At 51.2% G+C, this 83228-nt stretch carries 56 protein-coding genes and 2 pseudogenes; 18 read left to right on the top strand and 40 right to left on the bottom strand.

Annotated elements, in window-relative coordinates:
• The 4 genes from AC1DWB_RS09945 to AC1DWB_RS09930 all read left to right on the top strand — a co-directional run.
• Positions 1-884 (top strand): type 2 periplasmic-binding domain-containing protein (locus AC1DWB_RS09945; protein ID WP_477540893.1); only part of this gene is annotated, 884 nt, incomplete at its 5' end.
• Positions 885-1068: 184 nt separating this feature from the next.
• Positions 1069-1911: an ABC transporter permease gene (locus AC1DWB_RS09940; protein WP_477540897.1), complete on the top strand. Its 843-nt coding sequence runs from the start codon at positions 1069-1071 to the stop codon at positions 1909-1911.
• Positions 1912-1969: 58 nt separating this feature from the next.
• The gene (locus AC1DWB_RS09935) at positions 1970-2842 is read left to right on the top strand and encodes a carbohydrate ABC transporter permease (protein WP_477540892.1); all 873 of its coding nucleotides are present in this window, start codon (positions 1970-1972) and stop codon (positions 2840-2842) included.
• A 71-nt stretch (positions 2843-2913) separates the two neighbouring features.
• Positions 2914-5466, top strand: coding sequence for a hypothetical protein (locus AC1DWB_RS09930; RefSeq protein WP_477540891.1), 2553 nt, complete (start codon positions 2914-2916; stop codon positions 5464-5466).
• A 206-nt stretch (positions 5467-5672) separates the two neighbouring features.
• Here AC1DWB_RS09930 and AC1DWB_RS09925 read toward each other — a convergent pair whose 3' ends face one another.
• The 10 genes from AC1DWB_RS09925 to AC1DWB_RS09880 all read right to left on the bottom strand — a co-directional run bounded on the left by AC1DWB_RS09925 (position 5673) and on the right by AC1DWB_RS09880 (position 17798).
• Complete coding sequence (locus tag AC1DWB_RS09925) at positions 5673-7115, bottom strand: ArnT family glycosyltransferase (RefSeq protein ID WP_477540890.1); 1443 nt, start codon at positions 7113-7115, stop codon at positions 5673-5675.
• Between the two features lie 8 nt (positions 7116-7123).
• Positions 7124-7486 carry an EamA family transporter gene (locus tag AC1DWB_RS09920; protein ID WP_477540889.1) on the bottom strand — a complete coding sequence of 121 codons (363 nt, stop codon included), beginning with the start codon at positions 7484-7486 and terminating at the stop codon, positions 7124-7126.
• Positions 7483-8262, bottom strand: a complete 780-nt coding sequence (locus AC1DWB_RS09915) for a glycosyltransferase family 2 protein (protein ID WP_477540888.1) — start codon at positions 8260-8262, stop codon at positions 7483-7485. Before AC1DWB_RS09915 ends, AC1DWB_RS09920 begins: the two co-directional genes overlap by 4 nt.
• 192 nt (positions 8263-8454) lie before the next feature.
• Positions 8455-11157 carry a UxaA family hydrolase gene (locus AC1DWB_RS09910; protein WP_477540887.1) on the bottom strand — a complete coding sequence of 901 codons (2703 nt, stop codon included), beginning with the start codon at positions 11155-11157 and terminating at the stop codon, positions 8455-8457.
• Positions 11158-11544: 387 nt separating this feature from the next.
• On the bottom strand, positions 11545-11733 hold the full coding sequence (locus AC1DWB_RS09905; protein WP_477540886.1) for a hypothetical protein: 189 nt from the start codon (positions 11731-11733) through the stop codon (positions 11545-11547).
• Between the two features lie 86 nt (positions 11734-11819).
• Positions 11820-13031: a ZIP family metal transporter gene (locus AC1DWB_RS09900; RefSeq protein ID WP_477540885.1), complete on the bottom strand. Its 1212-nt coding sequence runs from the start codon at positions 13029-13031 to the stop codon at positions 11820-11822.
• 20 nt (positions 13032-13051) lie between these two features.
• A complete protein-coding gene (locus AC1DWB_RS09895) occupies positions 13052-14089 on the bottom strand; it encodes a multicopper oxidase domain-containing protein (RefSeq protein ID WP_477540896.1) in 1038 nt (345 codons plus the stop codon).
• A 232-nt stretch (positions 14090-14321) separates the two neighbouring features.
• Positions 14322-15953, bottom strand: coding sequence for a type 2 periplasmic-binding domain-containing protein (locus AC1DWB_RS09890; protein ID WP_477540884.1), 1632 nt, complete (start codon positions 15951-15953; stop codon positions 14322-14324).
• 51 nt (positions 15954-16004) lie between these two features.
• Entirely contained in the window at positions 16005-16880 is an 876-nt protein-coding gene (locus AC1DWB_RS09885) for a carbohydrate ABC transporter permease (protein ID WP_477540883.1), read from the bottom strand.
• Positions 16881-16892: 12 nt separating this feature from the next.
• Complete coding sequence (locus AC1DWB_RS09880; RefSeq protein ID WP_477540882.1) at positions 16893-17798, bottom strand: ABC transporter permease; 906 nt, start codon at positions 17796-17798, stop codon at positions 16893-16895.
• A 332-nt stretch (positions 17799-18130) separates the two neighbouring features.
• On the opposite strand from AC1DWB_RS09880, the gene AC1DWB_RS09875 reads away from it, so the two are divergent.
• Entirely contained in the window at positions 18131-20383 is a 2253-nt protein-coding gene (locus AC1DWB_RS09875; protein ID WP_477540881.1) for an AraC family transcriptional regulator, read from the top strand.
• Positions 20384-20399: 16 nt separating this feature from the next.
• Here the strand turns inward: AC1DWB_RS09875 and AC1DWB_RS09870 are convergent, their stop codons facing one another.
• The 3 genes from AC1DWB_RS09870 to AC1DWB_RS09860 all read right to left on the bottom strand — a co-directional run bounded on the left by AC1DWB_RS09870 (position 20400) and on the right by AC1DWB_RS09860 (position 23696).
• On the bottom strand, positions 20400-22073 hold the full coding sequence (locus AC1DWB_RS09870; protein WP_477540880.1) for a hypothetical protein: 1674 nt from the start codon (positions 22071-22073) through the stop codon (positions 20400-20402).
• Between the two features lie 204 nt (positions 22074-22277).
• Entirely contained in the window at positions 22278-22940 is a 663-nt protein-coding gene (locus AC1DWB_RS09865) for a dioxygenase family protein (RefSeq protein ID WP_477540879.1), read from the bottom strand.
• Positions 22941-22946: 6 nt separating this feature from the next.
• A complete protein-coding gene (locus tag AC1DWB_RS09860) occupies positions 22947-23696 on the bottom strand; it encodes a WecB/TagA/CpsF family glycosyltransferase (RefSeq protein WP_477540878.1) in 750 nt (249 codons plus the stop codon).
• A gap of 180 nt (positions 23697-23876) precedes the next feature.
• Between AC1DWB_RS09860 and AC1DWB_RS09855 the strand changes: the two genes are divergently transcribed.
• Positions 23877-24659 carry a 3'-5' exonuclease gene (locus tag AC1DWB_RS09855; protein WP_477540877.1) on the top strand — a complete coding sequence of 261 codons (783 nt, stop codon included), beginning with the start codon at positions 23877-23879 and terminating at the stop codon, positions 24657-24659.
• 109 nt (positions 24660-24768) lie between these two features.
• Here AC1DWB_RS09855 and AC1DWB_RS09850 read toward each other — a convergent pair whose 3' ends face one another.
• Both AC1DWB_RS09850 and AC1DWB_RS09845 read right to left on the bottom strand, forming a co-directional pair.
• Positions 24769-26013 carry an MFS transporter gene (locus AC1DWB_RS09850; RefSeq protein WP_477540895.1) on the bottom strand — a complete coding sequence of 415 codons (1245 nt, stop codon included), beginning with the start codon at positions 26011-26013 and terminating at the stop codon, positions 24769-24771.
• A gap of 116 nt (positions 26014-26129) precedes the next feature.
• Entirely contained in the window at positions 26130-27191 is a 1062-nt protein-coding gene (locus tag AC1DWB_RS09845) for a hypothetical protein (RefSeq protein WP_477540876.1), read from the bottom strand.
• 150 nt (positions 27192-27341) lie between these two features.
• Here AC1DWB_RS09845 and AC1DWB_RS09840 point away from each other — a divergent pair, with 150 nt between their 5' ends.
• On the top strand, positions 27342-27866 hold the full coding sequence (locus AC1DWB_RS09840) for an NUDIX domain-containing protein (RefSeq protein ID WP_477540875.1): 525 nt from the start codon (positions 27342-27344) through the stop codon (positions 27864-27866).
• Positions 27867-28203: 337 nt separating this feature from the next.
• Here the strand turns inward: AC1DWB_RS09840 and panD are convergent, their stop codons facing one another.
• Positions 28204-28614 (bottom strand): aspartate 1-decarboxylase, encoded by a 411-nt coding sequence (panD, locus tag AC1DWB_RS09835; RefSeq protein WP_477540874.1) that lies wholly within the window; start codon positions 28612-28614, stop codon positions 28204-28206.
• Positions 28615-28808: 194 nt separating this feature from the next.
• On the opposite strand from panD, the gene AC1DWB_RS09830 reads away from it, so the two are divergent.
• Positions 28809-30023 carry a threonine synthase gene (locus AC1DWB_RS09830; protein WP_477540873.1) on the top strand — a complete coding sequence of 405 codons (1215 nt, stop codon included), beginning with the start codon at positions 28809-28811 and terminating at the stop codon, positions 30021-30023.
• 72 nt (positions 30024-30095) lie between these two features.
• Here the strand turns inward: AC1DWB_RS09830 and AC1DWB_RS09825 are convergent, their stop codons facing one another.
• Positions 30096-31097: a radical SAM/SPASM domain-containing protein gene (locus AC1DWB_RS09825; RefSeq protein WP_477540872.1), complete on the bottom strand. Its 1002-nt coding sequence runs from the start codon at positions 31095-31097 to the stop codon at positions 30096-30098.
• 353 nt (positions 31098-31450) lie between these two features.
• On the opposite strand from AC1DWB_RS09825, the gene modB reads away from it, so the two are divergent.
• Both modB and AC1DWB_RS09815 read left to right on the top strand, forming a co-directional pair.
• Positions 31451-32101: a molybdate ABC transporter permease subunit gene (modB, locus tag AC1DWB_RS09820; RefSeq protein ID WP_477540871.1), complete on the top strand. Its 651-nt coding sequence runs from the start codon at positions 31451-31453 to the stop codon at positions 32099-32101.
• Positions 32102-32680: 579 nt separating this feature from the next.
• Entirely contained in the window at positions 32681-33415 is a 735-nt protein-coding gene (locus AC1DWB_RS09815; RefSeq protein ID WP_477540870.1) for a 3D domain-containing protein, read from the top strand.
• Positions 33416-33417: 2 nt separating this feature from the next.
• On the opposite strand, the gene AC1DWB_RS09810 is transcribed toward AC1DWB_RS09815, so the two are convergent.
• The 4 genes from AC1DWB_RS09810 to AC1DWB_RS09795 form a co-directional block, all read right to left on the bottom strand.
• Positions 33418-34644 (bottom strand): NAD(P)/FAD-dependent oxidoreductase, encoded by a 1227-nt coding sequence (locus AC1DWB_RS09810; RefSeq protein WP_477540869.1) that lies wholly within the window; start codon positions 34642-34644, stop codon positions 33418-33420.
• A gap of 259 nt (positions 34645-34903) precedes the next feature.
• Positions 34904-35125, bottom strand: coding sequence for a hypothetical protein (locus AC1DWB_RS09805; RefSeq protein ID WP_477540868.1), 222 nt, complete (start codon positions 35123-35125; stop codon positions 34904-34906).
• 97 nt (positions 35126-35222) lie between these two features.
• Entirely contained in the window at positions 35223-36731 is a 1509-nt protein-coding gene (locus AC1DWB_RS09800; RefSeq protein WP_477540867.1) for a CAP-associated domain-containing protein, read from the bottom strand.
• Between the two features lie 184 nt (positions 36732-36915).
• Positions 36916-37371: a DUF2269 family protein gene (locus AC1DWB_RS09795; RefSeq protein WP_477540866.1), complete on the bottom strand. Its 456-nt coding sequence runs from the start codon at positions 37369-37371 to the stop codon at positions 36916-36918.
• A 147-nt stretch (positions 37372-37518) separates the two neighbouring features.
• Between AC1DWB_RS09795 and AC1DWB_RS09790 the strand changes: the two genes are divergently transcribed.
• Positions 37519-37785 carry a transposase gene (locus tag AC1DWB_RS09790; RefSeq protein ID WP_477540865.1) on the top strand — a complete coding sequence of 89 codons (267 nt, stop codon included), beginning with the start codon at positions 37519-37521 and terminating at the stop codon, positions 37783-37785.
• A gap of 248 nt (positions 37786-38033) precedes the next feature.
• Here AC1DWB_RS09790 and AC1DWB_RS09785 read toward each other — a convergent pair whose 3' ends face one another.
• Positions 38034-45344: a carboxypeptidase regulatory-like domain-containing protein gene (locus AC1DWB_RS09785; protein ID WP_477540864.1), complete on the bottom strand. Its 7311-nt coding sequence runs from the start codon at positions 45342-45344 to the stop codon at positions 38034-38036.
• Between the two features lie 127 nt (positions 45345-45471).
• Here AC1DWB_RS09785 and AC1DWB_RS09780 point away from each other — a divergent pair, with 127 nt between their 5' ends.
• On the top strand, positions 45472-46956 hold the full coding sequence (locus AC1DWB_RS09780) for an alpha/beta fold hydrolase (protein ID WP_477540863.1): 1485 nt from the start codon (positions 45472-45474) through the stop codon (positions 46954-46956).
• 66 nt (positions 46957-47022) lie between these two features.
• Here the strand turns inward: AC1DWB_RS09780 and AC1DWB_RS09775 are convergent, their stop codons facing one another.
• The 3 genes from AC1DWB_RS09775 to AC1DWB_RS09765 form a co-directional block, all read right to left on the bottom strand.
• The gene (locus AC1DWB_RS09775; RefSeq protein WP_477540862.1) at positions 47023-47205 is read right to left on the bottom strand and encodes a hypothetical protein; all 183 of its coding nucleotides are present in this window, start codon (positions 47203-47205) and stop codon (positions 47023-47025) included.
• A 107-nt stretch (positions 47206-47312) separates the two neighbouring features.
• A complete protein-coding gene (locus AC1DWB_RS09770) occupies positions 47313-47984 on the bottom strand; it encodes a GNAT family N-acetyltransferase (RefSeq protein WP_477540861.1) in 672 nt (223 codons plus the stop codon).
• A gap of 38 nt (positions 47985-48022) precedes the next feature.
• The gene (locus AC1DWB_RS09765) at positions 48023-49249 is read right to left on the bottom strand and encodes an MFS transporter (protein WP_477540860.1); all 1227 of its coding nucleotides are present in this window, start codon (positions 49247-49249) and stop codon (positions 48023-48025) included.
• A gap of 248 nt (positions 49250-49497) precedes the next feature.
• Here AC1DWB_RS09765 and AC1DWB_RS09760 point away from each other — a divergent pair, with 248 nt between their 5' ends.
• Positions 49498-50583, top strand: a complete 1086-nt coding sequence (locus tag AC1DWB_RS09760) for a nitric oxide synthase oxygenase (RefSeq protein WP_477540859.1) — start codon at positions 49498-49500, stop codon at positions 50581-50583.
• A gap of 12 nt (positions 50584-50595) precedes the next feature.
• Here the strand turns inward: AC1DWB_RS09760 and AC1DWB_RS09755 are convergent, their stop codons facing one another.
• Positions 50596-51312: a DUF3898 domain-containing protein gene (locus tag AC1DWB_RS09755; RefSeq protein ID WP_477540894.1), complete on the bottom strand. Its 717-nt coding sequence runs from the start codon at positions 51310-51312 to the stop codon at positions 50596-50598.
• Positions 51298-51996: pseudogene (locus tag AC1DWB_RS09750) on the bottom strand (DUF3900 domain-containing protein); the annotation flags it as partial. The gene AC1DWB_RS09755 and the pseudogene AC1DWB_RS09750, both read right to left, overlap by 15 nt.
• Positions 51997-52361: 365 nt before the next feature.
• Between AC1DWB_RS09750 and AC1DWB_RS09745 the strand changes: the two are divergent.
• The 3 genes from AC1DWB_RS09745 to AC1DWB_RS09735 are packed head-to-tail and all read left to right on the top strand — an operon-like array spanning position 52362 to position 56114.
• Positions 52362-54119 (top strand): ABC transporter ATP-binding protein, encoded by a 1758-nt coding sequence (locus tag AC1DWB_RS09745; RefSeq protein WP_477540858.1) that lies wholly within the window; start codon positions 52362-52364, stop codon positions 54117-54119.
• The gene (locus AC1DWB_RS09740) at positions 54116-55873 is read left to right on the top strand and encodes an ABC transporter ATP-binding protein (RefSeq protein ID WP_477540857.1); all 1758 of its coding nucleotides are present in this window, start codon (positions 54116-54118) and stop codon (positions 55871-55873) included. Before AC1DWB_RS09745 ends, AC1DWB_RS09740 begins: the two co-directional genes overlap by 4 nt.
• Positions 55857-56114 (top strand): hypothetical protein, encoded by a 258-nt coding sequence (locus AC1DWB_RS09735; RefSeq protein WP_477540856.1) that lies wholly within the window; start codon positions 55857-55859, stop codon positions 56112-56114. Before AC1DWB_RS09740 ends, AC1DWB_RS09735 begins: the two co-directional genes overlap by 17 nt.
• A gap of 661 nt (positions 56115-56775) precedes the next feature.
• Here the strand turns inward: AC1DWB_RS09735 and AC1DWB_RS09730 are convergent.
• The 9 genes from AC1DWB_RS09730 to AC1DWB_RS09690 form a co-directional block, all read right to left on the bottom strand.
• A complete protein-coding gene (locus tag AC1DWB_RS09730) occupies positions 56776-57507 on the bottom strand; it encodes a DUF1906 domain-containing protein (protein ID WP_477540855.1) in 732 nt (243 codons plus the stop codon).
• Between the two features lie 255 nt (positions 57508-57762).
• The gene (locus AC1DWB_RS09725; RefSeq protein ID WP_477540854.1) at positions 57763-58629 is read right to left on the bottom strand and encodes an inositol monophosphatase family protein; all 867 of its coding nucleotides are present in this window, start codon (positions 58627-58629) and stop codon (positions 57763-57765) included.
• Positions 58630-58764: 135 nt separating this feature from the next.
• Entirely contained in the window at positions 58765-59586 is an 822-nt protein-coding gene (locus tag AC1DWB_RS09720) for a sulfite exporter TauE/SafE family protein (protein ID WP_477540853.1), read from the bottom strand.
• 79 nt (positions 59587-59665) lie between these two features.
• Positions 59666-60439: an enoyl-ACP reductase FabI gene (gene fabI / locus AC1DWB_RS09715; protein ID WP_477540852.1), complete on the bottom strand. Its 774-nt coding sequence runs from the start codon at positions 60437-60439 to the stop codon at positions 59666-59668.
• 144 nt (positions 60440-60583) lie between these two features.
• On the bottom strand, positions 60584-61549 hold the full coding sequence (uvsE, locus tag AC1DWB_RS09710) for a UV DNA damage repair endonuclease UvsE (protein ID WP_477540851.1): 966 nt from the start codon (positions 61547-61549) through the stop codon (positions 60584-60586).
• 84 nt (positions 61550-61633) lie between these two features.
• A complete protein-coding gene (gene serS, locus AC1DWB_RS09705) occupies positions 61634-62914 on the bottom strand; it encodes a serine--tRNA ligase (protein WP_477540850.1) in 1281 nt (426 codons plus the stop codon).
• Between the two features lie 322 nt (positions 62915-63236).
• On the bottom strand, positions 63237-63551 hold the full coding sequence (locus tag AC1DWB_RS09700; RefSeq protein WP_477540849.1) for a hypothetical protein: 315 nt from the start codon (positions 63549-63551) through the stop codon (positions 63237-63239).
• A 36-nt stretch (positions 63552-63587) separates the two neighbouring features.
• Positions 63588-64715, bottom strand: a complete 1128-nt coding sequence (locus tag AC1DWB_RS09695) for a D-alanine--D-alanine ligase (protein WP_477540848.1) — start codon at positions 64713-64715, stop codon at positions 63588-63590.
• 119 nt (positions 64716-64834) lie between these two features.
• Positions 64835-65875 carry an amidase domain-containing protein gene (locus AC1DWB_RS09690; protein ID WP_477540847.1) on the bottom strand — a complete coding sequence of 347 codons (1041 nt, stop codon included), beginning with the start codon at positions 65873-65875 and terminating at the stop codon, positions 64835-64837.
• Between the two features lie 371 nt (positions 65876-66246).
• Here AC1DWB_RS09690 and acnA point away from each other — a divergent pair, with 371 nt between their 5' ends.
• Positions 66247-68961 carry an aconitate hydratase AcnA gene (gene acnA, locus AC1DWB_RS09685; RefSeq protein ID WP_477540846.1) on the top strand — a complete coding sequence of 905 codons (2715 nt, stop codon included), beginning with the start codon at positions 66247-66249 and terminating at the stop codon, positions 68959-68961.
• A gap of 175 nt (positions 68962-69136) precedes the next feature.
• Here the strand turns inward: acnA and AC1DWB_RS09680 are convergent, their stop codons facing one another.
• Positions 69137-69628: a Uma2 family endonuclease gene (locus tag AC1DWB_RS09680; protein WP_477540845.1), complete on the bottom strand. Its 492-nt coding sequence runs from the start codon at positions 69626-69628 to the stop codon at positions 69137-69139.
• A gap of 194 nt (positions 69629-69822) precedes the next feature.
• Here AC1DWB_RS09680 and AC1DWB_RS09675 point away from each other — a divergent pair, with 194 nt between their 5' ends.
• Positions 69823-70245 (top strand): universal stress protein, encoded by a 423-nt coding sequence (locus AC1DWB_RS09675; RefSeq protein ID WP_477540844.1) that lies wholly within the window; start codon positions 69823-69825, stop codon positions 70243-70245.
• A 117-nt stretch (positions 70246-70362) separates the two neighbouring features.
• On the opposite strand, the gene AC1DWB_RS09670 is transcribed toward AC1DWB_RS09675, so the two are convergent.
• The 3 genes and pseudogenes from AC1DWB_RS09670 to AC1DWB_RS09660 form a co-directional block, all read right to left on the bottom strand.
• Entirely contained in the window at positions 70363-72012 is a 1650-nt protein-coding gene (locus AC1DWB_RS09670) for an S-layer homology domain-containing protein (protein WP_477540843.1), read from the bottom strand.
• Between the two features lie 73 nt (positions 72013-72085).
• Positions 72086-80368 (bottom strand): annotated as a pseudogene (locus AC1DWB_RS09665) (beta strand repeat-containing protein).
• A 15-nt stretch (positions 80369-80383) separates the two neighbouring features.
• The gene (locus tag AC1DWB_RS09660) at positions 80384-82735 is read right to left on the bottom strand and encodes a preprotein translocase subunit SecA (protein ID WP_477540842.1); all 2352 of its coding nucleotides are present in this window, start codon (positions 82733-82735) and stop codon (positions 80384-80386) included.
• Positions 82736-83228: the final 493 nt, after the last annotated feature.

Raw genomic sequence — 83228 nt, 5'->3', positions numbered from 1 at the left:
GTGCTTTCGGCGTGTCTCCTTCGAACTGGACTCTTGTAAATGGCAAATATACGMCAGATATGATCCGTCCGGAAATGAAAGAAGCAATCAAATTCTGGAAGATGCTTTATGATAAAGGCTACGTCAACAACAATATGTTTACCAACAAAGCAGCGGATTGGACTGCGAGCATAAATCAAGGCAAGGCTGGCTCGTGGATCCACGATGCAACCAATTACAGTGCTTCCTTTGTTAACCAAATGGTGGACAAATCGGCCAAGATATCGATGATCCCAGGCCCAGTCGGCGCGAAGGGTGAAAAAGGTCTTTACGCTAAAACAGACGGGATCTACTTCGTGTTCGTCCTTCCGACAAAGTCGAAAAATCAGGAAGCGGCAATCAAGTATTTGGAATGGGCATGGACGAACCCGGACGCGCAAAAGTTCTGGTCATTCGGGATCAAAAATATCAATTATAAGGAAACGGCCGGTAAAATCGAGTGGGATGCGGAAACCCCGCGCAACAAGGAAAATTCGGAAAGTTTTGTTTACCGGGCATCACTCAACCCAACAGGTGTTGCCTCGAACGCGGAGAGTGTGATTAGACTCGACCCGAATGGCGAGACCATCTTGAAGGGGGTTAAGGCAGCGGGGGAATCGGCGATTATTACACAGGCCATCAATTTGCCAGTCCCTACTCCATTCAAGACAAGCCCGGAGCTTGTAAATGGCTTTGGTGCAGGAACCCTGTTCCTCGATATGTTCGCCAAAGTCGTGACAGGCAAGGAAGAGCTGGACAAAGCGTTTGACGCCTTCGTGGCGGAATGGACCAAACGCGGCGGCGACAAGGCGATCGTAGAAGCAACAGAATGGTACAACAAATCTGTTAAAACCCCCACAAAGTGACGTGTGCCTTCGGAGCTTATTCCTATTACTTTGCGGGGACCCCGGGATTTATAAATTCTTATCTGTTTAAAAAGTAATCTCGTGCCCTTATTGCGCCAGCTCGATCCGAACATGTTGCCGGTCTGCCTTCTGGTAGGCTGGCAACATGTTCGGAATCCAACACGGGGGAGAAAATATAGTGAACATGAAGAAACTTCTGAACGACACCTCGTTGCTATGGTTAATCGCGCTGCCGGGTATTCTGCATATTGTGCTGTTCAAATATGTGCCGCTGCTAGGCAATGTGATTGCATTCCAGGATTACAATTTGTTTAAAGGTGTTTTCCATAGTCCGTGGGTGGGCTTTGCCCATTTTGCAAAGATGTTTACGTATGCGGAATTTTACAACATCCTCAAAAATACACTGCTGCTCAGCTTATATTCGATCCTATTCGGCTTTCCAGCTCCATTGTTTCTGGCACTATTGCTCAATGAAGTCAGGCGCGGCTGGGTGAAAAAATCGGTGCAAACTTTGCTGTATCTGCCGCATTTTCTTTCCTGGATTATCGTTGGCGGTATTTTTCTCAACCTGTTCGAGGCGTATTTTACCGATGAACGTTATTTTGTTGGCATGCTGGTGTCTATAGGGATCTGGAAGGAAATCGGCTGGGGAATGATCATTTATTTGGCGGCCTTGGCTGGCATCAATCCGCACTTGTACGAGGCCGCCATGGTTGATGGCGCAGGACGATGGAGACAAATGTGGAACGTCTCGCTGCCCTCGCTGATGCCGGCGATTGTCGTACTGTTCCTGCTGCGGATCGGCTCGATGCTCGATGCCAATGTGGAACAAGTACTTGTGTTCCTTAACCCGCTCGTACGCGATGTTGGCGAGGTCATCGATACGTATGTGTACCGAATGGGCTTGCTTAGCGCTCAATTCAGCTATACGACCGCGATCGGGATGTTCAAGTCGCTCGTCGGCTTAATATTGATCGTTGGGTTGAACCGGCTCAGCAAGAAGATGACAGGAGAGAGCATCTACTGAACGATTCGCCGAAGGCGTTATCGATGATGACGGGTGAAGAAAGCGGGGATAACCTAACGTGATAGGGAACAAAACGGATCGAAGATTTCAAATTATCAATAATACCTTTCTTATCCTCTTAAGTATTTCGATGATTCTCCCCATGGTTCATCTGCTCGCCGTATCCCTCAGCTCACCGTTATATGCAGGTGCAAAGCTGGTAGGCTTGTGGCCCAAAGGGTTCAATATCGAGGTGTACAAAACGATTATGGTCTCTGAGCAGCTATGGCGGGCAATGGGGGTCACGGTCTATATTACGATCGCCGGGACGTTGGCGACCTTACTGTTATGCTCGTCACTTGGATATGCCTTGGCGCGGCCGGGTATGAAAGGCCGGAAGATTGTGCTCAGAGGAATTATTGTCACCTTTATTTTCTCCGTGCCGCTTATTCCCGGCTATCTGGTCATTCGTGGCATAGGCCTTGAGAATACGCTATGGGCGCTTATTGTGCCGGGTGCGGTTAGCGCGTTCTATATCCTGATTTTGAAAACCTTTTTCCAGGGCTTATCCTCCGAATTGTTGGATGCAGCCAAAATCGACGGGTGTACAGAATTCGGCAATTATTTCCGCATCGTCTTGCCTTTGTCGAAAGCGGTGCTGGCTACGATCGCCTTGTTCCACGCTGTTGGACAGTGGAATTCTTATTTTGGCGCGTTGTTGTTCATCCGCACCAAGACACTTATGCCGCTGCAGATCATCCTACGCGAGTTTGTGGTCGACGATTCCGCCCACACGATGCAGCAGAACACGCCTGAACTTGCGTTAACAAGTACGCCGGAAATGATCAAGGCAGGCACGATTATTTTCGCTACACTGCCGATACTGATTGTTTATCCATTCTTGCAAAAGTATTTTGTCAAAGGCGCGACCCTTGGTTCACTTAAGGAGTAATAATAGAGATGGCGTACCTTGAAGGAAGGATGCAGGGTCACTTCAAAACAGTCATATAGGAGGCAATATGGATGAAACAAGAGCATCATAACATCTGGCACATACGCCCGTTTGCGCGCGATAAACAACATAGCAATGCATGGACCAAACGTATCGCTACCTCGCTCCACAAGTGGATATCCTTTACGGAAACGGTTTACCAGGAGTGGCCGGAACGGCCACAATGCGGCTATTTTTTTGGCGGAGCGTACTGGTATGGATTCGAGACCGCTCATACGGTTGCCGTCTATGCGGTGCTTGCCACAATCACTGAACCCGGTGTATCCGGATCCTATGACAAGGCGCATCTGACCGATCGCGCGATCAGCGCGATTCGTTATCTAGTCTACACGCATGATACCGGACCGGAACAATACGTTCGCGTTGCAAGCCGCAACAGAGTGTGCAGCGAGACCAAGTGGGGGGGACGCGACGACCGCTATTTCATGGCAACACAGGTTGGCGGGGCGATCTCTTATTTGGGCCTAGCTGCATGGCTATTATGGGACCAGTTGGATGACGAAACGCGGATCATGGTACAGAATACTGTCTCCTCTTATGCCGATCGGTGGGCTGAGTTTGATCCGCTTAACGGAACGTACTTCGACACCCAATTGGAGGAGAATGCATGGACAGCCGTTGGCATATTCACCGCCGCCTTGCTGTTCCCGGACCATCCGCATCAGGATAAGTGGTGGAGTGCCTATCATAAGTGGAATATCAACACGACGACGACGTATCGCGATCGACTCAGCGATGTGATCTCGCAAGGCGTTCCATTGAAGCAACGGGTGAAAGCGATAACTCTTCATCCAGATTACACGACTGAGAATCACGCCTTCGTCCATCCTACCTACATGGCGGCTAGTCTGCACTTCCGCGGTCGAGAGATCGCGGATCTGCTGCTGGCGGGATTGCCGCTCGACACGATGGATGTGCTGAATGACCGGGAAATGTACGAACGTACGCTGAAGCCTTGGGCGGAAGCGGATGGAATCCCCACATCCGTCCAGGGGCAAGATTGGTGGTACAACCAGCAGCATGGCTTCTTGCATGCGCATGCGCTGATGAATGTGCTGCATCATGATGGAGAAGCGGCCCTGCTGGAGGATAAGGCACTGACCGTCATCGAAGCGCTGCAGAACAGTAACGACAGAGGTTGCTATATGGAGCAGAACGGCGAACATTGCCACATTATGCCCAAGGACGATCAGACGGCTATCGACATGGAGCATATGTCGGCGAGCCATATGCTTAATACATATTTGATCCATAAGCTGGGTGGGGCCGGAGCAGAGCCGGTTGCTGAAGAACAGTTGGTAGAAAGCCAATCCGGTGTGCGTGTATATCCATACGGAGGTTTCATCATCCATCGTACAGCACGGACGTCCACCAGCTTCAGCTGGCGTAATCATGTGATGGCGCTCAGTATGCCCCATCATGGCGCATGGCTGCAATCGCCGCTGTATGACAGCTATACAGGGATCGTGCGGATCAAGCAGGACCATAATGATGCGGTCCCGTATCAGGAATCGTTCGTGATCGATGTGTTGTCGCATCGGCTGGACGTGCAAGCGGATGGTTTCTCCGCCTATGCTATTCTGGAGCGAGGAAGTAAGCACCTGCTACAGCATATAGGCTTCGTATCACTGCCAGACGGAAGAAGCCTATATTGGGAACAATTCGAAGCCAAGTCGCCCGTTACCATCACGACGTGGGAAACGGGAGCCATCGGTATTCGAAATGAACATTATAGCGCTTTGACAAATTTGGCCAAAGGCTACCGTACTGTGAACATGGCTGAACAATCGCAGCGGTTCGAAAGCTGGCGCGTCAACAGCAGCGATACCATTGCCGATTATCCGGCGTGCGGTTATGTGAACGTGGATGATGAAGCCGGGTATTTGCTGTACGGTTCGTCTGGCATCCGCTATTTCAATCAGCATGTGTATGGCAAATGGAAAGGCGGAGAAGATCGCCTGATCTTGAATCATCATACCGCTCCCGTCACCCTGCAGACGGGCGAGTGCTCGCATCTGTTCGCCATCGTCAATCTTCCTAACTATACAACGGCACAAACCGCACAGTTGGCTGGGACGGGACGTTACTATGCCGGCAGCGCAGGCTTGAGGGCCGATAGTGCAACCTCGCCTTCCTTTGACGCAACATCTCATGCCGCAGTTTGGCATGATGGTCAATACCTCGTCTATTTCAATAGCGGGGAACGTCAGGAATCGCTAGCTTTCACAGAAACGCATAGCGAGACAGCGGCGCCACTGTTTCTCGGTACAAACCGATTTGCAGGTGATTCGTACACATGGAGCGGAGTTCTTCCAGCTGGCCATTCCGGTTACTATAAACGGAGCGGGACGGTTGCACTCATAGATGGCAGCAATGAAGATGAGCTGGAGATAAGCGTTTCCTCCGTGGCCGTGATCTTTATGAATAAGGGAGCACACAACGTTTCATTCCTCTACACCCCTAACGAGGATGGTGCGCACCAGCAAATAATTGAATTGCCAGCTGGCGCATTTCTCCACTTACCAGTAGTACGAGATGTGTCCAAGACTTCATCCTCGCAATAAGCGGGGATGAACTAGGTTGTCCAACAATGGAAGATCAGAGTGAACCAGGTCTCATATGTATGTAAGAAACCCCACAAAGTGACGTGGGCCTTCGGAGCTTATTCCATGGCGAAGCCCCTTTGCGGGGACCCCGGGATTTATAAATTCTTATCTGTTAAAAAGCCTCCAGTCCCCCTATGTTAAAGGCACTGGAGGCTTCTTTCATCTCAATCGAGCCTGTACATATAATACTCCCCTTCACCAACCCGGACATAATGCTCATCCAGGAACTTGCGTAGCTGCCCATCGGTATCCCCATCGATATAGCCCCGCAGCGGTACGAAGTAATGGGCTCCGTTCGAAACAAAATACTTCAGCTCACGAACCAGGTCCTCAGGCATCGAATTACCGACGCGCCACCCGATCCGCTCCGAGGCGTTCAGTAGAGAAGGGTCATCCATTCCGACGACGATTAACTCTTCCTTGGAGGTCCACTTCCGAACCTCTTGAGCCTGCTTCAACAATTCCGTATCCTGATCCGCGATTATCGGCTTAGCGTATTGCCAGCTGTCCCAACTGAGCCAGACGATTCCTACCACGACTACCATCCATCCGATTGGAAAGCTCCTAAGCCTGATCCTCCCCAACAGCCCCAATCCTGCCGCCGCCACAATAGCCAAGATGGGTCCTAAGAAGATGAGATAATAGCCAAATCTAATGACAGCTACGATCGTAACCAGCTCCAACAGCATCGCTAGAGCCCACAATCCTAAGGCATGCGAAGTCTTCCACTGCAGTTGCACAAGCCCGATAACGAACAGCACAAGAACACATCCATTGAAGGCCGCCGGCAACTCCTGCACAAAGAACCTAATACTTTCTTGTGAAAAGAGGGCAGATGCCATATTGGGAAAAATGTGCTTGGCGGCAATTCCGGAAACGAAGGAAAACTCCGCAATCGACTTGGACCAATAAAAGTAGTACCAAAACGGAGGCGCCAACGCCAGCAGGGCAAATATCCAAAGCTCTGCCATCACAAACATCCGAAGGCGATACTTCACTAGAGCCATGCCCAGCATCGACAGTCCGACGAATACGGTAGGCAGCTTCTCAGAGATGCTCAGACCTGTGAACATAGCGGCAGCTAGCAACCAGAGTATGTTCTCCTCCTTCATCCATCGGCAGAATAAGTAGAATGCCCCGGTATAGAAGAACAAGGCCGCCGATTCTGGCATAATCGCTCTAGCGTACAGCAGGTTCAACGGCAGCACACCATATATAGCCAACGACGTCCAGCTCACGCCTCTCCCATAGAACCTGCGGGCGATCAAGTACACGAATAACGCCGATCCCACAAAAAAACAAACAGGCACCATTCTCGCTAGCGCATAATGATAGCCAAATAGTTGATACAGCACGGCAATCAGGAAGGGAACAATCTGAAATTCTAGCTGCACGTAGTTAGGCAGTGGACCCTGGTAACGAAATTGAGGGTACATGATATTGAAGCGTTGTTCAACGAATAGGCGGGCTACTGACTCTGTATCCGCCTGCCTCCAGCTGTCATATTGATAGGGGGATTCCGACAAATAGGGGAAACGCAGCACGAGAATGGCTAGTAATAGCAGCATAGTAACAACCCATGAAGGGATGCTTGGCAATATCTTCATAAGAACCTCTACATATTAATTAGGATGACCCCTGTAATAATTACAAGGATACCGACCACCTTAGGCACGGTGAATGGTTCATGGAACAGGAAGTAGGACAGCGCTACCACGACGATATATCCCAAGGAAACCATGGGATAGGCGTAGCTAAGCTTGGCCTTGGTCAGGACTTTGACCCAGAGCAAGAAGCTAGTGGCAAAAAAGAAAAGCCCCAGAACAATTTCCGGGGTCCTGGCCACACGCATCACATCTCCGAAGAAAGATGAGAATGACAGGGAAACGTTACCGAGCTTGTTGGCTCCGACTTTCAATAGTACTTGCCCAATTGCACCAAGAACGACAGACGCTATTATTGTGCCAAGCTGATTCATAGCTGTTCCTCCAACTCTTTAATTTCCGCTGGTCTGGGCGGCTTGACTCTCCGGAGTAGGTTGAAGTAACCCATGATCGTTCGCTTGACATTCATTTTACTTTTCCCAGCTTTCAAGTGATATTCCAGCACGAGAGGAATTTCACCAGCCCTGACCCCGATCAGGCTGAACCGGGCGACGATCTCTGCCATACAGTCGAACCCTCTCGTTGTAATGAGCGCTCCTCGATACATGATCAGGGCCCGCTTCAGATAACCGATCCGATAAGCCCGGAAGCCGCTGGAATAATCGTTCACATTGAGAATGGGGAAGAAGAATTTGAAGAAGAGCCTAGCTCCACGACTATATAACTTGCGGTTCCAGGATAAGCCCATTTCTTGCCCCCCTGCAGCAAACCGCGAAGCAATGGTCATATCAAGTTGTTCTGTGTTGAGCTTGTTCACGAGTTCCGGAATGATACGGGGGTTGTGCGTGTTATCTGCATCCATGGTGACCAGTACATCGGTTGAAGTGTAGCGCTCACAAGCGTAGGCGAATATCGTCTTCATCGCTTCACCCAAACCGCGATTGCCCGGATGATTTATATAAGTGAAGTTTGGCCACTTCTCAGCATACTGCTGCAATACACCCTCCGTCTGATCCGTGCTCCCGTCGTTAACAACTACAATATGCAGAGTATCACCAAGCACAGCGCGTAATTCCTCTAACTTGGCAAACAACTGGGGAAGCGAAGCGCCTTCATTATAGGCCGGGAGCGCGACTACGATTTTGTCCAAAGGGCATAACTCCTAAATAGAAACATATTGAACCGCATCATACATAATCTGCACGGTGTCGTAAGTTACTATGCAAGAAAAAGGAAAAAAATAGACCTCTCTGCCCGAATGACAAAAAGAGCAAGCCCGGTCTACATCGACCCATAAGGCTTGCTCTCAACTTCGTGGCACCGTATCCATAAGAAATTCAAATCACAACGAAACACCCAAAAAGCCGCGTGTTAATTGGAAATCAACGTTCCCCTGCTTGGATAGACGCGGTGAATAAGCATGTTCAAGGATTTGCTTGCTGCGCTCGAGAATCTGTTCCGTCCAACGAGTCGGGTCTCCCATGAGCAGCATATCCAAATCCTGCTCATAGTTTTGCAGCATGGCTGGCTCCGACGCCATCTGCAGCATAGGGACGAACGGATGCGTCTGCATCGGACGGTTCCCGACCAACGCGATTATTAATTCTACACTTGTGGCAGCCAGGCCCGTAACGGTCTCCACCCAATGCTCGGTCGGGGTCTCCATGATGTGGAAGCCGTTGCGGCGGACATGCTCGCCATAGGCGATCGACGGCCTTACATAGGATGCGGTGAATACATTTTGGCCATACGAAGCCGTGGTAAGCAGACCGCTGTTCTCCGGAACCACCACCAAACCGCCTGCGCCGACAATCCGTTTGGTCAGTTTCGCCAGCTTCTCTCCGGCTTCGTCGGAAATGGGACCATCGCTTACGATGCCTATTCGCAGCCCTTCCAGGCCGACCATCACTTGCTCCGCTGCTCCGGCTGCTGCCAACTGATCGGCAAACCAGGCTTCTACCTTCTCCGTCACATTCGTAATTCCGCCGTCCAGCTGAATGCTGGCAAAACCAAGGCGGCTCTGGTCAACACCCATCTCTTCCATCTGATGGCGCATGTAGTCGTTGTGGGTTTTCTCGCAGCCATGCTCCAGCAGCAGACAATGCTTCACCATCGGATGAGTGATATAGCCGATCATCGTTCGGGCATAGAGCTGCTCGGCTTGCCCTCCCGAATTACCGCAGCCTTCTGTATGAGCCAAAGCCACAAAGCGCGAGAGCTCAGGCTGCCCGGCGCCCTGTTTGTTCAGCCGCTGTACCATCATATTGGCTACCTGTCCGGCGCAGAGACTGGTCGGCAGGATCAAGCCGATGTTGTCGCTAGCCTGGCGGTCTGGATGTCGTGTGAAGCTGAACTTGATTGGGGCAGCCACGACATCTGTATCCTCTTGGATTTCAATCGGCTCCCCCGTCGGAATTGGGGCTTGGAGCAAGGCCTCCAGTTGGCTCGCATCATTTTGTCGCCAATTGCGCCAGATCTGCACCTGGGCATGGCCTGCCTTCTCCCCAACACTGCGCTGACCGGAGGCAATTTGTAGAGTCAGCTCGAAGACCTCTTGGCCCAGCTCATTCATAGACGTACCTTCCAGATACTGACCTGCATTGACATCCATATCATTGGACAGCAATTGGAAGCGGCGCGTCGTCGTGACCACCTTGACCGTCGGCACATAAGGGAAATTGGTGATCGAGCCGTTACCCGTCGTAAAGAAAATCATATTGCAGCCTGCTGCGACCTGTCCCGCGATACTCTCGAGGTCATTGCCGGGACTATCCATGAAATAAAATCCGCCATCCTTCATGATCTCCCCATACTCTGTAGCAAAATCAAGACGAGTAGTCGGACCTTTCTTAAGAGCAGCACCAATCGATTTGAGATAAATGTTATACAGGCCGCGGTATTTGTTACCGCCGGATGGATTTCCTTCCGCGCTGGCGCCATGCCAAGATGTACGCTCCTTGAACCGCTGTACAAGCTCTAAAAATTTGCGAGCGGTTTTCACGTTGCGTACCTTCGACAGAACATAGGGCTCCGCGCCAATTAATTCATCGGTTTCAGCTAGGCTGGCCGCACCGCCGTAGCGAACCAATTCTTCGGAAATCCAGCCTAACAGCGGGTTCGCCGAAATACCGGAGAACGCATCCGAACCGCCGCACTGTAATCCGATCTTCAGGTGGCTAATGGATTCAGGCGTCCGTTGCATCGCATTGACCTGAGGAAGCCACTCGCGTACTATAGCTTCGCCTTCGGCCAAATTCTCTTCAAAGCCGCCTTGGAGTGAAATAAACCGGTGGATCACTTCATCGATCGGGTAGTTGTGTTCGCGTAAATACGCTTGCACCATCTGGTTGGTGACCGGTTCAATGCCATAATCCACAACCAAGACGGCACCGACGTTGGGGTTCACGATAAACCCGGCGAGCGTACGCAGCAGTAAATCCAGGTTGTTGGGCTTTTCAGCCCCTCCCTCCGTATGCGCTACGGGGACAATCCCATCGATATCGGAGCAGTTCTTCAATTCACCCTGGAGACGTTTGGCCAGCTGCTTCACATAGCTCCCTGTACGCGAGGTGGTACCGAGCAGAACCACGTGGTTACGGGTACCCACGCCACGGGCTTCACTTCGCCGATACCCCATGAAAGTACGCATTTCTGAGTAAGCGGGTGGCGGTGGAGCGGGCTGAAAGTTTTCCTCGTCCAGCACATACGGCTGAATTTGATCCGTAAAATTCGTCTCCGCCGGCAGAGCAAATTTCAGTTGACGTACCTTAAGTGCCTCCAATACCGCCTCGTTGATCACATATTGTCCGGGCTGAATCACTTGCAGAGCCACCCCGAAAGGCAATTCCCAAGAAAACAGCTCTTCACCGGGAGCAATCGTCTTCACCGCAAACCGATGGCCTTCCATCACCGTATAATCCAAAGTCAAGCTATGACCTTCATACTGAATGACGGTGCCGGCGTCCAGCTGGCGAGTTGCAACGGCGCAATTATCCCCCGGTAAGGGAAGTCTAGCAACCTCTTCAAATTGGTAATTTGCGTTCATCTATTTCTGGCTCCTTTTTTATAAATTTCGCATGAGATAAGCATGGGAAACGCTTACATTCGACCTAGATACAGATGTTCTCGGTCCGACGATGGTCAAATTATATAACAGCTGCACGTAAGTGGGCTACCTGTTGCTCAAATAATGCTGATCTAATTTGACTATTCATCCGAGCGAGGTCGCCGATCCTCTCGTCGCGTATGCCTCGGGCAGACCAAGGACCCGTCAGAGTGTAGGTACAATCCTTGATTTCGCACATCCTGCGTACCATTTACGCAGAAACACAGTCGCCGGGATGCTATATAGCTGTAGCGTCCAGCCTTTCCAGTACAGGAACCCCATGTTCAGTGCTAAGTGAGCGATCACAGTCCACTCTTTTGTCAGATATTAAAAAAACAGGATCAGCAGTAGCGCGTAACTGCCATAGTCGAACGGTACCGCCTCTAAAAAGATGAGCGCAGCAGCCACGATCCCCACCCTAGCCCATTTTCTCGTTATCCGATCCAGCACGAATAAAACGAGAAGGGCAACGACAAAATGCTGATCGATAAAAAGCGGAGCCTCCAGCCCACCCAAAACTTACTTATTTCTGGCTGTTACCTCAACAAAAGACATCCTCTCAACAACTGCTATTGAGAGGATGTCACTAATGTGAACAAATTCTAGAACTTCACCAACATCGCAGTGGCATACATGAGTAAAATCCCCAATGTTAATCCACCGAAATTCAACCACGACACTGCAGCATAACCTTTGTCAGAGGACTCTTTCATAATCATTCTGGTGATGACGACGATAACTTGCAAGATCGCCCCTGCCCCGATTCCGAAGAATAACGCGGCGAAGGTAGGGTTGAACAGGAAGCCACCCGTCCACGTACCCAGAATGGCTGGCCCACCAGCGATTGCCGCTAGTAAAACGAATGTTTTCCAGGTCGGCCGATCCTTGAGCAGCGGAGCAGCAATCCCTACCCCTTCTGTGATGTTATGAAGCGTGAACCCAATGACCAGGAACGTTCCTAGCGCACCTTCTCCTAATGCGAATGCGGCCCCAATCGCCAGCCCTTCCCCGAAGTTATGCAAGCCGATCCCGGTTGCAAGCTTATAAGAGACTTGCCGTCCTTCCGCTGCATTCCGCATCTTGCGTTCATTCATCTGGTCGACCGCGATTAAGAACAGGAAGCTGAGCAGTACTCCGAACCAGACTAGCCCCGTCCCCTGGAATACACCGGGTGCATCGCCTGCCATTTCTAAGCCTTCTTCTATCGTATCCACGAACAGGAAGAACAACAATCCAACCGTAAATGCCAGGATGGCATGCATCCCTCTAGCCGAAAATCGCCTCATAAACGGATACCACAATAAGCCGAGTCCGACAGGAATGACTCCTACATAGAAGCCGATCACGGCGTATTGTACGAATCGGCTTACTTCTGCTTCAGGGGTTTTGGTCGCAGCCGCCACCTCACCAGTGAAGATAAGTCCATTGCTTGTAATGAATTTGATCGCGTGAGGATCTCCCTCCACCCATGGGTAGGGGATCGAGATGGTAGCGGAACCAAATCGCTTCAACGTGTCACTTGGATGAAACGAAGCGTTCCAGAATGAATCGTCAACGACCACCTGCGCAATAGTGACCTCCTCGGGACCGGTGTTCAACACCTTAACCTCGAATCCGTTATCCGTCAGCTTGATTTTCTCGATGTTCAATACTTCAATCGGTGCGGCGGGTTCATTCTTCACACCTGTCCCCAATGTTGCAATCGCCGTAATCAAGGCAATGAGCAATAAGGCTGGCAGTACTGCCCACATGATTCTTTTCCCTCTGACTCCGGGCATTCCGGACTTCGTAACATTCGTCTGCAAGTCGCTCATATTTGATTCGAACCTCCCTTCTACTCGGCCTGGAAGAAGCCCATCCAGCCTAACTCAGCAAATTCGCTTTGATGCGCATGAAACATATAACGGCCTGGAGCCGGGAACACGATCTCGAGAATGCCTCTCTCCCCTTGACACTGCATGATCGTATCGGTGAAGTTCGGACGCGCTTCCGGATCAGCTCCAGTCGAATAGTAGTTGAAGTAATTGGAGTGCAAGTGAAAGGAATTGATCAGGTCGAATTCGGTCAGATTACTCAAGTATATTCGGACCAGTTCCCCCGCCTTGACTTTAATCGGTTCTTGCTGGTAGGCAAACGCATAGCCATTCACGGTGTAGACTTCGTTCTCCCCATCCAGATCCAGGTCATATCCGTTCATCACCATATTGAATTCCTTGGCAGCTGCTCTAGGCTTCTTCGGATCAATGATGAAATTCCCGTACAGACCTTTGTGAATATGTCGCGCCAGCGGTGCAATGTGGCAATGGTAGACTTGCATCCCTGCTGGCTTGGCTTCGAATTCATAGATGAATGAGTCCCCAGGCATAATGGCTTCCAATCCGTCCATATTCGTCGGGTGTATCCCGTGAAAATGGATCGAGTGGGGATGTCTCGAAGCGTTCTTGAAGCGAACTCGGACAATATCTCCTTCCGTGCAACGAAGCGTCGGCCCGGGGATCGTTCCGTTAAACGTCCAGCCTGGAAACGTAATCCCCTTAGCAATTTCTACATTGGTCTCGAAAGCAGTCATGTCATATTCACGGACGGTCTTCCCGTCTGGCGTGCGGCTAACCTTACCATAATCGAAGCTGGTCAAGGCTTCCCGTGCTTTCTTGAGTCCTTCTGTCACTTCGGTTCCCGGATCGTACCCGTGCATCATTCCGGAATGAAGCTGGTCCCCCAGTGCCTTATGCACGTCGTGCTTGGTCATAGCCTGAACCGGTCGCTGGAACCAGGAACCGGGATTCAGAACAGTGCTTCCGAGAAAGGCAACAGCTCCGGCGGCTCCCAGCTTCAATACATTCCTTCGTGATACTTTCTTCTCTCCATTCATGGACATGCCTGGCGTACCTCCTTCATTCACATAAAACTTTCACTAGTGAAATATTATTCTCCTAACGAAATATTATTCGCCATAGGACAAATTGTTTCCTCAGGGAAACTTATTGATTTAATAATACTCGCGATGGCTTCATTTGTATACGGGTTTTCGTAAATTTTCTCACCAAAATAAAAAACCTGACCTCAAGGTTCTTAGGTCAGGTACACCACTCGGTGTTTTCCTATTATTTAGAAAAATATTGCTTGTACCAGTCGTTCGCTTCTTTGGTCAGGTCGGCCAAGCCGTTCTTGTTCAGCTCTTCCAGGAAGCTGTCCCAGTCTTTGTCCACTTCCTTCTGGCCAGTGATGAACAACACATACCATTCCTTGATCTTCGTCTCCAGCGTTTTTTTGTACTTGCCGTCAGAGGGCAAGCCGGCAAACACGATGTCCTTGTTGTACTTGGTCGTCACCATCGAATATTTCTTGGCGAATTCCATGACCTTGGGCGAAATTTGCGTATTGCGGAAAAATTCGTGATTGACTTCTGGCATGCCCACCCCGTTGGCGGCTATGCCTGATGCGTTCCATTTGGCTGTATCCTTATACTCGTTGATGCCGTAAGGCAGTCCTGTGACCGGATTCAGATCGTACATTTGGCCTTTGATGCCATAACGGGCCAGCTTGTAATAATCGAAGTCGGCATGGAACTTTTCGATCATTTCCAATACCTTCTGCATTTTCTTCGGATCGTTTGCGACCTGCTTACCGAATGTAACCGAGTTACCGTTCGTTGTGCCCCATTTGAGAATGCTCGGTTCGCCTGTCGGTCCTTTCCACGGCATGCCGGCGGCATAAGTTGCTTTGTCACCAAGCACTTTCTTGAAGTTCTGGTAGAACGCCGAGCCGACGTCATTCGGGTCGTCCGCATACATTTTCGGCACGACGTGGTAGTATACGCCCGGTACAGTGAAGCCAATTTTGCCGTTCCAGAACGGGATGGAGTTGGCGAAGTATTGCCCCTTGTTCTCGCCGGTGATGAATTCCGGATCGATCAGGCCGTCCTTGTACCATTTGCGTAGCAGCTTGAGCGCGTCCTTCATCCCCGGCAATACGCCGCTGGCCACAATCTGCCCGTTATTCTCACTCCAGTAGAAATTGTCGATGCCCGGCGAGCCGAAGGCCCCGAAGACGGCGATCATGCCTTTGTCGGAAAGGGCGTATGTATCCTTCTTGCCGTTGCCGTCCGGATCGTTATTGACGAATTTATAGAACGCCGCTTCCGCCTCTTGCAGTGTCTCCGGCGTTTTGTCGATGCCGACCGCCTTCAGCCAATCGTCACGCCAGATCGGAATGAAGTTGTAAGGTGTGGCAGCCAAATCGGGGAGCGCATAGTTTTTGCCGTTCACCTTGTAGAAGTCGAAGATGTTATCTCCGCCGTTTTGCCTGACGAGCTTGTAGTAGGTCGGCGCATATTTCTGCACCATATCGAGTGGAATTTCCGCCAACACGCCTTGATTCGCGAACGAGCTATATAGATTGGAGAACAGCTTCATGACGTCTGGAATGTCCCCCGACGAGATGCGTAGGTTAAGCAGCTCCGTTTCTTTGGCCGGCTCGATGTATACGTAGTTTAGCTTGATATTCCACAGCTTCTCCAGCTCTTTGGTTAGTGGTGAATTGGGGTCCTGCGGCGTCGTGTTATTATTCTTGATGGAAATGGTGATCGGCTTGTCATCCGCCGGTTTACCGCTCGTGGACGGTGCTCCGGGCGAGCTTTGTGCCATTGTACCTGCACCGCCGCCACTGCATCCCGCGACGATACCGACTAGAAGCGCCGCTGCAGCCAGACTGCCCGCGATTTGTTTTGGTTTCATAGTGTGACCTCCCGTTAATCCATATTATAGAACCGTCCGTCAGTTAGACTCCTAGCCCTTCAACGAGCCAACCATGACGCCTTGTACGAAATACTTCTGTAAGAACGGATACACGACGATGATCGGCGCGGTGCCTGCGATGATGGAAGCGGCTTTAATCGTTTCAGCGTTGACAGCGACAGTCAGGCTGGAGCTAGTGATGTTGTCAAACGCTGGCGACGACTCAATGACAATTTTGCGCAGCACGAGCTGCAATGGATAGTACGACGTGTCGCGAATGTACACGAGCGCGTCGAACCAGGCGTTCCAATGCCAGACAAGCCCCCACAGGATGACGGTGACGATGATCGGCAGCGACAGCGGGATGAAGATGGCGAACAGGACGCGCATATCGCCGGCACCGTCGATGGTGGCCGATTCTTCCATATCAGCGGGCAGCGACATGAAATAGTTGCGGACGATCAGCATCGAGAACGTGTTGATCGCCGGCGGCAGCACGAGCGCCCACGTGCTATTGCCGATATGCAGCACCTCCTGAATCAGCAAGTATTCCGGGATAAGCCCCCCAGAGAAAAACATCGTGAACACGATAATCAGCGTAAATGTGCTGCGCAGCGGCAGCTTTCGTTTGGACAGCGCATAAGCGGCGAGCACCGTAAGCAACAGTTGGATCACCACGCCAAGCGTCATACGCAAGATCGTGTTGCCGTAGCCGGTCCAGATGATCGGATTGTGCAGCACATGCTTGTAGGCGTCGAACGATGGCGCGGAAGGCCAGAACGACAACGTCATGCGGCTTGCTTCTGCCGGCTCACTGATCGAGATGCGTACGACTTCCCACAGCGGCAGCAGGGTGAGCAGCGACAGCGATAGCAGAAACAAATAATTGCAGGCTTGAAACCATTTTTCCCCGGCGCTCAGCCGCATCGGTATGACCTCCTACCATAAACCGTAATCACTGTACCGGCGGACGATGTAATTCGTGCCTAGCACCAGCGTGAAAGCGATCGCATTCTTGAACAAATTGATCGCGGTCGACAGACTGTACATCATATTTTCCAGCCCCATGCGGTAGACGAATGTTGAAATGACGTCGGAAACGCGATAAACGCCAGGATTGTACAAATTGAAAATTTGATCGAAATCATCGTTCACGACTGCACCCACCGCAAAAATAAACATGATGACGATGACCGGCGTAATTGCGGGTAACGTGACGTGGATCGTTTGCTTGAAGCGGTTCGCGCCGTCCAGTACAGCGGCCTCGTATTGCTGGGGATCGACGCTCGCCAGAGCGGCGAGGAAAATAATCGTGCCCCAGCCGATTTCCTTCCAGATCGCCGAAACGACGAGCACGGTGCGAAACCACTGGGCATCGGCTACGAAAAAGATCGGATCGATTCCGAAAGAGCCAAGCATCGCGTTCACCCAACCGGTCGAAGGCGAGAGGAAGTTCATCAGAATACCGCCAAGCACGACCCATGAGAGAAAATGCGGCAAATACATGATCGTCTGCACGGTCCCTTTGAACAGCTTGATCCGTACTTCATTGAGCAGCAGGGCAAGTACGATCGGCGCCGGAAAGGTGAACACGAGCTTGTATAAACTGATCAGCAGCGTGTTGCGAAACACTTGCCAAAACTGCGGCATGTCGAACAGGACGCGGAAGTTTCGCCATCCCACCCACGGGCTCTCTGCAAATCCCCGGATCATATTGTAATCTTTGAATGCGATGACGATGCCGTACATCGGCCCGTATTTGAAAATCGCATAGTAGACCATCGCCGGCACCAGCATCAGCACCAAATAACGGCTTCGATAAAGGTCCCTGAACATCAGCGTCATTCGTCGCTCCTCTCCCCCGATATTCGGGTCTGGAATGTTCTGCTCCCCGAGCTTAAGGCATGGGCCATGCTGGTGTATAGTAGGAATAATTTGCGGTGAAGACTGATAATTTGTCTTTGTAGCCCAAGCTCGCCCGTTGTTTGTTCCGGGGAGCAATTGTAGGGGAGAGGCGCGGGCGGCTGCAGCGGTAGCTAACTTTTTTCCTTCCTATCGAATTTCTTGCGGTTTCGCCTTCCACTTGTGCTCGGGGCCTTTTCCCTATATTGAGCGTTTGTCCGATCAAGTGGTACAATGAAGCCGAACAGAGTCGATATGTGCTTCCGGGGGTGTCTATGTTTCAATCTCAGATCAGGCGCTTGTCCTCGCGACAACCGCAAGCTGTCCCATATCGGAGCAGACTGTCGTTCTACTACATCTACACGCTGCTCGTCATCGTCGTGTCCTCCGTACTAGCTGCCTATTTTTTCGATAAATCGTTGTCCGACGAGATAGCCGTATCCAACAAACGGCTGCTGACGCAAATCCGCATCTCCACCGATGCCAAGCTCGCTTCGCTACAAAGCTTTGTTCTGGAAAATTTCGTAAATACGTACAAAAACAACGGAGCAGCGATGTTCCTCGCGGGGAACGATCCGAACGATGCCTATCAAATTTTGAAAGCCTTTACAAGCCTCTCCTTGACGTCCTACGGCGATTTTGTCGATTCCGCTTTTATGTATAGGCTAGCCGACGATACGCTCATTTCCTCGCGGGAAGGCGTTATATTCTCCGCCATGAACCCAAATAACTACAACCGCAACTATTTTCGGATCGACACGATTCGCGAGGCGTTGCAAACGACCGAAGCCGTCTCTTGGATCAGTCCGGCGCGCAACCGCTCAACGTTCGATGACAAATCGATGCTCTCGCTTGTGTACACAGTCCCTCTGTTCGCATCCGCTGATCGTAAAGACGGGATCATCGTCATCAATATCGACGAACGGAAGTTCGTGCAGGCGATCAACAACGACGATCGTATCGATTACGGCGTGTACATGTTAGGCCCTGACAATAACGTAATGGTGCATCTCGACAAGAACGGCGTCATCCCGCAGGGGGGCGGCGATCCGATTATTTCCGCCGTTGCTAACCGGGAGGAAGGCTTCGCCAAAACGACAGTCGGGGACTCAGCATTGGGCGTATCCTGGGTGAAGTCTTCCTTGAACGGGTGGAAATATGTATCTTATGCGCCGTTTGATGCGCTTAACAAACAACGCACGATTGCACTGCAGCTTGCACTTGTGCTGCTCGGATTGTTCATCCTGATCTCGATGATCGGATTAAAAGTGATTTCCAACCGCGTCAATCGGCCAGTTAAACAGATGATCTCTAGTCTGTCCATGCGGGTGGAAGAGATGGAGACGGTGCTGCAGATCAACTATCCGCTCGTACGCCATAAAATATTGGATGATCTCGTCCGCGGCAATTCATCCGATTACGGACGCGAAATCGCCAATCAGCTGGAGATGATTGGCGTCACATTCACGTATGAGAGCTTTGCGGTATTCATTACGGAGCTGAGAAAGCAGGACGTTGCCCTACTGTCACCCGAACAACGGGAATATGCAACCTTCAAAATGATGGAAACGATCGATACGCTGCAGTCGACGGCGATGCGGTTCCATAGCATCTCGCTCAGCCGCAACCGAATCGTGACTATCGTCAACGCAGCAGCGTATGAGGACGTATACACGGTGTTGAACGGCTGGGCGGGCAGTTGCGGGGAACCGTTCGACATTACCGCCAACGTCGCCTTAAGCGAATGCGCAGACGACTGGACGCAGCTCGGTCGACTTTACGATCAGGCCGAGGGCTATTTGGCGTACCGCTTCATCTATGGCTATGGTCAGCTGTTCGGCCATGAATCGATGGACCGGCTGAACGGCAGCACGGCGAAGCTGAACGCCAAATGGCTTGAGGAACTGACACCGCTGCTGGTGGCGGGCAAAATCGCTCAGGTTCGGCAGCAGCTGGAGACGATCTTTCGCGCGCTGGCCTATGAGAAGCTCAGCTATTCGTACGTGTACAACTACTTGATGGACATCATTACGTTGATCGACCGGATGGCCAAGGAGCTTCAGCTGTGCAGCACCGAACTTGATAAGCCCTATATGTTCGCCAAGCTGCACGAGATGTCAGCCTTGGAGGAATGTCGGCTATGGCTGGTAAGCTGCGTCGACCTGTTCGGAGAGCTGCTGGACGCTCGCATTCACTCTTCCGACGACCAACTCGGCACCAAAGTAACCGCCTTTATCTTAAGTCATATTGACAAGGACATTTCACTGAACGTGGTGGCCGATCATTTCCATCTCAGCCCTACATACTTGAGTAGGGTGTTCAAGGATATTGCCGGGGTGAACTTCTCCACCTACGTCACCAACCAGAAGCTGATGAAAGCAAGGCAGTTGCTGATAGCCGATAAAAAAGTGAAGGTTACCCAAGTGGCCAACCAGCTCGGCTATTACAATCTGCCTTACTTCAGCTCCATCTTCAAAGAAAAGTACGGGATGACACCGATGCAACTGAGGAAGCTCGATACCGAGTAAGGCGTTGTTCTCCACCCTAGGGTACAATCGCCGCTTCCTGCATAATCAAGATGAGCACATCGCGGTTTGCGTTCATTGGGTCGGCGATGTTGGCAGCGAATGGCAGCGACAAGACTGCGATGGCGTAGGAGATGTCGGCGGCGCCATCGGCGGCGTAAGGATTGAACGGGTAGGACGGCCATTCGAACCGGAACGGTCCGGAGAAGCGCAGCTCCCAGTTGCCTTGGCGCAGCCAGTGCTCGCCGCTCTCTGCATCTAGACGGATATCCGTCTCCGTTACCTGTAACGCCGGAGCTACGCTTGATTCAAGTGTGCCGCCGTTCAACTGCAGCCGGATGGGCAGACGCCAAATGCCGGCGTCGCCATCCTGCAGCCCGGCCGACGCTTGCAACCGCAGCTCACCCGGTTCGATAGCGTTCAGCGCGATTTCCAGCGTCCGCGATTCGTAGCCGAGCACAACGGTGCGCCGCTCTGCACAGACCGAACCGGCGTTCGGCGTGCAGATGGAACGCCCGTCCGCCGTTCGCAGCTCGAACGTGCTCCATTCCTTCTGTCCCTTGGAATTACCGCCTCCGATCAGAAGCCGCGTCCGCTCGTTCCAGACTCCGATGAAGCTGTTGCGGTCAAGCCCCCATCGCGACTCAACGTTCGGGCTGGTGAACCCGCTCAGGCAGACGTACCAGCCGCCTTCCTTGACGACTAGCGCGCCGGCCGATCTCGCCTCTATCCGCTCGCACTCGATCAATGCAGGGGCATCGGGTCTGGCGACATCGGCGTCCCAATAGTACAGGGTTTCGGCGAAGCAGGCATTGATCCAACCGGCGTTTTGCGCGATCGCTTGTTTCACGACATAGTTCACATAACGTCTGCCTCCCGGAATCGGCAAGAAGGGCAACAGGCCTTCCGGATTTGGATGGCGCACATATTTGAACCGACCATCAATCGTCTCCACTGCAGTGCCATCCGGATATGTGAACAAATTGTGGAAGGCAGCCGCGCGCTCCAGAACCGGCAGCACGTCTACCGAGCCGCCGTGGTAGTAATACAACCCAAGCGCATTCGTATAAATCAGGTTGTAGAACGGCGTTGGGCCGAAATGCTCCAGCCAGTACCCCTCCGGCTCCTGCCCATCGACAGTCATCCGAATGATGCGGTCCGCGCTTTGCTTCCATTCGGGCCGTCCGAACAGCTGCGACGCGCGGTGCAGACCGATCGCCTGCCAGGCCGGAATGTTGTGCACCTCTTTCACTTGTTCGAGCTCTTCGCGAATGCCGCTGAAAGCGAGCTGCAAGCCGTCTTCCCAATACGTTCTGCGTTTATCGTCCAGCATAGGTCGCAGGTTACGGTACGTTTCCAGCCAGTAATAAAACCCCCAAGGCAAATAGTAGGGTCCCCAACGCGATCCATCCACTTTGACAAATTCCCATTTTCCGTCCGGATACTGGAAATCACGCAAGGCGTCGCATGCTCGGCATGCCATTTCGTAACAAGCTTCGTCCCGATAAAAGCGATTGCCGGGATGGTCCTTCAGCAGCAGCACAGCCATCGGAAGCATAATATGCTGGCAATTGAGGCCCCAGCCTTGTCCCTCCATAAACCTGCCGGTGGAAGGATCAAACTTATGCAGCTCCGCCTCCACATTCCTGGCAAGCCAGGGGATCGCTTCATCCAATAAACGATATGAGTCCATCGATGCGCAACTCCGTTCCCACGTGTGATAGTCGGCCTGTAGGCGATTGCCGTCTTGGCCTGACACTCGAAGTGTACGCGATGATCCGAACAAGTGTATAGCGTGAATAATTTGTGCTTATAACGGTTTTTTTGCAGAGGTTAATTGTTCAACTGAAAGAACCTGACCGGTCCTCGGTCAGGTTCAATAGCCAATCATTACCCTTTATTTTACAACAAATTGAAAGGTTGCGGCCTTACTGCTATCAGTCTGGTCCTTCACATTCATGACAAGAGCCTTATCGAATATCCTGTCCTTGGCGTTACCTGGCTCATTGGGAAAGAACAACTGGGTAGTCAAGATCTTCTGATCGGGAGCCTGAACCTTCACATGCAGATGGCGCGTACGGCCGGGATATAAGCCTGGTACGATGGTCTCCAGCGCATAATTACCCTGTTCATCCGTATACTGATGCCCTCGAAGCACATATCCCTTATTGTCATACTCCCCATCGTGATTCGCCTGCCAGAAATCCAGCAATGCATGCTTGATCGGCTTGCAGTCCGTAGTAAGCACCGCTCCGGTTAGGACAAGCTTCACACCCTTCATTCCTTTCTCCATCAAAGAACTACGTTCCGGGGAATTCGGCGTGAAATACGGTCCTTCCGTCAGCGCAGGTGAAGGCTCGTGGTCGGGTCCGCATGTGGGAGTTGGCGCCAACGTCGCCGTCTTAGTCGGTAAAGGTCCAGTTGGTTCAGGCGTCGTGGTCGGGGTACTGTCTTTCTTTTGACCGAGAACACTGATGTTGCACGCTGCCAATAACGCCGTTGCGGTTACGAGCAGACTGGATTTCAGGAACATCCTCCGTGTCAGGCGTCTCTCGTTCATTGGACCTCATCTCCTTATCATGGCTCGATAAATAAACTTCGGCAGGGCCGACTGTCTCCTCCAGCGTGATTTCTGACCTTTGGCTACCGGAACGGTGAATAATCGGTACAACCATTCCAAGTTCAGCTTTTGCCAGATCAGCGGCGCTCGCTTCACCTTGCCTGCGATGACGTCCAGACTGCCTCCGACACCAAACGCGACTTTAACCGAAGCCAGTGCCGTCTTGTGCTTATGAATCCATTTGTCCGAGTATGGGGCTCCCATCGCGACGAACAGCACATCCGGCTTCGCCTGCTCCAGCTCAGCCAAGATCGACTTCTCCTCCAGCTCGGTGTAGAAACCGTGATGCCTACCCACGATCTGCACATTCGGATAACGAGTCGCAATGATCTCTGCCGTTCGACGGTTCGTCTCTTCATCCGTTCCCAGCAAGTAAAATCGCCACGCACTCCTATTCCCACGCTCCAGCAACTGAAGCACCAGGTCATACCCGGTAACCCGCTCCGGGATACGATCCCCTCTCCAACGCGAAGCGATCACCACACCTATTCCGTCCGGCGTAATCATGTCCGCTTCCTGAATAATGGCTCTGAGTTGCTCATCGGATTGACTGACAATCACGATCTCCGGATTAGCCGTAATCAGGTGAAACAACTTGTGTCGATCGCTCTCTATATGTTCGGTAAGGTGAAGGGTGGTCTCCTGTAATGTGCGTTTGGAGAAAGGCACCCCTAATATCGTCGTTTGATTGTCCATGGTAGTTGCTCCATTCAATCTTGCCTGTGTATGTATTGATTCTATTATATCATTGGACGTTGACATGCCATATATAGAAAACTTACATTTATGACTCTTTCCCCAACTATTGCCATTCTCATTTTGGAACCCCAACTATGGTACAATGGAAAGCGTGATTTATCAGATCAGGGGGCTAACATGAATTATATAATATTGGATATCGAATTTAACGGCCGCAAGTTCGCTAGTGATAAACCGATGGAAGTGATTGAGATCGGAGCCGTCCGGTTGGACGCTGAGCTGCGGCAGATCGATGAATTCGAGGCATTTATCAAACCCGTTTATTTCTCCAAACTGAATAGCTTTATCAAGAAAAAAACCGGAATCCCTCAAGAATCAATCGATCAAGCCGAAGGATTCGTTAAGGTGATCAAGGAGTTCATCCAATGGCTGGATCGCAGTGAACAGAACGTATTGGTCACTTGGGGCGGCGAGGATCTGAAGCGCATCGTGCTGGATACGCGGATGCATAAGTTGGACGACGCCTACTGGATGGCTGCGGATTATTTCGATTTGTTGAAAGGGTTCCTGCGGTACAAGAAAGTAACGAACGATGTCAGTGTCGACTCCGCTCTGCTCGATCTTCAGCTGGAAGCGGAGGGAACCGCTCACCGGGCATTGGATGACGCGCGGATGACAGCGCAAGTATTCCGGGCTATATTCCATGAGCTGGACTTCGAGTATACCCAACAATACAAGGACATGTACTCCAATGCTAAGGAACGTAGAATGGTCAAGACGGCGATCAAGGCGATGACCGCACAGAAGGTAGTCCCGCAATGGGAGCTGATCATGGAGCATTATTTCAAAGACAAGGTCGCGCTTGACGATCCGCGAAAAGTGCTGGAGCTGCAGCTATATTTCGAGTCCGAGATGGCCAAGCAGCAATCGGCTAAAGATGGGATCAACACGGCCCAATAGAACACAAACGGCGAACTGTCCATGACATATGGATCGTTCGCCGTTTGTATGAATACTTATCATTGACACGTGGACATATCGACTGCCACCAATTCCGACTTGGAATAGGTCATTGTCCTTCGCTTTCCACTCCTGAAATTGAAGGTGCTGACGTCTGGATTGAGCTGGCTGGTAGCCGCAGCAAGGGTACGATGAAGATTACCCCGAGCAGGAATAACACGGTGGCTGCTTCGTACATGATCACAATCGAGAATGCTTGCTTCAGCAGACCGGATAAGGTCATCGTTACAACCATCGCTCCCATGAACAGCGGGTTCAATATCCCGTTCACTCGTCCCACGAAAGACTCCTCGGTATTTTGCAAAATCATCGTATTGATTCCGATCTGAATGCACGGCATAACAAGTCCGCTCAAGAACTCGGCACCAAGTGTAAGATACAAGTTCGTAGACAGGCCGCATATCAAGAGTCCGACGGCGCTGACGGTCATGCCAAGAATGAGCAGCTTCTGCGGACTGGCCTTCCTGGCGAGTCCCATCGTCAACGCACCACCTATAATCATAGCAACTCCGTTAGCCATCATAAGCCACTGCAAGTTTTCTTTGGCCAGCCCGAGTCGCTCGGTCACTAGAAATACGGTAAGCGGTTGAACCAGCCCAAGAGCTAATCCCGCGGCGGCGAAGCAGCCCCCCAGGTTGGACAAGATTTTACTGGAGAGAACATACCGGAAGCCCGCTACCATCTCTTGTCTGACAGTCGTAGACGATTGGGTCGTTTCTTGCTTTGGATCTGCAGGAAGAAATGACAGGACGGCAGCCGAGAGCAGAAAGGCGACTCCCATAATACCAATCGCCACTTCGATGCCGAATGACTGGTACACGAACGTACCCAGAATGGGTCCGAGAATCATGAACAAGGCGAACATCGTTTGGTAAATCGACATCCCCATCTGCACTTGCTCGGCAGGGACGTGGATCTTGAACAATTTCATACCTGATGGTTGCGAGAATTGGGATAGGATCGCCGAGATTAATGTGGCAAAGAACACGACTTTCCAAGTACCGAGGAACAACGCCAGCATGACGGCGAAGATTGATACAGCACTCAGGATGTCACACCACACCATCGTACGCTTCGGACGCCACCTGTCGGCGAATGTGCCTCCGATGAAGGAGAAGATGAAGATCGGCGCGAATTCCGCCACCGAGATCATCGAAACCGCGAACGGATCTTCATTCGTCTGCTMCATCACGAACAGAAGAATGGAGTAGTTGCGTACCCAAATACCAATCTGCAGGAATAGCCCTGACAAAAGGATCGACTGAATAAAGCGATTTCTGAAAAACTGCCCCATGGAGGGCGATGAAGCTTGGGATGACACTATAATTCCTCCTTACTATACTCAAACTGAGACTCCTTACTTTACAGGATCGGAACGCACCAGACAAGAGTCAAATTAAGTATAATCATTTATCGGGATACACTGCGTACGGCTCGACGAATGAACTTGAACCAGCTAGGATGGACGATCAGTATGGCCAGTACGACCATCCACCATACCCCGCTGAGCGCCTCCATCGACGTGTCGTAGCTGAACAAATGACGTATCTGTTCAGGGATACCGGTGGCATCAGCACGAATGTTCAGGAACAGAACAGCCAGCCAATACCCGAGCGCTACCCCTGTTATCAAATACGTGCGGAACGAGAATACAAGCGATAAACCGAACATGGCCATAGGCATCAGAATGATCAGATACAGGCTGTCCATCGCAAACGCTTGCTTAAGCTTCAGACAGACGATTAGAGCGAACAGGGCATAAGCAGTCGGAGCCGTCCACCTGCTGCTGCCTGCCTTAGCGTATGCCGTGAACACAGCAAATGCTGTATACAGCACAGCGAGCAAGACCGGTTCACCGGGTTGTGTCCATACGGACCAGCCGTACCCGATAGCAAGTAAGATCAAGATGAAATCCAGCTTGTCCACTCGTTCACCGCTGTATGCATAGATCGTACTCCGGGAAATCAGGTATACGAGCAAGCCCCCCAGCAGCAAGAGCGGCATCTGACTCCGAATCGTATCGAATTGTTCGATGCCGTACAGCCCGCGTTCCCCGTAGCTCAGTACCGCTAGCAAGCCCCAAAGTCCCAGCAACATGCCGGTGATCCAGGAGGTTTGCCATTCCATCAGCATCACTACCACGAACATCGCAATCGGGATCAACACATAGTAGCTATGATAGACGAAGTCTAGCCGATGATGCAGCCAGGAGGCAACAACAATGGACAATAGAGCGTACGCTGCTGCCGCGTAGACGACTTTTTCCCGACGCTTCGCCAAATAGGTGAGCAAGCCAATGGCCACCATGAACAGAGTACTCGTGGTGGATGTCTGATGCAGGATGATTTTGTTCACGATGGAGTAAGCGATGCCTAAGTATACGCTGATTAGATCCAGTCGACATAACATGCCCTGGTCTAATATACGCAAAGAAGCCAGCATAGTTCCCACTTCCCCTTCTCCCCGGTTCATTCGACCGATCCTCATGTAAATTCGACTTTTTCCACAAAATTCCTCTAAATTCCCGCAATCTCGGCAAAAGAATAGCTCCTGCTGTCCTGACAATATGCCTCGTTATCATGTACAATGAACGTGTTCCAGATCGGTGGGCAAGCTTGCTGTATGGAAACGGACTACTGGATTGGAGTGAGTGTGTTGTCGGGAACGATTACTTACAAGCTGTTAACAATGTGCATGGTACAAGACGGCAGCCGCGTGCTGCTCGTGAATAGACCGGATCAGAAAGGGTTTCCAGGTTACATAGCTCCAGGTGGAAAAGTAGATTTCCCCGAGAGCATCGTGAATGGCGCCATCCGCGAAGTTCAGGAAGAAACCGGGCTTCTGGTCAAAGACATTATATATAAAGGCCTTAGTGAATTTTGTGATCCGAAGCAAGGGTTGCGATACATGGTGTTCAATTATCTTGCGACAACATTTACGGGAGAGCTACTAGAAAATCCGCCTGAAGGGGAACTGCTGTGGGTGGAGAGGGACAAGGCACTTGATCTGCCGATGCAGGACTGGTTCAAGCTGAGGTTTCCTTTGTTCTTCCAGCCGGGTACATTCGAGCATAGCGCTGTATGGGATGATGCCGCCAAGATTACGTTGGACAAGACGGTGCGGGAATATGGGGTAGGTGTGGTGTAGTTGGCGCGCGAAAAAAAGGCTGTCGATTGACTGTGAACAAGAGGAGTGGAGAGTGAAAAAGAGGACCCTGGCGAGTTTTGGCTTGAACCTCCTACCACTGGATCCCTTATATAATCAATGAGGTTCAAACAAGATGTCTGAGCACCCGGGGTCCCCRCAAAGTACTCGGAATATGCTCCGAAGCTTATCTTCACTTTGTGGGGTAAAGCTTAAGGGTCCTTTTTCACTTGGAACGGCCGTCCTAGCCTCTATCAACAGTTAATCGACAGCCTTAATTTCCGCGCTACTGTCGCATCGCCGCTGCTCTCAAGCGCGACTAACGCGGCGTTTCCACAACCTACCCCTCGCCCGACTCCAACGCCGCGTCCTGCCGCTCGATTACAAGATCGTGAACCTCCACGCTCGTCACCTGGTTCAACTCGTCAACGAAGACGACACTCGGCTTCAAGGCTGCAAGCTCCTCCTCTTGAAACATACCCATGCTCAGAATGATAACAATATCCCCCGGAGCAAACAAGTGAGCCGGTGGCCCGTTCAAGCAGATCTGGCCCGAGCCAGCAGGCGCCGGGATGGCATACGTCTTCCAGCGAGTAGCATTGCGCAGGCTGGTGATCTGCACCATCTCGTATGCTTGAATGTTCGCATGACGCATCAGAAGCGAATCGATGGTGATGCTGCCCACATAATCCAATCTGGCTTCTGTTACGGTCGCCCGGTGTATCTTACCTTTGCACATCCATCTCTGCAATGTTCTAGCCTCCTATCCGCATTTCCAGCTACTATCCCATTCTATGAAAGCATCGCCTATTGTTTCTGGGCATACGCCCGACTGTCTGCCGAATCTAGGCTGAGGCCGTTCCCGCACGGTACTATTTGTGTATGTTATTACGAATAACAACCTATCGGCAAGAAACCGACCTATAGACGACACGGAGGTTGACGATGGACAGATTCCAGTTGCGATGTTCGCGCTGTCAGAAGACGATGGAGTTTGAGTTGAAGGGACGCTGCCAATGCGGTGGCACTCTGCTTGTGGAATATGATCTGGAACGGGTGACACACACGCTCTCTCCACAGACACTGAAGGAACGGGCAGCATCCATGTGGCGATACTTGGAGCTACTACCCTTGAAGGATGAACAATCGATCGTATCGCTTGGCGAAGGCTGGACGCCGCTCATTCGATTTCCCCGGCTGGAGAGTGAGCTCGAGATTAGACAGTTATATGTGAAGCGGGAAGAGCAGAATCCGACTGGAAGCTTCAAGGCGAGAGGGTTCTCTTCGACCATATCCCTGCTGCACGAGCATGGGATCAGCCGTGTAGCAGTTCCATCCAATGGCAACGCAGCCTCAGCCATGGCTGCTTATGCGGCCCGAGCAGGCATGCAAGCTGTCGTTATCGTCCCCCGGGACTGTCCCGGCATCATAATAGAAGAATGCCTGAGATACGGAGCATTCACGTTCCAAGTAGAAGGACTGATTCATGACGCCGGGGCTATTATTGAAGCTGGCAAAACGGAGCAGGGGTGGTTCAATGCGGGGACTTTGCGGGAACCGGGTCGCATAGAAGGCAAAAAAACGATGGGACTCGAACTGGCCGAACAGCTGGATTGGAGGCTGCCGGATGTCATCGTGTACCCTACCGGTGGCGGATCGGGCATCATCGCCTTATGGAAAGCGTTCCAGGAGCTGCGTGCACTCGGCTGGGTCAAAGACGAGATGCCGCGACTTGTTAGCGTGCAGGAACAAGGCTGTACGCCGATCGTCGACGCCTTCCGCAGCGGAGAAGTTGTCCGTCCCACGCCGGAGCCGATCAGTTCCAGTCCGACAGGTTTACGCGTACCGAACCCTCCCGATGGCGATCTGATCACAACGATACTCAGGCAGACCCACGGTACCGCCATTGCCGTATCCGCCCTGGAAATCGCCGAAGCTGTTCGAAGATTCGGCTTGGAAGGCATCTCCTCCTCTCCGGAAGGAGCTGCAACACTGGCGGGAGTCATCCATTTACGCAGGAAAGGCTGGATTGGCTCCAAGGAATCAGTCGTCTTGTTCCATACATCCCATGCTGACAAATATTTGTCATGGAAGCCATTTCCGGAACCACCTACTGTGCATGACTACGCCGAACTGAAGCTTTGGCTCCCTGCCTTATAGGCTAGGCTATGACGAATACCCCCCGATTACCTCATCATCCAGGCCTTCAGGGGGTATTCGAGCTGAGCACTTCTAGGAAACCAACATGTTATCGAGCAGCAGGGTCATCCCGTACTGCCGCATCGCGTCCTCGACCATCCAGAAGTCTGTACTGGACCGCAGCGAGTTGCACATATGACAGACCGAGTGATCACGGGGAGGCAACCTCCACTCCGGGTGGAATTGCTGCACGATTTCTTCCAACTCCAGCAAGCCTTGATGCATGATGACCTTCAAATAGACATCGCTCAGCATGTTAACCAGCACTTCCGGCATCGTCTGTTGGTACAAATTACCGACCACGAACACGCCGTCATCCAGACACACCGAGCAGCAAGGGTCGACATCGCCATTCGGTTGAATGACCATCTGTACACGCGGGCAGTATAGCTCGTTGTCTGCTGGTATGCGGGTGTTCACCAACCGCGGAAGCGATTTGGCCCGTCCGACAGGCAGCACATAGTAGTTCTCGTCCCAAGTAATGAACGGATGCCATTCCTGTTCGAAATATTGCTTGGCGCTCTTGCCAGAACTCATGTAATTGCTCGACACGGTTACCGCAAGACCAGCTTCCAGAGCCAGTTTGGCCGCCATGGCCGCATGCTCGGGATTGACCCAGACCGCATGACTTTCGTCCATGGAGACGGTGATTCCAACCAACCCCAGCTCTATCAATTCCTTCAGCTGTATTCTTGCAACGTCAGGCTCCTTCCCCCAGAAACCGTTTGTTGTGATCGACGTCTTGAAGCCGAACTCGTTCAAGTGTCCATGGATGTTCAGCATCTCTGGATAACGGAGAAATACCTCGCCGCCTGTGAAACCTGCCGTCCGGCAGTAAGGCACATATTCCGCGAAATCTTCAATCCACTCACCAACGAACGCCTGATCGATTACACCTTGCTTGGTGGGTCCGTCGTCATTGCAGCATATGTCGCACAAAGCGTTGCATTGCCGAGTCAAAACGAACACCAACTCTTGGATTCGTACATGTCCTTCGGGGCTCGTCTCAGTGAATTGCTGCTCGTCCATCGTCATCGTAACGCTCCTATCCAAGTGATTGCTTCTATGATGAGCATACTAGTTGGAAGATTATTCCGGCATGAGGACGATTCCCTAACTTCTCATGGTCTAAGAAAACGATCTTATCCCGTAATCATTTTGCAAATTATGTAGAATATGATCGAATATTGTAAGAAAATGGCGAATAAAACGACCATCCTCCTACAGAATGAAATCACCCGCGTTTGTGTGTCCCTTCAAGGTAGGCAGCGGCTACTCCATCGGAACCAGATCCATCTCCAGATGTCTTGTCACATTGGCTAACGCGGAATAGGTCTAATCATGTATAATGGTGTCATACTATCTTTTGCTGAAAAGGAAGGCTCTGAATGTCATCGTTTATGGCCCCCATCTTGCTCTCGGTTCGAATAAGTGTGTTGGCCAGCGTACTGGTGCTGTTACTGGGAACGGGGATAGCCTGGTGGATGTCGCGGAGGCAGTTCATTGGGATGACCTTTCTGGAGACGTTGTTCATGCTGCCGCTCGTCCTTCCGCCAACGGTTGTCGGCTTCCTTCTTCTTGTGCTGTTGGGCCGGCGCAGCTGGATCGGGCGTTTCGCGGAGTGGTGGTTGGACAGACCGATCATCTTCTCTTGGTGGGCGGGCATCATTGCGGCGGTCGTCGTTTCATTTCCGCTTGTGTACCAGACGATGAAGACGGGATTCGCCTCCATTAATCCGGATTATGCCAATGCAGCAAGATCTAGTGGCGCGAACGAATGGCAAGTGTTGCGCTGGATTACACTTCCCCTCGCCGCCAGGTCCTTGCTAACCGCCTATATCCTGGGGCTCGCCAGAGGCTTAGGAGAGTTCGGCGCGACGCTTATGATTGCCGGGAACATTCCGGGGAAAACGCAGACGATCCCCACGGCCATCTATATAGCGGTTGAATCTGGCAACATGTCGCTCGCCTGGTGGTGGACGGCTACGGTGGTCGTCTTGTCATTTGCCATGATGTATATGGCTCGCACGCGAAGATAACTAGGCAGCAGTAGACAGTACACCGTGGACCCATCACCATTAAAAATGATGTACCAAATGGTTGACGTGTTTAGGCTTAGCCCTAACGGACACAGAAGCTCTTATTTGTTGATTTTAGAGTCGAATCGCTTCCTATCGGACACAGGATCCCTTATTTGCCTGTAATGGAGCCTTATCGTATGAAATTGTATGAAATAAGGGCTGCTGGGTCCGTAAGGATCGTGCAACTAAGGCATAAATAGCAAATAAGGTCTCTGGTGTCCGTTCACTACTATTTTAGAGCGGGTGGATGAACCAAGAGAGAGGTCATTTTTATTAAGCCGATATACATCATCAAAACAAGTAGAAACGATTCCCGTATTGATGTGTCCAGATGATTGTGATTTATGGTGTACTTTAATAATCGCGGAGCCTTTGCCCTCAAAACGCAAAACGGAACCCCCACCCTTCACAAGGTGGGGGTTATTTGATATTAGCACTATTTCCATCCAATAGGTTTAGAAAAGCGAACAAGTGGTCATTCTAGTACTAGCAATCGTGCTCACAATCTAGCAACAATCGATAGGAGGCCCCATAATTATGTACCGTCTGAATGGAATAGTTGGAAAGTTACTCGTTGTGTTGAGTCTCGTTACGGTTACACTTGGATACACTTCTGTTAATCGCGCTACTGCCTATGAAGCCACGTTCAACTCTGGGATGAACGGTTATTACACATGCGATCCCTTGTATCCTGCTGAGATGTATATATATTGTCCCGTCCAGGAAGATGCAGTATCAGTACCTGAGCCTGCACCCGAATCCGTGCCTCAGCCTCTACTCTATCAAGTGAATGCAGGCGACACGTTATACAACATTGCTAGAACGTTCGAAGTCACGGTGAATGATCTCGTTGCGGTCAACGCCATCCACGATCCTCGCTCGCTTAAGATCGGTCAAGAGCTGCACATTCCCGGGAAGTTGATTGACGTGAATCTGCCGACCGGCAGCTCCCCCGTCGTTAGCCGGGTCATCATGTCCACCCTTACTGCCTATACCGCCGGTGTGGAATCAACTGGCAAACGTCCGTCCGATCCCGGCTACGGCACGACTTATAGCGGCAGCAGCGCCACGGAAGGCCGCACGATCGCGGTCGATCCAGGCGTAATTCCGATCGGCGCAACTGTGTTCATCGACGGGATTGGCGTACGCACAGCCGAAGATACCGGGTCGGCCATCCGCGGCGCCAGAATCGACGTCTTCATGAACGATCTCAGACAAGCCCGGGAATTCGGTGTGAAGAAGAATGTGATTGTCTATGTACTAGCCGCTTAGATTTAGTGAACTGTGAAGGAACGGGTAGGCCGGTCGATGCGGAACAACTCCGCATCCGGACTGCTCCCCTTCACGATCCAATCCGAGATAATCTGTGCAGCTACCATGCTGTACACGGTCCCATTGCCGCCATAGCCGAGTATGAAGAAGCAGTTCGGGTATGACTCCTGCGTACCGATCATCGGCAAGCCGTCATGGGTGCTGCCGAACGCCGCCGTCCAGGCGTATTCCACACTCAGGCTGGGTAGATCAGGGAACAGCTTGCTCACCTCTTCGAGCAGCCGTTCCTTCTTGCGTGACAGCATCCGCTCCCGCTCCTCGACCCGTGTCGTGTTCTCGTCCAATCCACCCACGATGATCCGATTATCGGCTGTTGTGCGCATATACAGATACGGCCTAGCCGTCTCCCAGATTAGACAACGATTATGCCAACCGCTGAAGTCCGGAATCGGGGGCGTCACCATTACGAAAGCGCTGCTCATCTTCACATTCGAGTTACGCTTGATTTCCTGCGTCTCGTAGCCAGTTGCATAGATGGCGTGCCTAGCTCGAATACGGTGCTTGCCCGCGAAGAAGACCAGACCTCCTTGCTCCTGCCTGTGACCATGAATTTCGGTATGGGCATATACACGCAAACCCCGCTCATGTGAGTTCTGGACCAGCGCATTGACGAACTTGTACGGATTGATCTCCGCATCTCCCTGCATGTAGATGGCGCCGGATTTGGTGAAGGAGAAATGCTTAGCCAGCGTACCTCCATCCCAATATTGAACCGGGAAGCCGTGGCGCTTCAGCGTCTCGTATTCCTCCTGCAACCCCGGGACGTCTTCCGGGCTGCTCGCATAATACAAGCAGTCCCGACGGATACAATCCGGGCTGTACACAAGCTGCGTGCTTATGTTGCAGATCGCCTCAACCGCTTCCTGACCTAGCCGGTAAAAGCGCACTCCTCGTTCTACGCCGAACGTGTGGATGCAAGAAGTAAGTGATTTGTCACTGGTGAACTGCAAGAGCCCGGTACTGGCCAAGGAGCTTCCATGTCCAATCGCACGTTTGTCTACTAATACCGTACGAATCCCTTGTTCCGTAAGCTTATATGAGATCAGCGCTCCAGAGTCCCCTGCCCCTATGACTAGCACATCGCATTGGATATCCTCCTCTAGAGTTGGGTACTGCCGCACGTGCGGCCATGTTGATTTCCAGAGTGATTGTCCTGAATACAAGTTCATTGCGCTGCGTCAACCCTCCATCCAGATCTTGAGCCCGTTCATTTTTTCATTCTAAAAGGGTTCCCGTATTCCGCTATATTATCCACCTGCTGGAACGGTAGGAGATCGCAATCCGCCTATCTGAACAATACAACACACGAAAGTCCAGTTCATGAACAGAAAAAAACCGACCGGAAAATGAAAATACCGGTCAGGTTCGCTGAGTGAGATAGTGAAGCATGGGCTAATGGTCTGCTCGTGATCGCAGGTGCCGCAACCGCTAGACGCCAGTTCGTTTTTTCTGATTGTTCGGCTTCTTCGTCAGCTGGCTCTTCATCGACTGATTGCCGCTTAACTCATGTTTCTGCTTCTGATTCTGATTGCTCTGGGCCAGCTTCTTCTCCGCTAGCTTCTTCTTCATAGCGTCTGCGAGCGAGATTTTCTTGGGCTCTATTGTCTCACCCTCGACGTTACTTGCGCCGTTTTTTATTTCTTCTGTCATACGATCACCTCATCCACTATTCAATACTTTGTAGTTTATCTCATTAGCGCCAAATTCACCACCGCTGAAGTTTACTGCATTATTCCAAGCGGGTTGTTCACCGGGGTGTGTAGAAATTTTGCGTATAGTAGATTTTCATACTGCCGCCGAAGTACACGCCAACTCCAAGACGTAACGTATCACCGAGAATCGCTTCCCGATGACCATCGAAGGAATTCATCCAGCCACTATGGGCGAATATAGCGCTCGTCTGGCCTGCAGCGATATTCTCAGCAGCACGGCCATAAGGGATCTGATCGTCTCTCATGCGTGCAAACGGGTCTTTCCCGGCTGGATTCGTGTGATCGAAATAATCGTTATCGGCCATATCCTTACTGTGTTTGCGTGCCGTTCCGGCGATCTTCTCATCCCAAGTGAAGGCCCGTTTGCCGCTTCGAACACGAACTACATTCGCCAGATCTAGCAGCTCTTTCTCGTACGCCATTCGAAGCTCTTCACTAGGCGCCCCATAGAAGCCCGGTTTCGTGTTCTCCACATCCTTGCGGATCACCTGCATCGCAGTCACCCTGCTGTCTTCATGAAGATCGTTGAAGAAAGTAACATAATTGCCATCCCACTCGTAAGTCGGCACTTGCTCGATGTTGGACAGCGATAATCGTGTGTTGCCCTTCAGCATGTAGGTCATGGGCTCCCCATAAGCGGCAACCAACGCTGCATGCGTACTGCCAGACTGAATTCCTTTATCGGTGTTCCAATTAGCCGCGTTGGAGAACAAGGCCACCACCTGGCCGTCCTTGATCCCGACCTGGACATAATTGCTATAGTCCGTATTGTAGACATACCATTGGAAGGCGTATTCACTAGCATCCTTTCGTTGGGGCTGGCCAAGCTTGGAAATAACCGCACTCTCGAAATCTCCGATGACGACGCCGCGTAAGCTGAAGGGGGCTATCTTGTGACTGATGGCTGGTGCCATCGACAACGTCAATTGCTTGCTTACCAGGTTGCGTATGAATTGTAACGATTCCGCTCGTGTCAAGGTGTCATTCTTCCCGAATCCGTCCACGGTCGAGGCCGTCTTGCCTTGTGCCAGCTCATGCCGCAGCAAGTACTCAATCGACTTGTCCATCTCCAACTGTTGGCCTTGTGTGGCGGCTATCAGCCTTGCCGCTTCGCCGCGCAAGTAAGGCTCGTTGGCCAATGCTGGTTCGACAGGCCAGTTCTGCCCCGCAGCATATGTGAAGTAGGCGCCATACCAAGGGGTAAGCGATTCTGCGTAGCCCGTATTCGTTACCGGGAACGCACGCAGCAGCATCGCCAGAAACTCAGCTTCCGTCACCTTCTGGTCCGGGTGGAACCCTCCATCGTCGTAGCCATTCACGATACTTTGTGAGACGCCCCAAGCTACCGCTTCCTGCGCCCAATGATTGGTCATATCCGTGAAGCCTGCTGCCTTAGTCACTCCGGCTGTTGGCACGGCTGCTGCTATAGACATCGCTTGCTGCGGTACAGAAGCCGCCCCCGCCTCAATTCCTATATTCGTGCTACCGAGCAGAAGCAATCCGAGGAGCATCCCTGTTCGGGCCATCATCCATTGAACTTTCATCTCCTAAACCTCCCCATCGGCCACATTGTTCGAGTTAGCCGCATTGTTGTCTTCGTCGAGTCCTGATCCACTTATTCGACACGGGATGATCCTTTTCCTGTCTGCTCGTAGTGGGCGCGTACCGCCCCAACATCAAAAACGCCAGACTGCCTAACGGCTGTCTGACGCATGTAAGTTATATGTATTAAGACTGCACTATCATAAAGATGAACAACAACGTGCCCATACCAGACGCCACATAGAACAAGCCATTCACTTTACTTAGCAGCTTCTTCGGCTCTTCCGGCAGTGTTTCTTGGATCGAACGATTCGCTGGGTCCTGAAGCCACTTGTTTAACTGTTTCGCTGGCGGTGTCGCAAAAGCAATAACTACAATTTGAATCAACACATACAGCACAATCGATCCAAGCAGCCACAGTTGGGTGATTTTACCGTACTCCCCGATCCAGATGAGCAACAACCCGGACAATACCGCAATCGTCCCACCAATTTTCGGGAAAAATTCCAACCAACCTGCCAGCTTCACCGATTGGCGTAATTCGTTGACTGTCTGGCTCTTTCGGTACAAGACATGCGAGAAAAAGGTCGGACCGACGCCGATGATAGCAGATAACACGTGGATAAGAACTAAAAATTTCATGAACCGCTTTCCTCCTCTATGATAACTAGGACTTTGGGTCCTATTTCAACTAATATGTATTCGAAACCCGGGATAAATTTCCTCCTTTGGAATAAAAAAAATGGGGAATATTAATAAAGAATTTACCGCGAAGGAGGAGCAGCAACGATGACAGAGCCATCCATGAATCCTATCACCGGGGAACCGGTTGAAGTTGACGGCGTCTATTCGAATGAATGGGGCCGGGAACAGTATTTCCGACGAGGTGACGTGTTCGACGCCGACCCTACTCTTGGCACTACAGCGTGGGAGTTGGTCCGCTATGAAGTGGATCTCACGACAAGTGAGACCGAGCACCCCCATATGAACCGACTCGTACCCGAACATAGCAAGCAAGATTCACCAAGAAAGCATGTGGACCGGGGCGACAAATAAGAGTGATCGTGCAAGAGTACGCGCCATCGTGAGCAAGAGTAAGCAGTAATGATCCCGGAAGCATCTCATGCTGCCGGGCTTTTTCAGTTTCCAGCATAGCATCGTGTGTACTATTCGAAACTTATTAGGTCCCAAAGGCGTCGATAAAGATATCAAAAGGAAGGAATGAACTTAAACTTTCTTATCTGTGTAGAAAAAAGAGCTGATCGGCTAGCGGGTTCTTCACCGCCGGCAGATCAGCCCTTATATTATTGTTTATCCAACGCCTTAATCAAACGGTGAATCATGGCCGCCGCTTCCGCACGGGTCGCGTTAGCTGCCGGCAGGAAGTTCCCTGCATCGTCCCCTTGGATGATGCCCAGCTTCACGGCTGTACGGACACCAGCCTGCGCCCAATCAGCGATTTGTTCTTGATCTGCGAATCCTTTTTCGTTACTCGCCTTAGCATCCGTTTTCACCAGACGCGAAATCACGAGTGCGAGCTCTTGGCGACTGATTGCCGCGTCCGGACGGAATAGTCCGTCTGCACCCTGGAAAATCCCTGCCTTCTCGACAGCGCCTACAGCATCCGCATACCAAGCGTCCGCTGGCACGTCCATGAAGGAGGTCTTTGCGTCCGTTTTTTTCAATTGAAGCATTTCAGCGAATAGTTTGGCAATTTGTCCGCGAGTCGTAGTACCCGATGGTTCAAACGCCGTATCCGTCACTCCGTCCACGATATGGTGCGACACCAGGTAGCGAATGTCTTGCTTTGCCCAGTGTTGACCCACATCTGTGAATGGACGCTCGAATTGCGCCAAGCCGAAAGTTCCTGATGCAGTGATCGCGATATCAATGGCTCTGCCTAGGTATTGCGGCTTCCCGTCCACGATCGCATACGCTCCGATCAACTCAGGTTCGTTCGAAGGAGTTGCTGCCAGCCTCAGTTCAAGCGGCTGGGTAGCCGTAAGCTCCACTTTTTGCCCATTCTTTTGCTTGGCTATCCCTACTTGGAGCACTTGGCTGGAAGCCGTATAACCGGATGGATAGGACACAGTTGTCGGCAACAAACTCAGCACCAGTGTCTCATCTTCTTTTAATGTAAAGGCTTGAGACGGAATCGTTACGACTGCGTCCTTATGCTGCAGCTTCACGGTATAGCCTTTGGATTGAATCGCCTTCCATACGTTGCCCTTCACGACTAGTGTATCCTGCTTAGTTGTAAGCGTCACACTGACTTCATTGTTCACTGCCGAATTGGACAGGACGACGAAATCCAGCTCCGCTTCATTCGCTAAGACGGAAGATCCGCCGCCACCACCACCACCACCTGCTGGAGGAGACGTTGGAGTAATTGTAGTTGCAGCAGTAGTAAACGTATAACTCGAGTCAGCATTCAGCACGTTACTGCCGCTGTAATCGAACAAATTGCCTTTGACGATTACTTTGTATGTCGTGCCCTTGGCGAGTGCTGTTGTCGGTTTCAACGTCAGCTTCTTGGTTAATTGTATGGAATCATCTTCGATGAACCAACCGCTTTGGTTGTTGCTGTCCAGCAGTTGAGCATTCCTCAGAGAGACGTCTTCCTTGTAGCCTTTCATATGCTGGTACACGAACGTCACGTCGACTGCCGTCTCCACGCCTCCCTGCACCTTCACAAGCCTTATCACATCGCCGTTCATGCCGGTCTCTGCCATTGGACGATCGAAGACAATGTCGATAGACGAGCTGACACCCACATCCTGCGACCGGTCTGCCGGTGTAATAGAATCGATCTTCGGTGCCGTCGTACGTACTAGCGGCACGTTCAGCTGTGTTTCTGCAGGAGGTACGACCACCGTACGGGACGTGTAGTCTACATAGCCCTCTTTATTAAACAATACGCGCCAATTGCCTTGCAGGACATCCCAGCCGTATCGGCCTTCGACATCGGTGGTTTGCGGGTTGATTTGACCATAATTGTCAGCATCCCAGGTAGACCATTGACTCGTATTCCCTTGATATCGCTGCACGACTGCTGTGACGCCCGGCAAGCGGTTATCCAGGCTTCCTTCGAATACATATCCCGAAGGGTCGATCAGTACAATGACTTCCATCAGCGGTACCGTGACGGCCACGCCATTCTTCACGTATGTGAGCGTCAGCATCTGCTCCCCGTACGAGCTCCAGCCATACGGCACTCTACCTGTGAAGGTTTTGCCGTCTGCCGACTTGGTAAGAGTGATCTTACTGCCGAGGAAGGCGATAGAAGCTTCGTCCATGGCTTCTTTGAACATGACTTTCGTTTCAATCGGCGTTTTCTCCGTAATCGCGAACGTAGCTACCGAAACTTTTGGATTCAGCTTCACATCTACGTTCCAGCCTGCTGTAATCGTGACTTCATCGATTCCCGCCACGCCGGCCTTATACTTCACGGTTGCCGCTTCCGAAGATTGGCTATGATTATTCTCTATAACTTGTGCAGTGAGACGGAACTCGGCCTCCGCTGCATCCGCAGCTGCTGGCAGCACAACATCTGCATACCACCAACGGCCTTCCGCAGTCACACGCCCCAGGCTGATAGCTCCAGAAAAAATTTCCACGATGGAGCCCGGCTTGGTCGTACCGTACACTTTGATCTTCTTGTCCCCGGTAACCGCCGGAGCGTTCAAAGTGACGTACAATACACTAGTCGTTGCGATCTGTGTAGGTTCTTCTTGATGCCCATTAATGACCGGGTAAGCGATCGTTCGGATCGTGGCGTCGTCTGCACGCTCAACGCTCACCTTGAAACTGATCGAGCCGCTATCCCCTGCAGCCACATCACCGGTCGATACTTGAAGCAGCGATCCGGCTACGGCCACATTCACCGTCTTGCCACCCCATTCTACAGACCCATCCACCAACTTCACACTGGAAGGCAGTTCGAAATTCCATACGGTGTTGCCAGCTGGAGATGTCCCGTTGTTCTTATAATTCAAACGATAGGTGACATCTTTTCCATAGACGACCGTCGTTACAGACGGAGTAAAGCTGTTACCAGCACCCGAGAATGATCCGCCCTGCGATTGAAGCACGATCGACTGTTGTTCTGCACTTGTCGCGAGATTCTTCGTGACGGACGGATACCCATAGAGATTCGCTGTAAACGTATACGTGCCCGCAACCAATCCCCGGATTTTGAAATATCCATCGGCATCGGTTCTTGCCCATCCGCCGGTATGACTGCCGCTCGCGTACACAGACACATGTTTGAGCGGTTTGCTCTCTTTATCAACAACGATACCATGAATAAAATGATCATTCTCCAGGGCAATCACTGGGACCTGATGATCTGTGACTGGTTGCGTTCCGTTATACCCCGTGAATCCGATTGCTTGTACATGGACTTGCAATAAATTCGATTCGGCCAGGCGATCCAGCTTATAGTTGCCGTCCGCATCGGTACGCGCATAGGCATATGTGCCTCCCGCACTTGCCGACACTTCTGCGCCGGCAATCGGCTTGCCAGTCGTATCCACGATCCGTCCTGTATAGAAGACCGCAGGCTGTAAAGCCACCTCCAGCGTTGGAGTACCCGTGACAATGGATACTTGCGACAGGTACACGCGTTGGAAGCCAGGTACGGATACGTTGACCGTATAATCAGGCGCAGCGGCAATACTCGGCAGCGTCAGCGTGCCGTAATAGCCATATACATGCTGGGTAACCGAAACTGCTCCCTGTCCAGGATGCGGATACGGCGCATACACCCGTTCCGATACCGTCAGATGTTGATTGTAACCGGACAGGTTGCCTGCCTCCCAGCCGAATGCATTAGACGCAGACGAGCTATGCAAGTAATAGGATTCAAGCTGGTTCGTTTGGGTGCCTTCGGGCATGAACACTTTTAACGTGACATTGGCGATTTCCTTGGTTTTCTTATTCACATGAACAACTATCGGATTCCCCAAGTAATCGGTAGTCTCGTTGACAGTGAATGTGCTGGTCAAAGAATCATACAGACCCTCACCCCTAACCGAGATGGTATAGGTACCCGGGTTTAATCGCTTGAGCTCCGAGACTCCGGAATAAGTCACAAAGTAACCGTCCTGCCCAACATAGCCTTCTTTGCTTGCCGGGCCTGAGATCGAGACGCGCAGCGATTGGGCTACCGCCAGATCCGTCCCTTGCTCCAGCAGCCGGAGCTTCACATTTTGCAGCGTCAGCAAGTTAATCACAATACCGGCCTGCGTACTCCCGAACTCTGTTGTAATTCCCGATATTACATTGGTATAACGATCCGAGCCGATTACATGAATGATGGCCGTGCCTTTAGGCAATCCCGCTGCGGTGAAGCTACCGCTTGGATCGGCTACGACTCGCATGTAACGACCGTCGATGATCATTTCCACTACCGGATTGCCTGTGACCGCTTCGTTGCGCTGCTTGATTGTACCAGTCAAGGTTGCACCAACATTTTTATTCAAATCGACCTGCTTCTCCTCCGATTTGATGTCGGTCCCCTCTTTCACGAGGTAGGCTCGGACAGCTGCGATCTTTGTCATACCCTCTTTGACCTGGAATGTCCCGGTATATTTGCCTTGATCGAGCTGGAGGGCAACCTCCTCGGTCTTTAACTCCTCGCTATTCAGCTTCTTATAGGACACTACCGCCTTGGCGCTAATACCAGCTCCAGTAGAAGCAGCGAGCTCAATAGGCAGATTGCCGCCAATTTTCAGTAGTCCCGCGGAGCTTTCGATGGCCGATGTTGCCACTGTCAGCTGCGATACCGCAAATTCAGGTACGGTAAAATGAATCGTTTCGGATTCCGTGCTCCCTTTACTATTGACCGCTACGACCTTGAGATCATAGGTCTTGCCTGCCTTGGCTTCCGCATATGTGTAGGAGGTTCCCGTTACATTGCCTTTAATTTTCACCAACGCCTGGCCCTGCTCCGCCGCATACACATCATAATAGGATGCGCCGGATATAGCCGACCAGGTCAGCTTGAGCCCAAGGCCTGCAAAAGCGGCTACTGGTGCCGGTTTGCCTGGAGGCGAGTTAGGGTCTCCAATCGTAACAGGCTTGGAGATCGTGAGCGCTTCCTTAGGCCCGATCGGGTAATTGAGGTTGAGCAGGTAGTTGCCGGCCTGGTCACCAAAGTTGACAGAGATATTGCCCAACTCCTGTATACTGCGTGTTGCAGCCATCGTACCGTCTTCTCGGGTTAATGTAGCCGTACCCTGTAAATAAACAAATTGATTAAATACGCCCTCATACGGCTGGATCACTTCCTGCGCCCGCGAGCTGAGGTTGAATCCGTTGTCTCTGGCAACATAAGCGCGGAGAAACCTCAGATCTCCGCTCTTCGCAGTGGCGGAAGTGAACAACACTACTTGATTCGCAAATCCTCCAACAGGTCCTCCTCCACCTCCACCGCCACCGCCACCGACGTTAGGTTCAGGAGCGATAGAGGTGTAAATCGGGCTGTTCGGAACCTTATATTGCTGAATTTCGTTTAAGACCGGTTCCCCGATTACGCCAGTATATGAGAATACAGTTGGAGCTTGAATACTGCTGAAGCCGCTCTCCAGCTCGTAATACCAGGGCGTCTCATTCGGCTTGGTCTGCTCGATCATATAGTGAATGTTATACGTTCCTGGTGTCGTGTAGATCCGGTTAAAGGATTGATTGAAATTAAATCCTCCCTCCCCAATGACATATTGATCGATACCGCTGCTTCGGATGTAAAAGCCATTGAACGGTACCAGATTGCCGTTATTTTTCAACTCGACGGGAACCAATTGATCGTTCAGATCTTCAAAATGGACTGAGAAGGCTGGTTGATCCGGAATGGAGACTTGCTTCGAGTAATTATATCCATTTCCTTCAAGGTCTGTTCCGCCAAGTCTGAGCTCATAACTACCGGGTTCGCTTAGTAAATACGCTTTGGAAGGCCCCGTAGGCGAGCTCATGAGTTGCGTCCACCATGTGAAATCGGCTTGCAACGTTCTACTGCTCGTTTTTCCTACAAGTTGCGGAATCTTTTGAACCCTGCTGCCCTGTGTGGAGATTTCGCTTTTTACCAGTTTCTCTTCCACAGGCACTTGCTGCATGTTCAACAACTGCTGGCCCGTATACGATTGATTGACGATATATGTAACCGGTCTGTTATTGGAATCCATCAGGCTAGCTGCAACAAACAGGGCGTATTGCTGGGTTGGCGTAATGGATTTGATGTCGATATTCAATGCTGAATTATTCGCTGATGTATATATGGGATGCGCGCCAGACGGATCCTGAACCCATATGGCAGCATTAGCGATGTTAGTGAGCGTGTACCCTTGCGGTACTTCTATTGGGATGGTTTTCTGGACGCTCGCCTCTGCCCCAATGGACTGATCGAGCTCCAAGGACACCGTTGTGCTGGGAATATTCGTACTTACTAACTTCAATCGGTACTGTCCCGGCGGAAACTTGCCAAAAGGAATACCTATTAAACTGGTCGACTGGAGTTTATTACTCTTGCCGTTTTTATCGATAAGTTCATATTCGAATAATGCGGGCTGCTGATCAGCGACTCTGTCTACACGAGATAAAATATTGCCTAAAGAATCTTTGAAGTTGGGTCTGATCTGGATTTCTTCCGTTTGTGTTTGGCTATTGTAGCCTTTCACGAATTGGGGAGAGCCTTGAAATTGTTTTTCAAACTGCAAATAGGTATCTTCGGTAAAAGTCACATTGTCTCGGAAGAAACTATATGACCAATCCGCGTCAGTTACCCCAAAATACGCAATCCCTTTAAGTCCTCGGCTTACATACGCCTCCGTACCCGCATGTATAGCACTCAAAGTCCCTACTCCAATAGCCACATAACCGCCGAATGGGGTAACGCCAGGATGGGAGACCTTCACTAGATCGTCATCCATAGGCACAGATTGACCACTGAAGGCTTGTGTTGCGACGGACTTCCTCAGCGTGTAGGTCTTATGGGTTAGAATGTCGTTAAGAAACGCATAGGCCTCCAATTCTACGTTCGATGCCATCAGGACCGATACAGACTTGGTTACAGCGTCGAATTTAGATTTGAAGTAAGAATAGCTGGAATAGTAATCATTCCCATAAGGTGTAGAATACCCATATGCATTTTTAGCCACGAGTACGAAATCACCTGAAGCATCGGATTGATTGTGCGTAAATGTCAGCGCCTTCAATTGATCCTTCGAAAAATTCAAAGCAGAAATGTCTCCGCCTGTAAAGCTGTAATGATACACAATTTCCTTATTGGAGGAAGGCGAAGTTCCCTTGACGACCAGATCATACTTATTCCCCTTCAACAAATAAGCATTGGGAATAAAGAACTTGCCGTTCTTCACGGACGTACGGTACGTTTGGGATGGGCTTATTATACGCCCCTCTTCCTGTCCTGTGTAGTTTACATATTGATATTCATAGAGCACTACCTGCGCCTGGTTCAGCGCCTGTCCTGTCTCATCCTCCACGGCCGCTTGTATGCCGTTCAGATTCTGGGTTTCCGCAAACGCCGGCAGGCTGCCGCCAAACAGCAACATAACCGCAAGCGTGAGCTGTAACCATCGAAGTGATACCGTCTTACTCATTCTGTGTCATTCCTCCTAAACATAATTTAACAAAAATATTTCCAATTCGACTTCCATCTTACAAAACTTAGCATTACAATAGCATTACACACGATTAGCACTTATGACATATAAAGGATGTCGGTCCATGAGTCTACCAGATGATTTTTTTGCTACTTATTCCCCAAGTGTCCATCTTACCGATCCGAAACCGAATGTCATCCTGATTCATGGACTAGGTTTGGACAGCGGGTTATGGGCTCCCTTGCTGCCCTACTTATCGGACAAGTATAATGTCTCCACGTTCGACCTGCCTGGTCATGGGACTAGCATGAATCATGTACCAGTGACACCTTTAACCTGGGATATCCTGTGCGACAAGTTCATCGCTCACTTGGATCGGATTCAGATGGATAGCGTTCATCTCGTCGGCCATGGCTTTGGAGCCTTTCTCGCCATCAAGATCGCTCTGCACGACCCGCAGCGAGTACAATCGCTCAACTTGATCTCCATGCCCGGATTCATGCCGGCTGAATACTTGAAACGAAGCATCGATAATCGGAGCAAGTTCCTGCAAAGCAATGACAGTGCGAACTTAATCGAGCAGCTCCTGCCAACGCTTACGGTCCTGCATGAACGCGCCGATATACGCGCTCTCCTGTCGCAGGCCTATCAGCAAGTCTCGTCTGCTGATTACTTGCAGATGCTGCAGTTATTCGGCAGCAACGATACCATTGATGATTTAAGCCGTACGACAGCGCCTAACCTGCTGCTATGTGGCGAGAAAGACCGTCTGTATCCCCCCGTGCTGTCGGCCATCACGTCCAGCTATATTCGACATGGGCGTTTCCAAGTCATCCCCGACTCGGCCAACCTGGTCTTCCTGGACCAGCCTATGTGGACCGCCTATTGGCTGTGTGATCACATCGATGCAACCTCCGCAGGCATGCCCGCCCCTGTGACCGATGCATCTGAATCCATATCGGATGGCACGCTTGCCTTGCACAAGGTCATTCAACTAGGAGATCAGCTCCTGCTGAGCAACCAACAGTTGCATGTTCAATTCCTTCACACTTTCCGCGTTACCGTGAACGGCAGTGAGATTACTTCCGGTTGGAACAAACGTAGAGCCAAGCAGCTTCTGCTTTATTTGCTGCTATTTCCCAATGCCACGCGCCAGCAGCTGTATGACGATTTATGGCCGGACCGCGAGCTGCGCAAAGCGCAAAATGTTTTGCGAGTAAGCCTAAGCCATTTGAAGTCTTTGCTCGAACAGCATTCCGGGCGCTCAGAATTGCTGCGTATCGATCGGGAACATATTACGATCCAAGGAATCATCCAATGTGACTTGCTGGACTTGGTGCGCGATTTGCAGGAGGCTATGGAGGAAGAGGAGGAAAAGGCCAAGGAGGCTCGAATCTTCCGGATATGGGAGAAGCTGCCCCGTCTTGTTCTTTCCGGGTATGTGGATGATTGGATTCTCGGAACGCGGGACAATATCGAAAGACAGCTCGAAGCCCTGGAGATATGGATGGCAGACAGAGGTTTACGGACGGCAGGTTGCTATGCCACAGCTGTAGACTTTGGGAACAGGATGATACCGGGCCTCCTWCAGGTGGGGGATACCAGGTAGGTGACACTGTGCTCACTCAATAATAAAAAGCCGGCCCCCATTTGTTCCATGGGAGCCGGCTTCATTTTACTCGATTGGCGAATTGTCATGATTGTTCAAGTACTCGTTCTCCCGGCCTTCGTTCGTAGGATTGGAGTTCTTGACCTGGCTCAGCCGCCCGTTGCGCAGCTCGCCGATTTCATTCGTAGCCGGGGTTTGTTGATCCTCAGCTTGAGCATCGTGCGTACTATTGTTGTACTTGTTGGACATTCCGCATTCTCCCTTACATTCACAAATTGGCCAAATCACCAAAGGATAGTATGCGTCCATCAAGCGTTTCTTATGCAGGTCGAGGGTTGAACCCCGCTACGATACGATCAAATCGGGGCAAGCGCAACAGTTGACCGCGATTCCAGCTTGCGGATCATCTCGAACCACGCATCAGGCTTGGGATCGAGGATCGCGTAATAAGTGCGCAGAAATTGTACAACAAGCTCTGAAGGCAACTCCGACAAGCTCTCGTCATACGCCAGGAAACATAGATCGAGTTCATGCACGCCCTCCCCGTCCTGTTGCCAGGAAGGATGAACATATGGGAAATCCAGCCGTCGGTAACCTAGATGGGACAGTACCTCACGTCTCACGAACGGATTCATTGGCTTAATTCCACCGAAGCTATGAGTATCGATCAAGTACGGGTTGTAAATTTCTGCGAACATCCCGATCAGCTTACTCCCGCTCTCCTTCACGGTCCGCAACAAGTCCTGCTGTCTGTTGCGCGCCAGAAAGGGGCCAATCCCTAGACCTTCCCGCCCAATGATCGTAAAATCAGTCATGGCTACTTGCATATCTGGATAGTAGCGGTACTCGGTTGCCCCCACTACTTCTCCTTCATGGACGGCGGCGAACACCCGGATGCTCGCGTCCTGCAGCGGTTCCGCCCAAGCGCTCGCTTCCAGTACTTCTTCAGCAGGGAACACCTCGCCCATCAATCGGTGCATAGCGATAAAATTCGGATCGTCGATCCTAACGATTTGAACATATTCCATCTCATATTTCCCTCATTTCCGATAAATTCGATTGCAGCTTAGACGGCCTCTGATCTTCTATCTATATCTCTAGGCAGCAATATCGCCAGTACCCCTAACAGCGGCAAATAGGCGCACAACTTCATCATGAACGCGATACTCGTCGCATCGGCAATCCAACCTAACACCGCCGAGCCCAAGCCTCCAAGTCCGAATGCCAGCCCGAAGAACAGACCGGACACTAGACCGACTTTGCCAGGCAGCAATTCTTGCGCATACACCACAATGATGGAAAATGCCGAAGACAGCACGAACCCTGCACAAACGCACAAAACTGCCGACCAGAACAAATTGGCATAAGGCAGCGCAATTGAGAAAGGAGCCGTGCCTAGTATGGAAAGCCAGATGATTTTCCTTCGCCCATACCGGTCTGCAAGTGGCCCACCGAAGAACGTCCCTGCCGCGGAAGCAGCAAGAAAGGCGAACAAAAACCATTGCGAGTGCTGCACGGATACACCGTAATCGTCAATCAGGAAAAACGTGTAGAAGCTCGTAATACTCGACATGTACACATGCTTGGAGAACACAAGAAATACTAGAATGACCAGCGCCCACACAATCCGGCTCTGTGACAACTCATTGGTACGATTCACAGCACGATTGACCTTGCCTGCACCACCCGTTCGAGGCACTAGCAGTTGCCGACCGTACCAACCCGCTACGTAATATTGAATCACCATCGCTGCGATTGCTGCAAGAGCAAACCAGATTACGCTATGTTGTCCGATACGCACGAAGATCAGAGCTGTCATAATCGGACCAAGCGAGCTGCCTATGTTTCCTCCCACTTGGAAGATCGACTGGGCTAGTCCTCGTTGCCCCCCGGCCGCCAAATATGCGACTCTCGACGATTCTGGATGGAAGATCGCAGAACCGACCCCCATTGCGATGACAGCGAGTAGTATCATGGCGAAGTTGGGCGCCAGCGCCAATCCGATTACGCCTACTAATGTGAATATGACCCCGACGGGTAATATCATAGGACGAGGCTTAAGGTCCGAGGACAGTCCGACGGCAGGCTGCAAGATCGATGCGGTCATGTTCATCGCGAATGCGATCAAGCCGATCTGCCCGTATGTAAGCTCCATCGTATCTTTCAGTATAGGGAACAGAGCAGACACCGTCGATTGCATCGTATCGTTCAACAAATGCACGATGCTGATAGCAAATAATATAGGAAAGACGGTACTGTTCGTTGACATCGTTTTTGTTTCGGCTTTCGCCATTGTATCTCCCCCCGGCTGTCTTGCATGCTTGCGATTATAGCACGATCGAGGGGCAAGTCAAGGACTAAGTTACAGGCTGGTCATCGCTTCTTGATTCGTCTAGCCGCTTCATAGGCCTTTGTGTCAAAATTCCGACACCTTCCTTATTACAGCGCAGTCTAATGGAGCGATAAGTAGATTCCCCTATATGGGAACGCTACAATGTAAGAGAAGAGAGCTTGTGGAAAGCGATGTGACAGCATGTGGAAATGACAACTACTGATCTGCTGCAGGATGCAGAAACATTTATTCGGAATAGCTACAGTGAGATGGGGAACGAGCATTTAATACAGTCCAGATTGGCCGAAGTTGCCGCTCAGATTGCGAGCAAAGGCCATTATGATCATACATTCGAAGAAGTCGAGCATGGAGCGAGAATGGCTTGGCGCAACAGCAACCGCTGCATTGGCCGATTGTTCTGGAAGTCGCTGCAGGTAATGGATTTCCGCGGATTGGAGCATGAGGAAGCCGTATTCGCCGCTTTACTCCAGCACATTGCGTCTGCGACCAATAAAGGGAAGATCGTACCGACGTTGAGCCTATTCGCTCCCGCAATTAACGGACAACCGCAAGTGCGAATATGGAACCATCAGCTGCTGCGTTATGCCGGGTACGAGAATGCGGATGGCACTGTGCTCGGGGACCCTGCTTCGGTGCAGCTGACTCAGGCGGCCGAACGCCTCGGATGGCGTGGACTTCGAACTGCTTTCGACATTCTCCCGTTGATTATTCAGATCGAGAATCGTCCGCCCAAGTGGTTTCGTATCCCTCCAGAAGCCGTGTTGGAGGTTCCGATCCACCATCCCGAGTATGCCTGGTTTGATGAGCTGCACCTGCGATGGTATGCAGTCCCGATCATAGCCGATATGCAGCTTATGATCGGCGGAATTGCGTACACATGCGCCCCATTCAATGGCTGGTACATGGAAACGGAGATCGGCGCACGCAACCTCGCGGATACAAGCCGCTACAATATGCTGCCTGCAGTCGCCACCCGCATGGGGCTGGACACCAGTACAAACCTATCGCTATGGAAAGACAAAGCACTGGTAGAATTAAATGTAGCCGTGCTGCATTCGTATAAGCAAGCCGGGGTCAGCATCGTCGACCACCATACGGCTGCCGAGCAGTTCCAGCTGTTCGAACGAATGGAATCGCAAGCAGGGCGGGGTATAACCGGCGATTGGACCTGGCTCATCCCCCCTGTGTCTCCAGCGACGACTTCGATCTGGCAGCGTCCCTACAACAATGAGGTGTTGACGCCGAACTACTTCCCTCAGCCTGCCTTGTACTAGATGAGGCATCTGCTAATATAAATCCTTCTCTTGCACAGGCTTCTCAGCTATCTTGCGGACTACGTCCTCCAGCTCCTCGGGCTGCAGCAGCTCGACGGGTGAGAAGCCTTTCTCGAACCGAAATGCATCTCCCTCTATCAGGACGACATAACGTCCGTTAATATGCGCGATATGGAGACTGTCCCCATAGTCGGCCAGCTTGGCCTTCACAAGTGTCTCATCCAATTTGAATTTCAATTCAAGCTCAGGCTTCTCCTCAATCAGCCGCTGCGAGGCGTCGATCACTTGAGCCGGACTCCACTTCTCCTGCAAATTCCGCTTGTCGCTCGCCGCCCATAGCTCGATCTCTTTGGCTTCTTGCGCCTGCTCTGCGGACAAGTAGCTCGGGATGCGAATCGGGCTGTCGTCATAAGCCTCAGTGCCAGCAACGCCTGCGACCGCTTGCCACGAGGAAGGGTCGGCCTGCGTGTCGCCCGCTCCTTGATCCGCTCCACTAGCTCCCCAACTGCCTTCTCCTTCCGCTCCCTGACCCGCTCCAGCTTCCCGACCGCTGTCACCTTCCGCTCCTTGGCCCGCTCCGACTTCCCAGCCACCTGCAGCCCCAGCTCCAGAGCCTGCATCGGTTCCCCAACTGCCGTCACCCTCCGCTCCGTGGCCCGCTCCAGCTCCCCAACTGCCCGCGTTTCTGCGGTTAGAGCTGGCGCCTCCTCCCTGCCACTTGTTCTCCATATATTCCTGGACCATATCCAGCACTTGGTGGCTGATTAGTTCAGGCATCGACTTCTCGTAAGAGACGAACTTGAGGAAGTCTTCGAAGTACCTGGCGTGAGAAGCCTGGTGGACTTTCAACTCCCACTCCTCCAGCATGCCTTCTTCCGGCATATGCGGATACTGAATCGACTTCATGTTCTTCGCACTGATCGCCATCTCCACTTGGCTGATCAACGAATGCTCGTCCGAGATTCGCGCGATCTTCGGCTCGAAGTCGCACTTCATCACGAAGACAAACGGCTCACTTGATACCCGCTCCGCCCGAGCCCTAGCAATAATAAGCGCACCACCCCGGACAGCGCTTGTATCCATATATGTACGGACAAGCTCATCCGCGCAGCCGAAGTAATAGTCCTTCGTAGGTTCCGTACGAAGTCGATGGAACAAACTATAGTTAGGATTACTGGCCACGTCGTACCCAGGCTCCACGATGAATCGTCCAATCTTCGTTGGTGCTTGCTCCGAGTTCGGATGCTTCTCCACCTTGCGCTTGATGATGCGCGTAAACTCGCCATCGAGGAAATGCTTGATCTCGCTGCCCGCGTAAGTCTCCCGATCCAGCGTCTGATAATGCTTGAAGTGTTTCTCTGACCCCTCCGTCTGTATGACGAAGAATGATAAGTATTCTACTGTGAAATCCATTGCCCAACCTCCAGCTCATGATCTATCTTTACTCGGCCATACATGCCGAAATTCAGTTCTGTTGTATACTTTAACGGAAATTGAACGTACCTACAACTGTTAGAACTTACTGAACTTCGGAAGACAGCCGCTGCTGCACCGCATACAAAAAGCTCCGTTCCGTACTTTATTGATCTGCTTATTCGTGCTTCATTATATCTCCTCGACAATCGTCTAATGACATTTGCGATTACTATTCCGAGATTGGCGGCCGGACACCTTTCTTATCACTTAATTTGTACATTGACGCTCGTTCCCGTATCCATTAAAGTACATACTTATAAACGTTTGTTCCCGTGTATCGGAAGGAAAGGAAGTTCCCTACTATGAAAGCGATCAACATTCCGTTAAGCGAGTACGTGAAGCTGCTGTACGGCTACTTGAAGCCACAATGGAAAAGCATGCTTGTGCTAACCGTCCTGCTGTTGGCCGCGCTCGCCATGCAATTAATCAACCCGCAAATTATTCGTTATTTCCTAGATAACGCCCATTCCGAGCAGAGCAGTCGGTCACTTATTATAGCTGCCATTCTATTCATTGGCGTGTCGCTTCTCCTACAGTTGGTTACAGTCATTGCGGCTTACATTGGGGAGAATGTGGGCTGGATCGCGACGAACAGACTACGTGGAGATGTGGCATCTCACTGCATGAGCTTGGATTTGTCTTTTCACAAATCCCATACAGCAGGTGCAATCATTGAACGCGTGGATGGTGATATTAATGCGTTAGCCAACTTCTTCTCCAACTTCGTCATTACGCTGATGAGCAATGTGCTGCTGGTCGCCGGTATTCTTGTGCTGCTGTTCCGCGAAGGCTGGGTTATCGGGTCGGCGATGTCCGTATTCGTCATCCTGGCGATCTATGCCATTAACTATATTCGCAAGTTCGCTGTCCCCTATTGGGGCAAAATGCGGCAGATGAGCGCGGAGTTTTATGGTTTTCTAGGCGAACATCTGGAAGGGACCGAGGATACCCGAGCCAACGGCGCCACACCTTATGTGATGCACCGCTTTCACTCCCTTCTCCGCAAGTGGCTGCCAATCCGGCAAAGGGCTTTCTTCGGCTGGGCGTCGATGTGGATCACGACACTGATCGTATTCGCGATCGGGAATGCCATTGCGTTCGCCGTGAGCGCCTATATGTGGAAGTCGGGCGCCATTTCGCTCGGCACGGTGTACATGATCTTCTATTATACCGAACTGATGGCGAAGCCAATCGAGAAGATTAGGACACAGATGGAGGACTTGCAAAAAGCCGATGCCAGTATTGTTCGGGTACGTGAGCTGATGGAGACGAAGTCGGAAATTCCGGATGACGGCATCGGAACCAAGTTGCCGGAAGGTCCGCTATCTGTGCAGTTTAACCAGGTTTCGTTCGGCTATGAAGATGGCGTGACGAACCTTCATGAACTGGACTTCCGGCTCGAGCCAGGGAAGGTGCTCGGCGTATTGGGCCGTACCGGCAGCGGCAAGTCAACGCTTGCGCGTTTGCTGCTACGGTTCTACGATGTCCGCGATGGCGCGATTCTACTCGGCCATGTGCCTATGCGTGACGCGCGGCTCAAGGACTTACGGTCGCGTGTCACCCTCGTCACGCAAAACATTGAGATCTTCCAGGGCACCGTGCGCGATAACCTGACCTTCTTCGATGAGTCTGTGGCGGATCATCGCATTGTTGAGGTGCTGACCGAGCTCGGTCTGGACAGCTGGCTTCATTCGATGCCTGCCGGGCTCGATACGCAGCTGGAATCAGGTGCCGGCGGCTTATCTGCTGGGGAAGCGCAGTTGCTCGCCTTCGCCCGCGTCTTCTTGTCCGACCCGGGTCTCGTCATCTTGGATGAAGCTTCCTCGCGGCTCGACCCTGCCACAGAGCAGAAGATGGAGGCCGCCATCGGCAAGCTGCTCCACGATCGAACATGTATCATCATCGCACACCGGCTAGCCACGATTCAGCGTGCCGACGCGATTCTCATCCTGGAGGAAGGCCGTATCGCGGAATTCGGCAGCCGAGCACGCTTGGCGGCTGATCCGGACTCCCGGTATAGCCGCATCCTAACCGCAGGAATGGAGGAGATGCTTGTATGACGACGTTCCAATTCTTGTGGCGGCTCATTCGTTACCGCCCTTGGTTATATGTAGCGAATGCCACGGCCTGGTCGCTCATTTACTTAGCGCCAGTGCTGCCCGGCATCGTGACCAAATGGTTCTTCGACATGTTGTCCGGCGAAGCGGCTTATAGTTTCGGGATCTGGACGCTTGTCATCTTCTTACTAGTGGCCGCAGTGGTGCGGTCGGTGTTAATTATATTGGGTTTCGTTACGGACGTTCAATTCCGTGCTCGCATGGGTGGGCTATTGCGTCGCAATATGCTCAGCCACATTCTGAAGGAGCCTGGCGCCAAGGCTATCCCCGTATCGCCAGGCGAAGCGATCAGCAACTTCCGCGACGATGTGGAGCAATCCGAAGAGATGGTCAGTTGGTCGGTCGATGCATTCGGCATGACGACGTTCGCCGTCGTCTCCTTCCTGATCTTGTTGAACATCGACGTTAAGATGACGCTGCTCGTGTTCGTGCCGCTCGTGCTCGTCGTCACAGCAGCCCAACTGTCAACCGCACTGCTGCAAAAGTACCGCGCCGCGAGCCGGAAGGCAACGAGCCAAGTAACTGGCGCGATCGCCGAGATGTTCGGCGCTGTTCAAGCGATTCAGGTCGCGGGCGCAGAGGATCGCGTCATCGGCCGGTTCCGTCTGCTGAACGATCAGCGCCGCAATGCGATGCTGAAGGATAAGCTGATGAATCAAGTGCTGGAATCGGTGTTCTCGAACAGCGTTAACATAGGCACCGGGCTTATCCTGCTGTTGGGTGCCCAATCGATGCGCGATGGCAGCTTCACAGTAGGCGACTTCGCCTTGTTCGTCTATTACTTGACGTTCGTGACGCAGTTCATTCAGAACTTCGGGAAGTTCCTAACGTACTACAAGCAGAGCGAAGTGTCCAAGGAGCGGATGGGTGAGCTGCTGCAGAACGCCCCGGCTTCCAAGCTGACCGAGCCGCATCCGCTATTCCTGCGAGGTGAGTTGCCGCCGCTTGAAGTCCCGGTGCGGTCCGATAGCGACCGACTGGATCTGCTGGAGGTGAGCGGGCTGACGTACCGCTACCCGGAAACCGGCCGAGGCATCGAGGGCATCGACCTGCGTCTGCCCCGTCACTCGTTCACAGTGATCACGGGGCGTATCGGGTCCGGCAAGACGACACTCGTCCGGACGCTGCTCGGACTGCTCCCGAAGGATCAGGGAGCGGTGTTGTGGAACGGCCGGGAGGTCTCCGACTCCGGCAGCTTCTTCGTGCCGCCGCGCAGCGCGTACACGCCCCAAGTGCCGCGGCTGTACAGCGACACTTGGCAGCGCAACGTGCTGCTCGGCGTCGAGGAGCAGCCGGGGCGGCTCGACGCGGCGATTCGCTCGGCGGTGATGGAGCAAGACATCGCCGGGTTCACTGCCGGGCTCGACACCGTCATCGGCCCGCGCGGGGTGAAGCTGTCGGGCGGCCAGGCGCAGCGCACGGCGGCGGCCCGCATGTTCGTTCGCGGCGCGGAGCTGCTCGTCTTCGACGACTTGTCGAGCGCCCTCGACGTGGAGACGGAGCGTAAGCTGTGGGAGCGGCTCTTCGAGCGGCGGGAGGCGACGTGTCTCGTCGTCTCTCACCGCAAGGCCGCCCTCGCTTACGCTGACCGTATCCTCGTCCTGAAGGACGGGCGCGTGGAAGCGGAGGGCTCGCTAGAGGAGCTGCTCGCCACCAGCGATGAGATGCGCCGGCTCTGGAATGGCGAAGCGGAGTAAGCCGCGTAGGCCGCATGCGCTGACGCTGAACGGCACAGGCGCGCCCTGCTATTCCTATACAACGGAATATTATGATCTTAAGACGAAGAACGTCCCGATCCATTCTCACGAATGGACCTGGACGTTTTTTATTTCGAATGTTGTTCAGCCGCTATCAACCTATTACTTCAGGGTACGGCTGAACGAGAAATCATTCGTCTGGCCCGGTTGCTCGCCCGTCCGCTGCGTCCTATCGATGTGACGTAGCCCAGCATCAACCATCGCACCGCAGTCCGAGCCCTGCAATCGTTATGCTAAAAAAGGTGGTTGTCCGCTGTAACCGCACCGAACGGTAAATATTTCGTGATGTTTGAGCTTCAACTCGCCATACAGGCTTGTAGAGTGAAAAAGCTGCAATTGTACATCATTTTTTGTGTTTTCATAGGTTTCCGGGGAAAATCCTGCAAATACATGATTTCTGCTTGAATTGCTTCTTTGCGGACGGATCCTACTAAAATTGATGTATTATTGCAGGATTCCCTTCAGAAACTAGTCGAGTTGAGAAAAAATACTGCACTTTTGCAAGATTTACAGAATTATTGATCGCTAACAAAAGAAAGGGAACAGCTCACAGAAGCTCATATGAAAAAATCGGCCTACGGCCATGTCATTGGTGGCTGCTCTTTCGCGCAGAGTTAGACGAATTTTCCGTCTATCTCGGACTCGGAGCGATCTGTTGCTTCCGAGTTCAGTACGTGGAATTGATCGAGTCATCCGTTATCCTATAGTCTAGTAAAGAACACAAAACAGCTAATAGAAGAACTCATTATGCTTATTTCTCTGGAACCAATATTCCCCTGAAGCTGTTGCTGTTGCTGCTCCTGCTCCTGCTCCTGCTCCTGCTCCTGCTCTTGCTCTTGCTCCTACTCCTCCGGCTGTCCGGACGCTTTCCTCAGCTCATTCGCCAACCGGTGGAACTCCTCCCTGGCCTCGGTGACCGAGGTCGCTCCATAAGCTGCGGCAAGGAAGGCGATCACTTTGTTGGCATCGTCCTTGTCCATCACAAAAGCAATCGTATTCCACCCCCCTTCGTTCCCGTAACCATCATTCAGATCAACTTGGATCCCATTGACGCTTATATCGTTCATGTGCTGATAAATATGCAGAAAATCAGCTTTTCGCCCGCCGCTCCAAGCATATGTCTGCCAAAACTTCGAACAAGCCCCAGCTGCCCGCACCGCTTCTACTACGGCGAAGGAGCCATAGACTCCCGTCGTAAACGCCGGGGTCGCCTCGCTTGCCGCTCGAATGTAGTCCACCACAACCGGCATCTGCGAAGATGTCGCATCGAAGTCAACGGTAAAATAGATCGTACTGCCTTGCGGCTGCCCGACTGCATCTGCTGTTAAAGCAGCGGTCCTGCCATCGACCAAACCAGCAGCCCGTCCACCAAGCGCACGGTCAGCGGTCGTTTCGAATACCGATACGACCTGAAGACCGGCCTGATTGATCGTCACCGCTTCTTCCTTGGTCAACCGCTTCCAACCGCTTGGCACCAAATACCTGCATGCAAATTCGAAACCATCCGACTTGAATGCGGATGCGACAGCACTAGTCAACGGTGTCGCACAGTCTATACCTTTGGATAGTACCATTCAATCATTCACCTCCATCTTGATAGCTTCCTCTATATTATGTTGAGGCCGCTCTATGTGGATGTGCTTCTGACTTGATAGGGTTGAGATGGAAGTCCAATTTGGGAAAAGATGTGCAACAGCCGGACAACAAAAAAAGACCCGAAGCCCTCCACGAGACTAATCTTGCCCCACAGATTGCGAGTCCAGATTAGCTCCTGAGAAGATCTCGAGCCTTCTTATTGGTCTGTCTTTTTACTCTTAAATGCGCATGCGTTATTGCTCGAACCCGGTGGCGTCTGCTGCCGCTAGCTCCAGCTGTAACTCACGTTGGATTCGGCCATTGGACGCCAGCACATGGCGAACTTGAAGCGAATAGGGGCGACCGAGCGTGTCGGTCACTTCTCCACCGGCCTCGCGAACAAGCAACGCGCCTGCGGCGATGTCCCAACTGTTCAAGCCGATCTCCCAGAAGCCGCTCAGCCTTCCTGCCGCTACATAAGCCAAGTGAAGCGCTGCCGAGCCTACAACACGCACGTTGCGAACTTTGGGAGCCAGAGCTTGCAACCCTTTCATATTTACGGGAAGTGTACTATTCGTCCCCGCCGGGAATCCGGTAGCAATGAGTCCCTCTGCCAGCTTCTCTTCGCTCGATACACGCATCGGCTTGCCTTTCAGGTAAGCGCCCTTGCCTTTCTCCCCAACGAACAGCTCGTCATGGAAAGGATCATAGACGACCCCGACAATCACTTCCCCTTTATGCGCCAATGCTATAGACACAGAGAAGAACGGGAAGCCATGCACGAAATTCGTAGTTCCATCTATAGGATCGACGATCCACAAATATTCAGCTTCACTAGCTTCTTGCAATGCTTGTATAGACGCTCCTGCACCGGAGCCAACGCCTTCTTCTCCCAAAAACGCATGTGTTGGAAAGTGGGTTTTGATCAAGTTACGGATCAGCGCTTCCGAACCACGGTCAATCTCCGTTACGAGATCCTGTGCCGAGCTCTTCACATCCAGCTTCGTGTGCGCGCCGAGCTTGAGCTTAATCCATTCGCCCGCCTTGGCCGCAGTATTGATGGCAACCGCTGTAAAACTTTTACTTCCTACTGTATAAGATTCCAAATCTTCTTTATTCAAGGGCAACTCACTCTTTCTATGATTGCGTTACAATTACTATATAATATTTTCGCTATAAAATCCTCAGCGTTTCACCCAAAAAGGTTTGTGTTAAGCGACAAAAGGCCAAAAGAACTACAAAATACGCCTATAGTCCTACACCAAGCCGCTCCAGATAAGCTTACAAGCCAACACAATAAGTGTCACACGCAACAGCCATAGCAACCCATTGCCACTAATTCGCCTTACGATCCGCGCCCCTAACCAACCACCGAGCCAAGCACCCGGAGCGAGAGCCAGCACCAGCCAGCCGTCTACATCACCGTGGTACATATGGGTCATGCTTCCGAGAATCGAGGAAAGAAAGATGACGAACATCGACGTCGCAGTGGCCACATGAGCAGGATAGCGGAAGAGCAGCACCATCGCTGGGACGAACAGCGAGCCTCCACCGATACCGAACAGCCCTGAGATGAGGCCTACCCCGAAGCCGACAACAAGCGCCAACGGAATGTTGTAGCCGTACTCAGCCGTTACCCCTTGTGCGTCGGTGAACTTGCGTTGAATCGGCCATTTCACGTTCATGGGCTTCATACGGTTTTTGAATATAAGCAATGCCGAGATGAACAGCATGAACAGTCCGAACACGAGCTGGAACGTATGTTGTTCGAATTTGCTCGTAAGCGATGCACCCAGCATAGCGGCCGGCCCACTCGTGATGAAATATAGCCATGCACTCTTGAAGTCGACCTTCTTGTCCTTCATGAATGTGAGAGTCGAAGAAGCCGCTGTGAAGATGAGCACGGTTAATGAAGTACCTACAGCGAGTGTGGTCGGAATGTCTTGGTCGAGTAACTGAGGCCCGATATAGATCAATACCGGTACGATGATAATACCACCGCCCAGACCGACGATACTGCCGAATGTGGCTGATACCGCGCCGAGCAGAAGTAGAACGGCGAATGCTAGGAATGACATGATGCTGTCGCCCCTTTCCTACAATGAAACATCCGTCCGACGGTTAGTCTGTCAGACGGATGCAGATCATTCGATATAATTACACGCCAACGATGTGATACCCATTGTCTACATAGATGACTTCTCCGGTAATCCCGCGCGACAAGTTGCTCATCAGGAACATCGCCGTATCGCCTACTTCAGCCGTCTCTGTTGTGCGGCGTAGAGGAGCCTTCTCCTCCACTTGCCGGAGAATCGAGTTGAAGTCCTTGATTCCCTTGGCAGCCAGCGTACGGATCGGTCCTGCGGATATGCCGTTCACGCGAATATTGAATTGTCCAAGATCGTTCGCCAAGTAACGGATACTCGCTTCCAACGCTGCCTTGGCCACACCCATAACGTTGTAGTTCTTCATGGCCCTCTCTGCACCGAGATACGTCATCGCCATGATACTGCCGCCTTCTGTCATGAGCGGGTATACACGCTGGGCTATCGCAACGAGCGAGTAGGCGCTTATGTCATGAGCAAGGGCGAAGCCATCCCGTGAAGTGTCCACGTACAGTCCGTCCAACTCCTCACCCTTGGCGAATGCGATACTATGTACGAAGCCGTGCAAGGTACCGAAATGCTCCTTCAGAGAACCCGCTAGCGTATCGATCTCCGCATCAACAGTTACGTTGCAGGGAAGTACGATTGGTGAATTCGGGAGCGTCTCCGCGAGCTTGCGCACGCGCTCTTCTACACGTTCATTCTCATACGTGAAAGCCAGTCTAGCTCCATGGGACGCCAAAGATTGTGCAATCGCCCAAGCGATACTCCGATCGTTAGCTATCCCCATTACCAATATATTTTTACCATCCAACAGTTGACCCATTCGTTCGTTTTCCCCTCTCCACCGCATGAAGTCATCTTGCAGAACCACTCTCTGCGTCAGGCTTGTCAAGTAAGGTTCTACTTTAAAACGTACCCCATTTCCCACCATATATCAAGAGTTTTCCACTCTATTGTGTCGGAATACTCACAACAGCTCGATCGTCGTCTGATCCCGCACTCGAACGCCGCCACAGTCCTTCAACGTATCCATCAGCGCGAACAGAGCACGATCCTTCATTTTGGCCTCAATCATCACATCAAGCTCTGGAGTAAACAGTTGGATGGAGCGCAGAAACTGTAGCAGCGTCTCGTGGTCCACATAGTCCGCATGTCCCCTGGGGTCCTTCTCGCTCTTAGGGCTGGAGACGTGAATTTTGGGTGGTACAGCTTGCCCCGTCCAAGTACGCAGCACCCTCTCCCACAGCGCATCACCGAGCGTACCCCCACCGTTGTTCACATGATGGTGGTGAATGTCCAGAACCATAGGGATGTTGACCCGCTCGCACACTTCAAGTGTTTCTTGAGCGGTAAACGTTTTATCATCATTCTCCAACGTAATATACTGCTTAATATGCGGTTCCAGACGTTCGAAGTTGGTGACGAATCTATCACAGGCCGCTGGTTTATTGCCATACGCTCCACCGATATGAATGTTGCACTTGGCTCGTGAATCCAGTCCCATCTCATCCAACATCCGGACGTGCCGCTGCAGGTCTTCATAAGAGCTGAGCAGCACTTCTTCCCGTGGGGTACTCAATACGGTGAAATGGTCCGGATGAAAGCTCACCCGCATGTTGTGTTCCCGTACGTAATTCCCGATTGCTTGAAAAGAAGGCGCAAGTGTCGGGAACGGATCCCAGTCGACAAGCTGTCCGTGACCGATTAGAGGGATGAGCTTGGAAGAAAACCGATATAGATGAACCTCATAAGCGCGATTATGGCGCAGCAGACGGAGCGTATTATGAAGATTCTCCTCCGCGATCCTTTCAAGTTTGAGAATCGCTGCTTCCCGATCCGCCAGCTTCTCGAACGAGGTCCAAGTCATCGTCTTGGAAGGAGATGCATTGTCTACAATCGTGGACATCGCAACGTAACCGAATCGTACAATCATCGAAAGCAGATACCTCCACCATCATCACTTTTGACGTTATTTTCCCCGAGTTAGCGAAATCCCATGCTCGGAGATTGGCGATTTCTAAGGCACCAACCGTTCAACCCCGCCCATGTATGGTCTCAGAGCAGCTGGAATCCGCACCGATCCATCCTCTTGCTGGTGGTTTTCCAGCAGAGGGATTAGGATACGTGGCGTAGCCACAGCCGTATTGTTGAGCGTGTGCGCGTACTGAAGCTTACCCTGCTCATCACGATAACGAATGTTCGAACGCCGCGCCTGGAAGTCCAACAGGTTCGAAGAAGAATGCGTCTCGCCGTAAGCTTGGCGGCTAGGCATCCAAGTCTCAATATCGAATTGCTTATACGTCTTCTGCGACATATCTCCTGTACATACCGCTACTACACGATAGGGCAGTTCCAGCAGTTGCAGAATGTCCTCCGCGTTGCGGGTAATGTCCTGAAGCATTTGCTCAGATAGCTGCTCATCATTACAGCACAACACGACCTGTTCGACCTTGGCGAACTGGTGTACCCGGTATAGCCCGCGCACGTCCCGACCTGCTGAACCGATCTCGCTTCGGAAGCAGGTCGACGCAGCTGCTAATCGGATCGGACCTTCACCCAGCTCTACTATCTCACCATTGTGGTAAGCGACAAGTGGTGCTTCCGATGTGCCGACCAGCCACTTATCATCCTCCTGAAGCGCGTATGTCTGATCCCGGCCTAACGGGAAAAATCCCGTACTCTCCAGCGCTTCCTCCCTAACCATCAGAGGAACTTCTAGTAAAGTAAAGCCACGCTGCATCAGCAGATCAACAGCCAACTGTTGAACCGCTCGATGTAGCTGCGCTCCCGCGCCCATCAAGTAATAGTTGCGGCTGCCTGCCGCCTTGACACCGCGAGGAATATCCAGCAGCCTCAACCGCTCGCCTAATGCCACATGATCGAGTGGGTCGAACTGAAACTGGGGTAACGCTCCCACCATTCGCACCTCTACGTTGTCCGCGTCACTCCTACCAATCGGTGTATCCGGCGATACAACGTTCGGGATCAGCAGCATCAGCTCCTTCTGCCTGCGGTTCGCCTCATCTAGTTGAGCTTCCAGTTCGGCCAATGTACGATTCACTTCTCGCACCGCCAATTGAATGGTTTCCCGGTCCTGGCTATCTCCCGCCCGGGCTAACTCCGCTATTTGCTTCGACTTTGCATTACGTTCCTGCCGCAAGCGTTCTGTCTCCGTAAGCAGGCTTCGCCGCTTGTCATCCCAAGTGAGCAGTTCCTCTACAGATACATCGATCCCTTTTTGTGCAGCCGTCCACTGTACCCTCTCTGCATTTTGCCGAATCCATTTCATTTCCAACATGTTCCCTAACCCCTTCCGCAGCGATTGGTCTGAAAAAACACAAAAAGCGCCCTCATCTGTTGGGACGAGGGGCGCTTCTAATCGCTCGCGGTGCCACCCAATTTGACCAACTCACATGGAGCCGATCCGCTTGGTTCTGCCATAACGGGGCAGGTTCCGGCTTACTTAGAGGGTCATGACGGACAACGTGTCGATACAACCCCGGTCGCAAACGCCTCCGAGTTGGATGCTCTTCATAGGCGGTTTGTTTCATGTTCAATTGTTGAAGTTTATTATATCCAATTGACGAGATCGTCGCAAGGGGCAGCAGAATTTGTCACCACTACTGCTCCCCGAAAAACATCTCGTGCGCAAGCGCGGTCTGGACGCGGGATTCCTCGTCGGTGAGTCGGCGAATGAGCTCCATCTCCACTTGCGTCACTTCCTCGCCTTGGAAGTTAATCTCCGCGATGGAGGCCACGATCCGAACGATGGCAATGGCCTTGTTGCCCGGGTTATAAGCGATTACCTTCTGGCCGGCCGGGAATACGCGGAAACCGCTTTTCATCATTTTACCCCGCCCGTATTCCAGCAACTCATAAATCTCCTGCTCCGATTTGAATTTGCATACCGAATTGAATTCGGTTTGGAAACCCATAGCTACCACCTCACTTTGGATTGAACTCACTACAAGTTAAGTATCGAATGAATACCGGATTTGCTGCTTCGCCTCATGACGATCGATAGCCAGTCGGATTAAGTCATCCAACAACTCTTGGTATGACTTGCCTGTTTCCTTCCAGAGCAGCGGATACATGCTGAATGGTGTGAATCCCGGCATCGTATTAATTTCATTAATCATAATGGCATTATCGGATTTGCGTAGGAAGAAGTCCACTCTGGACAAGCCAGTACCATCGATGGCCTGGAACGCCCGAATTGCCATTTCGCGGATTTGTAGGCTCAAGTCCTMTGGAAGTTGCGCTGGTATAATCATAGCAGATTTGCCATCTATATACTTGGCTTTATAATCATAAAATTCATTGGAAGGCACAATCTCGCCCGGGACCGATGCCAGTGGCTCATCATTGCCCAACACCGCAACTTCGACTTCTCTTGCCTCAATGTATTCTTCCACAATCGCCTTGCGGTCATATTGGAAAGCTTCGGCTAATGAGGCAATTAGCTCCTCACGATTTCTCGCCTTGGATATCCCTACACTGGAGCCAAGATTGGCAGGCTTCACGAAGCACGGATAGCCAAGCGATATTTCAATTTCCATCAGGAAAAAGGCTTGATCCTTCTCCCACTGGGCCTTGGTGAAACTCCGGAACACACACTGCGGAAGCTCTTCCTGGGCAAAAATTTTCTTCATCATCACCTTATCCATGCCCACCGCAGAAGCAAGCACCCCTGCTCCGACATATGGAATATTGGCAATTTCCAGCAATCCCTGGATCGTACCGTCCTCGCCGAATGTTCCGTGAAGCAGCGGGAATATGACGTCCAGTCCCCCTTCGACTTCTTGATCAGCTGCTGGCTTCGACTGCCGTGTTACTGACGCAAATAAAGGCATAATGCTCGTCTGTTCAGTTGCGATCTTCCCTTCGACCGGTTCGAATTGCAACTGCTCTTTGCGCTCAACTGGCGCATTCAGCAAGGGGCCAACTCTCCATTCACCTTGCTTCGTAATATAGAAGGGTTGAACTTCATATTTGGTATGATCGAATGCTTGAATCACAGCCATGGCTGTTTGTAAGGACACATCATGTTCGCCGGACTTTCCTCCGTAGATCAGGCCGACGCGAATTCGTTTGTTCATAGTTACCTCCGCCCATGAATATTGTTCCAGCCATTGCCTCATGTTAGTAAAACAACAACCTACACGCCCCATGGCGAAAAAGTTGTTGCAGGGCTGCCTTAATGATTGCTCGAAAAGGACTAGAACTGATCGAGAATATGGCAAAAACGATATTTGGTGTTCGGGGTCCAAGCATACGAATCCCTGTAATCCCAATAGCGGTGCTTGCTATTAACCGTATGTGCGTTGACCAAGGGCATGCCAGAAGCATCAATCGCGGTTACGATCGTGTTGTGCTGAAACCGTCCGTTCCCATCCCAGTCATAACAAATGACGTCCCCGATTGTAAGTGCAGCTGCATGATCTTGTATTTCTGCCCGAAGCCCGGATCGGCTTGTCGTTAAATGTGAGCATAGGCTGTGCGCGACCGCCCAACTGAAACTCCATAGCTCGCGTTCCTTAGCGATCCCCTGATACCACCAGCCCGTTTCCCTCTTACCAGTATAGTTCATCGGTACGTTGCCTGCAAAGATACACTGAGAAACGAAATTCGTACAATCCACTTCGAAGGGAATGTAGTTCGGATTCGCTCCGTCCCACCAAGTGTTGGCATATTCCTGCGCCTTCTTACGATTATATGGCACTGGCCGGAAGGAGCCCTCGAAACCGTAGCCAGAAATCAATTGTGGGTTCAAATAAGGCATGGAACGATTGCTGACTGACTGATGACGGAGCAGTTCCTCCTCCTGGGCTCGAATAAAAGCTTCCGAAGAGGGTGAATTCATCGACATTCTCTCTGGCACCTCGGCACTAACCGATGTAATCAGCCATTGATTACCGGAACGAGTCACTGTAAGCCGTTCCCGTTCTTTGCGCTGTTCAGTATGCTTCATGCCTCTCAGCTCATAGTCCAATGTTCGACGCATCTCGATATCGACTTCGATTCGCTCGCCCTTCTCCTTCTCGTCAACTTGGCGCAGCACAAGCCCAGTCTCATTGCGAATAGGTTTGACATTGCGTTCGCGGTGGCCCGACTGCATTCTTTTCAATCGCAACTCTTGCCTGCGTAAATAACGATCATCTCTTACTGTTGTCAGCAAGGGATCAACCTGATATCCGACTTCCAATTGATTGCGGTGGTGAATGTATTCGTAGACGGTTTTCTTCCATTTGTCTATCATTAGGAACCCCCCTACTTAACGTGAAAGGCCAGAGCCGATTAAAGCTGATATATGCGTAAGAAGACATTATCCTATATATATGAAGCGTTGTGTTCAATCATGCATCTACCCACAAAGTGATGTGACGCTTTGAAGCTTATTCCATGGCGAAGCCCCTTTGCGGGGGCTCGGAGTTTTACCCCCTCCGATTACTTTGCAGGGGGCTCGGAGATAATAAAACAGGTCAAAAAGCAGGCGCGGCATAGATAAAAAAAACTTTACGCCATTATGAGAAGAGGGTATACTGGAATTAAGGATTTATGAAATCATGTTTCATCCAGTGAAACTGATTCCGATTTATAATATAAGCTCACTTTAAGGAGGCACATCCCATGTCTAACAAGGACCATTTCTCCGTCCGGACTCAGCTTACAGTTGGCGGCAAGTCGTACAACTACTACAGCCTGAAATCCCTGGAGAGCACATTCAGTGGCATTAACAAGCTGCCGTTCTCGATCAAAGTACTGCTCGAAGCAGCTGTTCGCCAATTCGACGGACGCGCCATCACCAATGAACATGTGAAGCAAATCGCAGGCTGGGCGGAAGGCCGCGATGACAACAAGGAAATTCCGTTCATCCCTGCTCGGATCGTTCTGCAAGACTTTACTGGCGTTCCGGTCGTTGTTGACCTCGCTGCTATGCGTGATACGATGAAGCGCGCTGGCGGAGATCCTAAGCGGATCAACCCGCTCGTACCCGTCGATCTCGTAATTGACCACTCCGTAATGGTGGATGCTTTTGGTTCCAAGGAAGCATTGGAATATAACATGAACGTCGAGTTCGAACGTAATGAAGAACGTTACCGCTTCTTGCGCTGGGCGCAAACGGCATTCGATAACTTCCGTGCTGTTCCTCCGGCTACCGGGATCGTTCACCAGGTGAATCTGGAGTATCTGGCTTCCGTAGCGGCAACGAAAACTGTTGACGGTGAAACTGTCGTTTACCCGGACTCCCTTGTTGGGACCGACTCCCATACAACTATGATCAACGGTCTTGGCGTTGTGGGTTGGGGCGTTGGCGGGATCGAAGCCGAAGCTGGTATGCTTGGCCAACCGCTTTACTTCGTTACACCTGAAGTTATCGGCTTCAAGCTGACTGGCAGCTTGGCTGAAGGCGCTACGGCAACTGACTTGGCCTTGACTGTTACGCAAATTCTTCGTAAGAAGGGTGTTGTCGGCAAGTTCGTTGAGTTCTATGGCCCTGGTCTGAGCAACATCAGCCTTGCTGACCGTGCTACGGTCGCCAACATGGCTCCTGAATATGGCGCCACCATTGGTTTCTTCCCTGTAGACAGCGAATCATTGAACTATATGAGAAGCACTGGCCGCGCTGAAGATCAAGTGAAGCTCGTAGAAGCTTACTATCAAGAGCAAGGCATGTTCCGCACAGATGAAACACCTGATCCTATATTCAGCGATACAATTGAGCTTGATTTGTCTACCATCGTACCAAGCTTGGCCGGTCCTAAGCGTCCTCAAGACCGTGTCGAATTGACGAATATGAAGGAAGCTTTCAACACGATTATTCGCACACCGATTGACAAAGGCGGATACGGCTTGTCCGATGAGAAGATCGCGCAATCCGTTGAAGTGAAGCATCCGAACGGCAAGTCGACTACGCTCAAGACAGGCGCTGTTGTTATTGCAGCCATTACCAGCTGTACGAACACGTCCAACCCAAGCGTAATGCTGGGTGCTGGCCTTGTGGCGAAGAAAGCTGTAGAACGCGGTCTGGTTACACCAGGTTACGTGAAGACAAGCTTGACGCCTGGATCGCTTGTTGTTACTGAATATTTGCAAAAAGCCGGCTTGATCGAGCCACTCGAAGCACTTGGCTTCCACGTTGCTGGTTACGGCTGTGCCACTTGTATCGGGAACAGCGGCCCATTGCCGGAAGAAGTGAGCCAATCGATCGCCGACAACGACATGACCGTTGCTGCCGTCCTGTCCGGTAACCGGAACTTCGAAGGCCGCGTTCACGCGCAAGTGAAAGCCAACTACCTGGCTTCTCCTCCGCTCGTAGTCGCATACGCATTGGCAGGTACAGTCAACATCGACCTGGCTAACGAGCCAATCGGGCATGACAACAACAATCAACCGGTCTACTTGAAAGACATCTGGCCGACTAACGATGAGATCAAGGCTGCCGTTGCATCGGCACTTAGCCCGGATATGTTCCGTGCGAAGTACGAGAACGTCTTTACGCAGAACGAACGTTGGAATCAGATTCCTGTACCGAAGGGCGAGCTGTATGAGTGGGATAAGAAATCCACATACATCCAAGAGCCACCTTTCTTCCAAGGTCTTAGCCAAGATCTGGACGATATCTCGGAAGTTCATGGCGCCAAAGCGCTCGCATTGCTCGGCGATTCCGTCACAACCGACCATATCTCGCCTGCCGGTAACATCACGGTTAAGAGCCCAGGTGGTCAGTACTTGATTGAGCACGGCGTGAAGAAAGAAGACTTCAACTCTTATGGCTCCCGTCGTGGTAACCATGAAGTGATGATGCGCGGTACGTTCGCTAACATCCGCATTCGGAACCAAGTAGCTCCAGGCACTGAAGGCGGCGTAACGACATACTTGCCGAACGGCGAAGTCATGTCGATCTATGACGCATCGATGAAGTATCAAGCAGCGGACACGTCGCTCGTGGTCATCGCTGGTAAAGAGTACGGTACTGGAAGCTCCCGTGACTGGGCAGCCAAAGGAACGTTCTTGCTGGGTGTGAAAGCTGTTATCGCTGAGAGCTTCGAGCGGATTCACCGCAGTAACCTTGTGGGCATGGGCGTTCTGCCTCTGCAATTCCCAGAAGGTATTAGCTGGAAGACGCTTGGTATTACCGGAACCGAAACGTTCGATATCTCCGGTATCAACAACGGTGTTCAACCAGGCCAGACCGTTCGCGTACAAGCAACTCGCGAAGATGGCACGACGTTCGAATTCGACGCTATCGTCCGTCTGGACAGCATGGTTGACGTCGACTACTATCGTAACGGCGGTATCCTGCAAACCGTGCTTCGTCAAATTATCGCAGAAAACAAGTAAGATCCAATATGTCAAAAAGGAGTAGGACACGTCATGGTGTCCTGCTCCTTTTTTGGTTTGGGAACATCAAGTTGGTCCCTAGTCCTCCGAATTCTTGAATCTCGCAATCGCTCCGAACAGCTCGTCCAGCTTGACCGTCATACAAGGGAACTTCACAGAGGCCAGCGAATCTGTCTCATCGTAAGAAGCGGTCTAATACATATCCGCCTCCTTCTGCCAGAACAAACTGATCTACCGCTGAGTGAACGGGGTCCACAATCCAATACTCACTAATTCCGAACCGTGAATAGAGCTCTTTCTTACGGACTTTATCCCTGGAACCTGTGCTCGGTGAAAGAATTTCGACGAGTAGATCAGGAGAACCCATTATTTTTTCATTTTTCATGATGGACAGATTGTCATTCGATATGTAGATCAGGTCGGGTTGCACAATGTTGTCCACGCTCAGATGAACGTCCATAGGGGCTAACAAAATAACACCGCTTAAATGGCAGGATGAATGAAGAATAAAATATAGCTGCCCCAACAGCGCTTGGTGCGTAATCTTGGGAGAAGATAAAAAATCGTAACGTACCCCATCAATGATCTCATAACGCTCTGGTATGTCGTAAAATCCTGTCTGCTCTTTGACTACGGGTGCTAATTTACTCGTTTTAGGGTCTGACATGGTTAGCCTCCCTTTCACCTTCTGCGTGATATTCACCATTATATCATAGAGCTTTGAGGGAATTGACACACATTTCATGTGCTGCATCTGGGAATGCTAGTATAATAAGGACTATAGCAATCATGTTTCATAGCACGCTGTTAAGGGTAATGAATTCAACAACATTCACATTTCCATGAGGAGGAGAATCAGTTATGTACAACAAAATTCTTATCCCGATTGACGGTTCCCTACATGCTCAAAATGCTTTGAACCATGCCGTAGCCCTGGTGAGTAGCTTGGGGTCGCACGCACATGTGACGGTCCTGCATGTCAAAGCAACCCTCCCTATCATTGAGCCGCTTGCCGGAATAGACATATTCAAGCTTCAGGAAGATGAGGCTCAACAGATCGTCCAGCCGGCAGCTGCACAACTGACAGAAGCTAGCATCAAGCACGACTGGCTCAGCATCCCGGGCGATCCGGCCCAGACGATATGCTCGATCGCCAAAGAGAGCGGATACGACCTCATCGTGATGGGCAGCCGAGGCTTGGGTCGGTTCTCGGAAGTCATCCTGGGCAGCGTCAGCCATAAGGTGAGCCAGCACGCGCCTTGCCCGGTGTTGATTGTGAAATAGGGGTGGGAGATGGAAAAGCCTGCATTCGCAAGTTCGAATGCAGGCTTTTCTGGTGTTTACTCTTGATTAAATTTAATCTTGATTACATTTTGCTCTCGATTACAGACAAACTATGCATTACTTATTCAAAAACTGCAAATAGTGAAGCATTCTCTCCAGCATTAAAGTGGCTTGCGCACGAGTCGCATTGTCCTGCGGAGCAAATGTAGTATCCGTCATCCCTTGGATGATACCGGCCTTGATCGATTGAGCCACCGCTACTTTTGACCATTCCGAGATAGCGCCGCTATCCGTGAACTTGTTCAACACGGCAGAATCGGATTCCGCTTTGGTACCGGCGTATTGGAACGCCCTAATAATCATGGTCACCATCTGTTCCCGTGTAATCTTGGCGTTTGGTCGGAATGTGCCGTCCTCGTAGCCCCCGATGAGCTGTGCTGCTTGCGCAGCACCAACCGCGCCCGAGAACCAATCTGTTGCAGCTACGTCAGTGAAACCTGTCGCCTTCGCTTCGCTTACAGCCAACGATCGACCAAGCAGAGCCGCGAATTCCGCTCTAGTAATACTATGGTCTGGGGCGAATTGGTTGGCGGCTACGCCGTTCACAATAAGTTTGCTGGCGAGCAATTCAATATCCCTTTGCGCCCAGTGTCCGCTAATGTCGGCGAAGGTCTTGGGGTTGTCCAGGATGGTGTAGACGCTGTTGCCTTTGCGGAACAGAGTAGCCGTGGTCCCATTAAACAACGTAGGGACAGGGCTGAATGTGCCTTTATCCGGGTCATACATCACACCTGCCGAACTATTCGGATTGACAGTCGACGGCATAGCAATCGTGCGGGAGACATAATTGGTAAACGATTCAATCAGCTTCGTGCTGCCATTACTGGCTACGACAGAAACCGTGAACTCAACCGGGATCCCCAATACTTGCGCATTCAGCCCAGAGGCGGCTGCCTTTATCTCATCGTTCTGTGTACCCTCCACCCGCTTGATCGTAATCACGATTTTCTCATCACTTGCTAATCCGCCTAATTGCCTTGCTACAGCTGTCCCGAGCGGAAGGTTATACGTACCGGTGTTGGTTTGCACTTGCAACACGGTATCCGCATTCTTGGAAGTAAGCAGCTTCAGCACCTCGGCGGTAATTTCCGTTTGCACGGAATTACCCGTTCCCTTCACTTCCAGGGAGAACACATTCGTAGTGGGAGTTGCCTCAGAAGCAAGAATACCTGATACCAGCTTAGCATCTAAAGTTACTGTTACAACGCCATTCGACGAAGATTCCTTGGCTGCACTCAACAAGCTTACTGAGTTCGAAGGCTTCACAGAATCCGGTTTCACAGGAGGAGCAATTCCACCGCCACCACCACCTATGCCGCTGCCACCAGGTGTATTTGACGGGGCTGAGACGGTTACGTTCAGCAGAGTGAATTCTCCACTTCCCCCGCCGTATCCAGCGATGATGGTCATCGCCCCTGTCCTATTACTAGGCAGTGTGAAATCAAATTGGAATTGCCCTGGATTGTCTTTGCCAAGGATCGCGTCTACATGAATAAGCGAACTGCTGCTGTCCAGCATTTTGAATGTAATGTCTTTTCCCGCTGGAGAACTTCCCGTAATTCGGACGGAGGTCCCGGCAACATATGTGGAAGTACCTGTGATCGACACGGGTACGACTGCTGCATATACAGAATAAGCAGGCAGGACCGGAGTTACGCTTGCTGCAAGTAAACCCAGAATCATTCCGGGGATAAGAATCTTCTTCACGTTGTATATCATCCTTTCTCTTGTGAACAAATCGAGAATGTTGGAGGGTTTCCCCTCCAACATACTCCCTTCATTATTGCAATTTCATCGTTACGACTTGACTCAGTAATTCGGAGCCGGATGAAGAATTGATATTATCGAAGAGATACGCTTTAACAGTGTAATCCGTAAGTGGTCCCGCAATGTTGTCGAACGCTTGTGTAATTCTGGTATTCCCTACTATGTCTTGTTGAGAGGCGATTATCTGTACTGGTACATTTCCTTTGATGRGCTCGAAAATAATGACTTCTTTTCCTGCATGATCTTTTACCGGTTGAATCGTTATGACCGCAGTCAGATTCCCCGCTCCTGAAGAACTAATGCCATTAGCAGTCATTGCGAACTGACGCCCATCGAATATCCCCCCAAGTGCAACGGTGTCCTGGCTCTCGTTGGACGTACCCATCGCATTCTTGATACCGGAGACGGTGATGTTATCCCCGATCTGGATCGTCGAGCCTGTAACATCGGTAACCGTGATAGTAAGAACTTTACCATTATCACTCCATCTACCCTTGTAGCCAGCTCCCAGAACTTTCGGATTGGAAGACGTTCCGAAAGTAACAAACTGATTCACCGCAGCTGCATCCAACAGCTCACCGCTTTGGTTCGTTGGCATATCGAACGTAATGGTGATGCTATCACCGTTGCTGATGGCAGAGTTGGTCTTACTCGTATCCGCACTGGATGCGACTATGCTGGACACTCTCGGAATGTTCGCCTGACCGAAGGAACCGCCGATTACATAGGTACCAGTTACTCTGGAAGCGGCTGTAGGATCCATAATGTTAAGCGTGTCTAAAGAAATCGACCCATTATCCTTCAACGCAGGATTTGGTCCAAGATTGCCTACTGTAATGACCAATGTTCTCGAATCGACCCAAGCTGCAGTTGCATCCGTCCCCACAAGAGCGGCTAGGCTCGACACATCCAGAGTAGCACCAGCTATTCCGTTCGTATTGGAAGCGAATCTGATCGTAATCAGGTCGCCTTGCCCTGCTCCCGGATTGCCCCCATCGTTCGAGGCCGTCACACTGATTACAGCAGGAGCTGCGGTTGTCCCGAACGTTCCGTTCAGCTGCATACCGATCACAGGAGCAAGCTCCTTGAAGCCGGTAATGTCCTTGATTCCACTCCCTGCCAAGATGCTGATCGTGTCGTTAGCCTGGATGGTTGCACCAGCGGCTATTGTAATCGTCAGCTTGGTACCACTGGAATCCCATTGGATATGGGAGGCATTCAGAGCCCCCAGCGTATGTCCATTACTTACTACAATCTTGCTCAAACCATTGGTAACAAAGTCAGCATCAACACTCACGTCCGCATTAAAGCTGAACACTAGCTGATCCCCTACTGCGCTTGCGGTACCTTCATCCTTAATGTCAATTCGGCTTAATACCGGATCGATAATCGTACCGAAGCTGCCGCTCAGTGTTTGTACGGCTGCCGCCCCAGTCAGGTAAGCAATCTTATTACGGTCCATCAAATGAAGATTCGACAAATCAATCGTATCCCCAGCCTGCACGGTTGCATCTGTTCTTATCGTGATCGACAGTACGGTGCCGGAGCTCCAAGCCACTGTCGCGTTCGCACCGAGCACGTGGTTATTAGACACCACTATTTGATTGAGATCGACTGGAATGGTATCCATTTCGGTATCAAACAACAGTTGGATCGTCCCCAACGTATTCGTAGCGCTATTGCGATTGTTACTTGTGGCCAAAGCATACGTATACCTCGGAATGATAGCCGGTACGAAGCTGCCGCCCAGCACAACATTAGATGCATTAACCGGAACTGTACCTGTCGGATCCATAATGCCCAGGTTCGTGAGGTTCAGAATATCCCCGATCTGCAGGTTAGCGTAGACCGAATTCGTTACAGTACCGTAGGTCGAACCGGTAACAGAACCCCCATAAGTGGACAATGTAACCGTCAGGACACGATTATTGTTCGTCCAATTGAAGAGCGCATAGTCTCCAATGCTGCCGTACGTGCTGCCGGTAACGGTAATCAAATCTTTGGTCAGGGTTGTGTTTGGAATCGCGCCATTGGTCTTAGCATCGAACGTGATCACGATTTTATCGCCATTGAAGGTATTCAAACCATTTCCATCCACCGCAATCGCAGAAACGACATTCGGAACAATGGCCGTACCGAAACTGCCGCCTAGGGTAGGTAATGAACCTCCGTTCGCGAGTAGTTTCGTCCCGGTTGCGGCGTCGAATATGCCACCCGTTACAGTGATCACACTAGAATTGTTGATGCCCACGCTAGCACTGCCCAGCGTGATCGTTAAGATCGTACCGCTTGGATCCAACGCAAAGCTTGCACCGGTCCCAAAGTTCCCAGTTGAACTGTTTACCAACACATCATTCAGTGTAAAGCCGCTTAACTGCACTGCCGAATCGAATACAATCCTCAGCTTATCGCCTGCAGCAACTAATGCTGTACCATCACTATCGATTGCCGTTATCGAGGTAATGACAGGTGCTATTGCAATTCCGAAGTTGCCGTTTATGGCAATATCGGATATTGCGGCCAGCGCAGCTTGTCCAGACGCATCCGCAATTCCACTCGTGGCCAACACGCTGATCGTGTCGCCAGCTGCAATCGTCGGATTGCTGCCGAACACGATCGTTAATTGCGTACGCTCTAAATTCCACGAATAGGTAGGGCTTGTCCCCAGATGACGCGAGTTGCTTACTATGATTTTGTTGAAATCTACGGTTCCACCATTGGTCGGTGTATCGAAGTTGATCAGAAGCTTGTCCCCTGCGGCTGCTCCCGGCTTTCCGTCTACATTCACTGCAATTATCGAGGCAATCACTGGCGCTACTGCTGTGCCGAAGTTGTCCAGTATAGCAATATTGGATATTGCGGCCAGTGCAGCTTGTCCCGACGCATCCGTGATCCCGCTTAGTGCCGATACATTGATCGTGTCACCCACAGCTAGGCTAGGATTGCTGCCTAATACGATGTTCAAGTGAGTATTGTTAGCGCTCCATGTATAGGAGGCACCTGCCCCGAAGTTATGGCTGACGTTGTTGCCAACCGTGATTTCCGACAACGCTACATTGCCGCCCTTCGTCGGTGTGTCGAAGATGATCAATAGCTTATCTCCTGCACCAACTGTCGGCTTCCCGTCTCCATTCACAGCGTGAATCGCTTTAATGACTGGCGCTACCGCTTCTCCGAAGCTTCCTCCGATGGGAATACCAACGGTTGTCGCAGCCGTCTCTTGGCCGCCTGTTGAGTCAAAGATGAGGCTGCCGGTACTAATCGATACCAGATCCGACTTAGCAATCGTAGCACCCGCGCCGAGCGTAATGATCAACTTTAGCTTGTCGTTGCTCCAGCTCTGTGCCAGCCCAGCTCCGCCTAACGAATGACCACTAGTGAAGCTAAGCTTGGTCAAATCGACTGCTGCTCCATTCGACGGTGAATCCAGCGTCAACACCAAGGTGTCGCCCGCRCCCRCTCCTGGCWGTCCGTTGCTGTTCTTAGCTGTWATGTTGCTYACTACMGGTGCTACCGCTACGCCGAAGCTGCCGCCGATCTGCTTAGCAGGGGTTCCRGGCAAAGCAACTTGGTTCGTTGCATCCCATATACCRCTGCCGCTGTTGATTGTCAGCGTATCCTGCGTCGTAATGTTCGTTCCKRCACCCAACGTTATCGTWAGACGAAGSTTRTCAYTGCTCCAGCTYGRTGKTAMYMCGRTCGTRCCTAWCGTATGRCTGTTACTTACGRYGAAGTTGGATAAGTTGACYGTRCCACCGTTGGTTGGCGTRTCGAACACAACGACCAGTTGATCACCTGCGCCTACGGTCGGTTTTCCATCTCCATTCGTAGCGTACACATTCGTCATAGTCGGTGCTACGGCAACCCCGAAGCTACCACGGATTGCTTGATTCACTACAGCTGGAATCTCTATCGTTCCAGTTATATCTTTGATCCCATTCAACGCGGCAATAGAAACGGTATCGGTTTTTTGTATAGTAGGATTGCTGTCAAACACAATTTGCAGACGCGTGTCATAACCGTTAACTGGGTCCAGCCAATATATAGTGGGTGAATCTCCGAACGGTTTGATTCGTGTTTCAGTTCCGGTACTGTTCTTAATTTCAATCTTCGATAGATCGAATGCAGCGTGGTTCACAGGAATATTGAACACGAACTCCAGTGTGTCATCCTTCCCCACGTTTGCCGTGCCATCCCCATTCGTAGCATATACAGAGCTTAATACGGGCTTGACAATTTCTCCGAACGTGCCAGCTATGGAGCCGCCTCCGATGATTGCTGCCGATTCACCGCTCAAATCCTTGATCCCGGCGACGTTGCTAATCGTAACCGTATCTCCAACCGCAACCGTCGCGTTCGTGCCAAGCGTAATGATGAACGACTTCCCATCCAGGCTCCATGCAGCCGTCGCCATTGTTCCGAATGTGTGAGTGGAGCTAAGTGTAATATTGTTCAACACGCTGGTTGGGTCAGGTTTACTCGTAGCAGCCGTGAAATATACCGTTACTTTATCGCCCTGATTCGCCCCGCCATTCCCCGTATCGTTCGTAGCTGTAATCGTGTCGATCACCGGAACAAGTCCAATTCCGAAGGTCCCGTCAATAACAGCTGAGATCACAGGGATGCTTCCTTCATTCCCCGTGTTCTTCAACGCACCGGCAGTAATAACGACACTATCGCCTTTACGCACATCAATGCCCGTGCCACCTAAATGAATGGTCATCTCGGATGCCGTATTCCAGACTACCGTAGCGGATGATCCGAAGCTTCCCGTTCCACCTAACGCTTTATTCAGACTAACCACCGATGCCAAATTAGCGTCATTGATAGCTTTGTTGGTAGGGATGTCGAAATATACTTTGATCGTATCCGTCGCCTCAGCCCCTGCCCCGCCTGCAACATTCGCCGCATAAATGCCAGTAGTTCCAATACCTGCCGTAGTATTAATGACGGGTACTTGGCTGCCGAAGCTGCTCGTTATCTGTGTGCTATAGATCGCACTAAAGGCTGTTTCCAGGGATGGGTCCATAATGCCTTGACCTGTAGGATCAAACTTGATCATATCGCCCTGCTGGATCGTCGCATCGGAACCTAACGTGACCAGCAATTTACCATTATTCTGCCATACTGCACTCGCTCCGTTCAGCGCTGTGCCTATCGTATGTGCGCCTTCATTAACAATAATATTAGCAAGCGCGGCAGTACCGCTTTTCTTGTTGATCGGTTGGTTAAACGTAATTTCAAAGCTTTGCGTACCTTGACGATAAGTCGTGTTGCCGTAAGCTACGGTTGTCGCGGCGCTAATACCAGTCGGCAGTTGCCCTGCACCGAATGAAGGTGCTATCGCGGTTGCCGTACTCGATAAGGTTGCTGCACCTTCCGAGCCTATATTCATCAAGGCGTGGCCATTCAAGCCCAATTGATCATAGTCAATCGTCACTGTGTAATTCGAATTGGCAAATACTGTCGCGTCCGAACTCAGCTCAATCTCCATCGTCTGGTTGTCACTCCAACTTACCTGGGAACCCCCCCAAGTTCCTGAAGACAACACAATTGCATTCAAGTCTGAGGTTGTAATCGATTGGTTAGTCGGAATATCGAAGTGGATTTTCACCAAATCGCCTGCATTAKGCCCTACCCCTAACCCATCATTTGTAGCGGTTACGCTCACTAATGTCGGTTTCAATGAACCAAAGCTTCCCCCGATTGCCTTCGTAATGGGGAGAATAGCTGTTTTTTCAAGGGAAAAGTCCGATAAACTCTCTCCACTCGGATCATAGGTAATCGTATCCCCAACGACAACTGTAGCGCCCGCACCTAACGTTACACGAAGGACTGTGGAGCTTTGCCACACTGCACTTCCACCGACAACGCCCAGACTGTGGCTGTTATCCACAGACAGCTTGCTGAACGTTGCTGTCATTCCAGCCGTTTTATTCGTTGGTGCATTGAAGGTAATATCGAAATATTTGCCATCCGTACGGTACGTCGTGTTATCGTAATTCGGGGCGGCTGACAGCATCGCAAGATCTGCGTTTCCGAATGTACCCTGATCGATAGCATGGGCAGCTGTACTAATGGCACTACCTGAAACACTCTTCAGACCCGCAGCCTTCTCAATCGTTATCGAGTCATTCTTGTGCAACACAGCTCCGGCACCCAATGTTACAATTAAAGTATAATTATTTGCCCATTGTACGCCAGGCGTGATCCCTAATGATTTCCCTGCCGGTACCTTAAGCACATCCGATACGTTGGCCAATGTAACATTTGTAGGCCCATTCGTTAGTGTATCGAACACAATCGTCAGCGTATCCCCAGCCCCTGCACCATTCAGCGCTCCGCCATTCGCAGCCGTAATGCTTGTGATGGCAGGAATTTGCAGATGTGCGAACCAAGTATTGAACACTTCAGGAACACCGTTGGCATTCTTCGCATCAATGTAATCCACATATATAGGATTATTGAAGGAAACCAACAACGCAGGCGGTACTGCTGCCGGATTCGACGCCGATGTAACCGGCTTGAATTGCCCCTTGAATACACCCGTGTTTAAGTCACTTTCCAATAAGGTCAATTCATAACCATTAAGATCATCATCAGAGCTAACCCAAACTCTCGCCTGTTCAGCCACATCAGGATCTATATTCAGATCGGAATCTGTCAATGTTACTTCTATGACCTCCTGACCCCCTACATTCAGACGATCATAACTAATACTACCTGACATATAATCTTTGCGCTTCACGGTAGCCGTTACAGGCTGGTTGAACTGGTTGGTGTGATTCACAATATCTGTATACGTAACGGTAAGGTCAGTAAGGTTAGCTGCTGCGATTGCGCTTCCGGGAACACTGATCGTATCCGCAATTGTAAACACACCTGTGAATACACCACTATCTAAGGTTTCATTCAGAGTAACATTGATCATATTTAGATTGATAGGGTTTGTGACCTGGACTGAGATTGAATCGATAGCCGTATTGATATAATCAGCATCGTTAACGGTGACTTGGATCTGTTCTCCCAGAACGGCTGTCGTCTTATTCAACGAGATCGTTCCGCTGATATGGTCTTTGCGCGTAGTCGTTTGGGTCAAGGTTGTGACGAATCCCGCACCATCACGAACATCCTGATAAGCAACCGTAGCGACACCGCCGTTAACAACTCCAATGTGCCCGGCCCCCGAATTTGTTGCATTCTGCATCTTGAAAGTGCCGCGGAACACGCCGGTATCGGGACCTATCTCAGTTAGCGTCACAGTAATGCCCGCAGGACTGATCGCAGAGGTAACTTTTACAGTTGTTGTCTCTCTCACACCTGAGTCCACATTTAAGTCATTATCCGTCACGGTCACCGTAACGTCCTCGTCGTAAGCAGCATTCGCTGGAGAGATCGACATCGTAGAGCTTGTGAACGCTTTGTTCACCAACATTTTGGTTATCGTAGCCGGGGTGTTGTCCGCTCTTTGCGCATCAGCATATTCCAGATAGATCGGCTGATTGTTCCCAGAGCTAATTTCATTTCCCACTGTAAATACGCCTGCGAATACGCCGGAATTAACTCCGGTTTCGGTCAAGGTAAGCGTATAGCCCGGGCTGCCCGCAATTGTTGTAACGTTAACGGTTCTCGACTGAATCGTGGTCTTGTCTGTATTCAAGTCATCATCCGACAATTCCACTCGGATCTCTTGACTATTACGTACCACATGGCTGATCATAGCCTGCGAGACGTTATCGAACGTCTGGAATACGCCGGTCGTATGGTCACGTCGCTCCACATTGACTAGGACGGGACTCATTTGATTCGGATCAGCGAAGCTTGGATCCAGAATCGTTACGATGCCGCCATTCGCTACCTTAATATCGTTCAATAAAAGGGAAGACTCTGCTGGATCGACCAACCTCAAGTTTGCTTCGAAAACCCCAGTGTTCTCTCCAGTCTCAATCAAGGTAATAGGAAGAGGATTTCTTACGCCTGTCTCATTGCTAGAAACAGCTGTTACCTGAACGGTATTCTTGACGTTCGGGTCCGTATTATAGTTCGCTCCTTGACCCGCATCCGTCACCCGGATTAGCACCGTTTCTCCGGCTGCGGCAAAATTCTTGTCTACCGACAATGTTCCTGTTGTGGCTGCAAAGGCTGTCTGCGTGTGCATCAAGGGCAGCATGGACCCTACCAGCATCGCAGCACCTGTTAACCCGCTGATCGCCTTTTTCTTCTTCGGTCCTGCTTCCTTCTCACGTCTCTGTTTCATAACCTTCAATCGGGATTGTTCAAGTTCTCTATCAGACATAATTGTAGTTTCCTCCTAAATGGTAGTCCAAATGGTTAACAGCGTTTCTTGCTCTACGGTATTCATGAATTCTTGAAACATTTGATAGGTTTCACGCTCATACTCGATAATAGGATCAAGCTGAGCATAATTCCTTAGCTCAATCCCGATTCTGACGTCTTCGGCCGACTCGAGATACTGGGTCCAATTCCGATCCAGTGACCGAATAAAGGCTAGTCGTTGCAGTTCTAACGCATTTCCTTCGTAACACGATTCCTTATCCTCGTAATACCTCATCAACTGCTGCAAAATGACGGAGACCAGCTCTTCCGGAATCATGTCGTGCATGCGTTCAATATGAAGCGACCTCTTGTAAGGGAATACCTGGCTAAGATTCATTAGTAACCCAACGATATCCCAATCCTCCGGAAGTGTTCCCGGGCAATATTCCACCACCTTGCGTTTAATCGTTTTCTCAATCATGGCATGGATCTGTGATGTACAATTGTCCGTCTCCAGCATTTCAGTTCTCATCGTATAGACGGTTTGTCGTTGTTGGTCGAGAACCTGGTCATAACGCAACACCCGTTCTCTTATTGCGTACATCTCGCCTTCCACTCGTCTCTGGGCATCCTGGATACCCCGAATATAGCGCTGATCCTCGATGATGGTCTGGTCTTCGCGCTCCTGCTCGACCAGCTCATTCAACAAAGAATCCGGATAATAACTTTGCAACAATTCATCCTCGAAGGAAACGAAGAAGCGGGAGCTTCCACGATCTCCCTGTCTGCCGCTTCGACCTCGTAACTGATTGTCAATTCGCTGAGAATCATGTCTAACTGTACCTAAGACATAAAGTCCACCCAACTCCTCTACACCAACCCCCAACGTGATATCCACACCACGTCCGGCCATATTCGTGGAGATCGTCACAGCCCCATGCTGACCTGCCAGCCGAATAACATCCGCCTCTTCCTTATAGTTCTTGGCATTCAGTACCTGATGGGGAACCCCTTCTTCCCTTAACCTAGCACTAAGCAGTTCCGACTTCTGAATGTTGGCGGTCCCTACCAGGATCGGCTGCCCTCTGACGTGAATGTTTCTTATTTCTTGGACAAGTCTAGTAACCTTTGCTTCTTCGGAAATGAATAATAGATCCGGATGATCGATACGGCGAATCGGCTTGTTCGTCGGGATCGCTACGACGTGTGTGCCATACGTTTTGCTGAATTCATCTTGAACCTCAACCGCAGTACCGGTCATTCCGCTAATTTTCCCGTACATTCGAAAGAAGCTCTGCAGGGTAAGGGTTGCTAGAGTGGCGGGCTGTCCCATGACCATGATTCGTTCCTTCGCTTCGATTGCTTGATGCAACCCTTCTACGAACCGTCGCCCGAACATCAACCGTCCGGTATTGGGATCCACAATGACGGCTTCCGTATGCCCCTCATCATTCGCAGCGAGAACATAGTCAACGTCTTTTTGCATAATATAATGGGCTCGGAGCGACTGTGAGATTTTATTGTAAAGATCCACATTGTCTATATGCATCAAGTTGGTGAGGTTCAAGACATTCTCGCATCGATCAACCCCCTTCTCAGTGAGAATGATTTGTTTGGTCTGCTCGAACAGCTCATAATCCTCGTCAGCGAAGTCCTTGACAATGTTGTCTATGAAATAGTAATAATCCGTGCCTTTCCCGGGTTCGTCCGAGATAAGCAACGGCGTGCGAGCTTCATCGATCAAGATACTATCCACTTCATCGAGAATGACGCAGTTGAGCTTACGCTGGACCCGATTAGCCAGTGTCATGACCATATGATCCCGCAAATAATCGAATCCTAGCTCATAATGGGTCGAATACGTAACATCGCACTCGTATTGGGCTTGCTTCTGAGCTATGGACATGTTGCTCTCGATACAACCGACAGTAATACCCAGGAAACGATAGACGCTGCCCATCTCTACGCTGTCACGCTCCGCCAGATAGGAATTGACCGTAACCACATGCACCCCTTCGCCTGACAAAGCATTCAGATAGGCGGCGAACACAGCAACCGTCGTCTTCCCTTCGCCTGTCTTCATCTCGGCAATATTGCCTTCATGTAGGACAATCGCCCCTATGAGCTGGACATCATGAATGCGGTACCCCAGCACCCGGAAGAAAGCTTCCTTCACCAGGGCATAGGCCATTGGTAACTGTTCATCAAGGGATAGCCCCATCGACACGTTTTGCCGCAGGACTTGGGATTGTTTGATAAGATCGTCATTCGACTCATTCTGAAGTTCTCTATGTACACTATTAATTTGAGACACTAGAGGCTTGTATTTAAGTAGATTACGATCCGTATAGGCCCTCCGGTATGTATCACGTATGAATCCAATCATGCTGTCATTTTGCCCCCTGTAGGTCTAATGCGGGAATCACAACCGTTGCACTAATGACCCCGCCTTGTAGACGTCCTGAATATTGGGTTTTCCGAATAGGTAATTAACACTAACCTTATCTTGAATATAGGCAAAAATAAATCCCCCGAACGGGGGATTTAGGTCTTTAGATGGGGGATAAAGGGAGGGGCATTTCACCCTCAATTGAAGCCGATCATCACAAGAGCATAAAACGAACCTGTAATACTCACGATGAATCGATAGCTTCAAAAGTCGCCATACAGCGTGCGGGCGCGAGCTATGAATACGAACCAGCCAACACGACTATAGTGGAGTTGGGCTCTGGATGATTGCAAGTTCAGTAGGCTAACAGGAAAAGCTCCCGGTAATCTGCTGGAAAGAGTAGATGTATAGATCTAACTGGAATTCCTCCATGTAAATTGTCGCTTTGCCCTGATTGCGGGGAATTCGTTGAATTTAGCAGGAGGAAATC

Source organism: Paenibacillus sp. P4_E11, assembly GCF_056401635.1.
The sequence above is the reverse complement of the archived record's forward strand: the minus strand, read 5'-3'. Positions and strand labels throughout refer to the sequence as shown.

What these genes read in the sequence shown, in the direction of transcription:
- AC1DWB_RS09830 (WP_477540873.1), top strand. Translation starts at nt 28,809, where the DNA reads ATGGACAGATTCCAGTTGCGATGTTCGCGCTGTCAGAAGACGATGGAG.
- AC1DWB_RS09690 (WP_477540847.1), bottom strand. Translation starts at nt 65,875, where the DNA reads ATGATAGACAAATGGAAGAAAACCGTCTACGAATACATTCACCACCGC.
- AC1DWB_RS09680 (WP_477540845.1), bottom strand. Translation starts at nt 69,628, where the DNA reads ATGTCAGACCCTAAAACGAGTAAATTAGCACCCGTAGTCAAAGAGCAG.
- AC1DWB_RS09880 (WP_477540882.1), bottom strand. Translation starts at nt 17,798, where the DNA reads ATGACGCTGATGTTCAGGGACCTTTATCGAAGCCGTTATTTGGTGCTG.
- AC1DWB_RS09675 (WP_477540844.1), top strand. Translation starts at nt 69,823, where the DNA reads ATGTACAACAAAATTCTTATCCCGATTGACGGTTCCCTACATGCTCAA.
- AC1DWB_RS09760 (WP_477540859.1), top strand. Translation starts at nt 49,498, where the DNA reads ATGACAACTACTGATCTGCTGCAGGATGCAGAAACATTTATTCGGAAT.
- AC1DWB_RS09730 (WP_477540855.1), bottom strand. Translation starts at nt 57,507, where the DNA reads ATGGTACTATCCAAAGGTATAGACTGTGCGACACCGTTGACTAGTGCT.
- AC1DWB_RS09785 (WP_477540864.1), bottom strand. Translation starts at nt 45,344, where the DNA reads ATGAGTAAGACGGTATCACTTCGATGGTTACAGCTCACGCTTGCGGTT.
- AC1DWB_RS09900 (WP_477540885.1), bottom strand. Translation starts at nt 13,031, where the DNA reads ATGAGCGACTTGCAGACGAATGTTACGAAGTCCGGAATGCCCGGAGTC.
- AC1DWB_RS09810 (WP_477540869.1), bottom strand. Translation starts at nt 34,644, where the DNA reads ATGAACTTGTATTCAGGACAATCACTCTGGAAATCAACATGGCCGCAC.
- AC1DWB_RS09910 (WP_477540887.1), bottom strand. Translation starts at nt 11,157, where the DNA reads ATGAACGCAAATTACCAATTTGAAGAGGTTGCTAGACTTCCCTTACCG.
- AC1DWB_RS09770 (WP_477540861.1), bottom strand. Translation starts at nt 47,984, where the DNA reads ATGGAATATGTTCAAATCGTTAGGATCGACGATCCGAATTTTATCGCT.
- AC1DWB_RS09940 (WP_477540897.1), top strand. Translation starts at nt 1,069, where the DNA reads ATGAAGAAACTTCTGAACGACACCTCGTTGCTATGGTTAATCGCGCTG.
- AC1DWB_RS09875 (WP_477540881.1), top strand. Translation starts at nt 18,131, where the DNA reads ATGTTTCAATCTCAGATCAGGCGCTTGTCCTCGCGACAACCGCAAGCT.
- AC1DWB_RS09805 (WP_477540868.1), bottom strand. Translation starts at nt 35,125, where the DNA reads ATGACAGAAGAAATAAAAAACGGCGCAAGTAACGTCGAGGGTGAGACA.
- AC1DWB_RS09860 (WP_477540878.1), bottom strand. Translation starts at nt 23,696, where the DNA reads ATGGACAATCAAACGACGATATTAGGGGTGCCTTTCTCCAAACGCACA.
- acnA (WP_477540846.1), top strand. Translation starts at nt 66,247, where the DNA reads ATGTCTAACAAGGACCATTTCTCCGTCCGGACTCAGCTTACAGTTGGC.
- AC1DWB_RS09865 (WP_477540879.1), bottom strand. Translation starts at nt 22,940, where the DNA reads ATGAACGAGAGACGCCTGACACGGAGGATGTTCCTGAAATCCAGTCTG.
- AC1DWB_RS09735 (WP_477540856.1), top strand. Translation starts at nt 55,857, where the DNA reads ATGGCGAAGCGGAGTAAGCCGCGTAGGCCGCATGCGCTGACGCTGAAC.
- serS (WP_477540850.1), bottom strand. Translation starts at nt 62,914, where the DNA reads ATGTTGGAAATGAAATGGATTCGGCAAAATGCAGAGAGGGTACAGTGG.
- AC1DWB_RS09845 (WP_477540876.1), bottom strand. Translation starts at nt 27,191, where the DNA reads ATGAACCGGGGAGAAGGGGAAGTGGGAACTATGCTGGCTTCTTTGCGT.
- AC1DWB_RS09795 (WP_477540866.1), bottom strand. Translation starts at nt 37,371, where the DNA reads ATGAAATTTTTAGTTCTTATCCACGTGTTATCTGCTATCATCGGCGTC.
- AC1DWB_RS09885 (WP_477540883.1), bottom strand. Translation starts at nt 16,880, where the DNA reads ATGCGGCTGAGCGCCGGGGAAAAATGGTTTCAAGCCTGCAATTATTTG.
- AC1DWB_RS09895 (WP_477540896.1), bottom strand. Translation starts at nt 14,089, where the DNA reads ATGAATGGAGAGAAGAAAGTATCACGAAGGAATGTATTGAAGCTGGGA.
- AC1DWB_RS09825 (WP_477540872.1), bottom strand. Translation starts at nt 31,097, where the DNA reads ATGACGATGGACGAGCAGCAATTCACTGAGACGAGCCCCGAAGGACAT.
- AC1DWB_RS09840 (WP_477540875.1), top strand. Translation starts at nt 27,342, where the DNA reads ATGGAAACGGACTACTGGATTGGAGTGAGTGTGTTGTCGGGAACGATT.
- AC1DWB_RS09870 (WP_477540880.1), bottom strand. Translation starts at nt 22,073, where the DNA reads ATGGACTCATATCGTTTATTGGATGAAGCGATCCCCTGGCTTGCCAGG.
- AC1DWB_RS09890 (WP_477540884.1), bottom strand. Translation starts at nt 15,953, where the DNA reads ATGAAACCAAAACAAATCGCGGGCAGTCTGGCTGCAGCGGCGCTTCTA.
- AC1DWB_RS09720 (WP_477540853.1), bottom strand. Translation starts at nt 59,586, where the DNA reads ATGTCATTCCTAGCATTCGCCGTTCTACTTCTGCTCGGCGCGGTATCA.
- AC1DWB_RS09815 (WP_477540870.1), top strand. Translation starts at nt 32,681, where the DNA reads ATGTACCGTCTGAATGGAATAGTTGGAAAGTTACTCGTTGTGTTGAGT.
- AC1DWB_RS09745 (WP_477540858.1), top strand. Translation starts at nt 52,362, where the DNA reads ATGAAAGCGATCAACATTCCGTTAAGCGAGTACGTGAAGCTGCTGTAC.
- AC1DWB_RS09800 (WP_477540867.1), bottom strand. Translation starts at nt 36,731, where the DNA reads ATGAAAGTTCAATGGATGATGGCCCGAACAGGGATGCTCCTCGGATTG.
- AC1DWB_RS09740 (WP_477540857.1), top strand. Translation starts at nt 54,116, where the DNA reads ATGACGACGTTCCAATTCTTGTGGCGGCTCATTCGTTACCGCCCTTGG.
- AC1DWB_RS09790 (WP_477540865.1), top strand. Translation starts at nt 37,519, where the DNA reads ATGACAGAGCCATCCATGAATCCTATCACCGGGGAACCGGTTGAAGTT.
- modB (WP_477540871.1), top strand. Translation starts at nt 31,451, where the DNA reads ATGTCATCGTTTATGGCCCCCATCTTGCTCTCGGTTCGAATAAGTGTG.
- AC1DWB_RS09920 (WP_477540889.1), bottom strand. Translation starts at nt 7,486, where the DNA reads ATGAATCAGCTTGGCACAATAATAGCGTCTGTCGTTCTTGGTGCAATT.
- AC1DWB_RS09700 (WP_477540849.1), bottom strand. Translation starts at nt 63,551, where the DNA reads ATGGGTTTCCAAACCGAATTCAATTCGGTATGCAAATTCAAATCGGAG.
- AC1DWB_RS09660 (WP_477540842.1), bottom strand. Translation starts at nt 82,735, where the DNA reads ATGATTGGATTCATACGTGATACATACCGGAGGGCCTATACGGATCGT.
- AC1DWB_RS09930 (WP_477540891.1), top strand. Translation starts at nt 2,914, where the DNA reads ATGAAACAAGAGCATCATAACATCTGGCACATACGCCCGTTTGCGCGC.
- AC1DWB_RS09775 (WP_477540862.1), bottom strand. Translation starts at nt 47,205, where the DNA reads ATGTCCAACAAGTACAACAATAGTACGCACGATGCTCAAGCTGAGGAT.
- fabI (WP_477540852.1), bottom strand. Translation starts at nt 60,439, where the DNA reads ATGGGTCAACTGTTGGATGGTAAAAATATATTGGTAATGGGGATAGCT.
- AC1DWB_RS09925 (WP_477540890.1), bottom strand. Translation starts at nt 7,115, where the DNA reads ATGAAGATATTGCCAAGCATCCCTTCATGGGTTGTTACTATGCTGCTA.
- AC1DWB_RS09765 (WP_477540860.1), bottom strand. Translation starts at nt 49,249, where the DNA reads ATGGCGAAAGCCGAAACAAAAACGATGTCAACGAACAGTACCGTCTTT.
- uvsE (WP_477540851.1), bottom strand. Translation starts at nt 61,549, where the DNA reads ATGATTGTACGATTCGGTTACGTTGCGATGTCCACGATTGTAGACAAT.
- AC1DWB_RS09855 (WP_477540877.1), top strand. Translation starts at nt 23,877, where the DNA reads ATGAATTATATAATATTGGATATCGAATTTAACGGCCGCAAGTTCGCT.
- AC1DWB_RS09755 (WP_477540894.1), bottom strand. Translation starts at nt 51,312, where the DNA reads ATGGAGAACAAGTGGCAGGGAGGAGGCGCCAGCTCTAACCGCAGAAAC.